The sequence below is a fragment of the Micromonospora inositola genome, assembly GCF_900090285.1.
GTDB lineage: Bacteria > Actinomycetota > Actinomycetes > Mycobacteriales > Micromonosporaceae > Micromonospora > Micromonospora inositola.
Genome location: NZ_LT607754.1, coordinates 2,420,722 through 2,532,232, shown reverse-complemented (window position 1 = coordinate 2,532,232; position 111,511 = coordinate 2,420,722). Strand labels below are relative to the sequence as shown.

At 73.1% G+C, this 111,511-nt stretch carries 110 protein-coding genes and 2 pseudogenes (2 of these 112 running past the window's edge); 47 read left to right on the top strand and 65 right to left on the bottom strand.

The genetic code is table 11. The features are described from left to right. The 5 genes from GA0070613_RS12130 to GA0070613_RS12110 all read right to left on the bottom strand — a co-directional run. Nucleotides 1-418 carry the start of a coiled-coil domain-containing protein gene (locus tag GA0070613_RS12130; protein WP_089012393.1) on the bottom strand. 620 nt of this gene lie to the left of the window's left edge, so only the first 418 of its 1,038 coding nucleotides appear in the window; it begins with the start codon at nucleotides 416-418; its stop codon lies off the left edge, out of view. Nucleotides 419-609: 191 nt separating this feature from the next. Beyond that, nucleotides 610-1,419, bottom strand: coding sequence for an inositol monophosphatase family protein (locus GA0070613_RS12125; protein WP_089012392.1), 810 nt, complete (start codon nucleotides 1,417-1,419; stop codon nucleotides 610-612). Beyond that, nucleotides 1,412-1,864: a response regulator gene (locus GA0070613_RS12120; protein ID WP_089012391.1), complete on the bottom strand. Its 453-nt coding sequence runs from the start codon at nucleotides 1,862-1,864 to the stop codon at nucleotides 1,412-1,414. The genes GA0070613_RS12125 and GA0070613_RS12120 overlap by 8 nt, the downstream gene beginning before the upstream one ends. Continuing rightward, nucleotides 1,861-3,627, bottom strand: coding sequence for a sensor histidine kinase (locus GA0070613_RS12115; protein ID WP_089012390.1), 1,767 nt, complete (start codon nucleotides 3,625-3,627; stop codon nucleotides 1,861-1,863). Before GA0070613_RS12115 ends, GA0070613_RS12120 begins: the two co-directional genes overlap by 4 nt. Then, nucleotides 3,624-4,841 carry a PP2C family protein-serine/threonine phosphatase gene (locus GA0070613_RS12110; RefSeq protein WP_089012389.1) on the bottom strand — a complete coding sequence of 406 codons (1,218 nt, stop codon included), beginning with the start codon at nucleotides 4,839-4,841 and terminating at the stop codon, nucleotides 3,624-3,626. The genes GA0070613_RS12115 and GA0070613_RS12110 overlap by 4 nt, the downstream gene beginning before the upstream one ends. Before the next feature lie 320 nt (nucleotides 4,842-5,161). Here GA0070613_RS12110 and GA0070613_RS12105 point away from each other — a divergent pair, with 320 nt between their 5' ends. Then, nucleotides 5,162-7,540: a M28 family peptidase gene (locus GA0070613_RS12105; RefSeq protein WP_089012388.1), complete on the top strand. Its 2,379-nt coding sequence runs from the start codon at nucleotides 5,162-5,164 to the stop codon at nucleotides 7,538-7,540. Nucleotides 7,541-7,843: 303 nt separating this feature from the next. Here GA0070613_RS12105 and GA0070613_RS12100 read toward each other — a convergent pair whose 3' ends face one another. From GA0070613_RS12100 to GA0070613_RS34375, 3 genes are all read right to left on the bottom strand, one after another. Further along, nucleotides 7,844-9,118, bottom strand: a complete 1,275-nt coding sequence (locus tag GA0070613_RS12100) for an NHL repeat-containing protein (RefSeq protein WP_157746333.1) — start codon at nucleotides 9,116-9,118, stop codon at nucleotides 7,844-7,846. Nucleotides 9,119-9,689: 571 nt separating this feature from the next. Next, complete coding sequence (locus tag GA0070613_RS12095; RefSeq protein ID WP_089012386.1) at nucleotides 9,690-10,157, bottom strand: YkgB family protein; 468 nt, start codon at nucleotides 10,155-10,157, stop codon at nucleotides 9,690-9,692. Between the two features lie 159 nt (nucleotides 10,158-10,316). Then, nucleotides 10,317-10,715 (bottom strand): hypothetical protein, encoded by a 399-nt coding sequence (locus GA0070613_RS34375; RefSeq protein ID WP_408630983.1) that lies wholly within the window; start codon nucleotides 10,713-10,715, stop codon nucleotides 10,317-10,319. Here GA0070613_RS34375 and GA0070613_RS32950 point away from each other — a divergent pair. Continuing rightward, nucleotides 10,602-10,862 carry a hypothetical protein gene (locus GA0070613_RS32950; RefSeq protein ID WP_197699153.1) on the top strand — a complete coding sequence of 87 codons (261 nt, stop codon included), beginning with the start codon at nucleotides 10,602-10,604 and terminating at the stop codon, nucleotides 10,860-10,862. The two genes, GA0070613_RS34375 and GA0070613_RS32950, sit on opposite strands and share 114 nt — an antisense overlap. Nucleotides 10,863-10,903: 41 nt before the next feature. Here the strand turns inward: GA0070613_RS32950 and GA0070613_RS32945 are convergent, their stop codons facing one another. Further along, nucleotides 10,904-11,407 carry a hypothetical protein gene (locus GA0070613_RS32945; protein WP_197699071.1) on the bottom strand — a complete coding sequence of 168 codons (504 nt, stop codon included), beginning with the start codon at nucleotides 11,405-11,407 and terminating at the stop codon, nucleotides 10,904-10,906. A 931-nt stretch (nucleotides 11,408-12,338) separates the two neighbouring features. Here GA0070613_RS32945 and cspE point away from each other — a divergent pair. The 6 genes and pseudogenes from cspE to GA0070613_RS12060 all read left to right on the top strand — a co-directional run bounded on the left by cspE (nucleotide 12,339) and on the right by GA0070613_RS12060 (nucleotide 16,499). Beyond that, a complete protein-coding gene (gene cspE / locus GA0070613_RS12085) occupies nucleotides 12,339-12,542 on the top strand; it encodes a transcription antiterminator/RNA stability regulator CspE (RefSeq protein WP_013283833.1) in 204 nt (67 codons plus the stop codon). Between the two features lie 426 nt (nucleotides 12,543-12,968). Beyond that, nucleotides 12,969-13,250, top strand: a complete 282-nt coding sequence (locus GA0070613_RS12080) for a hypothetical protein (protein ID WP_231929759.1) — start codon at nucleotides 12,969-12,971, stop codon at nucleotides 13,248-13,250. 330 nt (nucleotides 13,251-13,580) lie between these two features. Continuing rightward, complete coding sequence (locus GA0070613_RS12075) at nucleotides 13,581-14,279, top strand: hypothetical protein (RefSeq protein ID WP_157746332.1); 699 nt, start codon at nucleotides 13,581-13,583, stop codon at nucleotides 14,277-14,279. A 442-nt stretch (nucleotides 14,280-14,721) separates the two neighbouring features. Further along, nucleotides 14,722-15,135 carry a hypothetical protein gene (locus GA0070613_RS12070; protein WP_157746331.1) on the top strand — a complete coding sequence of 138 codons (414 nt, stop codon included), beginning with the start codon at nucleotides 14,722-14,724 and terminating at the stop codon, nucleotides 15,133-15,135. A gap of 323 nt (nucleotides 15,136-15,458) precedes the next feature. After that, nucleotides 15,459-15,689 (top strand): annotated as a pseudogene (locus tag GA0070613_RS12065) (transposase); the annotation flags it as partial. Nucleotides 15,690-15,749: 60 nt separating this feature from the next. Then, nucleotides 15,750-16,499, top strand: a complete 750-nt coding sequence (locus tag GA0070613_RS12060; protein ID WP_089015906.1) for a DUF4839 domain-containing protein — start codon at nucleotides 15,750-15,752, stop codon at nucleotides 16,497-16,499. 525 nt (nucleotides 16,500-17,024) lie between these two features. Here the strand turns inward: GA0070613_RS12060 and GA0070613_RS12050 are convergent. The 3 genes from GA0070613_RS12050 to GA0070613_RS12040 all read right to left on the bottom strand — a co-directional run bounded on the left by GA0070613_RS12050 (nucleotide 17,025) and on the right by GA0070613_RS12040 (nucleotide 18,580). Then, the gene (locus GA0070613_RS12050; RefSeq protein WP_088987488.1) at nucleotides 17,025-17,279 is read right to left on the bottom strand and encodes a Smr/MutS family protein; all 255 of its coding nucleotides are present in this window, start codon (nucleotides 17,277-17,279) and stop codon (nucleotides 17,025-17,027) included. A gap of 72 nt (nucleotides 17,280-17,351) precedes the next feature. Beyond that, on the bottom strand, nucleotides 17,352-17,720 hold the full coding sequence (locus GA0070613_RS12045) for a tetratricopeptide repeat protein (RefSeq protein WP_089012381.1): 369 nt from the start codon (nucleotides 17,718-17,720) through the stop codon (nucleotides 17,352-17,354). An 89-nt stretch (nucleotides 17,721-17,809) separates the two neighbouring features. Then, nucleotides 17,810-18,580 (bottom strand): ROK family protein, encoded by a 771-nt coding sequence (locus GA0070613_RS12040; RefSeq protein ID WP_089012380.1) that lies wholly within the window; start codon nucleotides 18,578-18,580, stop codon nucleotides 17,810-17,812. 77 nt (nucleotides 18,581-18,657) lie between these two features. On the opposite strand from GA0070613_RS12040, the gene GA0070613_RS12035 reads away from it, so the two are divergent. From GA0070613_RS12035 to GA0070613_RS12025, 3 genes are all read left to right on the top strand, one after another. Further along, a complete protein-coding gene (locus GA0070613_RS12035; RefSeq protein WP_089012379.1) occupies nucleotides 18,658-20,295 on the top strand; it encodes an ABC-F family ATP-binding cassette domain-containing protein in 1,638 nt (545 codons plus the stop codon). Between the two features lie 38 nt (nucleotides 20,296-20,333). After that, nucleotides 20,334-20,654, top strand: coding sequence for a hypothetical protein (locus tag GA0070613_RS12030; RefSeq protein ID WP_089012378.1), 321 nt, complete (start codon nucleotides 20,334-20,336; stop codon nucleotides 20,652-20,654). An 89-nt stretch (nucleotides 20,655-20,743) separates the two neighbouring features. Then, the gene (locus tag GA0070613_RS12025) at nucleotides 20,744-21,469 is read left to right on the top strand and encodes a methyltransferase domain-containing protein (protein WP_089012377.1); all 726 of its coding nucleotides are present in this window, start codon (nucleotides 20,744-20,746) and stop codon (nucleotides 21,467-21,469) included. Nucleotides 21,470-21,487: 18 nt separating this feature from the next. Here GA0070613_RS12025 and GA0070613_RS12020 read toward each other — a convergent pair whose 3' ends face one another. Continuing rightward, nucleotides 21,488-22,498 carry a LacI family DNA-binding transcriptional regulator gene (locus GA0070613_RS12020; protein ID WP_089012376.1) on the bottom strand — a complete coding sequence of 337 codons (1,011 nt, stop codon included), beginning with the start codon at nucleotides 22,496-22,498 and terminating at the stop codon, nucleotides 21,488-21,490. A gap of 142 nt (nucleotides 22,499-22,640) precedes the next feature. Between GA0070613_RS12020 and arfA the strand changes: the two genes are divergently transcribed. Genes arfA through GA0070613_RS11995 form a run of 5 tightly spaced genes read left to right on the top strand, consistent with a single transcriptional unit; the run spans nucleotide 22,641 to nucleotide 28,334 of the window. Next, nucleotides 22,641-24,152: an arabinosylfuranosidase ArfA gene (gene arfA, locus GA0070613_RS12015; protein WP_089012375.1), complete on the top strand. Its 1,512-nt coding sequence runs from the start codon at nucleotides 22,641-22,643 to the stop codon at nucleotides 24,150-24,152. Nucleotides 24,153-24,188: 36 nt separating this feature from the next. Continuing rightward, nucleotides 24,189-25,520, top strand: coding sequence for an ABC transporter substrate-binding protein (locus GA0070613_RS12010; protein WP_089012374.1), 1,332 nt, complete (start codon nucleotides 24,189-24,191; stop codon nucleotides 25,518-25,520). Nucleotides 25,521-25,526: 6 nt separating this feature from the next. After that, entirely contained in the window at nucleotides 25,527-26,489 is a 963-nt protein-coding gene (locus tag GA0070613_RS12005) for a carbohydrate ABC transporter permease (RefSeq protein WP_089012373.1), read from the top strand. A 10-nt stretch (nucleotides 26,490-26,499) separates the two neighbouring features. Then, nucleotides 26,500-27,324 carry a carbohydrate ABC transporter permease gene (locus tag GA0070613_RS12000; protein ID WP_089012372.1) on the top strand — a complete coding sequence of 275 codons (825 nt, stop codon included), beginning with the start codon at nucleotides 26,500-26,502 and terminating at the stop codon, nucleotides 27,322-27,324. Further along, nucleotides 27,321-28,334, top strand: coding sequence for a glycoside hydrolase family 43 protein (locus tag GA0070613_RS11995; RefSeq protein ID WP_089012371.1), 1,014 nt, complete (start codon nucleotides 27,321-27,323; stop codon nucleotides 28,332-28,334). Before GA0070613_RS12000 ends, GA0070613_RS11995 begins: the two co-directional genes overlap by 4 nt. Before the next feature lie 70 nt (nucleotides 28,335-28,404). Here GA0070613_RS11995 and GA0070613_RS11990 read toward each other — a convergent pair whose 3' ends face one another. Continuing rightward, nucleotides 28,405-29,904: an amino acid permease gene (locus tag GA0070613_RS11990; protein ID WP_089012370.1), complete on the bottom strand. Its 1,500-nt coding sequence runs from the start codon at nucleotides 29,902-29,904 to the stop codon at nucleotides 28,405-28,407. 308 nt (nucleotides 29,905-30,212) lie between these two features. Between GA0070613_RS11990 and GA0070613_RS11985 the strand changes: the two genes are divergently transcribed. Together GA0070613_RS11985 and GA0070613_RS11980 are read left to right on the top strand one after the other, a co-directional pair. Continuing rightward, nucleotides 30,213-31,874, top strand: coding sequence for a glycoside hydrolase family 10 protein (locus GA0070613_RS11985; RefSeq protein WP_089012369.1), 1,662 nt, complete (start codon nucleotides 30,213-30,215; stop codon nucleotides 31,872-31,874). 174 nt (nucleotides 31,875-32,048) lie between these two features. Further along, nucleotides 32,049-32,591, top strand: coding sequence for a phospholipase (locus GA0070613_RS11980; protein ID WP_089012368.1), 543 nt, complete (start codon nucleotides 32,049-32,051; stop codon nucleotides 32,589-32,591). Between the two features lie 118 nt (nucleotides 32,592-32,709). Here GA0070613_RS11980 and GA0070613_RS11975 read toward each other — a convergent pair whose 3' ends face one another. Together GA0070613_RS11975 and GA0070613_RS11970 are read right to left on the bottom strand one after the other, a co-directional pair. Further along, nucleotides 32,710-35,559 (bottom strand): ATP-binding protein, encoded by a 2,850-nt coding sequence (locus GA0070613_RS11975; protein ID WP_089012367.1) that lies wholly within the window; start codon nucleotides 35,557-35,559, stop codon nucleotides 32,710-32,712. 155 nt (nucleotides 35,560-35,714) lie between these two features. Beyond that, entirely contained in the window at nucleotides 35,715-35,933 is a 219-nt protein-coding gene (locus tag GA0070613_RS11970) for an FmdB family zinc ribbon protein (RefSeq protein ID WP_089012366.1), read from the bottom strand. Between the two features lie 38 nt (nucleotides 35,934-35,971). Here GA0070613_RS11970 and GA0070613_RS11965 point away from each other — a divergent pair, with 38 nt between their 5' ends. From GA0070613_RS11965 to GA0070613_RS11955, 3 genes are all read left to right on the top strand, one after another. Further along, nucleotides 35,972-37,207 carry a lytic transglycosylase domain-containing protein gene (locus GA0070613_RS11965; protein ID WP_089012365.1) on the top strand — a complete coding sequence of 412 codons (1,236 nt, stop codon included), beginning with the start codon at nucleotides 35,972-35,974 and terminating at the stop codon, nucleotides 37,205-37,207. A 72-nt stretch (nucleotides 37,208-37,279) separates the two neighbouring features. Continuing rightward, the gene (locus GA0070613_RS11960) at nucleotides 37,280-38,296 is read left to right on the top strand and encodes a GNAT family N-acetyltransferase (RefSeq protein WP_089012364.1); all 1,017 of its coding nucleotides are present in this window, start codon (nucleotides 37,280-37,282) and stop codon (nucleotides 38,294-38,296) included. Nucleotides 38,297-38,390: 94 nt separating this feature from the next. Next, the gene (locus GA0070613_RS11955; protein ID WP_089012363.1) at nucleotides 38,391-41,663 is read left to right on the top strand and encodes a lamin tail domain-containing protein; all 3,273 of its coding nucleotides are present in this window, start codon (nucleotides 38,391-38,393) and stop codon (nucleotides 41,661-41,663) included. Between the two features lie 56 nt (nucleotides 41,664-41,719). On the opposite strand, the gene GA0070613_RS11950 is transcribed toward GA0070613_RS11955, so the two are convergent. Beyond that, the gene (locus GA0070613_RS11950; RefSeq protein ID WP_089012362.1) at nucleotides 41,720-42,223 is read right to left on the bottom strand and encodes a helix-turn-helix domain-containing protein; all 504 of its coding nucleotides are present in this window, start codon (nucleotides 42,221-42,223) and stop codon (nucleotides 41,720-41,722) included. 424 nt (nucleotides 42,224-42,647) lie between these two features. On the opposite strand from GA0070613_RS11950, the gene GA0070613_RS11945 reads away from it, so the two are divergent. Both GA0070613_RS11945 and GA0070613_RS11940 read left to right on the top strand, forming a co-directional pair. Further along, a complete protein-coding gene (locus GA0070613_RS11945) occupies nucleotides 42,648-43,163 on the top strand; it encodes an RNA polymerase sigma factor (protein WP_231929758.1) in 516 nt (171 codons plus the stop codon). 2 nt (nucleotides 43,164-43,165) lie between these two features. Beyond that, nucleotides 43,166-44,332, top strand: coding sequence for a hypothetical protein (locus GA0070613_RS11940; protein ID WP_089012360.1), 1,167 nt, complete (start codon nucleotides 43,166-43,168; stop codon nucleotides 44,330-44,332). On the opposite strand, the gene hemB is transcribed toward GA0070613_RS11940, so the two are convergent. The 5 genes from hemB to GA0070613_RS11915 are packed head-to-tail and all read right to left on the bottom strand — an operon-like array spanning nucleotide 44,326 to nucleotide 50,031. Continuing rightward, nucleotides 44,326-45,309: a porphobilinogen synthase gene (gene hemB / locus GA0070613_RS11935; protein ID WP_089012359.1), complete on the bottom strand. Its 984-nt coding sequence runs from the start codon at nucleotides 45,307-45,309 to the stop codon at nucleotides 44,326-44,328. The two genes, GA0070613_RS11940 and hemB, sit on opposite strands and share 7 nt — an antisense overlap. Before the next feature lie 18 nt (nucleotides 45,310-45,327). Then, the gene (locus tag GA0070613_RS11930; RefSeq protein ID WP_089012358.1) at nucleotides 45,328-46,908 is read right to left on the bottom strand and encodes a bifunctional uroporphyrinogen-III C-methyltransferase/uroporphyrinogen-III synthase; all 1,581 of its coding nucleotides are present in this window, start codon (nucleotides 46,906-46,908) and stop codon (nucleotides 45,328-45,330) included. Then, complete coding sequence (hemC, locus tag GA0070613_RS11925; RefSeq protein WP_089012357.1) at nucleotides 46,905-47,873, bottom strand: hydroxymethylbilane synthase; 969 nt, start codon at nucleotides 47,871-47,873, stop codon at nucleotides 46,905-46,907. Before hemC ends, GA0070613_RS11930 begins: the two co-directional genes overlap by 4 nt. Beyond that, nucleotides 47,870-49,264, bottom strand: coding sequence for a glutamyl-tRNA reductase (locus tag GA0070613_RS11920; RefSeq protein ID WP_089012356.1), 1,395 nt, complete (start codon nucleotides 49,262-49,264; stop codon nucleotides 47,870-47,872). The genes hemC and GA0070613_RS11920 overlap by 4 nt, the downstream gene beginning before the upstream one ends. Then, complete coding sequence (locus GA0070613_RS11915; RefSeq protein ID WP_089012355.1) at nucleotides 49,261-50,031, bottom strand: redox-sensing transcriptional repressor Rex; 771 nt, start codon at nucleotides 50,029-50,031, stop codon at nucleotides 49,261-49,263. Before GA0070613_RS11915 ends, GA0070613_RS11920 begins: the two co-directional genes overlap by 4 nt. Nucleotides 50,032-50,443: 412 nt before the next feature. Here GA0070613_RS11915 and GA0070613_RS11910 point away from each other — a divergent pair, with 412 nt between their 5' ends. Both GA0070613_RS11910 and GA0070613_RS11905 read left to right on the top strand, forming a co-directional pair. Next, a complete protein-coding gene (locus GA0070613_RS11910) occupies nucleotides 50,444-51,745 on the top strand; it encodes a sensor histidine kinase (protein ID WP_089012354.1) in 1,302 nt (433 codons plus the stop codon). An 85-nt stretch (nucleotides 51,746-51,830) separates the two neighbouring features. Beyond that, nucleotides 51,831-52,490: a LuxR C-terminal-related transcriptional regulator gene (locus GA0070613_RS11905; protein WP_089012353.1), complete on the top strand. Its 660-nt coding sequence runs from the start codon at nucleotides 51,831-51,833 to the stop codon at nucleotides 52,488-52,490. Between the two features lie 19 nt (nucleotides 52,491-52,509). On the opposite strand, the gene GA0070613_RS11900 is transcribed toward GA0070613_RS11905, so the two are convergent. Genes GA0070613_RS11900 through GA0070613_RS11890 form a run of 3 tightly spaced genes read right to left on the bottom strand, consistent with a single transcriptional unit; the run spans nucleotide 52,510 to nucleotide 55,119 of the window. Next, nucleotides 52,510-53,160 (bottom strand): HAD family hydrolase, encoded by a 651-nt coding sequence (locus GA0070613_RS11900; RefSeq protein WP_172875799.1) that lies wholly within the window; start codon nucleotides 53,158-53,160, stop codon nucleotides 52,510-52,512. Between the two features lie 32 nt (nucleotides 53,161-53,192). Next, entirely contained in the window at nucleotides 53,193-53,447 is a 255-nt protein-coding gene (locus GA0070613_RS11895; protein WP_089012351.1) for a glutaredoxin family protein, read from the bottom strand. Further along, nucleotides 53,437-55,119: an AMP-binding protein gene (locus GA0070613_RS11890; RefSeq protein ID WP_089012350.1), complete on the bottom strand. Its 1,683-nt coding sequence runs from the start codon at nucleotides 55,117-55,119 to the stop codon at nucleotides 53,437-53,439. The genes GA0070613_RS11895 and GA0070613_RS11890 overlap by 11 nt, the downstream gene beginning before the upstream one ends. 507 nt (nucleotides 55,120-55,626) lie before the next feature. Between GA0070613_RS11890 and GA0070613_RS11885 the strand changes: the two genes are divergently transcribed. From GA0070613_RS11885 to GA0070613_RS11875, 3 genes are all read left to right on the top strand, one after another. Then, nucleotides 55,627-56,601, top strand: coding sequence for an ECF subfamily RNA polymerase sigma factor, BldN family (locus GA0070613_RS11885; RefSeq protein ID WP_089012349.1), 975 nt, complete (start codon nucleotides 55,627-55,629; stop codon nucleotides 56,599-56,601). Between the two features lie 287 nt (nucleotides 56,602-56,888). Further along, the gene (locus GA0070613_RS11880) at nucleotides 56,889-57,767 is read left to right on the top strand and encodes a DUF5667 domain-containing protein (RefSeq protein WP_089012348.1); all 879 of its coding nucleotides are present in this window, start codon (nucleotides 56,889-56,891) and stop codon (nucleotides 57,765-57,767) included. A 119-nt stretch (nucleotides 57,768-57,886) separates the two neighbouring features. After that, complete coding sequence (locus tag GA0070613_RS11875) at nucleotides 57,887-58,762, top strand: HAD family hydrolase (protein ID WP_089012347.1); 876 nt, start codon at nucleotides 57,887-57,889, stop codon at nucleotides 58,760-58,762. 15 nt (nucleotides 58,763-58,777) lie between these two features. Here the strand turns inward: GA0070613_RS11875 and GA0070613_RS11870 are convergent, their stop codons facing one another. The 11 genes from GA0070613_RS11870 to GA0070613_RS11820 form a co-directional block, all read right to left on the bottom strand. Continuing rightward, nucleotides 58,778-59,650, bottom strand: coding sequence for a lysophospholipid acyltransferase family protein (locus tag GA0070613_RS11870; RefSeq protein ID WP_089015905.1), 873 nt, complete (start codon nucleotides 59,648-59,650; stop codon nucleotides 58,778-58,780). A 323-nt stretch (nucleotides 59,651-59,973) separates the two neighbouring features. Then, the gene (locus tag GA0070613_RS11865) at nucleotides 59,974-61,047 is read right to left on the bottom strand and encodes an NAD-dependent epimerase/dehydratase family protein (RefSeq protein WP_089012346.1); all 1,074 of its coding nucleotides are present in this window, start codon (nucleotides 61,045-61,047) and stop codon (nucleotides 59,974-59,976) included. A 120-nt stretch (nucleotides 61,048-61,167) separates the two neighbouring features. Then, nucleotides 61,168-61,269: a 30S ribosomal protein bS22 gene (locus GA0070613_RS11860; protein WP_007465623.1), complete on the bottom strand. Its 102-nt coding sequence runs from the start codon at nucleotides 61,267-61,269 to the stop codon at nucleotides 61,168-61,170. A 211-nt stretch (nucleotides 61,270-61,480) separates the two neighbouring features. Continuing rightward, nucleotides 61,481-61,690 (bottom strand): helix-turn-helix domain-containing protein, encoded by a 210-nt coding sequence (locus GA0070613_RS11855; RefSeq protein WP_089012345.1) that lies wholly within the window; start codon nucleotides 61,688-61,690, stop codon nucleotides 61,481-61,483. Nucleotides 61,691-61,910: 220 nt separating this feature from the next. Beyond that, nucleotides 61,911-63,095 (bottom strand): ABC transporter permease, encoded by a 1,185-nt coding sequence (locus GA0070613_RS11850; RefSeq protein WP_089012344.1) that lies wholly within the window; start codon nucleotides 63,093-63,095, stop codon nucleotides 61,911-61,913. Next, a complete protein-coding gene (locus tag GA0070613_RS11845; protein ID WP_231929757.1) occupies nucleotides 63,092-63,979 on the bottom strand; it encodes an ABC transporter ATP-binding protein in 888 nt (295 codons plus the stop codon). The genes GA0070613_RS11850 and GA0070613_RS11845 overlap by 4 nt, the downstream gene beginning before the upstream one ends. Nucleotides 63,980-64,153: 174 nt before the next feature. Further along, a complete protein-coding gene (locus GA0070613_RS11840) occupies nucleotides 64,154-65,542 on the bottom strand; it encodes an efflux RND transporter periplasmic adaptor subunit (RefSeq protein WP_089012342.1) in 1,389 nt (462 codons plus the stop codon). A 40-nt stretch (nucleotides 65,543-65,582) separates the two neighbouring features. After that, nucleotides 65,583-66,980 carry a hypothetical protein gene (locus GA0070613_RS11835; RefSeq protein ID WP_231929756.1) on the bottom strand — a complete coding sequence of 466 codons (1,398 nt, stop codon included), beginning with the start codon at nucleotides 66,978-66,980 and terminating at the stop codon, nucleotides 65,583-65,585. Between the two features lie 131 nt (nucleotides 66,981-67,111). After that, nucleotides 67,112-67,447, bottom strand: a complete 336-nt coding sequence (locus GA0070613_RS11830; RefSeq protein ID WP_089015903.1) for a YrdB family protein — start codon at nucleotides 67,445-67,447, stop codon at nucleotides 67,112-67,114. Beyond that, nucleotides 67,447-68,013, bottom strand: coding sequence for a TetR/AcrR family transcriptional regulator (locus tag GA0070613_RS11825; protein ID WP_089012341.1), 567 nt, complete (start codon nucleotides 68,011-68,013; stop codon nucleotides 67,447-67,449). Before GA0070613_RS11825 ends, GA0070613_RS11830 begins: the two co-directional genes overlap by 1 nt. Continuing rightward, the gene (locus tag GA0070613_RS11820) at nucleotides 68,006-68,800 is read right to left on the bottom strand and encodes an alpha/beta fold hydrolase (RefSeq protein ID WP_089012340.1); all 795 of its coding nucleotides are present in this window, start codon (nucleotides 68,798-68,800) and stop codon (nucleotides 68,006-68,008) included. Before GA0070613_RS11820 ends, GA0070613_RS11825 begins: the two co-directional genes overlap by 8 nt. A gap of 110 nt (nucleotides 68,801-68,910) precedes the next feature. Here GA0070613_RS11820 and GA0070613_RS11815 point away from each other — a divergent pair, with 110 nt between their 5' ends. Further along, the gene (locus tag GA0070613_RS11815; RefSeq protein WP_089012339.1) at nucleotides 68,911-69,315 is read left to right on the top strand and encodes a VOC family protein; all 405 of its coding nucleotides are present in this window, start codon (nucleotides 68,911-68,913) and stop codon (nucleotides 69,313-69,315) included. A gap of 1 nt (nucleotide 69,316) precedes the next feature. Here GA0070613_RS11815 and GA0070613_RS11810 read toward each other — a convergent pair whose 3' ends face one another. Further along, entirely contained in the window at nucleotides 69,317-70,237 is a 921-nt protein-coding gene (locus tag GA0070613_RS11810) for a proline dehydrogenase family protein (protein WP_089012338.1), read from the bottom strand. A gap of 251 nt (nucleotides 70,238-70,488) precedes the next feature. On the opposite strand from GA0070613_RS11810, the gene GA0070613_RS11805 reads away from it, so the two are divergent. Then, the gene (locus tag GA0070613_RS11805; protein WP_089012337.1) at nucleotides 70,489-71,064 is read left to right on the top strand and encodes a CGNR zinc finger domain-containing protein; all 576 of its coding nucleotides are present in this window, start codon (nucleotides 70,489-70,491) and stop codon (nucleotides 71,062-71,064) included. Nucleotides 71,065-71,083: 19 nt separating this feature from the next. Here GA0070613_RS11805 and GA0070613_RS11800 read toward each other — a convergent pair whose 3' ends face one another. Together GA0070613_RS11800 and GA0070613_RS11795 are read right to left on the bottom strand one after the other, a co-directional pair. Further along, entirely contained in the window at nucleotides 71,084-71,890 is an 807-nt protein-coding gene (locus tag GA0070613_RS11800) for a sugar phosphate isomerase/epimerase family protein (RefSeq protein ID WP_172875798.1), read from the bottom strand. 75 nt (nucleotides 71,891-71,965) lie between these two features. Beyond that, nucleotides 71,966-72,910 (bottom strand): Ppx/GppA phosphatase family protein, encoded by a 945-nt coding sequence (locus GA0070613_RS11795; RefSeq protein WP_089012335.1) that lies wholly within the window; start codon nucleotides 72,908-72,910, stop codon nucleotides 71,966-71,968. 74 nt (nucleotides 72,911-72,984) lie between these two features. Between GA0070613_RS11795 and GA0070613_RS11790 the strand changes: the two genes are divergently transcribed. Beyond that, nucleotides 72,985-73,794, top strand: a complete 810-nt coding sequence (locus GA0070613_RS11790) for a hypothetical protein (protein WP_089012334.1) — start codon at nucleotides 72,985-72,987, stop codon at nucleotides 73,792-73,794. A 16-nt stretch (nucleotides 73,795-73,810) separates the two neighbouring features. On the opposite strand, the gene rraA is transcribed toward GA0070613_RS11790, so the two are convergent. The 6 genes from rraA to GA0070613_RS11760 are packed head-to-tail and all read right to left on the bottom strand — an operon-like array spanning nucleotide 73,811 to nucleotide 79,085. Further along, on the bottom strand, nucleotides 73,811-74,290 hold the full coding sequence (rraA, locus tag GA0070613_RS11785) for a ribonuclease E activity regulator RraA (RefSeq protein WP_089012333.1): 480 nt from the start codon (nucleotides 74,288-74,290) through the stop codon (nucleotides 73,811-73,813). Nucleotides 74,291-74,305: 15 nt separating this feature from the next. Beyond that, a complete protein-coding gene (locus GA0070613_RS11780) occupies nucleotides 74,306-75,472 on the bottom strand; it encodes an MFS transporter (protein WP_197699069.1) in 1,167 nt (388 codons plus the stop codon). A gap of 36 nt (nucleotides 75,473-75,508) precedes the next feature. Beyond that, complete coding sequence (locus GA0070613_RS11775; RefSeq protein ID WP_089012332.1) at nucleotides 75,509-75,901, bottom strand: universal stress protein; 393 nt, start codon at nucleotides 75,899-75,901, stop codon at nucleotides 75,509-75,511. Further along, entirely contained in the window at nucleotides 75,898-77,400 is a 1,503-nt protein-coding gene (locus tag GA0070613_RS11770; RefSeq protein ID WP_089012331.1) for a tripartite tricarboxylate transporter permease, read from the bottom strand. Before GA0070613_RS11770 ends, GA0070613_RS11775 begins: the two co-directional genes overlap by 4 nt. Beyond that, complete coding sequence (locus GA0070613_RS11765; protein WP_231929755.1) at nucleotides 77,401-78,072, bottom strand: tripartite tricarboxylate transporter TctB family protein; 672 nt, start codon at nucleotides 78,070-78,072, stop codon at nucleotides 77,401-77,403. A gap of 5 nt (nucleotides 78,073-78,077) precedes the next feature. Continuing rightward, complete coding sequence (locus GA0070613_RS11760; RefSeq protein WP_089012329.1) at nucleotides 78,078-79,085, bottom strand: Bug family tripartite tricarboxylate transporter substrate binding protein; 1,008 nt, start codon at nucleotides 79,083-79,085, stop codon at nucleotides 78,078-78,080. 99 nt (nucleotides 79,086-79,184) lie between these two features. Between GA0070613_RS11760 and GA0070613_RS11755 the strand changes: the two genes are divergently transcribed. Both GA0070613_RS11755 and GA0070613_RS11750 read left to right on the top strand, forming a co-directional pair. After that, nucleotides 79,185-80,828, top strand: coding sequence for a sensor histidine kinase (locus GA0070613_RS11755; RefSeq protein WP_089012328.1), 1,644 nt, complete (start codon nucleotides 79,185-79,187; stop codon nucleotides 80,826-80,828). Continuing rightward, a complete protein-coding gene (locus GA0070613_RS11750; protein WP_089012327.1) occupies nucleotides 80,825-81,496 on the top strand; it encodes a response regulator in 672 nt (223 codons plus the stop codon). The genes GA0070613_RS11755 and GA0070613_RS11750 overlap by 4 nt, the downstream gene beginning before the upstream one ends. Here GA0070613_RS11750 and GA0070613_RS11745 read toward each other — a convergent pair. Continuing rightward, nucleotides 81,478-82,071, bottom strand: coding sequence for a TetR/AcrR family transcriptional regulator (locus GA0070613_RS11745; protein WP_089012326.1), 594 nt, complete (start codon nucleotides 82,069-82,071; stop codon nucleotides 81,478-81,480). The genes GA0070613_RS11750 and GA0070613_RS11745 overlap by 19 nt on opposite strands. 181 nt (nucleotides 82,072-82,252) lie before the next feature. Here GA0070613_RS11745 and GA0070613_RS11740 point away from each other — a divergent pair, with 181 nt between their 5' ends. Beyond that, entirely contained in the window at nucleotides 82,253-82,906 is a 654-nt protein-coding gene (locus GA0070613_RS11740) for an NADPH-dependent F420 reductase (protein ID WP_089012325.1), read from the top strand. Between the two features lie 54 nt (nucleotides 82,907-82,960). On the opposite strand, the gene GA0070613_RS11735 is transcribed toward GA0070613_RS11740, so the two are convergent. Both GA0070613_RS11735 and GA0070613_RS11730 read right to left on the bottom strand, forming a co-directional pair. Further along, nucleotides 82,961-83,644: a response regulator transcription factor gene (locus tag GA0070613_RS11735; protein WP_089012324.1), complete on the bottom strand. Its 684-nt coding sequence runs from the start codon at nucleotides 83,642-83,644 to the stop codon at nucleotides 82,961-82,963. A 20-nt stretch (nucleotides 83,645-83,664) separates the two neighbouring features. Then, nucleotides 83,665-84,879, bottom strand: a complete 1,215-nt coding sequence (locus tag GA0070613_RS11730; RefSeq protein WP_408631000.1) for a sensor histidine kinase — start codon at nucleotides 84,877-84,879, stop codon at nucleotides 83,665-83,667. A 261-nt stretch (nucleotides 84,880-85,140) separates the two neighbouring features. Between GA0070613_RS11730 and phoU the strand changes: the two genes are divergently transcribed. Then, complete coding sequence (gene phoU / locus GA0070613_RS11725; RefSeq protein ID WP_089012323.1) at nucleotides 85,141-85,794, top strand: phosphate signaling complex protein PhoU; 654 nt, start codon at nucleotides 85,141-85,143, stop codon at nucleotides 85,792-85,794. Between the two features lie 60 nt (nucleotides 85,795-85,854). Here phoU and GA0070613_RS11720 read toward each other — a convergent pair whose 3' ends face one another. Beyond that, on the bottom strand, nucleotides 85,855-86,622 hold the full coding sequence (locus tag GA0070613_RS11720) for a phosphoglyceromutase (RefSeq protein ID WP_089012322.1): 768 nt from the start codon (nucleotides 86,620-86,622) through the stop codon (nucleotides 85,855-85,857). Nucleotides 86,623-86,771: 149 nt separating this feature from the next. On the opposite strand from GA0070613_RS11720, the gene GA0070613_RS11715 reads away from it, so the two are divergent. Together GA0070613_RS11715 and GA0070613_RS11710 are read left to right on the top strand one after the other, a co-directional pair. Continuing rightward, nucleotides 86,772-88,097 carry an MDR family MFS transporter gene (locus GA0070613_RS11715; RefSeq protein WP_089012321.1) on the top strand — a complete coding sequence of 442 codons (1,326 nt, stop codon included), beginning with the start codon at nucleotides 86,772-86,774 and terminating at the stop codon, nucleotides 88,095-88,097. Between the two features lie 156 nt (nucleotides 88,098-88,253). Continuing rightward, nucleotides 88,254-89,570 (top strand): MFS transporter, encoded by a 1,317-nt coding sequence (locus tag GA0070613_RS11710; protein WP_089012320.1) that lies wholly within the window; start codon nucleotides 88,254-88,256, stop codon nucleotides 89,568-89,570. Between the two features lie 382 nt (nucleotides 89,571-89,952). Here the strand turns inward: GA0070613_RS11710 and GA0070613_RS11705 are convergent, their stop codons facing one another. From GA0070613_RS11705 to mshA, 3 genes are all read right to left on the bottom strand, one after another. Beyond that, on the bottom strand, nucleotides 89,953-90,795 hold the full coding sequence (locus tag GA0070613_RS11705; RefSeq protein ID WP_408630982.1) for a hypothetical protein: 843 nt from the start codon (nucleotides 90,793-90,795) through the stop codon (nucleotides 89,953-89,955). 186 nt (nucleotides 90,796-90,981) lie between these two features. Then, nucleotides 90,982-91,536 carry a type III secretion system chaperone family protein gene (locus tag GA0070613_RS11700; RefSeq protein WP_089012318.1) on the bottom strand — a complete coding sequence of 185 codons (555 nt, stop codon included), beginning with the start codon at nucleotides 91,534-91,536 and terminating at the stop codon, nucleotides 90,982-90,984. Nucleotides 91,537-91,585: 49 nt separating this feature from the next. Then, nucleotides 91,586-92,950, bottom strand: coding sequence for a D-inositol-3-phosphate glycosyltransferase (gene mshA / locus GA0070613_RS11695; RefSeq protein WP_089012317.1), 1,365 nt, complete (start codon nucleotides 92,948-92,950; stop codon nucleotides 91,586-91,588). 171 nt (nucleotides 92,951-93,121) lie between these two features. Between mshA and GA0070613_RS11690 the strand changes: the two genes are divergently transcribed. Beyond that, a complete protein-coding gene (locus GA0070613_RS11690; RefSeq protein ID WP_089012316.1) occupies nucleotides 93,122-93,889 on the top strand; it encodes an SDR family NAD(P)-dependent oxidoreductase in 768 nt (255 codons plus the stop codon). Nucleotides 93,890-93,996: 107 nt separating this feature from the next. Beyond that, entirely contained in the window at nucleotides 93,997-94,776 is a 780-nt protein-coding gene (locus GA0070613_RS11685) for an SAM-dependent methyltransferase (protein ID WP_089012315.1), read from the top strand. Nucleotides 94,777-94,807: 31 nt separating this feature from the next. On the opposite strand, the gene GA0070613_RS11680 is transcribed toward GA0070613_RS11685, so the two are convergent. Then, complete coding sequence (locus GA0070613_RS11680) at nucleotides 94,808-95,899, bottom strand: UDP-N-acetylmuramate dehydrogenase (protein WP_089012314.1); 1,092 nt, start codon at nucleotides 95,897-95,899, stop codon at nucleotides 94,808-94,810. 70 nt (nucleotides 95,900-95,969) lie between these two features. Between GA0070613_RS11680 and GA0070613_RS11675 the strand changes: the two genes are divergently transcribed. From GA0070613_RS11675 to GA0070613_RS11655, 5 genes and pseudogenes are all read left to right on the top strand, one after another. Continuing rightward, complete coding sequence (locus GA0070613_RS11675) at nucleotides 95,970-96,725, top strand: maleylpyruvate isomerase family mycothiol-dependent enzyme (protein WP_089012313.1); 756 nt, start codon at nucleotides 95,970-95,972, stop codon at nucleotides 96,723-96,725. Between the two features lie 94 nt (nucleotides 96,726-96,819). Next, nucleotides 96,820-97,017: pseudogene (locus GA0070613_RS11670) on the top strand (family 1 glycosylhydrolase); the annotation flags it as partial. A 19-nt stretch (nucleotides 97,018-97,036) separates the two neighbouring features. Then, nucleotides 97,037-98,044, top strand: coding sequence for a LacI family DNA-binding transcriptional regulator (locus GA0070613_RS11665; protein WP_089012312.1), 1,008 nt, complete (start codon nucleotides 97,037-97,039; stop codon nucleotides 98,042-98,044). Nucleotides 98,045-98,137: 93 nt separating this feature from the next. Continuing rightward, complete coding sequence (locus GA0070613_RS11660) at nucleotides 98,138-98,539, top strand: RidA family protein (RefSeq protein WP_231929820.1); 402 nt, start codon at nucleotides 98,138-98,140, stop codon at nucleotides 98,537-98,539. Nucleotide 98,540: 1 nt separating this feature from the next. After that, on the top strand, nucleotides 98,541-99,437 hold the full coding sequence (locus GA0070613_RS11655) for a GNAT family N-acetyltransferase (RefSeq protein WP_089012310.1): 897 nt from the start codon (nucleotides 98,541-98,543) through the stop codon (nucleotides 99,435-99,437). Between the two features lie 55 nt (nucleotides 99,438-99,492). Here the strand turns inward: GA0070613_RS11655 and GA0070613_RS11650 are convergent, their stop codons facing one another. Together GA0070613_RS11650 and GA0070613_RS11645 are read right to left on the bottom strand one after the other, a co-directional pair. After that, nucleotides 99,493-100,008: an O-acetyl-ADP-ribose deacetylase gene (locus tag GA0070613_RS11650; RefSeq protein WP_089012309.1), complete on the bottom strand. Its 516-nt coding sequence runs from the start codon at nucleotides 100,006-100,008 to the stop codon at nucleotides 99,493-99,495. 1 nt (nucleotide 100,009) lies between these two features. Next, a complete protein-coding gene (locus GA0070613_RS11645; protein ID WP_089012308.1) occupies nucleotides 100,010-100,801 on the bottom strand; it encodes an EI24 domain-containing protein in 792 nt (263 codons plus the stop codon). A 64-nt stretch (nucleotides 100,802-100,865) separates the two neighbouring features. Between GA0070613_RS11645 and GA0070613_RS11640 the strand changes: the two genes are divergently transcribed. Continuing rightward, entirely contained in the window at nucleotides 100,866-101,876 is a 1,011-nt protein-coding gene (locus GA0070613_RS11640) for a helix-turn-helix transcriptional regulator (RefSeq protein WP_089012307.1), read from the top strand. Here GA0070613_RS11640 and GA0070613_RS11635 read toward each other — a convergent pair. The 6 genes from GA0070613_RS11635 to GA0070613_RS11610 form a co-directional block, all read right to left on the bottom strand. After that, on the bottom strand, nucleotides 101,867-102,781 hold the full coding sequence (locus tag GA0070613_RS11635) for an SDR family oxidoreductase (protein ID WP_089012306.1): 915 nt from the start codon (nucleotides 102,779-102,781) through the stop codon (nucleotides 101,867-101,869). The two genes, GA0070613_RS11640 and GA0070613_RS11635, sit on opposite strands and share 10 nt — an antisense overlap. 220 nt (nucleotides 102,782-103,001) lie before the next feature. Continuing rightward, nucleotides 103,002-103,739: an alanyl-tRNA editing protein gene (locus GA0070613_RS11630; RefSeq protein ID WP_089012305.1), complete on the bottom strand. Its 738-nt coding sequence runs from the start codon at nucleotides 103,737-103,739 to the stop codon at nucleotides 103,002-103,004. An 11-nt stretch (nucleotides 103,740-103,750) separates the two neighbouring features. Further along, a complete protein-coding gene (locus tag GA0070613_RS11625) occupies nucleotides 103,751-104,638 on the bottom strand; it encodes an alpha/beta fold hydrolase (protein WP_089012304.1) in 888 nt (295 codons plus the stop codon). Continuing rightward, entirely contained in the window at nucleotides 104,635-104,955 is a 321-nt protein-coding gene (locus GA0070613_RS11620) for a DUF2516 family protein (protein ID WP_089012303.1), read from the bottom strand. The genes GA0070613_RS11625 and GA0070613_RS11620 overlap by 4 nt, the downstream gene beginning before the upstream one ends. Nucleotides 104,956-105,027: 72 nt before the next feature. Continuing rightward, nucleotides 105,028-105,765, bottom strand: a complete 738-nt coding sequence (locus tag GA0070613_RS11615) for a hypothetical protein (protein WP_089012302.1) — start codon at nucleotides 105,763-105,765, stop codon at nucleotides 105,028-105,030. After that, a complete protein-coding gene (locus GA0070613_RS11610) occupies nucleotides 105,762-106,355 on the bottom strand; it encodes a helix-turn-helix domain-containing protein (protein ID WP_089012301.1) in 594 nt (197 codons plus the stop codon). The genes GA0070613_RS11615 and GA0070613_RS11610 overlap by 4 nt, the downstream gene beginning before the upstream one ends. A gap of 111 nt (nucleotides 106,356-106,466) precedes the next feature. Here GA0070613_RS11610 and GA0070613_RS11605 point away from each other — a divergent pair, with 111 nt between their 5' ends. Beyond that, nucleotides 106,467-107,267 carry an alpha/beta fold hydrolase gene (locus GA0070613_RS11605; protein ID WP_172875796.1) on the top strand — a complete coding sequence of 267 codons (801 nt, stop codon included), beginning with the start codon at nucleotides 106,467-106,469 and terminating at the stop codon, nucleotides 107,265-107,267. Between the two features lie 162 nt (nucleotides 107,268-107,429). Here the strand turns inward: GA0070613_RS11605 and GA0070613_RS11600 are convergent, their stop codons facing one another. From GA0070613_RS11600 to GA0070613_RS11585, 4 genes are all read right to left on the bottom strand, one after another. After that, nucleotides 107,430-108,389: an asparaginase gene (locus GA0070613_RS11600; protein WP_089012299.1), complete on the bottom strand. Its 960-nt coding sequence runs from the start codon at nucleotides 108,387-108,389 to the stop codon at nucleotides 107,430-107,432. A 94-nt stretch (nucleotides 108,390-108,483) separates the two neighbouring features. Continuing rightward, complete coding sequence (locus tag GA0070613_RS11595; protein ID WP_089012298.1) at nucleotides 108,484-109,311, bottom strand: BKACE family enzyme; 828 nt, start codon at nucleotides 109,309-109,311, stop codon at nucleotides 108,484-108,486. A gap of 126 nt (nucleotides 109,312-109,437) precedes the next feature. Then, entirely contained in the window at nucleotides 109,438-110,550 is a 1,113-nt protein-coding gene (gene ygfZ / locus GA0070613_RS11590) for a CAF17-like 4Fe-4S cluster assembly/insertion protein YgfZ (protein ID WP_089012297.1), read from the bottom strand. Then, complete coding sequence (locus GA0070613_RS11585) at nucleotides 110,547-110,975, bottom strand: Fur family transcriptional regulator (RefSeq protein ID WP_089012296.1); 429 nt, start codon at nucleotides 110,973-110,975, stop codon at nucleotides 110,547-110,549. Before GA0070613_RS11585 ends, ygfZ begins: the two co-directional genes overlap by 4 nt. Before the next feature lie 69 nt (nucleotides 110,976-111,044). Between GA0070613_RS11585 and GA0070613_RS11580 the strand changes: the two genes are divergently transcribed. Beyond that, on the top strand, nucleotides 111,045-111,511 hold the 5' portion of the coding sequence (locus GA0070613_RS11580; protein WP_089012295.1) for an aminotransferase class IV. It continues 382 nt past the right edge of the window; the window shows 467 of its 849 coding nt (coding positions 1-467); it begins with the start codon at nucleotides 111,045-111,047; the stop codon falls past the right edge of the window.

The following is a 111,511-nucleotide window of genomic DNA, read 5'->3' as shown; positions in this document are numbered from 1 at the left end:
GCTGAGCCATCACGTCCAGCTCGGCGGCCCGCTTGAGGAACGCGTTCGGGTCGGCGCTGGCGAGCAGCACGGACACCGGGGTCAGCCGACCGACCCGGTACGACTGCGCGGCCACCTCGCCGACCTGCGAGTTCAGTTCGACCAGACGCAGCTCGAGCTCCTTGAGCTGCCCGGTCAACGCCACCTGACGGCGCTTCGAGTTGTCGAGCCGGGACTTCGCCTCGATGTGGCCCCGCGCGGCCGCGTCGAGCGCCGCGCGGAGTTGCTTGCTGCCGCCCTCGTTCGGCGCACCCGGGGTCGGTGCGGCCGCGGCGACCCCGGCCGGGGCGAGGCCGGCGCCGAGCAGCAGGGCCGTCACGGCGAGCAGGGCGAGCAACGGCCGGCGGACGCGCCGCCGGATGAGCCTGGTCCTGGGCACGAAAGCGTCCTTCCGTCGACCGCCGGCCCCCCGTTGGCCACTGCGCGGCGGCGGCTCCGCCGGCGCCGGACGGCGGCCTGCTGGCGGAAGCCGCCGGTCACGATACCGGACCGGGGCGGGCGTGCCAGGCACCCGACCTCGGACGACGCCGATCATCGACGGAGCGTGCCGAGGTCGTCGCGGAGCGCCGCTCAGCCGTCGAGCAGCGCGGCCCGGACCTCGGTCCACACCTCTTCGCTCACCGCCACCAGCAGGCCCCGGTCGTCGTCGGCCGGGTGGTACTCGGCGCCGTCGAAGCGGCGGGCCACCCCGCCGGCCTCCCGGACCAGCAGGGTGCCCGGCGCGTGGTCCCACGGCAGGGTCCGCCAGAAGAGCACGAACTGCTGGTCCCCGGTGAGCATGTCGAGGTACTCCCGGCCGGCGCAGTGCTGGCCGGGGAGCAGCTCGCCGATCCGCCGGCCACCCGCCTCGGCGGCCCGTCGGGCGTCGGGCGGCAGGAACCGGGTCATCGCGGTGCCGCGCAGCGCGCCGACCGCCGGCGCCGGGCCGGTCGTCCGCACCGGCGTCCCGTCCAGGTACGCGCCCTCCCCCGCCCGGGCGCTGGCGAGGGTGCCGGCCAGCGGGTCGTACACCCAGGAGGCGACCTGCTCGCCGTCGGTCAGCAGCGCCACCATCAGGGCGAACGGCCGCCGGCCGGCGGCGAAGTTGGAGGTGCCGTCGACGGGGTCGACCAGCCAGACGTCGCCGCCGCCGCGCAGGTGCCGCAGCAGCCCCGGGTCGTCGGCGACGGCCTCCTCGCCGACCACCACCGAGCCGGGGCGCAGCCGCCGCAGCTCGGCGGAGATCAGCTCCTCGGCCCGCCGGTCGGCGACGGTGACCACCTCGCCGGGGGCCTTCTCGGCGATGTCGGCGATGTCGAGCCGGCGGAACAGCGGCACCACGACCTTCGCCGCGGCCTCCCGCAGCAGCTCGCCGACGTCGTCGAGCAGCGGGTCAGCCACGCGGCGGCAGCTTGACCACGCTGACGAAGAACTCGTCGATCTGGCGGACCACCGAGATGAAGCGCTCGAAGTCCACCGGCTTGGTCACGTAGGCGTTGGCGTGCAGCTGGTAGCTGCGCAGGATGTCCTCGTCGGCCTGCGAGGTGGTGAGCACCACGACCGGGATCCGGCAGAGCTGCTCGTCCTTCTTGATCTCCGCGAGCACCTCCCGGCCGTCCCGGCGGGGCAGGTTGAGGTCGAGCAGGATCAGGTCGGGGGTCACCGCGTCCGCGTACTGGCCCTCGCGCCGCAGGTAGGCCAGGGCCTCCGCGCCGTCGGAGACGACGTTCAGCCGGTTGCGGAGCTTGTGCTCCTCGAACGCCTCCTGGGTCATCAGCACGTCGCCCGGGTCGTCCTCGACCAGCAGGACCTCGATCGGGCTCTTGCCGTCTGCCGGCGCGGTCATCCCACTGTCTCCTTCATGCCACCCGTTGTATCGTGTCCGGCCGTCCCGTCGGGCGTGTCTGCGCGCTCCGGCCCGTCCGGCTGCCGACCGACCGGCGCGTCCCCGGCGGCCGGGTCGGCGCCGTCACCGGTCACCGTCCCGTCCCCGGTCGACTCCTCGCCGACTGCCGTCCCGTCCGCCGCGTCCGCCTCGGCCGCCGCCTTCGCCGCCTCGACGTCCTCGGGGAGGGCGGGGAGGGCGAAGCGGATCGCGGTGCCCTCCTCGGTGCCGGTGTCCACCCAGACCCGGCCGCCGTGGTACTCCACGATCTTCTTCGCGATGGCCAGGCCGATGCCGGTGCCCGGGTACGCGTCCTTGGCGTGCAGCCGCTGGAAGATCACGAAGATCTTGTCGGCGAACTCCGGCTCGATCCCGATGCCGTTGTCCTGGCAGCTGATCTCCCACTCGTCGTCGACCAGCCGGGCCGAGACGTGCACCTTCGGCGGCACGTCCGGGCGGCGGAACTTGATCGAGTTGCTGACGAGGTTGGCCAGCAGGTTGGTCAGCAGCGGCTCCTCGCCGCGGATCACCGGCAACTCGCCCCAGGTCAGCTCGGCGTCGGAGTACTGCCGGGCGGCCTCGGTCTGCCCGGCCACGTCGCCCATCACCTTGTTCAGGTCGACCTCGGTGAAGCCGGTGGTGAGCCGGCCGATCCGGGAGAACGCGAGCAGGTCGTTGATCAGGCGCTGCATCCGCTGCGCCCCGTCGACGGCGAAGGCGATGTACTGGTCGGCCCGCTCGTCGAGTTGCCCGGCGTACCGCCGCTGGAGCAGCTGGCAGAAGCTGGCCACCTTGCGCAGCGGCTCCTGCAGGTCGTGCGAGGCGACGTACGCGAACTGCTCCAGGTCACGGTTGGACCGGGTGAGCTCCTCGGCCTGCTTCTGCAGCTGACTGTTGACCCACTCGATGCGCTCCCGGGCCTCGCGCACCTCGGCCAGCTCGCGGGCGATCTTCTGCCGCATCCCGTCGATGTCGTCGGCGAGCCGGCGGAACTCCGGCGGCCCGGCACCGGTGATGTGGTGCTCGTAGTCGCCCGCGGCGACCTCCCGCACCTGGCCGACCAGCCCGGCCAGCGGCCGGATCAGGATCCGGTCCAGGGAGAGCACCATGATCACGCCCGCCACCGCCACCACCAGGGCCGCGATGATCAGCAGGACGACCAGCACGTTGCCGGTCCGGGTGACCTTGTCGGCGGTCTGCTGCCGGACGATCAGAATCTCGTCCTGGAGCTGACCCACCGCGGCGCGGATCCCGTCGAACTGCTGCCGGGTCTGGTCGGTGATCAGCGCCTGCCCGGCGGCCGGACCGCTGCGCTCGGTCGTGCTGATCACCGGCTCCGCCACGCCCGTGCGCCACCGCGCCGCCTGCTCCTCGACGACCCGCAGCTCACGCAGCACGCCCGGATAGGCGGCGGCCAACTTCTCCATCGAGACGACGGTCGCCTGCTCCCGCTGCAGACCCGTCTCGTACGGGGCCAGGTCCTTGCGGTCGCCGTTCACCGCATACCCGCGGACGGCGGTCTCCTGGTCGAGCAGCGCGCTCAGCAGCTCCTGGCCCTGCACCCGGAGCGGACCGGTCTTGACCAGGACGGCGTCGATGTTCTGCCGGTTCTTCGCCGCCACCACCGCCTCGGCGGCGGCCAGCCCGAGCAGCAGCACCAGGACCACGGTCAGCAGCGCGACCACCCGGCGGCGCAGCGTCCAGCCCTGCCGGTACGACTTCACCGGCCACCGCCATGGGTGACCAGCAACATGGCGACGTCGTCGGCGAGCGGGCCACCGTTGAGCTGCTCGGCGCGGCCGACCAGCCAGGCCGGCAGCTCGGCCAGGGGCACCGCCCGGTTGGCCGGGTCGGCGAGCAGCTCGGTCAGCCCCGGCACGTCCAGCCGGTCGTCGCCGTTGCCCACCCGACCCTCGATCAGGCCGTCGGTGTACATCAGCAGGGACCAGTCATCGGTGTCGAACTCCAGATCGAAGGCAACGGGCCGGCGCGGTCGTACACCGAGCAGCAAGCCACCCTTGGCGGGCACCGGCGCGACCTTACCCCCGCTGAGCAGCAGCGGCGGCGGATGACCGGCGAGTCGTACGGTGGCCCGGTTGGCGGCCAGGTCGAGCCGGATGGTCGCCACCGTGGCGAAGATCTCCTGGAGCCGGCGCTCGCTCATCAGCACCTGCTCCAGGGCGGGCAGCACCTCGTCGTCCGGCACCCCGGCCAGAACCAGGGCCCGCCAGGCAACCCGCAGCTCGACGCCGAGGGCCGCCTCGTCCACGCCGTGCCCGCAGACATCGCCGACGATCAGGTCGATCCGGTCCGGCCGGGTCTGCACCACGTCGTAGAAGTCGCCGCCGATCAGGGCGGCGTGCCGGCCGGGGCGGTAGAACGTGTGCACCGACACCTGATCGGTGGTCATCAGCGGCTGGGGCAGCAGGCCCCGCTCCAGGCGGGCGGACTCGGCCTGGCGCAGCTCCACCTCGCGGAGCCGGCGGGCGTTCTCGTCGGCGCGCTTGCGTTCCACGGCGTAGCGCAGCGCCCGGGTCAGCAGGACCCCGTCGACCTGCCCCTTGACCAGGTAGTCCTGGGCGCCCTCGGCCACCGCGACGATGCCCAGGTGCTCGTCGGAGCGGCCGGTCAGCACGCAGACCGCGGCGCCGCTGGACATCTCCAGCACCTGGCGCAGCCCGTCCAGCCCCTGCGCGTCGGGGAGGCCGAGGTCGAGCAGGACGCAGTCGACGCCCATCACCCGTTGCCGGGCCTCGCTCAGGCTGGTGGCGATCAGCAGATCGATCATCGAGTTGGTCTCGGCGAGCAGCTCGCCGACCAGGAAGGCGTCGCCCTCGTCGTCCTCGACCAGCAGGACCCGCAGCCGCTCGCCGGGTGGCAGGTTGGCGTGCCGCGCCAGACCACCGTGCGGGTACGGCACGACGGAGGAGCCGGCCATGCCGACTCCCCGATGCGGCCGGGTCACCGCCGCGAGGCGCGGGAGTTCGCTGGTGATGTCGGGCTCCTTCCGAGTGCCCTGCTGATCCTGTATTAGACAACGGTCGCACACAACACGACGGCGTCGGCACGGGCGAGACGGGCGAGACCAAGCGGCTCACCACCCGTTGAGCGACAAAGCGGGCGGCCGATGTTACGCCTCGGAGTCGCCGCCGCGCCCGGCGCGCCGCTCGTCGGGCGGATCCGGTGGGCGGGAGTCCCGATCGGGGCCGGTGGGGTGCAGGATGATCCCACCCCTGGCCCCACCCCCGAGGAGTTCCCGTGGGCGCACCCCCCACCCGCCCCGCCGACCGGGCGCTGGCCCGGCCCCGCCGGCGGCCGCTCGCCGCAGTCGCCGCGCTCGCCGCGCTGCTCGCCGTCGGCGCCGGCGTCCTGGTCGACCTGCGTACCCCGACGCCACGCCCGGCCGACGCGCCGGCGTCCGACTTCAGCGCCGAGCGGGCGTACCGGAACGTGCAGGTCGTCGCGGCCCGACCGCACGTCGCCGGCAGCCCGGCCAACGACCGGGTCCGCGAGCACCTTGTGGGCGTGCTGCGCGGGCTGGGTCTGGAGACCGACGTGCAGGACGCCGTGGCCCCGGAGGCCGGCCAGCTCAGCGGCGCCGCGGGCGGGGCCACCCTGGCCCGGGTCCGCAACGTGGTGGCCCGGCTGTCCGGCACCGACCCCACCGGCCGGGTCTTCCTGGTCGCCCACTACGACTCGGTGCAGTCCGGGCCGGGCGGCAACGACGACGCCGCCGGCACCTCCACCATCCTGGAGGTGGCCCGGGCGCTGACCGCCGGTCCCCGGCCGCGAAACGACGTCGTCTTCGTGCTCACCGATGCCGAGGAGGCGTGCCTCTGCGGCGCCTCGGCGTTCGCGTCGAGCCACCCGCTGGCCGCCGACGGCGGGGTCGTGCTGAACCTGGAGGCGCGCGGCTCGACCGGGCCGGTGATCATGTTCGAGACGTCCCGGAACAACGCGAAGCTGGTGGACGTCTTCGGCCGGGCCGCCCCGCACCCGGTGGGCACCTCGTTCGCGGTGGAGATCTACCGGGCGCTGCCGAACGACACCGACTTCACCGCGTTCCTGGACCGGAAGTTCGTCGGGCTGAACTCGGCGTACATCGACGGGGGCGCGGTCTACCACTCGCCCCTGGACACCGCGGCGGCGATGGACCGGGGCAGCCTCCAGCAGCACGGCGACAATGCGCTCGGGCTGGCCCGCGAGTTCGGCCGGACCGACCTGACAGCGCTGCGCTCCGGCCACGACGCCACCTACTTCCCCGTGCCGGGCGGGCTGGTCCGCTACCCCGGCTGGCTGACCCTGCCGCTGGCGCTCCTGGCGGTGGCCGCGGTCGGCATGCTCGGCTGGCTGCTGCGGCGGCGGGGCCGGGCCACCGCCGGCCGACTCGCCGCCGGTTTCGGGCTGGCGCTGGTGCCGATCGTGGCCGCCCCGCTGGGCGCCTCGCTGCTCTGGGCGGGGATCACCACCGTCCGTCCCGGCTACGCCGAACTGCTCGACCCCTACCGGCCGGTCTGGTACCGGCTCGCCGTGGTGGCGCTCGCCGCCGCGATCCTCTTCGCCTGGTACGCGCTGACCCGACGCTGGGCCGGACCGGCCGCCCTGGCGTTCGGCGGGCTTGCCTGGCTGGCCCTGCTCGGGGTGCTGCTGGCCGTGCTGGTGCCCGGTGGGGCGTACCTGGCGACCCTGCCGGCCCTGGCCGGCGCGCTCGCCGGCCTGGCGGCGCTGGCCACCCGGCTCGACGGCCCCTGGCCGGTGCTCGCGGTGACCCTGGCCGGCGCGGTCGGCGTGGTGATCCTGCTGCCCACCGTGGTGCTGCTCTTCCCCGCGCTCGGCATGGCGATGGGCGGGGTCGCCGCGCTCTTCGCGGTGCTGCTCGGGCTGACCGCGCTGCCGGTGGTGGACCTGCTGCACCCGCAGGCCGGTGGGCAGCGCGGCCTGGTCGCGCTCCGGGCCCGCCGGCTGGGCCCGCTGCCGGCCGTCGCCGCCGCGCTCGCCGCCGTGGTCCTCGCCGGGGTCGGCCTGGCCGTGGACCGCTTCGACGCCGCCCACCCAGTGCCCACCCACCTGATGTACGCCTTGGACGCCGGCACCGGCCGCGCCGAGTGGCTCAGCCACGAGGACGACCCGCAGCCGTGGACCGACGGGTACGTCGACGGCTCGGTCTCGGTGGCGGACGACTTCCCGGGGTTGGGCGACGCCGAGCTACGGGCCGGGCCCGCGCAGGCGGCGAACCTGCCCGCGCCGAAGCTGGAGGTGCTCTCCGACACCCGCTCGGGTGACCAGCGGGTGCTGCGCCTGCGGCTCACCCCGCAGCGCCCGGTCCGGCTGGCCTCGCTGCACGTCGACACGTCCACCGCGACGGTGCGGTCGGCGTCGGTGGCCGGGCGGGACGTGCCGGTGAAGGCCCGCGAGGGCCGCTGGGGCTTCGGCATCGTCTTCCACGCCCCGCCGCCCGAGGGCGTCGAGGTGGACCTGATGCTCACCGTCAAGGGGCAGCAGGTGGCGCTGCGCGCGATGGACGCCAGCGACGGGCTGGACGCGGTGCCCGGCTTCCGCCCCCGCCCAGCGGACGTCGGGGTGGTCGGCTCGCACAGCTCCGAGATGCTCGCCGTCGCCCGCACGTATCCGCTCTGACCGCAACCGACGGGGGCCCGGGGCCGGGGTAACGGCCCCGGGCCCCGACGCGACCCGCGCCCGCGCTGGCTCGGTCCCGGACCAAGCAGGTAATCCTAAGAACTTGATGTCGCAGATGACGCAGTGAGCTTCGCGGCCAGCTTCAAGATCGCCCGAGAGGTACAGGAACCCGCGGCTCCGCCCCTGAGTCGTTCACGACATCAGGTTCGTAGCTGATGACCGCGCCCGGACACAGCGTCTCGTTGCAGACGGCCGGGATCAGCGAACCCCGGCGCCTGACCGGTGCCGGGGCCCGCTCGGGTGTCAGCAGGTTCTCGCGACTAGCGCCCCGGCGTAGCCGCTGCCGGCGACCACTGCGCCGCCACTCGGCAGCGCGGCGGCCGAGGAGAACCAGGAGGAGGAGTACTGCGGATCCTCCGAGTAGCGGATGATGCCGTCCGTGCCGAAGTTCCCGTCCAGGCGGCCTCTGGGATCGAGGCGCACGATCACGCCCTCGGAGTAGCCGGTCCGGGTGGCGGCACCCGCCGCGAGCACGCTCCCGTTGCCGAGCACCGCCAGTCCGTTCGCGGACGGGTACGGGTCGAATGGACCGGCCGCGGGGACGAGGGCCTTTCCGTCGCCGCCCCCGTACGCGCGGTCGACGCGACCGCTGGAGGTGTATCGCGCCACGACGAGATCGAGTCCGTCGGATCCGCCGACGAGAACAGAGCCTCTTGGGCCGGCCGCAACGTCCTGCCAGGATCCGGGATCCGGTGGGAGCACAAGGCCCGCCTGTCCGAAGGATGGATCCGGCGTCCCGTCGCCGAGGAAGCGGCCGAGCCACGGTCGCATGAAGTCGGCCTGCCAGCTTCCCACCGCCAGGATCCGCCCATCCGCCAGGACGTCGACGCCGTATCCGGTCTCATAGCTTCCGCCGAGGCTCTGCACGGCGAAGCCGTCCGTGCCGAAGGTGGGGTCGGGACTTCCATCCGGCAGCAGCCTGGCCAGCACCGCGTTGGACGCGCCTCCGAAGCCGGCGGTCTCTCCGGCCACCACGATCCGTCCCTGTGCGTCCACGTCGATGCTGCGTGCGACATCGTTGTGCTCACCGAGGTCGAGGTAGGTGACCCCGTCGCCGCCGCCGAACCCGGTGTCCCGCGATCCGTCCGGGTTGAGCACCGCGACCGCGATGTCGCCCCACGAGGTGGGGGACACCGCCCAGTACGCCCGGCCGGCAACCGCGATGCGGCCGTCGGCGAGCTGGGTCACGGCCCAGGCCTCCGAGCCGTACACGTCGTCATGGCGCACGGTCACGAAACCTGACCCGCTCCCGAACGAGGTGTCCAGCCCGCCGCTCGGCAGCAGCCGCATGACCGCAAGCGACCGGCCACCCTCGCCGGCCACCAGGTAGCGGCCCTGAGCGTCGACGGTCACCGCGCGACCGTAGTCCAGGGTGTAGTCCGGCGCGGTCAGGATGCCGTTGGTTCCGAAGCTGGTGTCAAGGCCGCACGCGGCGGCCGCGGACGCGGATGGGCTGGGGCCGGCGACGATCGCGACGGCGATCGCGGTGGCCAGCAGCATGGTCCTACGAAGACCCACCTGGCCCTCCTTGGAAGAGAGGCGCGAGTACGCATGTAAATATTTACCTACGGCAAGCGAGCATCACCGAAATGAGGGTCTCTGACAAGGACATATGGGCCTTTTCGCTGTTGCCGGTCGTTTGCGTTCGTTCGTTCCACCACAGAGAACGACGCCCCCGACGCCGGCACAGCCCAGCTGACGCCGGACGTGGCTGGAGCCCGAACCACGTCCATGGACTGATGGTCTCTGGCAGCCGATGACAGCCGTCGGTGCCCCGCACCCGCGTTCAACAGAAGAGGTTTTGGACTCAGCGGGACCAGAACAGAACGGCCCCTGACGCATCTCTGCTGGTCTGGGGTTCTCGCACCAGGTGGCGGGTAGAGGTCGTAACCCGAATCGGCGAGACGCCGCGTCGATCAGTCCCGTCAGGCAGTCGCTCGGCGAGCAGTAGGGCGAAGCCGTCATACGCTTCGCCGCCGACGTGCCAGTGCGGCTCCTCACATGCGGCCGTCGGTCGCCAGGGACAGCCAGCCTCACCCGGGCCCATCCGTGCCAGTGGATCTGTTGTTCCCAAGCGCCCTGCCGGGGATTACCGAGGGCGGGCGGCGCGCAGCGACTCGGCAGCTGTCAGGAGAGCGGCACCGAGGAGCACCGTGTCCTTCAACAGGAACTGCCCCAGCTGAGAAAGGCTCAACATCCCCTGACCTTCCTGCCGAGCCCCGGGCGTCGTCGCCAGAAAACCGAGCGTAGTGAGGAACATCCCGACCGCCGCGAAACTACCGATCGCCGACGCTCTGGGCGCAAGCGGCCTCGCGGCGATCAGAGAGCCCACGGTGATCTCCGAGACTCCGATGAGTCGGTTGAGCTTCTGTGCGCCCAACTTCTCGCGGAACCGCGAGAACAGCGGACTCGAGGTGACCAGGGGCTCGTCGTTCTCGACCTCGTACTGCTTGAACTTGAGCGCACCGAGCCACAAGATGTTCGTCGCCAGTGCAGAACGCAGGACCGAGAAGCCTACGGAAGCGAGATCATCGGCGGAGGCGTGTCGCGTGCGCATCGCTCACCCCTAGTCCCTGCGTCGACGGTCGGCGTGCCGGCGACCATTACCCGCTGCGACCCGCCACACACCGAGGGCGGTCACCCTGGTGGGACCGTCGCGGAGTTCGGCTGCCTTGATCCCGTGCCGCATGGCGAGCGCGACCGTATTGATACTTCATCACGCCGCGGGTCTCCTCGACGGCGTACGCCCAGGCATCGCCACGATCTCAGCGACGGGTTGGCTCGCGATCTTCACCCGGTGTCCGGCCTGGCGGGCTTCCCGCTCCGTCATCCCCACGGTCGCCAACGGCGGGGTCATGAACAGAGTGCGGGGGACGACGACGCGGTCGGTCGTCGAGCGCCGGCCCTCGCCGGTGAGTTGGTTCGAGGACGATACGGCTGTCGTCGAGCGAGAGACAGGTGGTGAACTGCGCTTCGCCCTTGACGTCTCGACGTCGTAGATGTGCGGCTGGCTCGTCCGCAGGCACTCGTCGACCTCAATCGCTCCTGCCTCGGTGGTGCGGACACCGGCGGCGTCCAGCCCGAGGTCACGCGCATCCAGGTCGGCAAGGTCCACGCCCGCAAGCTGGTGTCCGTCGCCCTCGACGAGCACACCATCACCGTCTACGACGCCGACAGCCCGATCACAGCCGTTCCCCGCCGCAGCACCACCGACCTGAACCGGGTGAAGGCCAAACACCAGATCACGACCACCGCCGGATGAGCCCTCACACCCTGAAGCAGGGCTATAAGAAGGCGGTGTGACTACCAGGGCCAGTGCTGAGCCAGGTGGGTCGGATCGTCGCCCGGCGACACCACGAAGACGTGCTCGCCGCTGTCGTCGAACACCAGCAGCGGCCCCGCCTGCGACGCCAGGGCCACCGTCGCGGCCAACACCGCACCGCCGGATGGCTTACGGAACCCGATATCGGTCACGGCCTGGTCCAGCTTCACAGGCTCGTCGCCGCCTGCGCCGTCGACGCCCAGACTGACCTCGCCCAGGTCCAGCCCACCAACGGACGCGCAGGTGGCCGGGTCAGGGCAGCCCGGAAGCTGGCTGGCCACGTCACGCCCGGCGACCTGGAACCACGGCACGCCGTGACACCCCGCCTCCCGGAACGCAGCCAAAACCTGCGCCACCATGGGCAGCTCACGGGCCGCCGGCGGCTCCTCGGGCAGACCAAAGGACGACTCAGCCCCGGCCGCCCACTCGAGTCCATCGTCTGCGACCGCGGTGTGCAGCGGCGTCACCAGCAAGTGCCAACTCACAGCACGCATCGTGCCATCCGGCGGCCGGACACCCGAGACGCGAAACAGCCTCCTCCCAGACGGCCTCGCCCTACCATCGACCCAGGCACCAGACCTATTCGATCACGACCTGGGCGTCAAACGTCCTGCGACGCCGTTCCGTCAACCATCATGCGAGACCAGGCATCGCCGGCAGCAGGCAGCCGGCAGCCGGCTGTCGTACTCCGCTTGATGCGTTACACGGTGACTTCAGTTGATGGGTTACACGGGCCTTGAGCATGCCGGATACGGACCGTGACGCCGACTGTCCACGACGGCTGGTGTGCCAGGCATCCGCTTCTGCCGATGTGCGCGCACCTGACCTTGCTTCAAGGCGCTTCTCCGATGTCAGGCGATCGCGCGGGTGCGGCCCCCCGCACGGCCACCAGGGTCGGGCACGACGCGAACCACACCAAGGTCCTCCACCGAGACCACTGGGCGAGCCGGCCGATCCGCCCACCTGCCCCCGTCCCGCCTCGGAGCGAGACAGCGCTTTCGCAGGTGCCCACGCCGAGTAATCGAGCCCGTGTGGACGGACATCGTGGCCGCTCGTCCTGACGGCGCCCGACTAGAATTCATGCCACATCAGGCGCGACCTGCCGATTCTCGGTGTCGCTGCCACTTCCCAGTCTTGCAACTAGCCCATCGTGAACCCGGTCAACGTGCCGTCCACGCGGCGTGGCAAGCAGACGAGTGACCAGGTCCACTCACCGCCATGGGATCGACGACGGATCATGTGCTACGGTAGCCGAGTTGCAGTTTTGATTTCCGTAGACGTTTTCCGGCGCCTGATGGGGCATCTGAAACCCATCCAGGCGCTTTTCGTTTTTCGTGTCGTTTCGACGCGGGTGATCAACGCGGCGGCGTAAGGGTCCGCACAGTGCGGTCTCTAACAGCCTGCGAAGGAGCAGACATGACTACAGGTACCGTGAAGTGGTTCAACGCCGACAAGGGCTTCGGCTTCATCAGCCCGGACGACGGCGGCGCCGACGTCTTCGCCCACTTCTCCGCGATCTCGGCGAGCGGCTTCCGCAGCCTCGACGAGAATCAGAAGGTGGAGTTCGACATCACCCAAGGCCAGAAGGGCCCGCAGGCGGAGAACATCCGCCCGCTTTGATCCACACTCTGCGAACGGCGGCCCGACTGGTTCAGCGGGCCGCCGTTCGGCGTTTCATGCGCTCACCACGGCATCGCGAAAGTCGTCTGATCGGCAGAAGGCCGGCCATCTCGGTGTGGAGCCAGCTCAGCATCGCCCCCGTGTTCTCTTCTCTGGATCGATTCGGACCTCGGGCGCTAGTCTGCCCAGGCCGACTGTCAGCTCGCCCAAGGCGCGCCTCTGGCTCATGAACCAGACAGACACAGACGTCGACCCTTATCGCTAACGAGCCGAATTCCGCATCGCCGCCGCCCTGACGGTCGAGGCACGTACGGTCGCGGTCCAGGTGGAGCACACCATGGTCGGACTCGACGCCTCGCCTCCTGATGACTGTCAGACAGCCGGGACCCGGGGTGCGCGGCGTTACATCCTGAAGGGTTGATGACTATGACGACGACCTACTCGGGTCCTGCGAGGCTGATCCTGGTCGACGGCGCATGCATATCCGGCATGGCTTCCCTCAGTACCAACCAGCGCGGAGGACTCAACGGCTGGGGCGGCACGTTCCGTCCGGACGAGATCACGACAGACCTTCGCAACGCAGTCGAAGGGCTGCAATTGGAACTGCCCTACGATCGGATCGGGACAGTCGCCGTCACCGGCATACGCAAGCTACTCGCCACGCAGGTGTTGATGTCGTTGGCAGGCCGCGGACCCGCACCATTCTGATCGTGCGCCGCACGGCCGCCGCTACATCGCCGCCGCGACGCGGTCACTCTGCTCTGACGCAGCGACGAGGGCAGGACCGTGTTGATCGGTAGACTCTGCCAGGAACCGTTAACTCTCATGGCACCCCTTTATGTCAAGGCGCCGCTGGAAATGGCCCGCCATTGCCGAGACCATCCGCACCTTCCTGGCCGCCGACCCCGGCATCAGCAATCCGGGTACACAATGAATCAAGCTGAAACGCTCTGCGCTTCGTCCGGCACCAAAAGCATGGCCACCACGATGGCTTGGAGGATCTTGCGCACCTGATACCGTGGAGGCACAATTACGTACGTGGATAGCCAGAGCACGATGCCGAAAAGGGCATATGTATATCCCCGCATGTTGGCGGGGGCTGCGCTCCTGGTCTCGATCCTGGCCGCTCTCTGGCTGACATTGACAAACACAACCTTTCCGGTGTTCCTGCTCGCGTTCTGGCTGCCGGTCGTGATCGCAGCAATTCCCGTGATGACCGTGCACGGTAAGCCATTTCGGTTCGTATGCAGGATATGTGCCGCGCTGCTGCTGGCTCTCGCGGTCGTCGGTGAATTCTTCGGGCTGTCCCTGCATCTACCGGCCGCGCTGATTCTCGTGATTGCCGGGGCCGTCGATCCGGGACGGGTGCCGGGACGGGCCCGAGTCGCCGCAATCGCCGGCGGGTTGGTATCGGTCATGGCGGTCGTAGGATTCGCCGCGGCAACCTATCGATCCGTACTGTCTCCGCCGGATGCGTTCATCGTCCACACCACGTCCAAGTTCATAGATTGGGAGGAACCGTATCGCAGCATTGTCGAAGGCGATGGGAGCGGAATTGGCTACGGTGCGCGCGGCGTGAGCGTCGGAGGCGGCCGACCCGGCGAAGGACCGACCCTGCACGTCCACTTCCGCAAGGATCTCTCAACAGAGGAACGAGAGCGTCTCAGGCGACACTTGTTGGAATTGCCGGAAATAAGGGACGTTCGCCTGTGCAACCGCCGATCTCAGGAGTGCTAACCAAAAGGCACACAAATTCTGATGAGTCGTCCCCCGGTCTTTTCGGCCTAGGACAAGATCCGCATCGTAGTCCGTCCTAGGGGCGAGATGACGGTTGCGGAGGCGGCGGGAGGCATCGTGGGTTCCTGCCGTTCTGTCGAAGAGGATGACCATGGAGTCTGCGGAGCGCGGCCAGGCAGTATCGCCCGCATCTCTATTGAGTTTGGTCGAGCTGGTCATCACGTTCGACTCGGCCGCTACGTTTCGGCAACTAACCGCGCGGCTTCGTCGCCCTGCTGCTGACCCCCACCTCAAGAGCAAGCCCCGTCGACGAATCCACCGAGCCGTGGTGGCCGTACCAGCTTCGCCCCCGGCGGCCGAACTCGACGAGGGCGACCGGTGCGCGGTTGGCATACCGCCGACCCGGTGCTACGTGGTGCGATCCGACCGATACGACCCGCCGATGGACGACGGCTTCCTGCCGAGACTCACAGCAAGCATCGCGCTGCTACCGGCCGGCGGCGGATACGCGGAGGCGGCGGACGTGTGGCTGGAGCGTGCCGAGCCGATCGAGATGAAGCTGCTGCGCCGCGCATACGGTGCGCTTCACTCCGGTGACATTCTCGACGACGCGGACGGTCGCCGGCTGCAGTTCGTACCGCCGTTCCTGTTCTACGCCGACGGTGGCCGAGTGCGGCCGGCGTGGCCACTGGCTCTGGTGACGCGGGACGGGGTAACGCCACCGCCGGACGCGGTCGACGCCGTCGCCGCCGCGACCGCCCTCGGCAGTCATCCCGACGAAATCGAGCGCTGGCTCACCTGCAGTGAGGCGCCGTACGCAGCCGCGGTCGCCGAAGAACTCTTCGACGAAACCTGAGCCGCCCACGAGAGCGAGCGACCGACGCCGCGCTGGTCGACGCGCACCCGACGCCGCCTCTGGTTATCGGTTCTACGGTCGGACGCCCGCGCGTCGACCGAGATCAGGTGCGCTGATCTGCCGCTGATCGCGCGTCTTGACCGGCGCCGAGGATCGCATGCCCCAGCGATAGGCGGCACGCCAGTTACGCACCGTGACAGCCGAGCCCGGAGAGAGCCGGCCAACTGGCACCCTTCAAGTGAAGTCGATGTGTAACGGATCAAGTGGAGCCCGGCATCGTCGGCAGCCGGCCGGTTCGTACGTGTGTTCGGGTAGGCTCCTGCCTGCTCGAACTCGGACGCCTGGCGACCACGGTGCAGACCTGGTGGCCGGAGATCCTGGCGTTCATCCATACCGGTATCACCAACGCCGGCTCCGAAGGCACCAACCGCGTGATCAAGACCGTCGCCCGCGACGCCTACGACTTCCGCAACCCCGTCAACCAACGGCTCCGAACCCGCTGCGCCACAACCCGACGAGCCCGAGGACACCTCGACCCCCGCCAACTTCGCTGAGCCCCTATCCTCGCGAGGAGTCCATGAGCGATGGATCCGATTCGGGGGGCTGGGAGCCGCATGGCTGACGACGGCGTGCAGTACGAGTTCAAGTCCGTGCAGGCAATCCGCGGCATCGAGGCCAGGTCGATCGCGAAGTGGCAGAAGGCTGGTTGGGAGTTCGTCGACCAGAACCAGGGGACGTTGCGGACAACGCTGAACTTCCGCCGCCCGAAGCCGAAGGTCCCGTGGGTACTCATTGCCGTGGCGGCCGGTGTCGTCCTGCTCCTGGCCATCGTCGGCGGAATCGCCAGCGCGCTCCAAGGCGGAGACGACAAGGACCCCAAGCCGACCAAGTCGCCGAGCGAGGCGACGGTCGTGGCCAGCGGAAAGCCCTCGGAGACGCCGAAGCCCGAAGAATCGGCTTCAGATGAGTCCGACGCGGACCAGGTCCTGACGGTCAAGAACAGCAAGGATCTCGCGGCGCTCTTGGCGGTGCGGGACTACTGCGACGAGACGATCGGAACGTTCGTGGCCAAGTACGAGGGCAGGACCATCGAGTTCGACGGTTCCATCACATCGATGCTAAATCACGGCGATTACCAAACTCGCTACGACATCCTCGTCTCTCCCGGTAAGGGCCCGAAATCTCTGGTTGGGCCCGCATTCAAGTTCGAAGACGTCAACGTCCCTGACCTGCATCTCACTGGCGCGAACATCCCGGATTCCGTAGGTACCGGCGACCTTCTCCACGTTGTTGCTCGGGTTGGCGAGTACAACCCGGACCAGTGCCTGTTCTACCTTGAGCCGGTCTCTACGGAAATTCGGTAGGCGACGTGAGTCGGATCATCACGGACCGGCGCGAACAGTTCTCGATCTCCCACGTCTCCTGCAGCTCGACCCCATGCCACGGACACGAGGACACCCGTGTTCGTCGTGCTGCCCGCAGGGTCCGAGCGCCGGTTCGCGCCGGTGGAGGTACGCGGGCGCTGGTGGAACGGGGCATGGGGCCGCATGCCCGGCGCGACATCTGGCTGCTATCCGCTCGACCGGGATCCCCCGACAACCGGCACAACGGGATGCACTGCGGCACACCTACGCCTCCGTGCTCCTGGACGCCGGGGAGAGTGTCAAGGCTCTGTCGGCCTACCTCGGCCACGCCGACCCCGGCTTCACCCTCCGGATCTACACCCACCTACTGCCCGCCAGCGAGGACCGCACCCGGCGAGTCATCGACAAGGCATTCGGCGAGCAGCCGGCGACGGCCCGCACGCGGGTGACGGCCTGGAAACGGCATGATCATGGTTCAACGGCCCCAGAACGACCCAGCCGCGCAGGTCAGAGGCCATGCCGTTACTACTTCCAGCGGAAGTGGACGAAGAGGCGGCCGAAGTTCTTCGAGTCCTTCTCCACGCGGTGGTAGAGCTGCTTGACGTCCTTCTGATCGAGGAACCGCAGCACCCGCTTCTTGAGCTGGCCGGAGCCCTTGCCGGGGATGATCTCCACGAGGGTGGCCTTCTTCGCCACCGCCTCGTCCATGATCCCGCGCAGCGCGCGGTCGATGTCCTGGCCCTTGTTGAAGATGTCGTGGAGGTCGAGCTTGAGCTTCACTCCGCAATCGTAGGCGCGCCGGACACGCATCGGGGCAGCCACCAGGGCTGCCCCTTCCGTACGCGTGCGCCGTCAGCGGCCGCCGCTGACCCGGCTCTCCACCCGGCGCAGCGCGGTCGTGTAGTCGGTGTTGGTCGAGTACATGGCCGCCGCGATGCGCAGGTGCCGCAGCGCGTCGGCGTACCGGTTCATCCGCTCCAGCGTCCGGCCCAGCACGTGGTGCGCGTAGTGGTCGCTCGGGTCCCGGTCGACCAGCTCGCGCAGCTGCTCCTCGGCCCGGTTGAGCTGGGCCGACTGAAAGTACGCCCGGGCCAGCAGCTGCCGGACTGAGGAGTTGCCGGGTTCCGCCTCGACGATCGGCTCGAGCAGCCGCGCCGCTCCGGTCGGGTCACCCGTTTCGAAGAACATGGTCGCCCGCCGGTAGTCCGCCAGAAGATCCACTCGACCCACCTCCTCGTGTCGCGCCGCCCTTTGTTCGACGTTGGCACAACACCGGCCGTATCGCGAGTGTTCCGTTCGCGGAAGTTGCGTCAGGGGGTCGGGTCGTACCGGTCGCCCAGCAGGTCCCACGCCCGGACACCGCCGACGATTCCGGCCGTGTTCGGGACGACCACGACATCGTCCCCCATCCGGCCCAGTTGTTCCGGGCGGATCAACCGGGAGTTTCCCCCGCCCAGGTAGAGCCGGTCCCAGCGGAACACCGGGCGCAGGCCGTCGACCACCTGCCGGATGCGCCGGGACCAGAACGCGTCGCCGAGCCGGCGCCGCTCCGGCTCCCCCACGTACGTGTCGTAGGTGGTGCCCCAGCGCACCGGCGCGTGCGACAGCTCCAGGTGCGGGGCGAGCACCCCGCCGTCGAAGAGCGCGCTGCCCAGCCCGGTGCCGAGGGTCAGCACCAGCTCGCAGCCGGTCCCGGCGACCACCCCCGCGCCGTGCACCTCGGCGTCGTTGAGCACCAGCGCCGGGACCCCGAACGCCTCGGCGAGCGCGCTGCGCGCGTCGTACCCGGACCACTCGGCGACCAGGTCCGGGTCGACCTTGCTGCGCGGCCCGGACCGGGTCACGTAGTGCGGGGTCGCCACCACCACACCGTGCCGGATCATGCCCGGCATGCCGACGGTCATCCGGTCCGCTGACGGCAGCCGGGCGCCCAGGTCCAGCAGGGTCTTCGCGAACAGCGACGGCGGCAGGGGGTAGGGCGTCGGCACCCGCAGCGGCCGGGCCCGCATCGTCCCGGCGGCGTCCAGCACCGACGCCTTGATCCCGCCGCCCCCACAGTCGATCGCCAGAGTGGTCACCACGCCCGTGAGTCTCCCTCAGCCCGCTTACCGGCGGGGCGCCGGTAACCGGATCGCGCGCCGGTAGGCTCGACCTTCTCATGAGCGCCACGTTGATCGTCAAGGACCTCGCTGCCGGGCACGGTGACCGGCTGCTCTTCTCCGACCTGGAACTGGTGGTCGCCCCCGGCGACGTGGTCGGGCTGGTCGGGGTGAACGGGGCGGGCAAGTCGACCCTGCTGCGTACCCTCGCCGGGCTCCAGCCGGTGGAGCTGGGCAGCGTCTCGCTGAACCCGCCCGCCGCCACGGTCGGCTACCTGCCGCAGGAGCCGGAGCGCCGGCCGGGCGAGACGGTCCGCGACTTCCTGGCCCGGCGTACCGGGGTCGCCGCGGCGCAGGGCGCGCTGGACGCCGCCACCGAGGCGCTCACCGCGGGCGCGGACGGCGCCGACGACGGGTACGCGGAGGCTCTGGAGCGCTGGCTCGGCCTGGGCGGCGCGGATCTGGAGGAACGCGCGGAACAGGTCGCCGCGGAGCTGGGGCTGACCGTGGACCTGGACCACCCGATGACCGGTCTCTCCGGCGGTCAGGCGGCCCGGGCCGGGCTGGCTTCCCTGCTGCTCAGCCGGTACGACATCTTCCTGCTCGACGAGCCCACCAACGACCTCGACCTGGCCGGGCTCGACCGGTTGGAGCGGTTCGTCACCGGGCTGCGCGCCGGCACCGTGCTGGTCAGCCACGACCGCGAGTTCCTGACCCGGACGGTGACCCGGGTGCTGGAGCTGGACCTCGCCCAGCAGCAGGTCCGGCACTACGGCGGCGGCTACGCGGCGTACCTGGAGGAGCGGGAGGTGGCCCGCCGGCACGCCCGCGCCGGCTACGAGGAGTACGCCGACACCCGCGCGGCGCTGGAGGCCCGGGCCCGCACCCAGCGCGCCTGGATGGAGAAGGGCGTGAAGAACGCCCGGCGCAAGTCCACCGACAACGACAAGATCGGCCGCAAGTTCCGGGCCGAGTCGACCGAGAAGCAGGCGGCCAAGGCGAAGCAGACCGAGCGGCTGATCGAGCGGCTGGAGGTGGTCGAGGAGCCGCGCAAGGAGTGGGAGCTGCGGATGGAGATCGCCGCCGCGCCCCGCGCCGGAGCCGTCGTGGCCGCGCTGCGCGGAGCCGTGGTACGCCGGGGCGGCTTCACCCTCGGCCCGGTGGACCTGCAGATCGACTGGGCGGACCGGGTGGCGATCACCGGGGCGAACGGCTCCGGCAAGAGCACTCTGCTCGCCGCGCTGCTGGGCCGGCTGCCGCTGGACGACGGGCACTCGGCGCTCGGTCCCGGGGTGGTGGTCGGCGAGGTCGACCAGGCTCGCGGCCTCTTTCTGGGCGACCAGCCCCTGCTGGACGCGTTCGGCGCCGCCGTACCGGAGCTGACGCCGGCGGACGTGCGGACGCTGCTGGCCAAGTTCGGCCTGCGCGCGGCGCACGTGCTGCGGCCGGCGGCGACCCTCTCGCCGGGCGAGCGGACCCGCGCGGCGCTGGCCCTGCTCCAGGGGCGCGGGGTCAACCTGCTGGTGCTGGACGAGCCGACCAACCACCTGGACCTGCCGGCGATCGAGCAGCTGGAGTCGGCGCTGGCGAACTACCCGGGCACCCTGCTGCTGGTGACCCACGACCGGCGGATGCTGGACGCGGTGAGCGTCAACCGGCGGCTGCGGGTCGACGCCGGACGGATCGCCGAGGATTGATCCATGCCGGCGGGCGCGCGCGGGGTGACAATGACCCCATGCTCAAGTGGGAGTACGCGCTGCTGGTCCGTCGTCGCCAGGCGGCCACCACCGACATCGGGTGGGAGGTCGTCTTCATCTGGTACGGCCCGGACGGCTCGATGGTCGACGTCACCCCGTACGGCGACACCGCGCTGGCCCACCTGAACCGGGCCGGTGACCAGGGCTGGGAGCTGGTGGCGATGAGCGAGGACCCGTCGCTGCCCGGCCACAACGAGCTGCACCGGTACCACCTCAAGCGGCCGAAGACGGTGGCCCCGCAGCCCCGCCAGCGGATGCGCGGCGCGGGCCGCACGGCCCGCCGGACCATCTCCGGCTGACCTGCCGCGCCGGCCTCAGCTGGCCGAAGATGCGGCCGCCCAGGCATACCGGGCGGGGATGCGGGTAACGGGCGGCCCGGAGGTGGCTCATGGTCGCGATGGCCCAGTCCGCACCCTCGGCCGAGCGGCTGCGCAAGGTCGACGGGTTCCTCGCCGAGGCGTGGGCCGATCTGGCCCGGCACGACGACCGGCTGCGCCCGCTGGCGGTGGAGGTGCGCTTCGACCGGGGCGTCGCGCACCTGACCGGCGAGGTCGCCGACCCGGCCGAGCTGCGGCTGGTCCGCGATCTGGTCGGCCGGCTCGCCGGCGTGCTCGGCGTCTGGTGCAGGGTACGCGTCGGCGGCCGCGCCCCGGTGGTGGTGGACCTGGGCTGCGGGGCGACCAAGCAGTGGCCGGGCAACCTGGGGTTGGACATCTACCCCGCGGCGGGGGTGGACGCGGTGGCCGACCTCTCCGGCTCGCTGCCGCTGGCCGACGACTCGGTGGACGTGTTCTTCGCGGTGCACATCCTGGAGCACCTGATCGACTTCCTGCCGCTGCTGGACGAGTGCCACCGGACGCTCCGGCCGGGTGGCGTGCTGCACGTGATGAGCCCCTGGTGGCGGCACGTGAACGCGGTCGCCGACCCGACCCACGTCCGGCTGCTGGACGTGCAGACGTTCAAGGGCATCTGCGGTCAGCGCCCGCCGGGCACCCCGCGCTGGTATCCCCTGCACTCCAGCTGCGACGGCGCCTCGATCTTCGCCGACCTGACCCCGGTCGGCCCGGACGACCCGGCGCCCGCCCCGACCCACCTGGCCCGCTTCTTCGACTGACCGCCGGCCCGGCGCAGGTCAGGGGCGGCCGGTGGTGCTCTCGCGGGTGGCCAGCCGGTGGGGGGCGGTGAGCTCCCGGGGCGGCGCCTCCCGGTCGCCGTCGAGGCGGCCGGCCAGCAGTTCCACCGCGAGCCGCGCGATGCGTTCCTTGTCCGGGGCGACGGTGGTGAGGGTGGGGATGGAGAAGCGCCCGTCCTCGATGTCGTCGAAGCCGGCCACCGCGACGTCCTCGGGCACCCGCAACCCCGCCTCGTGCAGGGCGCGCAGGGCGCCGAGGGCGAGGGTGTCGTTGAAACAGAAGACAGCGTCGGGGCGTACGCCGGAGGAGAGCAGGTCGCGCATGGCGGCGGCGCCGTCCGCGCGGTGCCAGGCCGGTGCGGGCGCCACCAGCTTCTCGTCGTACCCGATACCGGCGTCTGCCAGGGCGGCGGTGTAGCCGGCCAGGCGGAGCCGGGCGCTGGCGCCCTCGGGGGTGCGCTGCGAGCCGATGGCGGCGATCCGGCGCCGGCCGAGCCCGATCAGGTGGGCGGTGACCTCCCGGGCGGCGGCCACGTTGTCCACCACGACGTGGTCGGCCGGGCCGTGGTCGACCCGCTCGCCGAGCAGCACCATCGGCATGCCGTCGAGGCCGGTGAGGTCGTCGGCGGTGAGCGCCAGCGGGCTGAAGATCAGCCCGTCGATCATGTGGTCGCCGATCCCGCTGGCGACCTTGCGTTCCTGCTCCGGGCCGCCCCCGGTCTGGTCGATCAGCACCGTCCAGCCGTGCTCGGCGGCGGCGGTGACGACGTGCCGAGCCAGCTCGGCGAAGTACGGGATGTCCAGCTCCGGGACGGCCAGGGCGATCACCCCGGTCCGCCCCTTGCGGAGGTTGCGCGCGGAGAGGTTGGGCCGGTAGTTCAGCTCGGCGATCGCCTCCTCCACCCGGGCCCGGGTGTCCGGTCGGACATGCAGGTAGCCGTTGACCACGTTGGAGACGGTCTTCACCGACACGCCGGCCCGCTCGGCGACGTCCTTGAGCCTGTGCCGCACTGCCAACCCTCCCGGTGTCGGTGCTGCCGGCACTCTACCGCCTCCGCACCCCTTTACAACGTTGCTTACAACGTTGTAGAAACCTGAGGTACGGAGTGACCGCGGTCACCCCGGCACCCGGCACGAGGAAAGGTGGCACCCGTTGCGGAGCGCACAGCTGACGATCGACCCGGCGTTCGCGATCGGACCGGCCGACCGCCGGCTCTTCGGTTCCTTCGTCGAGCACATGGGGCGCTGCGTCTACGGCGGGATCTACGAGCCGGGACATCCCACCGCCGACGGCCGCGGCCTCCGCGGCGACGTGCTCGACCTGACCCGCGAGCTGGGCGTCTCGGTCGTCCGCTACCCCGGCGGCAACTTCGTCTCCGGCTACCGGTGGGAGGACGGCGTCGGCCCGGTCGGCGACCGGCCCCGCCGGCTCGACCTGGCCTGGAAGACGATCGAGACCAACACGTTCGGGCTCGACGAGTTCATGACCTGGGCGGCCGGGGCCGGCGTGGAGCCGATGATGGCGGTCAACCTCGGCACCCGGGGCGTGCAGGAGGCCTGCGACCTGCTGGAGTACACCAACCACCCGGGCGGTACCCAGCTGTCGGACCTGCGCCGCAAGCACGGCGCCGAGGAGCCGTACGGGGTGCGGCTCTGGTGCCTCGGCAACGAGCTGGACGGCCCGTGGCAGGTCGGTCACAAGACCGCCGACGAGTACGGCCGGCTCGCCGCCGAGACGGCCCGGGCGATGAAGCTGATCGACCCGTCGATCAGCTTGATCGCCTGCGGCAGCTCGAACCGGCGGATGCCCACCTTCGCCGCGTGGGAGGCCACCGTCCTGGAGCACACCTACGAGCACGTCGACTACATCTCCGCCCACACCTACTACGACCCGTCCGACGGCGACCGGGCCAGCATCCTGGCCTCCGCGGTCGACATGGACAACTTCATCACGGACGTCGTCGCCACCGCCGACCACGTGGCCGCCAAGCAGCGGCACAAGCGCAAGCTGAAGATCTCCTTCGACGAGTGGAACGTCTGGTACGAGTCCCGCCTCAAGGCCGACCTGGACCGGCGCGGCTGGGTGGAGGCGCCGGCGCTGATCGAGGACGACTTCACCGCGGTCGACGCGGTGGTGGTCGGCGACCTGCTGATCACCCTGCTCCGGCACGCCGACCGGGTCGGCGTCGCCTGCCAGGCGCAGCTCGCCAACGTGATCGCCCCGATCCGCACCCGCACCGGCGGGCCGGCCTGGCGGCAGAGCATCTTCCACCCGTTCGCCCTCACCGCCCGGTACGCGCGGGGCACCGTGCTGCGCACCGAGCCGGTCTCCCCGAGCTACGAGACGAAGAAGTACGGCGACGTGCCGGTGCTGGACACCGTCGCGGTGCACGACGAGGAGACGGGAACCCTGGCCGTCTTCGCGGTCAACCGGGGCGACGCGGACCTCCCGCTCGACCTCGACCTGCGCGGCCTGCCCGGGCTGCGCCCCGAGCAGCACCTCACTCTCGCTGCCGGGTCCGAGCCGGCGGCCACGAACACCGAGGCCGAGCCCGAGCGGGTGACGCCACGGGAGCTCACCAGCCCCACCTGGAACGGCGGCCGGGGCACCGTCCGGCTGCCCGCCTGCTCCTGGAACCTGCTGCGCTTCGCGCCTCAGCCCTGACCAGGCAAACTTCATCCCGTCCCCAAGGAGAACCGCATGATCCAGAACGAGATGAGCCGGCGTCGCCTGCTCGGGCTCGGCGTCGGGCTCGGCGCCGCGGCCACGCTGACCCTGGCCGGCTGCGGCGGCGGCAGCAGCACCGGCGGTTCCACCGCCGCCGGGAACGGCGGCAAGGACTACACCGGCCCGAAGGTCGACCTGAAGCTGTGGAACGGGTTCACCGGCGGCGACGGCGACATCTTCAAGAAGCTGGTCGAGCAGTTCAACAGCGAGCACCAGAACATCGCCGTGGGCGTGGTCACCTACGAGTGGCAGGACTACTACAGCAAGCTTCCCGGGGCGGTCTCCAGCGGCAACGGCCCGGACATCGCGGTCATGCACATGGACCAGCTCGCTACCTTCGCCGCCCGTGGCGTGATCATGGAGCTGGACGACGTGGCGAAGACGTTGGAGCTGAGCGAGGGCGACTTCGCCCCGACCGTCTGGAAGGGCGGGCTCTACCACGACAAGCGGTACGGCATCCCGCTGGACATGCACCCGCTCGGCCTGTACTACAACAAGGCGGTCATGGAGAAGGCCGGCCTCGACCCGAACAAGCCGCCGGCGACGAAGGACGAGTACACCGCCGCGCTGGCCGAGCTGAAGAAGTCCGGCGTGCAGGGCTTCTGGGTGAGCCCGTTCCAGTTCACCGGCGGGATGACCTTCTACTCGCTGCTGCACCAGTGGGGCGGCACGCTCTTCGACGGCGAGGTCGCGAAGGCGACCTTCAACTCCGACCCGGCGGTCGAGGCGTGCACCTGGCTGGTCGACATGATCAAGCAGGGGTACTCCCCGGCCAACGTCGGCCAGGACGCCGACTACCTGGCGCTCAAGAGTGGCAAGAACGCGTTCAACTGGAACGGCATCTGGCAGATCAACGACCTGAAGAAGAGCCCCGCCGTGCAGTGGGGCGTCGCGCCGCTGCCGCAGATCGGCAGCCAGCAGGCCGCCTGGGCCAACTCGCACAACTTCACCATCGTCAAGCAGCGCGGCGGCGACAACAACAAGGTCTCCGGGGCGAAGGTCTTCATCAACTGGCTCAGCCAGCACTCGCTGGACTGGGCCAAGGGCGGTCAGGTGCCGGCCCGCAAGGCGGTCCGGGAGAGCGCCGACTTCAAGGCCCTGACCGAGGTCAACGCGCTCGCCCCCGAGCTGGAGTACGCGGCCTTCCCGCCGGCCGCTCCCGGCCTCGGCGAGGTGATGACCACCTTCTACAACTCCTTCAACGAGGCGGCGTTGGGCAAGAAGTCGCCGAAGCAGGCGCTGGACGACGGCGTGGCGAAGGCCAACAAGCAGCTCGAGGACAACCGCAAGAAGTACGGGAACTGATCCGCCGTGGCGGACGTGATCGAGGTCGGGGCGGCGCGCGGTGACGCGCCGCCCCCGGCGGGGCGGTTCCGCCGTCGGGGTGTCACCGAGCGGGGGCACCGGGCCACCCCGTACCTCTTCCTCGCGCCGTACCTCGTCCTGTTCGGAGTCTTCGGGCTGGCGCCGATCCTCTTCGGAGTCTGGATCAGCCTCCACCAGTGGGACCTCCAGCTGCCGAACCGGCCGTTCATCGGGCTGGACAACTACCAGGACCTCTTCTCCAGCGACTCGGCGATCTACGGTGACTGGTGGTCCAGCGTCCGGGCCACCGCGATCTTCACCCTCCTGTCGGTGCCGCTGCTGGTGGTCGTACCGCTGGGGTTGGCGCTGCTGCTGAACCGGTCCTTCCCCGGACGGACGTTCTTCCGGGCGGCGTTCTTCGCCCCGTACGTCCTGGGCGTCGCGGTGATCGGCCTGCTCTGGCGCTTCCTGCTCGACGCGAACCTGGGCCTGGTCAACCGGCTGCTCGGAGCGGTCGGCCTGCCCTCGGACACCCCGTGGGTGACCGATGTGCCGTGGGCCTGGGTGTCGCTGGTCGGGGTGACCGTCTGGTGGACCTGCGGCTTCAACGCGGTGATCTACCTGGCCGGCCTGCAGGACATCCCGGCCGAGCTGTACGAGGCGGCCCGGGTCGACGGCGCGAACGGCTGGGACCGGTTCCGGTACGTCACGCTCCCCGGCCTGCGCCCGGTGCTGCTCTTCGTGCTGACCACCACCATCCTCGCCTCGGCGAACGTCTTCGGGCAGTCGTTCCTGATCACCCAGGGCGCACCGGGCGAGCAGACCCGGACGGTGGTCTGGCGGATCGTCGACGAGGGGCTGCGCGACTACGACGCGGGCCGGGCGGCCGCGATGAGCGTGCTCTTCGCGCTGATGCTGGCGGTGGTCAGCATCGTCAACTTCCGGCTGTTCCGGTACCGGGAAGACTGAGGGGGCGACGATGACGAGTCTGCGTCGCGGCGTGCGCTACGCCGTGCTGCTGCTGATCACCGCGGTCTTCGTGACCCCGGTGGTGTGGATGCTGCTCACCTCGCTGAAGACGTACGCCGACGCGCAGCAGGACCCACCGAGCTGGCTGCCGGACCCGCTCTCCACGTACGGCTACGACGCGATCATCAACAACACGGCGAACCCGGTGCTGCGCTGGTTCGTCAACAGCATGCTGGCGGCCACCCTGCACACGCTGCTGGTGCTGGCCACCGCGTCGATGGCCGCGTACGCCCTGGCCCGGCTGCGGTTCCACGGCCGGCGGCTGAGCTTCGCGCTGATCGTGGGCACGCTGTTCCTGCCGCCCACCTCGCTGATCATCCCGAACTTCGTGATCGCCGAGCGGCTGGGCTGGATCGACACGCTGACCGTGGTGGTGGTGCCGGGGGCGGCGAGCGCGTTCGGGGTGTTCTTCCTGCGGCAGTTCTTCCTCTCCATCCCCCGGGAGCTGGAGGAGGCCGCGGTGCTGGACGGCGCGAACCACTGGCAGGTCTTCACCCGGGTGCTGCTGCCGCTGTCGAAGCCGGCGCTGGCCACCCTGGCGGTGCTGTCGTTCCTGAGCAACTGGAACGACTTCCTCTGGCCGGTGTACGTGCTGTTCAGCCCGGAGCGGCTCACCCTGCCGGCGGGCCTGGGCCTGCTCCAGGGCGCCTACGTGACCGACTATCCGGTGATCATGGCCGGGGCGATGCTGGCCAGCGTGCCGGTGCTGATCCTCTTCGTGCTGGCGCAGCGCCACGTCATCCAGGGCGTGTCGCGCAGCGGCCTGAAGGGATGATCTCCGGCAGGACCCGGCGGCGCGGCGCGGCGGCACTGGTCGCCGCGCTGCTCGTCGCCGGTTGCGGCAACACGACAACCCCTTCGGGTACGGGAGACCAGACGCGCATGTTCACCAACCCGGTCGTCCGGACCGACGCCCCCGATCCGCAGGCGATCCGGGTGGCCGACACCTGGTACCTGTTCCACACCAACAGCGGCGGCCGGAACGTCCCGGTGCTCACCTCCCCCGACCTGGTGGAGTGGAGCGACGCCGGGGACGCCCTGCCGGAGCTGCCGGGCTGGGCCGACGCCGGGAGGACGTGGGCGCCCGAGGCGATCCAGCTCGCCCCCGACCGGTTCCTGCTCTACTACACCGTCGCCGACCGGTCCTCGGGCCGGCAGTGCGTCGGCCGGGCGGTCGCGGACCGGCCGCTCGGGCCGTACCGGGACGACTCGACCGCCGCACTGGTCTGTCAGGCGGAGCTGGGCGGGTCGATCGACGCCAGCCCGTTCCGGGATGCCGACGGCGGCCTCTGGCTGCTCTGGAAGAACGACGGCAACGCGATCGGGGTGGACACCTGGCTCTGGTCGCAGCGCCTGAGCTCGGACGGGCTGCGCCTGGTCGGTGGGCCGACGAAGCTGCTCAAGCAGACCGAGCCGTGGGAGGGCACCCTGATCGAGGGGCCCTTCTTCCACCGGCACGACGGGAAGCTGTACCTCTTCTTCGCCGCCAACGCCTACGACCGCGCCGACTACGCCGAGGGCTACGCCGTCTGCGAGAGCCCGACCGGCCCCTGCGTGAAGGCCCCGGAGAACCCGATCCTGAAGGCCAACCAGGCCGCCTCCGGCCCGGGCCACGCCTCGATGGTGGAGCAGGACGGCCGCACCTGGCTGCTCTACCACGCCTGGCCGCCCGGCCAGGAGGGCAGCACCGACCCCGGCCGCCAGGTCTGGCTGGACGAGCTGACGTGGCCGAACGGCAAGCCGGTCGTCCAGGGCCCGACGGGCATCCCCCAGCCCCGGCCCTGACCTGTCCAGATACGCGACATCGCGGTATCCACCCGGCTCGGACACCGCGATGTCGCGTACGTGGGGTTGATCAGCGCCCGGCCGGGGCCGGCTCGGGAGGAGACTGGGCGACCTCGCGGCGGGCCAGTCGATTGCGCCGGTACCCGTAGCCGAAGTAGATGAGGCCGCCGAGCAGCATCCAGGCCAGGAACCGGATCCAGGTCTCCACCGACAGGTTGAGCATCAGGTAGAGGCAGGCCAGCGCCGAGACGATCGGCAGCACCGGGGAGAACGGCACCTTGAACGGCCGGTCCAGGTCAGGTCGCCTGCGGCGCAGGATCGGCACGGCGACGGAGACCAGCACGAACGCGCAGAGCGCGCCGATGCTGACCAGGTCGGCGAGGGCGGAGAGCGGCAGGAAGCCGGCGAGCAGCGCCACGCCGAGGGTCATGATCGCCGAGATCCGGTACGGGGTGCCCCACCGCGGATGCACCTTGGCGATCGAGGGCGGGATCAGCCCGTCCCGGGCGATGGCGAAGCCGATCCGGCCCATGGCCACCAGGTCGACCAGGATCACGCTGGTCAGTCCGGCGATGGCGGCGATGGAGACCAGGATGGCCGCCCAGCCGGCGCCTACCGCCTCGAAGGCGGACGCGATCGGCGCGCCCTCGTCGATCTCGGTGTAGCGGACCATGCCGACCAGGACCAGCGAGACGCCGATGTACAGCACGGTGGAGATCAGCAGCGTGCCGAGCAGGCCCAGCGGCAGGTCGCGGCGCGGCTTCTTCGTCTCCTCGCCGAGGTTCGCCACCGCCTCGAACCCGGTGTACGCGAAGAAGACCACGGCGGCGGCGGTGAGCACCCCGGCGAAGCCGAAGACCGACGGTTCCAGCCCGAACAGGGCCTGGGTGACCGGTTGCCGGATGCCGTCCTCGCCGCTGCCGGCGGGCTCGGTGGCGGGGATGAACGGGCTGAGGTTGGCCGCCTTCACGAAGAAGAGCCCGGCGACCACGATGAAGACGCAGATGGCGACCTTGACCAGCACCAGCAGGTTGGTCACCCGGGCGGACTCGCGGATGCCGACGATGCCGACCACGCCGAGGATCAGCACGATGGCGATGGCCCCGAGGTTGACGACGCTGCCCTCCTCGGCGAACCAGGCGCTGGGCAGGTCGAACAGCTCGGCGAGATAGCCGGACCAGCCTCTGGCCACCACCGCCGAGCCGAGCGCGAACTCCAGCAGCAGGTCCCAGCCGATGATCCAGGCGACGATCTCGCCCATCGTCGCGTACGCGTAGGTGTAGGCGCTGCCGGCGGTCGGCACGCTCGACGCCAGCTCGGCGTAGCAGAGCGCGGCGAGCAGCGCGACCACGCCCGCGACGGCGAACGACACCACCACGCCGGGCCCGGCGTGGTTCTTCGCCTCGATGCCGGTCAGCGTGAAGATGCCGGTGCCGATCACGATGCCGATGCCGAAGCCCATCAGGTCGACGGCGCCGAGCCGGCGGCGCAGCCCGAGCTTCCCGTCGGAGCCGTCGGCGTCCGCCTGGGCCAGCACGTCCTTGATCGGTTTGGTCCGCAGCACGGACACGGCTGATCACCCCTCCCCACCGTGCGACCACCACGGTGGCGGCCGGTGACCGGCCAAGCTACCCAGCTTCCCCGCGACTGACGCCGTACCCGACGTGTCGGAAAGGTCACGACCGGGCGTGTGGGCCGGGTCACCCTCGGACGTTCGGGCCGACCTGGCCATCGATCCGCCCGGAGGCCTTGCGCCGTTCGGGGAATAGTGAAAGTTTTCTACCGACGACTGATGTTCTGCGGCGAATCTTGCCGGATGCACCCAGCGTCCGTCGTCACCCGACCCTGCCCCGGGAGCCAACGAAGGGATCGCACCGCATGAAGGCAACTCGGCTCAGAGCCGCCGGGCTGGCCGTGGCGCTGCTCGGCGCGCTCGTCGCCGCCACGCCCGCGAGCGCCGCGGAAAGCGACGCGGCGACCACCCCCACCTCGACCACCTGCATCACCGACCCGGCCACTCCGAAGCGTCAGTTCCGGGCGATGTGGATCGCGTCGGTGACGAACATCGACTGGCCCAGCAAGGCGTCCCAGGCCGCGCCCGACCAGATCGCCAAGCAGAAGGCGGAGTACCTGGGCTGGCTCGACCTGGCCCAGAAGCTCAACCACAACGCCGTCGTGGTCCAGGTCCGCCCCACCGCCGACGCGTTCTGGCCGTCGCCGTACGAGCCCTGGTCGGAGTACCTGACCGGGGTGCGCGGCCAGGACCCGGGCTGGGACCCGCTGGCCTTCCTCGTGGCGGAGTCGCACAAGCGGAACCTGGAGTTCCACGCCTGGCTCAACCCGTACCGCGTCTCGATGCCGGCCCCCGGCGGGGCCGGCGCGGACCTCGCGAAGCTCGCGCCGAACCACCCGGCCCGGCAGCACCCGGACTGGGTCTTCGCCTACCCGCCGGCGGGCGTCGCCGGCAGCCGGCTCTACTACAACCCCGGCATCCCCGAGGTCCGCGAGTTCGTCCAGACCGCGATGATGGACGCGGTCAGCCGGTACGACATCGACGGCGTGCACTTCGACGACTACTTCTACCCGTACCCGAGCGGCACGTACCAGGTGCCGGACGACGCCACCTTCGCGGCCTACAACCGGGGCTTCACCGACAAGGCGGACTGGCGGCGGGACAACATCAACCTGCTGATCCAGGAGATGAACACCAAGATCAAGGCGGCCAAGCCGTGGGTGAAGTTCGGGGTCAGCCCGTTCGGCATCTGGCGCAACAAGTCGGCCGACCCGGCCGGCTCGGACACCACCGGCTCGCAGTCGTACGACATCATCTCCGCCGACACCCGCAAGTGGGTAAAGGAGGAGTGGATCGACTACGTGGTGCCGCAGCTCTACTGGTACATCGGCCAGTACCCGGCCGCCGACTACGCCCGGCTGGTGCCGTGGTGGGCGGAGACCGTGCGCGGCACCCGGGTGCAGCTCTACATCGGCCAGGCCGACTACAAGAGCGGTGACCCGGCGTACGGGTCGTTCTGGATGAACCCGCAGGAGCTGTCGAACCACCTGACGCTCAACCGGTCGTACCCGGAGGTGCTCGGCAACGTGCACTTCTCGGCCGTGCAGGTGAAGGCCAACCGGCTTGGCGCCACCGACATCTACGCCGCCGAGCACTACTCCCGCCCGGCGCTCGTGCCGGCCATGTCGCAGCTGCCGGCCAAGCCGCTGCTCTTCCCCGTGATCACCCGCGCCGAGCGGCAGGACGACGGGGTGCACCTGAGCTGGCGCCAGCCGGCCGACGGCCGGGGCGCGTTCGGCACCGCCACCTCGTACGCGATCTACCGGTTCGACGGGACCGGCAGCGCCGACCCCTGCGACTTCGCCGACGCGTCGCACCTCGTCGCCACCGTGCGGGGCGACGCGGGCGACGTGCAGTCCTGGGTGGACACCACCGCCGAGGCCGGTCAGCGCCACACGTACCACGTGACCGCGCTGGACCGGGTCTGGAACGAGGGGCCGCCCAGCCCGCCGCGCTTCGTGGGCTGACCCACCGGACCCAATGCCCCGGGACGCCTCGGCGACCCGGGGCATTGGTCTGTTTCGGCGTATGTCACCAACAGTTCACGTCGACCGTCGCTCGACGTTCGTCGATTGATTGAGAATGATCGACATCCGGTGACCCGCCGGTAACCGCCGTACCGCACACCCGCGGAGGTAACCGTGTCCAGACGCCTCGCCACCGTTCTCATCTCCGGCACGTTCGCGCTGCTCGCCGCGCTGGGCGTGGCCTCGCCCGCGTCCGCCGCGGTGAGCACCGCGCAGAAGCTCAGCGTGCTCTCCAGCTGGACCCAGACCAGCGCCACCAGCTACAACGCCTGGAACGCCGGCCGGCTAAACAAGGCCGCCTGGTCGGAGTACGCCTTCGACTGGTCGACCGACTACTGCTCCTCCAGCCCCGACAACCCGCTCGGCTTCAACTTCAGCCTCTCCTGCTACCGGCACGACTTCGGCTACCGCAACTACAAGGCGATGGGCCAGTTCTCCGCCAACAAGTCCCGCCTGGACAGCGCCTTCTACGCCGACCTGAAGCGGGTCTGCGCCACGTACAACGCCGTCGTCCGGCCGGCCTGCTACAGCCTGGCCTGGACCTACTACGAGGCGGTCAGCGTCTTCGGCTCGGTCGCCGCCGTCCGGCAGTCCGACATCGACCGCGCCGCCCGGATGAAGGCCGACGCCGAGCACCGCGCCGCCACCCGCTCCTGACCCCACCCGGCCCCGCCCCGCTTGTCGATCAAGAGGTTTGCGTCCGGATCCGGCTCGTTCCTGGACGCAAACCTCTTGATCAAGGCAGCCGAAGGCCGGGAGGCCCGGCACGGGTCGGTCAAGCGGGGTGGGGGCCGGAGGCCGGGCGGGGGCCGGGAGCCTGGTCGGGCCGGCGGGGGGCCGGGGTGCCGGGCGCGCCGGGCGCGCCGAACCGGGGCGAGTCCACGGCCAGGTCCGGGTGCTCCACGCCGAGCGCCAATGCCGCCGCCTCCTCCAGGGCCAGCTCGCCGCCCTCGCCGTACGCGGCGTCGAAGGCCTCGTCGCCGAGCACCCGGCGCAGCTGCGCCTGCCGATCCAGCCAGTGCGGGCCGTAGATGCCCGGGGTGGCCCGCAGGTTCGCCCGGGTCGCCTGCGCCGCCCCGAAGAGCCGGGCCGCGGTCGACGGGTCACCGCCCAACGCGCAGCGCACCGCGATCGCGTTCACCGTGTCGCAGGCCCGGCCGAGGTATCCGTGGCTCATCCGGGAGCGGAGCGCCACCAGCAGGTGTTCGTGCGCCGCGACCAGGTCCCCGCGGGCCAGCGCCACCATGCCGAGCAGCATGTCCACCGAGCGGCGACCCCGCTCGACCGGGCGCGCCGCCTCCACCGGGCGGGCCGCGCCGAGCAGCTCGGCCGCCTCCTCCAGCGCGCCCCGCCGCCAGAGCAGCTCGGCGAGGTTGTAGATGGCCAGCAGCGCGTCGGAGACCACGTCCTCCTCGTGCGCCCACTCGATCACCTCGCGGCAGACCCGCTCGGCCTCCGCGAACTGTCCCATGTCGACCAGCGGCGCTGCCCGGCCGGCCAGGACCCGGGCGAGCAGGCCCAGGTCGCCCGCCTGCCGGGCGGCGGCCTCCGCACGCTGCGAGTAACGCAGCTCCTCGGCGAACTCGCCGTCCGCGCCGGCGTGCAGCGAGTGCATGTGGTACGCCGCCGCCAGCTCCGCCTCCGGGATCACCTCGCCGGTCTCCGCGATCCGGCCGTAGAGCCGGAACAGCCAGAGCCGCCCCTCCCGGGCCAGCCCCCGCTCCCGCCACCACTGGTCCAACCCGCCGGCCAGCCACAACCCCGAGCGGGCGCTGCCACCGGTGGCGCACCAGCGCAGCGCGGCCCGCAGCTCCCCGGCGAGCGGGTCCAGCGCGTAGAGGGAGAGGGTGACCGGCCGCCCGTCCGGCCCGAGGTGCGCCCGCTGCAAGGCGTGCCGCGACCAGGCGACGTGCCGGTCCCGGGCGGTCTGCTCCTCACCGGCCTCGACCAGCCGCCGCGCCGCGTACGCCCGGATCGGGTCGAGCATCCGGTAGGTGCTGCCGGAGGCGTGCGGCTCGGCCAGCACCATCGACTTGTCCACCAGCACGGAGAGCGGGTCGAGCGGATCGTCGTCGAGCAGCCACTGGACGGTCGGCAGGTCGACCGGGCCGGCGAAGACCGACAGCCAGCGCAGCAGCCGGGCCGAGCGCGGCCCCAGCGTCCGGTACGACCAGGTGACGGTGGCCTGCATGGTCAGGTGCCGTTCGCTGGCCGACCGCTGCACCGCCCGGCTGGCCCGGGTAGGTGGGCTGATCCTGGCCGCGGCGGCGACCAGGTCCACGGTGTCCTGCTGGTTGCCGGAACAGCCGGCCTCCACCGGCGGCGGCTCGGGCTCCTCCCGGCCCGCGTCCAGGGTGCCCAGCATGTCGTCGAGGCGTTCGGCGAGCTGACCCACCGAGAGCACCCGCAGCCGCGCGGCGGCCAGCTCGATGGCGAGCGGCAGCCCGTCCAGCCGCCGTACCACCCGGCGCAGGTCGGCCTGCTCGGCCGGGTCCGGCGGCCGGCCGCCCCGGGCCGCCGCCGTCCGGTCCAGCAGCAGCGCCACCGCGTCGCTCTCCGCGCCGTCCGGCCGCGGGTCCACCGAGAGCGGCGGGATCCGCCACACCACCTCGCCGGGCACGCCGAACGACTCCCGGCTGGTGGCGAGCACCCGGACGCCCCGCCCGCCGGCCAGCAGCCGGGAGATCACCTCGGCCGAGGCCGCCGGCTGGGCGTCGCAGGTGTCCAGCACGACCAGCATCCGGCGGGCGGCCGCGTACTCGACCAGGGTGTCCAGAATCGGGCGGCCCGGCTCCGGGCGGAGCCCGAGCACGGCGGCGATCTCGAACGCGACCAGCCCCGGGTCGGTCACCGCGGCCACGTCGACGAACCAGACCCCGTCCGGGTAGGACTCGACGACCCCGGAGGCCAGCTCCACCGCCAGCCGCGTCTTGCCAGTGCCGCCCGCGCCGAGCACGGTCACCAGCCGGTACGTCTCGACCAGCCGCCTCAGCGCCGCCCGTTCCAGCTCCCGCCCGACGAACGAGGTGACCTGGGTCGGCAGGTTGTGCGCCACCGCGTCGGCGGTACGCGGCCGCGGGAACCGCCGCTCCAGCCCCGGCGCGACCAGCTGGAACAGCCGCTCCCGGTCGTCGAAGCCGCGCAGCCGGTGCAGCCCGAGGTCCAGCAGGGACGCCCCGGCCGGCAGCGGGTCGGCGCGCCGGGCGGTCGCCGCCGAGCAGAGCACCTGCCCGCCGTGCGCGGCGGCGGCCACCCGGGCGGCCCGGTGCACCTCGGGGCTGGCGTACTCGCCGTCCCGGGGCTCGGCGTACCCGGTGTGCAGGCCCATCCGCACCCGGGGCGCGGCCTCCGGGGTGGGCCAGTCGTGACTGACCAGCGCCCGCTGGGCGGTCAGGCAGGCGGTGAGCGCGGCGGCCGCGTCCGCGAAGGCGAGGAAGAACGAGTCACCCTCGGTCAGCAGCTCCGCCCCGTCCGTGCCGGCCAGGGTGTGGCGCAGCAGCCGGCGGTGTTCCCGCAGCACCGGGCGGTAGCCCGGACCGAGCAGCTGGGCCAGCCGGGTCGAGCCCTCGATGTCGGTGAACACGAAGGTCACCCATCCGCTCGGGAGGTGGATCCGTGGCGACATGCGTGGAACCTCCGCCCCTGACGTCGGCTTCATGCTGCCCTATTGTCACGCCGTCACGCATCGCGAGAACGGCCGGGCACATTTCGACCCAAGGTGCCACCGGATCTCGTCCCGGGCAAGGCACGGAGGCCGGCGGGGCGAGGTCGGGCCGGACGTCAGCAGCCGCAGCCACCGCCGCAACAGCCACCACCGGCGGGTGCGGAGGCCCCACCGACCGGGCCGGCGCCCCGGCCGGTGACCGCGACGGTGGAGAGGAGCCGCGCCGTGTCGGCGTGCCCCTGTGGGCAGGACGCGGGCTGGCCGGCTTCGGCCATCGGCCGGTTGACCTCGAAGGTGTCGCCGCAGGCGCGGCAGCGGAACTCGTACCGGGGCATGCCACCAGGGTACGACCGGGCCTGACGCCCGGGCGGACATGGGTGATACTCGACGGGTGGTGGACGGCGAGGACAGACCGACGGTTGGGCCCCTGCGACCGGCCGCGCCGCCCGACGACCCCGGGGCGGTCGCGCGGTCCACACCGGTCCCCCGCCCCCGCCGCGACACCGCCGAGAAGGCCGAGAAGACCGACGGCGTCACCGGCGCGAAGGCCGAGCAGGCGGACGCGAAGGCCCAGCAGGCGGAGCAGACGGAGAGCGGCGCCGGCACGGTGGAGCTGGCCAGCACCGTCTCCCGGCGTCGGCGGGTGCCGTTCGCGCACGCGGTGCGGGTGCCGCCGCCCCGGCAGCTCGCCGTCGGCGCGGCCCGGGCCACCCGGGCCTGGTCCCGCCGTCCCAGCGGTCGGGCAACCCTGCCCGGGGTGTTCCTGCTCGCCCTGGTGGGGGCGACCGCGGCGGCGGGTGCGCTGCTGGTGCCGCAGGCGGCTCGGCCGTCCCGCCCGGTGGCCGTGGACGCCACCGCCGGCGTCTCCGTCACCGGCGTACCGGAGGGGGGCGCGCTGCCCGGGCCGACCGGCACCGCCGTACCCCCGGGTCTGCCCGGCGCGACGGGACTGCCCGGCACGCCCCTGCCGGCGGGGACGCCGCTGCCCGGCGGGGCGTGGCCCACCGGGCCGGTCGTCGGTCCGGCGTCGACCGGCCGGCCGGCGGACGCGCTGGCCGCCTGGGCGCAGCAGATGAGCGCGCGGACCCAGATCCCGGCGGTGGCCATGCAGGCGTACGGCTACGCCGAGCTGGTGCTGGCCGAGACGCACCGCAGCTGCCAGCTCAGCTGGACCACCCTCGCCGCGATCGGGTACGTCGAGTCCCGGCACGGGTCGGCCAACGGCGCCACCCTCACGCCCACCGGCCGGTCCGAGCCGGAGATCGTCGGCGACCCGCTGGACGGGCAGGGCGGCCGGTCCCGGATCCTCGACACCGACAGGGGCCAGCTCGACCACGACACCGTCTACGACCGGGCGCTCGGCCCGATGCAGTTCATCCCCAGCACCTGGCAGGAGATCGGCGCAGACGCGGACAACGACGGCCGCCGGGACCCGCACGACATCGACGACGCTGCCCTGGCGGCCGGCAACTATCTCTGCAAGGGCGGCCGGAACATGACCATTCCGGGTGACTGGTGGGGCGCCATCCTCTCCTACAACGACGTCCGCCGGTACGCCCAGGACGTCTTCGACCGGGCGAACGAGTACGGACGGCTCAGCCGTACGTAAGGTGATCGTCCGCGCACATTGGAGAACTGGGCCCTTCCCCCAAGCAGCCGTTGACGGCAAGCTAGACGGGTGATGGTGCGCGAGTGGGACCCCAGGACCGCGTCGTCCGTCGAGATCGCGTCGCTGCTGGACACGCTGAACGCGGTCCTGGCGGCCGACCTCCCGCAGGATCCGCCCTGGCGGGAGAGTTCCCTGCGGGAATACCTCTCCGAGGTGATGCCCGGTGAACGGCGGATCTCCTGGGTCGCCCAGGACGAACCGGCCGCCGACGGCACCCCGGGGCAGATCCTGGGCCAGGTCCAGGTGCTGCTCCTCGGCGGGATCGGGGTGCTGGAGGTGCTGGTGCACCCGTCGGTCCGGCGCAGCGGGCTGGGCCGCACCCTGGTCAAGCTCGCCGCCCGCCGGATCCGGGACGAGGGCTTCGGATCGATCGGCGTCGAGGTCGTCGGGGACACCCCGGCGGTGGCCTTCTACGAGTCGCTCGGCTTCAACCGGGAGTACGTCGAGACCCGCAGCGTGCTCGACCTGGGCGCGGTGGACTGGCCGGTGCTGGCGGAGATGGCCACCGGCGTCGGGGCGGGCTACCACCTGGAGTTCTGCCCGGGTGGTCCGCCGGACGACCTGATCGAGGCGTACGCGCGGGCCAAGGCGGAGGTGCGCGACGTCGACGACGGCGAGCTGCGCCCCAGCTCCTATGACCCGGAGCGGCTCCGGGACAGCCTGGACACGCTGCACCGGCGTGGCATGAAGCCGTACATCGTGCTGGCCACCCACGAGCAGAGCGGGGAGGTGGCCGGGCTGACCGAGGTGGTGGTGCCGGCCCAGCACCCCACCCGCGCCGACCAGTACGACACGATCGTGGTGCAGGACCACCGGGGTTACGGCATCGACCGGGCGATCAAGGCGCGGATGCTGCTGGAACTGCGCTCGGCCGAGCCGGACCTGGCCGAGGTGCAGACCTGGAACGCCCAGGCCAACGAGGCGATGCTGAAGGTGAACGCCGAGCTGGGCTACCGGCCGGACCGGGACTGGTGCGAGTACGGCGTGGACGTCGCCGAGCTGGTGCACCGCCTCGACGCGCAGCACTGACGGATATTCACCAAACGGCCTGCCGGGGGATGGACGGCGGACAGGAACGCGACTTAACGTGCGTTAGTTCCCGTCCGCCCATCGTGGAGGCCTCATGCGCCCGCGCCGCACACTCGCCGCGCTCGCGACAACCGCCGCCGTCTCCGTCACGGCAATCGGCGTCGCACCCATCGCGGCCAGCGCCGCGCCCACCGACCTGTTCATCTCCGAGTACGTCGAGGGGTTGTCCAACAACAAGGCGATCGAGCTGTACAACGGCACCGGCGCCCCGGTCGACCTGGCCGCCGGCGGCTTCCAGCTCCAGCTCTACTTCAACGGCTCGACCACGGCGACGAACGTCGCCCTGACCGGCACGGTGGCCACCGGTGACGTCTTCGTCTTCGCCGCCTCGTCGGCCGCGCCGGCGATCCTCGCCCAGGCCGACCAGACCACCGGCGCCAGCCTGTTCAACGGCGACGACGCGATCGTGCTGCGCAAGGGCACCACGGTGCTCGACTCGATCGGTCAGGTCGGCGTCGACCCCGGCACCGAGTGGGGCACCGGGCTGACCAGCACCGCCGACAACACGCTGCGCCGGCTGCCGTCGGTGAGCGGCGGGGACACCGACCCGTCGGACGCCTTCGACCCGGCCGTCCAGTGGGCCGGCTTCGCGACCGACACCTTCGACGGCCTGGGCAGCCACTCCGTCGACGGCGGCGGCCCCGTCGACCAGCCGGCCAAGCTCACCTGCGGCGGCACGCTGACCGTCGAGGCCGGCGCCACCGCGACCCGCGAGGTGACCGCCACCGACGCCGACGACACGGTCACCGACCTGGCGGTCACCGCCGTCAGCCCGGGCCCGGCGACCGGCTCGATCAGCCGTAGCGCCGTCACCCCGGCCGCCGGGGTCGGCGGCACCGCCACCGCGACGGTCACCGCCACCGGCCTGCCGGCCGGCTCGTACACGGTCACCGTGACCTCGACCGACGCCGACGGCGCGACGGCCACCTGCACGCTCACCGTGCAGGCCACCGCCCTGCTGTCGGTGGGCGAGGTGCAGGGCCGCACCAGCGACGACGAGAAGGGCGCCACCGACCGCTCGGCGCTCGCCCCGGCCAGCGGCAACGGCACCAGCTCCGCCCTGTACGACGTGCGCGGCGTGATCACCCAGAAGTCGCTCACCCGCACCTCCGCCGGGGCCGACCAGTACGGCTTCTATCTGCAGAGCCGCAAGGGCAGCGAGGACGGCGACCCGCTCACCTCGGACGGGATCTTCGTCTTCATGGGCTCCTTCACCACGCTGATCGGGGGCTACGCGCCGACCGTCGGCGACGAGGTCGTGCTGCGCGGGCGGGTGTCCGAGTTCTTCAGCCAGACCCAGCTCTCCAGCGCCTCGCTGGTGCGCAAGCTGGACTCCGGCCTGGACGTCGACACGGCCGTGCAGGTCGACGACGCGACGCCGCCGGCCGAGGCGGCGGCCGCCGACCTCTACTGGGAGCGGCACGAGGGGGCCCGGATGCGGGTCCGGTCGGGCAGCGGGGTCGCCGCCCCGCGGCACATCTTCGCCTCCACCGCCGACTCGGAGATCTACGTGGTGGACCGCGAGGACCCGATCATGAAGCGGACCGACCCGTACGCCCGCCGGGTGTTCCGGGACGCGCACCCGCTGGACGACATGCCGGGCACGCTCTTCGACAACGGCAACAACCAGCGCGTCCTGCTGGGCGCGGGCGGGGTGAAGGCCACCGCCGGTGACTCCGGCGCGCTGCTGCCGGAGGCCCGCACCTTCGACACGCTGACCGAGGACGCCTACGGCGCCATCTCGTACGCGTTCAGCAAGTACAGCGTCCAGCCGGAGCAGCTCACCCTCACCGGTGGCGCCGACCCGGCGGCGAACAACCCGCCGCAGCCGGCGAACCGGGACACCGAGGTCGCGGTCGCCACCTACAACCTGGAGAACCTGTACGACTACCGGGACGACCCGTTCGACGGCTGCGACTTCGCCGGCAACCCGGGCTGCACCGGAGTCACCCCGCCATTCGACTACGTGCCGGCCAACGAGGCCGCGTACACCGCGCGGCTGGGCGTCGAGGCCCGGCAGATCGTGACCGCCCTGCACAGCCCCGACCTGGTGCTGGTGCAGGAGGCCGAGGACCAGGACATCTGCTCGGTCGCCGACGGCAAGCTGGCCTGTGGGGACACCAACAACGCCGACGGCGCGCCGGACACCATCCAGGAGTTGGCGCTCACCATCGCGGCCAACGGCGGTCCCGCCTACGCCGCCGCGTACGACCGCACCGGCGCGGACGCCCGGGGCATCACCTCGGCGTTCCTCTACCGCACCGACCGGCTGACGCTGGCCGAGGCGACCGCCACCGACCCGCTGCTGGGCACCACCCCGACGGTGGAGTACCGCTCGGCGGGGCTGCCGGCCAACGCCGACGTGCAGAACCCGAAGGCGCTCAACGCGGTGCTGCCGGCCGACGTGGACCGCTCCACCGGGGTGGACGGCGCGAACGTCTACACCCGAGCCCCGCAGCTCGGGAAGTTCACTGTGGCGGCGGGGCCCGGGTCGACCGAGCACTACACCCTCTGGGCGCTGAGCAACCACTACTCGTCCGGCCCGGACACCCGGGTCGGGCAGCGGCGGGAGCAGGCCGCGTACGGCGCCGCGCTGGTGAAGGCCGTCGAAGCGAACGACCCCAACGCCCGGGTCATCTACGGCGGCGACCTGAACGTCTTCCCCCGCCCGGACGACCCGATCGCCACCGGGGCGAACCCGACCCCGTCGGACCAACTCGGCCCGCTGTACCAGGCCGGTATGCACAACCTCTGGGACGACCTGGTCGCGGACGTGCCGGCGGCGGCGTACTCGTACACCTTCAGCGGGCAGGCGCAGACGCTGGACAACCTCTTCACCAACGACAAGCTCCACGACGACCTGGTGCAGATCCGCTCGGCGCACATCAACGCCGACTACCCGACCGACGCCGAGGGCCTCGGCGACCGGGGCGCCAGCGACCACGACCCGCAGGTGGCCCGGTTCCACTCCCGCGCGTCGCTGACCGTCGCGGACGCGTCGGTGGCCGAGGGCGACAAGGGCGACGCCGCCCTGACGTTCACGGTGACGGTGTCCCGGCCGCTCTCCGAGCCGGCGCTGATCTGCGCCACCACGTACGGCATCACCGCCCAGGCCGGCTCCGACTACGACCCGTACGTCGGCTGCCGCACCCTGGCGGCGGGGCAGACGTCGATCGCCTTCCCGGTGGCCGTCCGCGGTGACCGGAAGGTCGAGGCGGACGAGCAGCTGAAGCTCTTCGTCGCCGGCGTGCCGGGCCTCCGGCTCGCCGACCCGGTCGCCGTCGGCACCATCGCCAACGACGACTGACCATTCTGCCCAGAAGCGGCCCGTCGTCCAGCTCACCGGCTGGACGACGGGCCGCTTCAGTACGTCCACCGCCGCGGATCCTCCGGGGGCGGCACGCCGCGGTACTTCGCCACCCGCACCTCCCACTGGCTGCGGCGGCGGCGCGCCTCCCGGTCGATCGGGCAGCGGTGGAAGGTCTCGGGCGGCCGGGCCAGGCCGTAGATGTCGGCCCACCACTCGCCGGGCTCGGGGTCGAGGATCAGCTTCAGGTGCGACGGATACCGGCGTCCCGCGCCGTCGCGGGTGTCGTCCCAGTCCTCCATCGGCTGGATCACCCGCCCCTCCTGGTCGACCACGACGAGGTACAGGCCCGCCGCCCCCAGCAGCCGTTCGAGCACCTGGAGACTGGGGGTCATCCCGCCGGCCTCGACCCTGCCCACGGTCGACGGCGCCACCTTGGCGAAGCGGGCCATCTGCCGCTGGCCGAGCCCGGCGATCCGGCGGGCCTGCCGGACCAGCCCGGCGATCGGCACGCGACCGATCGTCGGGCCCGTCGGCGGTGGATCGAGCGCGGAAGCCATGCCGGCACCCTGCCCAGCGGTACACACCACCGACAACCCCTGTGGACAAAACTGTGGACAGACCCGTGCGACCGCCGCGCACGCGTGCCGGCCCGCCCGCCCGCCCGCCCGCCAGGATCTGCCTCGACCCCTTTGCTCTGCTGCAGCCCACGCAACAGTCAAAGCGCCGAAGTGTTGCGTGGGCTGCAGCAGAGCAAAGGACGTGGACACTAGTGGTCGCGGCACGGCCCGTCCCGCGACAGCCCGTCCCGCGACAGCCCGCTCCCGCGGCCGCGGGCCAGCGGCCAGGACGAGCGCAGTCGCGCTCGGCGCGGACCACCCGGCCCCGCGGGTTTCCGGAAAACGGGGTGAACTGATGGAACACCGCGCCGGGGCCGGGCGTGTACCTGGCATGGGAAGCCACCCGGCAGCGCCGGCCAGTGCCGTGGAAGAGCTGACACGCGACCGCGCCGAGCCGGCCGGCGCCCGGGCAGAGCTGCCGTTCGAGCAGTTCTACCGGGAGCACGTGGACCGGATCCACCGGGCGCTCGCGCTGGCCGTCGGAAACCCGGCCGTTGCGCGGGAGGCCGCCGACGAGGCGATGGCGCGGGCGTACGCGCGCTGGGACCGGGTCCGCGGGCTCGACAACCCGGCGGGCTGGGTGTTCCGGGTCGGACTCAATTGGGCCACGTCGTGGTGGCGGAAGGTCCGCCGGGAGCGACCACCGGCCGACGAGTGGCGGGGGGCGGCGGCGCCCGCACCCGACCCGGCCGGCCTGGCCGCCCGGTCGGCCCTGGACCGACTGCCCGTCGGCCAGCGCACCGTGATCGTCTGCCGGGTCCTGCTGGACCTCTCCACCGCCGAGACGGCGGCGGTGCTCAACCTGACCGAGGGCACGGTCCGTAGCCGGCTCTCCCGTGGCCTGGCCGGCCTTCGGGCGGCATTGGACGAGAAGGAGTGACGGTGGACGTCGTACCCGATGACCTCACCGAACTGGTGCACCGCGCCGCGCGCGCCACCGCACCGCACGTGGCGGACCTGGCGAACGTGCGCCGACGGGCCCGTGCCCGACGTCGCCGGCGCGCCGCGGCAACCGCGGCCGGACTGGCCGTGCTGGTCGCCCTCACCGGCGGCGCCGTCCCGCTGCTCGCGGGTGACGACCGGGCTGCCGCACCGGTGTCCGCGCCGTCGCCCCCGCCCACCGGGGCCGGTCCCACCACGCCGGCGCCGCCGCCTGCGCCGGCACAGCGACTGTTCATCGCCGGTGGCGGCGGTAGCTCCAAGCCGCTCCGGGGCGGACCCGAGATCGGTCTGGTGGGCGGCGCCGCGGACGAGGTGGTGGCCGACGGCTCGGTGGTCCGGCACCGGGTCCCCGCCGGGTGGGAGAGCAACGTGGCCCTGCCCGACGGGCGGCTGGTCGGCCTCAAGCTCACCGACCTCATGCCCGGTGTGCAGCGCAGGGACGGCCCGAACGTGGCGGGTCTGTCCATCAAGCTCATGTTGTTGGACACGGACGGTCGGATCCAGCGCAGCCGGGAGGTCAGGGTCAAGGGCCAGGGCCTCGAACTCGTCGGCGCCGACGAGCGGTACGCGTATCTCGTCCGCGACAACGTCGGCCTCGTGGCCCACGAGCTGGCCACCGGCCGGGAGGAGACCCTGATCCGCGCCTCGAAGGTTCGCGCTGAGGTGCTGTTCGGGACCGTGGACGTGGCGGCGGGCCTGGTGGTGACGGCGACCAGCGGGCCGTCCATGGAGCGGTGCCAGGTCGACGTGCTCCGACTGGCCGACGGGAGGCGGCAGTCCCGCCTCGAGGTGAAGGGCGACTGCGCACAGTCGATCCGGCTCTCCCCGAACGGCAGGCTCGTCGCGATCCCCTACGGCCGTCCGAGCGGTCGGCACCAGTGGGAGTACCGGATGGCGATCCTGGACACCACCAGCGGACAGCGTCTGGCAGACCAGTTCATCGGGACCGCGAGCGTGGTCTACGGCCTCGTGGTCAGCGGCACCTGGGGGGCCGCCTGGGCCGACGACACCACCGTCCGCGTGGTCTGGGCGCAGCTACCGCAGCCGGCCCGCAAGGTCTACTCCGTCTCCGAGCTGGCCCGGGTGGTGACCGTCAGCGCTCAGTAGCGCTCGCGGAGCAGCTGGGCGGCCTCGACCGCCCAGTAGGTGAGGATGATCTGCGCGCCGGCCCGGCGGATCGAGGTGAGCGTCTCCAGCATCACCCGCTCCCGGTCGATCCAGCCGTTTGCGGCGGCCGCCTCGACCATCGCGTACTCGCCGGAGACCTGGTAGGCGGCGACCGGGACGTCCACCGCGGCCCGGACCGCCGACACCACGTCGAGGTAGGGCAGCGCCGGCTTGACCATCACCATGTCGGCGCCCTCGGCCACGTCCAGCTCCACCTCGCGCAGCGACTCCCGCAGGTTCGCCGGGTCCTGCTGGTAGGTGCGCCGGTCGCCCTCCAGAGCGGACTCCACCGCGTCCCGGAACGGGCCGTAGAACGCGGAGGCGTACTTCGCCGCGTACGCCAGCACCGCGACGTCCTGGTGGCCCGCGGCGTCCAGGGCCCGGCGGACCACTCCGACCTGGCCGTCCATCATCCCGGACGGCCCGACCACGCCGACCCCGGCGATGGCCTGGGCCACCGCCATGTCGGCGTACGCGGCCAGGGTGGCGTCGTTGTCGACGCCGCCGTCCGGGGTGAGCAGGCCGCAGTGGCCGTGCGAGGTGAACTCGTCCAAGCAGAGGTCGCTCATCACGACCGTGGCGTCACCGACCTCGGCGACCACGTCCCGGATCGCCACGTTGAGGATGCCGTTCGGGTCGATGCCACCGGAGCCGGTGGCGTCCCGCTCGGCGGGCACCCCGAAGAGCATGATCCCGCCGACGCCGGCCTGGACCGCCTCGACGGCGGCCTTGCGCAGCGAGTCCCGGGAGTGCTGGAGCACTCCCGGGAGCGACGCGATCTGCCGCGGCTCGGCCAGCCCCTCCTTGACGAACATCGGCACGACCAGCTCGGCCGGATCGACGCGGGTCTCGGCAACCAGCCGCCGCACGGCGGCGTTACGGCGCAGCCGGCGGGGCCGGATCTCGGGGTACGGCATGAGGAGCCTCCCTAGCGATCAGCGGAACCTCAGGGCGGTCGGCCCCTGCACCTTCGAGCCGCGGCGCTGCTTCGCCGGCATGGCGGCGAGCTTCTCGCGCAGCTCGACGGCGTAGGCGGCGAGCGCCTCCACCAGGTCGGGCACCGAGGCGTGCTGAGGCTGGACGTCGACCCGCAGGCCGAACTCCGTCGCGGTCTCCGCCGTCTTGGGCCCGATGACGGCAACAACGGTACGCGCGTGCGGCTTCCCAGCGATGCCGACCAGGTTCCGGACCGTGGAGGACGAGGTGAAGAGCACCGCGTCGAACCCGCCCGACTTGATCGCGTCGCGGATCTCGGCGGCCGGCGGGGCGGCCCGGACGGTCCGGTACGCGGTCACGTCGTCGACCTCCCAGCCGCGCTCGGTCAGCCCGGCGGCGAGGGTCTCGGTGGCGATGTCGGCGCGCGGCAGCAGCACCCGGCCCACCGGGTCGAGGATCTCGTCGTGCGGCGAGAACTCGGCCAGCAGCCCCTCGGAGGACTGCTCCCCGGACGGGACCAGCTCCGGCTGGATGCCGAAGGCGCGGACCGCGTCGGCGGTCGCCTCGCCGATGCAGGCGATCTTGACGCCGCCGAAGTGCCGGGCGTCCAGGCCGTGCTCGGCGAACTTCTCCCAGACCGCCCGGACCGCGTTCACCGAGGTGAAGATCACCCAGGCGTACCGGCCGTCGACCAGGCCCTTGACCGCCCGCTCCATCTGGGCGGGGGTGCGCGGCGGCTCGACCGCGATGGTCGGCACCTCGCACGGGATCGCCCCGTACGCGCGCAGCCGGGCGCTCATCACGCCGGCCTGCTCCTTGGTCCGGGGAACGAGCACCTTCCAGCCGTACAGCGGCCGGTTCTCCCACCAGCTCAGCTTGTCCCGCTGGCCGACGCCCGCGCCGATGGTGAGCACCACCCGGCCGGTGAAGCCGAGCGCCGCCGCGACGAACGAGTCCACGGTCGACGTGGTGGTGTACTGCGTCTCGCCGGTGCCGTCGCCGGTCACGCCGACGCCGGTCGTGCCGTCCACCCCGGCGGCGAGCAGGCCGTCGCGGACCGCGGCCAGGTCGCCCGCGTCCACGGCCAGGGCCAGCGAGCCCCGACCGGCGGCGGCGGCCAGCGCGTCGAAGTCCAGCGTGCTGACGTCCTCGACGTCGGCAGCGGTCCGCACCCCCGGCAGCGGCACACCCGCGTAGGTGGCCACGCCCTCGGCCTGGCCGATGCCCGGGACCACCTCGAAGTGCGCGGCGGTACGCGCGACCGCCTGCACCTCCTTGACCACCGAGTCGTGGCCGAACGGGTCACCGGCGACCAGGTGCACCGCGTTCTGCCCGGAGCGGGCCGCGGAGATCAGCACCTTCGCCACGTCCCCCGGTACGCCCTCGGCGGGGCTGAACTGGGCGTCGGACTTGGCCTGGGCGCGGACGGCGTCGAGCAGCGACTCGGGGACTCCCCGGTCGTACACCACCTGGTCGGCGTCGACCAGGGCGTCGTGCGCCCGGCGGGTCAGCAGGCCCGGGTCGCCGGGGCCGGCCCCGACGAACGCGATGCGGCCTACGGGCTTACGGGTGCGGGTCATTCTGTGCTCCCAAATTGCTGGGTCCCCGGGCCGGCGTGTCCTTCTTGGCCGAGGATCGAGTCGGCGCCGAGTTCGAGGAGTTCGGCGGCGAGTGCCTTGCCGATCTCCGCCGCGTCGGCGGGCGTTCCGGTGCGGGACAGCCGGAGGTCACGGGTACCGTCCGGGCTGATCACCGCCCCGCGCAGGTAGATCTCCTCGCCGGCCTCACCCTCGGCGAGTTCGCCGTAGGCGGCGACGGGCGCGGTGCACCCGGCCTCCAGGGTGGCCAGCAGCGCCCGCTCCGCGGTAACCGCGGCGCGGGACGGTGCGTGGTCGAGCACCGCGAGCAGCTCGACCAGGTCCGGGTCGTCGATCCGGCACTCCACGGCCAGCGCGCCCTGGGCGGGCGCGGGCAGCATCAGCATCGGGTCGAGCGTCTCGGTGATCACGTCGGTCCGGCCGAGCCGGGCCAACCCGGCGCGGGCCAGGACGACGGCGTCGAGGTCGGCGTCCGGGCCGAGCACCCGACCGAGGCGGGTGTCAACGTTGCCCCGGATCGGGGTGACCTCCAACTGCATGCCGAGCGCGTGCAGCTGGGCGATGCGGCGCAGCGCACCGGTGCCGACCACCGCGCCGGGCGGCAGCTCGGCGAGCGTACGGCCGCCCTTGGCGACCAGCGCGTCGCGCGGGTCCTGCCGGGGCGGCACCGCCGCGATGTGCAGCCCGGGGGCCCCCGCCGTCGGCAGGTCCTTGTACGAATGGACGGCGAAGTCGATGGTGCGAGCGGTCAGCGCGTCCCGCAGGGCGGAGACGAAGACGCCGACGCCGAGCCGGTGCACCGGGGCCGTGGAGCGGTCGCCGGCGGTCACCACCTCGACCAGCTCGACCTCGCGGCCGGTCGCCGCGGTGAGGGCCTCGGCGACCTGGCCGGACTGGGCCATCGCCAGGGCGCTGCCCCGCGTGCCGAGGCGCAGGGGGGCGGTCATCGGGCACCTCCGGTGGACGGGACGTCGGAGTCGGTCACCGGCACGTCCGCGACCTCGAACGACGGCCGTCCGGCCGCGTCGGTCTCGACCACGTCGGGGACGGTGTCGACCGGGGAGGTCTGCGGCACCTCCAGGTCGAACAGCTCGCGCAGCAGGGCGGCGTACTGGTCGCCGCCCGGCTCGGCGGCGAGCTGGCGGACCCGCACGGTGGGCTGGTGCAGCAGCCGCTGCACCACCCGGTGCACCGTCCGGGCGACCTCGGCGCGCTGGTCGTCGGTGAAGTCGGGGCGGCGCTGGGCGAGCCGGCGCAGCTCGGCGGTGACCACGTCGTCGGCGTGGCCGCGCAGGGCGGCCACGGTGGGCGCCACGTCGGCGCCGCGCAGCCAGGACAGGAACGCCTCGACCTCGCCGGCGACGATCCGGGTCACCTCGGCGGCGTCGGCGGCGGCCGGCCCGTCGGCGAGGATCGCGGCCATCCGGTCGATGTCGATCACCTCGACCCCGGTCAGCTCCGCGACGCCCTGCGCGACGTCGCGCGGCACGGCCAGGTCGAGCAGGACCAGCGGACCCCGGTCGGTGTCCCGGCGAGCCAGCGCCCGGGTCACCACGTCGAGGGTGAGGACCGGTTCGGTGGCCGCGGTGGCGGCCACTACGATGTCCACTGCGGAGAGCGCGTCGACCAGTTGGGCCATCGGCACGGCGTTCGCGCCGTACGACTCGGCGAGCCGGACGGCCCGGTCGGCGCCGCGGTTGGTCACGGTGAGCGGCCCGGCGCCCAGCCGGGAGAGCGTCGCCACGCCCAGCGAGCCCATCGCGCCGGCCCCGACCACCATGGCGGGCCGGCCGGAGAGGTCGCCGTCGAGGAAGCCGGCGGCCAGGTCCAGGGCGGCGGTGACCACGCTCTGACCGGCCCGGTCGATGTTGGTCTCGGCGTGCGCGCGCTTGCCGACCCGCAGCGCCTGCTGCATCAGCTCGTGCAGCAGGCGGCCGGCGGAGTCGGTGCCGCTGGCCCAGTGGTACGCGTCCCGGAGCTGGCCGAGGATCTGCGCCTCGCCGACCACCATCGAGTCCAGCCCGGCGGCGACCCGGAAGACGTGGTCGACGGCGGCGGCGTCGTAGTGCACGTAGAGGTGGTTGGCGAGCGCCGCGGGCGGGGCGCCGGCCTGCTCGGCCAGGACGGCGCAGATGTCGCCGAGTCCGCCGTGGAAGCCGGAGACGGCCGCGTAGACCTCCACCCGGTTGCAGGTGGAGACGAGCACCGCCTCGGCGACGTACGGCTGGGCGAGCAGGCGGTCCAGGGTGCGGGTGAGATCGGCGGGGGCGACCGCCAGCTGCTCCAGCGTGGCGACCGGAGCGGTGCGGTAGGACGCGCCGACGGCGAGCAGTTTCACGTGCCGATCGCCTCCTGGGTGTCGGTGGCCGCGAGCCCGCCGGGCAGGGCGGTGAGGGCGGACCCGCCGGTGGCGGGGAGCGCGGTCAGCGACGCCTTGCGGTGCTCGTGGAAGGACAGGATCTGCAGCTCGATCGCGAGGTCGACCTTGCGGACGTCGACCCCCTCCGGAACCGAGAGTACGCACGGAGCGAAGTTGAGGATGCTCGTCACGCCGACGGCGACGAGCTGGTCGGCCACCGCCTGGGCGGCCGGCGCGGGGGTGGCGATCACGCCGATCGAGATCGACGCCTCGACGGCGACCCGGGGCAGCTCGTCGACATGCCGGACGACCAGCCCGTTTATCTGCTCGCCGACCCGGGACGGGTCCGCGTCGAAGAGCGCGGCGATCCGGAAGCCGCGGCTGGCGAAGCCGTCGTACCCCGCGAGGGCGTGACCGAGATTACCCACGCCGACCAGGGCGACCGAGCGGCACTCGTTGAGCCCGAGCACGGACTCGATCTGGTCGATCAGCAGGGCCACGTCGTAGCCGACGCCCCGGGTGCCGTACGAGCCGAGGTGGGAGAGGTCCTTGCGGAGCTTGGCCGAGTTGACGCCGGCGGCGTTCGCCAGGCCCTCGCTGGAGACCGTCTCGTGTCCGCTGTCGGCGAGGTTGTGCAGCGCGCGGAGGTATTCCGGGAGCCGCGCGACGGTCGCCTCGGGCAGGTCCGGGAGCGCCGGTATGGCACCGGCGCGGCCGGGCGCGCCAGGGTGACGGTGCTGACTCATGAGACTCCGTGCGGTGCGATCCTCGACCAGCGTCGTCGTCCGGTCGTTTCGGGACTCCCGCTGGCGACCGATGTTGCCGGCTGTGCTAGCAGGGCGCGTCGGAACTACAGAGTAGGCGCTTGTGAAGACGTGCACAAATCGCGATCTTGCTGGCTCGCGACGCGCCTCCACCTGCCCCTCCATTCCACAAGATCGATCTGACGCGCTCCATCGGCGCCGCTCGACGATTATTGCTCAATCCCGACTTCTCTGACCAATCGCACGCCCTCCGTCGCGCTGTGTCACCGCTGATCTGGGTCGAGTTTCACTCGCGTCGCCGGTCCGGCCGACCGGCCCCGGTAGGGAGAACCCCACCCCGGAGAGGCCGGCGCACGGGATGGGTCCGGCCGGCCGTCGCCCATAGCCTCATGGCATGACCGCCATTTCCCTGGCCGCCACGCCGGCTCCGACACCCGTCCGCGGGGTCACCCGTCAGCTCCTGCGCGACTCCGGCTACGTGCTGCTCGGCCTGCCCCTGGCCCTCGCCGGCCTGGTGGTCGTGGTGGCGGGGATCTCACTCAGCGCCGGCCTGCTGGTGACCACCGTCGGCCTGCCGGTCCTCGCCGGCACCCTCTACGTGGCCCGCGGGCTGGCCGACATCGAGCGGCTGCGGCTCCCCGCCGTGCTGCGCCAACCCCGGGTCCGCCCCGAGTACCTGGTCCCCGAGCCGGGCGCGAAGCTCTGGCGGCGGGTCTTCGTCCCGATGCGCGACGCGCAGTCCTGGCTCGACCTGGCGCACGGCCTGTTGAAGCTGCTGGTGGCGCTGCCGACCTTCGTGCTGCTGCTCGTCTGGTGGGCGGTCGCCGTCGCCGGCACGCTCTACGGCGCGTACGACTGGGCCATCCCGCGCGGCCCGGACGACCAGGACCTCAGCCAGCTCCTCGGGATGGGCGACGGGGCCGGCGCGCGGATCGCCCTGAACACCGCGCTCGGCGTGTTCTGCCTGTTCACCCTGCCGCTGCTGGCCCGGGCCTGTGCCCTGCTCCAGGCCGGCCTGGCCCGCTCCCTGCTGACCGGGATGGCCGAGATGCGCAACCGGATCACCACCCTCGAGGAGCAGAAGCGCGCCGCCGCCTCGGCCGAGGCGTCTGCCCTGCGCCGGCTGGAACGCGACATCCACGACGGCCCGCAGCAGCGCCTGGTCCGGCTCGCCATGGACCTGAGCCGGGCCCGCCAGCAGCTCGCCGCGGACCCGGAGGCGGCCCGCCGGACCCTGGACGAGGCGGTCACCCAGACCCGGGAGACCCTCGGCGAGCTGCGCGCCCTGTCCCGGGGCATCGCCCCGCCGATCCTGGTCGACCGCGGCCTGCCCAGCGCCCTGGCCGCCCTCGCCGCCCGCGCCCTGGTCCCGGTCGAGCTGGTGATCGACCCCGAGCTGGGCACGCCCACCGGGCGGCTCGACCCGGCGGTGGAGAACACCGCGTACTTCGTGGTGGCGGAGGCGCTGACCAACGTCGCCAAGCACAGCCAGGCCACCTCGTGCCAGGTCGAGGTCACCCGCCGGGTCGGCCGGCTGGAGGTCGCCGTACGGGACGACGGGGTGGGCGGCGCCCACCTGGCCAAGGGGCACGGGCTGGTCGGCATCGCCGACCGGGTCCGGGCCACCGGCGGCACGCTCGACGTGGTCAGCCCGGCCGGCGGGCCGACCGAGATCCGCGCCGAGCTGCCCCGGTGAACCGGCCGACCTCACCGGCCCCGCCGGGCCGGTCGGGAGCCGGGGCGGGCGTCCCGGTGGCGGCGGCGTGGTAGACACCGGAACCATGCGGGTGGTGATCGCGGACGACGCCGTGCTGCTCCGGGAGGGGCTGGTCCGGCTGCTGACCGAATCGGGACACGAGGTGGTGGCCGCCGTCGGTGACGGCGACGCGCTGGTCGAGGCGGTGGTGACGCACCGGCCGGACGTCTCGGTGGTGGACGTCCGGATGCCGCCCTCGCACACCGACGAGGGGCTCCGGGCCGCGGTGGAGGCACGCCGGCTGGTGCCGCGTACGCCGGTGCTGGTGCTCTCCCAGTACGTCGAGGTGTCGTACGCCGACGACCTGCTGGCGACCACCGGCGGGGCCGGCGGCGGCGGGATCGGCTACCTGCTCAAGGACCGGGTAGCCGCGATCGACGAGTTCCTGGACGCGCTGGCCCGGGTGGCCGCCGGTGGCACGGTGCTCGACCCGGAGGTGGTCGGTCAGCTGCTGGTCCGGCGCCGCCGCGACGACCCGCTGCGGGAGCTGACCCCCCGCGAACGCGAGGTCCTCGCGCTGATGGCCGAGGGCCGCTCCAACACCGCCATCGCGAGGACCCTGGTGGTCAGCGACGGCGCGGTCGAGAAGCACGTCCGCAACATCTTCACCAAACTCAACCTCCCCCCGGACGCCACCCACCACCATCGCCGCGTCCTCGCCGTCCTCACCCACCTCCGCGCCTGACCCTTGGGGTCGGGGCCGGTCAGGCGAGGGTGCGGGCGAGGTTTACGGCCTCGGTGAGGGTGTCGGCGGTGGGGTGGGCGGAGGCGCGGAGGCGGGTGGGGTCGGAGAGGCCGCCGGTGTAGAGGACGCAGGCGGCCCCGACGCTCGTGGCCGCGTCGGCGTCGTCGAGGGAGTCGCCGATCAGCACCACCCCACCGCCGGACAGGCCCAGCTCGGCCAGGTGCTTCTCCAGCCACTCCGCCTTGAAGCCGCCGCCGACCGTCGACCGCAGCCCGTCCACCCGGGTGAAGTGCGGGGTCAGGCCGTAGGTGTGCACGGTCGGCACCAGCTCGTCGTGGAACCACATGGACAGCAGCGACTGGCTGCCCGGCCAGGCCGCGATCGCGGCCGTCGCGTCGGCGGCCAGCGCGCAGCTGGTCAGCTCCGCCCGGTACGCGTCGTGGAAGATCCGGTCGAGCCGGCCGAAGGCCTCGTCGTCGATCGCCCGGCCCAGCATCTCGGCGTAGTAGGCGGCGACCGGTCGGCGGAACCGCACCCGGTGCTCGTCGGCGCTGACCGCCGGCCCACCCGCGCTCGCGAAGGCGACGTTGGTCGCCCGGACCACCAGGTCCAGGTCGTCGAGGAGGGTGCCGTTCCAGTCCCACACCAGGTGGCGCCGCACAGGGGTCATCGCAGCACCATAATCGAGCCCGCCGCGGGGGATCAGAGCTGTGGGGTGGTCAGGTCCCGCAGCAGCCGCTCCTCCTCGACCCGCCAGTAGCCGTGCTCCTTGCCGTCGAGGAGCACCACCGGCAGCCGGTCGCCGTACTCGCGTTCCAGCTCGATGTCGCCGGTGACGTCCTTCTCGATCCACCGGTCGCCGGTGACCGCCACCACCCGGTCGAGCGCCACCTTCGCGTCCTCGCAGAGATGGCAGCCGGGCCGGGTGATCAGGGTGAGCCGGGCGTCAGTGGACATCGGGTACCTCCGTGCGGATCTCGGTCGGCGGCGCCGGGGACGGCACCGGAGGCGCCGACGGGCGGAGCTGCGTCTTGCGTACCTTGCCGATCGCCGAGCACGGCAGCGTGTCGACGAACTCGACAGCGGTCGGGCACTTGAACCGGGCCAGGTTACGGGCGCAGTGGGCGAGCAGGTCCGCCTCCGTCACCGTGGAGCCGGGCGCCCGCACCACGTACGCCCGGACAGTCTCCCCGGTCCGCGGGTGCGGCACCCCCAGGACCGCCGACTCGGCCACCTGGGGATGCGCGTCCAGCACCAGCTCCACCTCGTGCGGGTAGACGTTGAAGCCGTTCACCAGGATCAGCTCGCCGAGCCGGTCGACCAGGAAGAGGTCGCCGTCGGAGTCGGCGTACGCGACGTCGCCGGTGGCCCACCAGCCGTCGCCGTCCGGGCCGCCCCGGCCCTCCGGCCAGTAGCCGGTGAACAGGTTCGCGCCCCGGACCACGATCTCGCCCGGGTCGGTGCCCGGCCCGTCGTCGGTGAGGTCCGGCTCGTCCGGGTCGTCCTCGGGCGCGGCGACGCCGTCCCGCCACAGGTCGACCCCGTCGGGCCCGACCAGGCGCACCTCGACGCCGGGCAGCGGACGGCCGATCGAGCCGGGCTTCGGCTCCCCGGCGACCAGGGTGGAGGTGAGCACCGGGGCGGTCTCGGTCAGGCCGTACCCGACGTGCTGCGGGCGCCCGGCGACCTCGGCGAACCGCGCCGCGGTCGCCCTCGGCAGCGGCGCCGCGCCGCAGACCGCCACCCGGACCGACGCCATCGCCGCCACCACGGTGTCGCGGTCCGCATCGGCCCAGGCCAGGAACATCGACGGTACGCCGACCAGCACGCTGACCCGGTGCCGGGCCAGCTCGGCGAGCGCCCCGGTCGGGCCGAGGTCGTCGACGAGCACCCCGGTCGCGCCGTGGTGGACGGCCGCCCCCAGCCCCGAGTTCAACCCGTACGCGTGGAAGAGCGGCAGCGCGAGCAGCACGGTGTCGTCGGGCCCGACCACCGGCGGGGTGATCCGGCCGACCTGCTCGTGGTTGGCGGCCAGCGCCCGGTGCGACAGCATCGCGCCCTTGGGCCAGCCCTCGGTGCCCGAGGTGTAGAGCAGCACCGCCAGCTCCTCGCCGCCCCGGGTCGGGAACGCCTCCGGGGCGTCACCTTCGGTCACCGGCGGGGCGGTGTGCACGGCGGTCAGCGCGGGCAGCTCGGCGACGAGGCCGGCGACCCGGTCGCGCACCTCCGCGGCGCAGATCAGCACGGCGGCGCCGGAGTCGGCGAGCACGTGCCGCAGCTCCCGGGCGGTGAGGCCGGGGTTGACCGGCACCGCGACCAGACCGGCGCGCAGCACCGCCAGGTAACTGACCACGAAGTCCGGTGTGTTGCCGAACGACACGGCCACCCGGGGCGGGTGCCGGTCGCCGGGCGGGCCCGCCGGCGCCGAGGCGGCGAGTGCCCGCGCCGTGGCGGTCACCGCGGCGTCCAGTTCGGACCAGGTGAGGGTGTGGTCCCGCCAGTGCAACGCGGGGCGGTCCCCGTGGGCGAGCGCCGCCCGGCGGAGCCGGTCGGCGAGGTTCGGCGCGGAGCTGTCGGCTGCGTCCTGCACGGTGGCTGAGTCTGGCACAGCGGCGGGCCGGCCGGCCATGCCCACGCGTCCGTACGTCGGGGCGGCCCGTCCGGTCCCCCGGACGGGACCGGCGAGGGGACACCGGACTCCTCCCCCCAGGACCGCCGGCGCCCGCACCGGAAGCGACAGCGCGACACGCCGAAGGGCGGGCCGGAATCGCTCCGACCAGGACTTTCCACTCCGGACCAGTCTCCGCCGGCAAAGTCAACCGCACACGACGGACAACCGGTCCGCCATTCGTGCGACAGGGAGGGAAATACTTCCGCCCTGTGTAACGGACTTGCCACGCGCGGGTGACGTTGGCCCTATCATCACTCGGGTCGGCTCACCCCATTTGCCGTGAGTCGACACCCCTCAGCCCGAGGAGGCCCCCGTGCCTGTGAGCGCATTGGACCAGCACCTCAAGGGGATCTGCCGCCCGTCGGCACGTCCCGGACCGGCCCTGCCCGACCGGGGCGTACCCGGTCCCGCCGCGACGCCGCGGCAACCGGTGCGGCCGCGCACCGCGCGGATCGGGGAGGCCCGGTGACCACCTTCGGTTACGCAGAGCGGCCGGCCGGCCTGACCGGTCCGACACCGAGGACGCCGGTCAACGAGCGGCTGGAGCAGACGCCGCGCGGCGCGGCGGAGGGCTCATGGGGCCTCGCCGTCCGCGGCGATGGCGCGCGTCGGGTCCGCAACCGCCCGCACCACAACGAGGCCCCGCCCCGACCGGCACTGCCGGCTGGCAACGCGAGCCGGGTCGGCGCGCCGTCCCGCCCGACCATGCCCGCGCAGGGCCGCCGGAACGCGGAGATGCCGCCGCCCGCCGACCCGTCGACCACCGAGACGGCCGTCCTGCCGGCGGTGCCGGCCGCGGACACGGCCGTGCTGCCCGCGGTACCCGCCGCGCCGGCCCCCGCCACCGGCTTCCCGAGCCGCCCCGACCCGTCGGACCCGGCCACCGAGGTCTGGACCCTGGTCGAGCGGGCCCAGGCCGGCGAGGCCGAGGCCTTCGGCCTGATCTATGACCGGTACGTCGACACCGTCTTCCGGTTCGTCTACTTCCGGGTCGGCAACCGGCAGCTGGCCGAGGACCTGACCTCCGACACCTTCCTCCGGGCGCTCAAGCGGATCGGAAGCTTCACCTGGCAGGGCCGGGACCTCGGCGCCTGGCTGGTCACCATCGCCCGCAACCTGGTCGCCGACCACTTCAAGTCCGGCCGCTACCGCCTCGAGGTCACCACCGGCGACGTGCTCGACGCCGACCGGGAGGACCGCGGGCCGGAGGGCAGCCCGGAGGCCGCGGTCGTCGAGCACATCACCAACGTCGCCCTGCTCACCGCGGTCAAGCAGCTCAACCCGGAGCAGCAGGAGTGCATCGTGCTCCGCTTCCTGCAGGGCTTCTCCGTGGCCGAGACCGCCCGCGCGATGGGCAAGAACGAGGGTGCGATCAAGGCGCTGCAGTACCGGGCGGTGCGGGCTCTGGCCCGACTGCTGCCGGACGGCTTCCAGCCCTGAGAGACGTGGTTCGCGCTGGCCCGCCCCCTACCGCAGGCGGGCACGCGGCGCCACCCCTCCGTGACGACGATCACTCTTCGTGATTTCGCCTCCGCCGGCCCCGTAACCGCCACCCGGCGCGAACCGTTTCTCCGGGTGCGACCAGTGGTTGTCCCGGCGTCCCCCGGGCCACCCGGTCCGGCGGGCACGGTCGACCAACCTGGTCGCCCGTCGGCGTCACGCTGCCACCGGTCGCTGCTGACGAATACGGCCGCACCGGCCGTGACCAGCGAGAGGAGGTGCCTGCGGTGGACAGCGACCTCTTCTCCCGTCGGCGCGCCGAGCGCTTCGCACAGCTCCTCGACGAGGCCAACGGCGGCCGACGTCACCACATGCGCTCCCGGGTCGACGACGAACTCGCCACGCTCGTCGCGGTCGGCCAGCGGCTCACCGCCGGCCGACCCGACGTCGAGGTCGGCACGGAGTTCCGCACCGGGCTCCGGGCGATGCTGGTGGCCACCGCCGAGCGGGAAGGCATCGGCGCCCCGGCGGCGGCGAACACCCAGACCGCCGCGGCGGCCGGCACCGGGACCCGCGGCTCGCTCCTGCCGGCGGTCACCGCCCGGCGGGCCCGCGCCCGGGGCGCGATCCTGGTCGGCATCGCCGCGGGGGCCGTCGCCCTCTCCGGCATCTCCGCCGCCAGCGAGAACGCGCTGCCCGGCGACGCGCTCTACGGCATGAAGCGCTCCACCGAGCGCGCCCAGCTCGCCCTGGCCAGCTCGGACATCAGCCGCGGCCAGCTCTTCCTCGACTTCGCCCGGACCCGGCTCGACGAGGCCGCCACGGTACGCGACGACCGGATCGGGTTCAGCGCCGTTCTCGACGACATGGACGCGGACACCCGTCAGGGCGTACGGCTGCTCACCACCGTCGCGACGCAGCGGTCCGACCCGGCCGGCCTGGACGCGGTCAACGTCTTCGTCACCGGCCAGCGCCGGGCGGTCAGCGGGCTGCTCGACCGGACCGACCACGTCGAACGGGACCGCACCGGGCGCTCCCTCGCCCTGCTCGACGCCGTACGCAAGCGCTCCGAGGCGCTTCGCGCGGCGATCGCCTGCGGGCTGCCGACGCCCACCGCCAGCGACGCGCTGGGTCCCGCCCCGGGCACCTGCCCCGGCGGACGCTGACCCGGCCGGCGCGGCAGCCGTCCACGCCACAGTTCTCCGCACATACGACCGGCCGTCACCGGTGTCCGGCTACTCTCGCCGTGGAGCACGTGTCGCGGTCGTCAAGCGGAGGAGGTCGCGTGGCCCGCACCCGAAAGGTCACGGTCAGCACCGACGTCCACGGCCACACCGCCGGCTGGTCGGAGACCGAGCAGGCGCCGCCGGCCACCCCCACGCCCGACCCCACCGCGGCGGCCTTCTTCGACGTCGACAACACGATGATGCAGGGCGCCTCGATCTACTGGTTCGCCCGCGGGCTGGCCGCCCGCAAGTACTTCACCACCGGTGACCTGGCTCGGTTCGCCTGGCAGCAGGCGAAGTTCCGGCTGCTCGCCACCGAGCACGCCGGGGACATGTCGCAGGCCAAGGAGGCCGCGCTCGCCTTCATCCAGGGTTGGCGGGTGGCCGACGTCGAGCGGCTCGCCGACGAGATCTTCGACGAGCTGATGGCCCCGCGGATCTGGGCAGGCACCCGCAAGCTGGCCCAACGCCACCTGGACGGCGGCCAGCGGGTCTGGCTGGTCAGCGCCGCCCCGGTGGAGATCGGCCGGGTGATCGCCGCCCGGCTCGACCTGACCGGCGCGATCGGGACGGTGGCCGAGGTGGTCGACGGGGCGTACACCGGGCGGCTGGTCGGCGACCTCATGCACGGGCCGGCCAAGGCCGAGGCGGTGACCCAGCTCGCCGCGGTCGAGGGGCTGGACCTGGCCCGCTGCGCGGCGTACAGCGACTCCGCCAACGACCTGCCGATGCTCTCCACAGTGGGGCACCCGGTGGCGGTCAACCCGGACCCCGCCCTGCTCCGGCAGGCCCGCGAGCGTGGCTGGGACGTCCGGGACTTCCGCACCGGCCGTCGCGCGGTCAAGATCGCCGTACCGTCCACGGCCGCCGCCGGGCTGGTCGCCGGGGCGGTCTCCGCCGGCCTCGCGGTGCACCGCCGCCGCCGGACCCCCTGACGGCGGCGCGTCCCCTCAGGGACCGAACGGGTCGGGGCGTCGTTCGAGGAGCCGGTGCAGGGTCTGCTGGATGGTCTCCCGCACCTGGTCGGCGAGGTTGAAGACGACCAGCGGGTCGTCGGCCGAGTCGGTCAGGTGCGCGGTGGGAATCGGCGGGCAGAACTCGATCAGCCACTTGCTCGGCAGCGGCACCATGCCCAGCGGCCCGAGCCACGGGAACGTCGGCGTGACCGGAAAGTAGGGCAGTTTGAGCAGCCGGGCGAGGGGCTTGATGTCGGCGAGCATCGGATAGATCTCCTCGCCACCGACGATCGCCACCGGCACGATCGGGGTGCCGGTACGCAGCGCCGCCGAGACGAAGCCGCCCCGGCCGAACCGCTGGAGCTTGTAGCGGTCGGAGTAGAGCTTGCCGACGCCCTTGAAGCCCTCCGGGAAGACGCCGACCAGCTCGCCGTTGCCGAGCAGCCGCTCGGCGTCCGGGCTGCAGGCGACCGTGCCCCCGGTCTTGCGCGCGATCTCGGAGACCACCGGCATCCGGAAGACCAGGTCGGCGCCGAGCAGCCGCAGGTAGCGGCGCGCCGGGTGCTGGTCGTGCAGGGCGGCGGAGAGGATCAGCGCGTCCAGCGCCACCGTGCCGGAGTGGTTGCCGACCACCAGGGCGGGCCCGTCGGCCGGCACGTTCTCCAGGCCGCCGACCTCGGTGCGGAACCAGTCCCGGTAGAGCAGCCGGACCAGCGGGTGGAACACGGCGTCGGTGAGGTCGGGGTCGAAACCGAACTCGTCGACCTCGTAGTCGCCGGAGAGCCGTCGCCGCAGGAAGGCCAGCCCGCCCGCGACCCGGCGGTCCCAGTGGTCCCGCCGGTCCGGCACCGCCGGCCCGGCCGGCACCACCGCCCCGTTGTCGTCCGGCGTCGTCCCGACCGGCTCGGCCGGCGCCGGGTCCGGGCCGCCGGTCGGTTGGTCCGCCACGACGGACGGCTCGTCCGTCGCGGCCGTGTCCGGCTCGTCCGTCGGGGCCGTGTCCGGCTCGTCCGTCGCCGCGGTGTCCGGCTCGTCCGTCGCCGCGGTGTCCGGCTCGTCCGTCGTCGCCGGGGGGTCGACGGCGGCCGCCGTCGTCCGGTGGTGTCCGTTGCGCCGCGCCGGCTCCGCGTCCGGCCCGGCCACCTTCAGCGGTACGCCGTACCGGCCCTCGCGCCGCTCGTCCTTGCCGGTCACGACCGCTCCCGCACGGCCGAGCGGACCTGCCGGATGCCCTCCAGCACCAGCTGCTCGGCTGCGGCGAGCTGATCCCGGCTCACCACCACGCCACCGTGGTGGGCGCGGATGAAGTCCTCGAACGCGGCGGCGGTCGAGCGCGGCGTGAAGCCGTACTCCCGTTCCAGTCTGGTGGTGTCCACCACCCGACCGTGCACGAAAAGGTCGACCTGGTCCAATCCGTAGCGTCCGAAGCCCAGGTTGCGGGCGATCGCCGCCGCGCCGGAGAGGCCGGGCTCCAGCACCGGCATGGCCACCCGGCCGGCCCGGCGGATCGCCTGGGAGAGGGAGAGCACGCCCGGGCCGGCGACGTTGTACGTCCCCGGGTGCTCCTCGACGATCGACCGGTGCAGCACCTCGAGCGCGTCGTCGAAGTGGACGAACTGCAGCCGCGGGTCGCGGCCGAAGACGGTGGGCACCACCGGCTGGGAGAAATAGCGGGTCAGCGTGGTGTCCGCGGTGGAGCCGATGAACGGCGCGAAGCGCAGCACCGTGGCGGTGACGTCGGGGCGGCGGCGGCGGAAACCGCGGACGTACCCCTCGATGTCGAGGATGTCGCGGCCGAAACCGCCGCGCGGCACCTCGCGCGGCTCGGTCTCCTCGGTGAAGACCGCCGGGTCGCGGAACGACGCCCCGTACGCGGCGGTGGACGAGCGGACCACGAGCTTGCGCAGCCGGGGCGCCCGCTGGCAGGCGGCGAGCAGCTGCATGGTGCCGATGACGTTCTGTTCCTTCATCGCCGCCCGGCCGCCGTGCTGCTGGTCGGGGGCGCTGACCAGGGCGAGGTGCACCACGGCGTCGACCTCGAGGTCGGCGAGGAGGCCGCCGAGCGAGTCGAGGTCGAGGCGGATCCGTTCGACCCGGTCGAGCAGGTCGGTGAACTCGGGGCCGGGCGTGGCCGGGTCGACGCCGATGACCCGTTCGATCCGGGGGTCGGCGGCGAGCCGGGCGGCGACGTGGGCGCCGAGGTAGCGGCCGACCCCGGTCACGACGACGACCCCCGGAGCACCTGGGGTGCCACCGGGGGTCATGTCGTGCGCCTTGCCTGGCAGGCGGGATCGAGCCGGGACGTTCGCGGCCTGATCACCTGAGCCTCCGAGAGTCGACAGTTGGCAAGTGGTGCCGGATGCCGGGCCGTGGCCCGGCCCCGGTCACTTGCCGAGACGGCGACGCTGGACGCGGGTCTTGCGCAGCAGCTTGCGGTGCTTCTTCTTAGCCATGCGCTTGCGGCGCTTCTTGACCACCGAGCCCATACGACGACAGCCTTTCGATGCAACGTGCGGGGCGGACCGGGAGACACCACCGCGGGTGGCGTCGGTGACCGCTTGCGGACAACGGACCGGACCAGCGTGGTGGGCAGGGCGCACCAGGGTGCGGTCACGGTCGGGGTCCAGGGTAGCCGGAGTGCGTCAGCAGGACCAACGCGCCCCCGTCGATGCCCGTTACGTCGCACTCGGCGGTGCGTCAGGCGGTTTCCTGAAACGCGCCCCGGAGATACTCGTGCACGGCGTGTTCGGGCACCCGGAACGACCGGCCCACCCGTACCGCGGTCAGGTCACCGCTGTGCACGAGACGGTAGACCGTCATCTTGGAGACCCGCATGACCGTCGCCACCTCGGCGACGGTCAGGAACCTGACATCCGACAGTCGACCGTCGGACTGCGACGCGGCCATGGCTCACCGACCCATTCCCGTGCCCGGCGCGTGCCACCGGACGGGAGCTCCCGCCAGGACGGGCAACGCGCGTGTTACCAGTACGGTAGCGGGACGGCTGTGACCGGCGCGATCCCTTCCTGCAACTGATCATGGGTGGGACGAGGTTTCCCCGGCGTTGACCTGGTGTTTTCCTCCCCGATGGGCGCCTCGTCCCGTTGCCGGGACCGCCCACCCGACCTCACTCGGCGTGCAGCGCCACCACCGGGTCGAGGCGGCCGGCCCGCTGGGCCGGGACCACCCCGAAGACGATGCCGACGGCGGCGGAGACCCCGAAGGCGAGCGCCAGCGACCACCAGGTGATCGCGGCCGGGATCGGCGAGACAGCGTCGACCAGCAGCGCGCCGCCCACGCCGAGCGCCATCCCGGTCAGCCCGCCGATGGCGGTGAGCAGCACCGCCTCCAGCAGGAACTGCACGCCGATGTCCCGGGGCCGGGCGCCGACGGCCTTGCGCAGGCCGATCTCCCGGGTCCGTTCGCGGACCGACACCAGCATGATGTTGGAGACCCCGACCCCGCCGACGAGCAGCGAGATGCCGGCGATGGCGGCCAGCACGCCGGTGAGCACGCCGAGGATGTCGCCCAGCACGCCGAGGATCTGCTGCTGGGTGACGGCGCTGAACTCGGTGTCCGGGTGTCGCCGGGTCAGCTCGGCGACGATCCGGTCGCCCAGCTCGCCGATCCGCTCCCGGTCCGGCGCCTTCACCGCGATGCCGTCGATGCGCTGGGTGCCCCAGAGCCGCTGCGCCGCGGTCACCGGCACGTGCACCTCGTCGTCCCGGTCCACCCCGAGACTCTGCCCGAGCGGCGCGAAGACGCCGATGACCCGGAACCGCACGCCGGCCAGCGCGACCTGCTGGCCGAGCGGATCCCGGTCGGGGAAGAGCGCCTTCGCGACGGACGAGCCGAGCACCGCCACCCGACGGCTGGTGTCCACGTCCGCCCCGGTGAGGTAGCGGCCCCGGGCCAGTGACCGGGTGAAGACCGTCGGGGTGTTCTCCAGCACCCCCTGCACGGTGGTGAAGTCCGACCGGTTGCCGGCCCGCGCGGTGGCCCCGGAGGCGATGGTGACGGCCACCCGGCCGGGGTCGCCGACCACCCGGGAGACCGCGTCGACGTCCTTCAGCGTCAGCGGCGAGACCACCGGGGCGGTGCCCACGTCGATCCTGCCGGGCACCACCAGCAGCAGGTTGGAGCCGAGCCCCTCGACCTGCTGTTCGACCTTCTGCTTGGTGCCGGTGCCGATGGCGACCAGCAGCACCACCGAGGCCACCCCGATGATCACGCCGAGCATGGTCAGGGCGCTGCGCATCCGGTTGGCCCGCAGCGCGTCCAGCGCCACCCGCCAGGCCTCGGCCACCCTCACGACGCGCCCCCGGTGAGGCGCGGAAGGCGCCCGGTGGCTCCGGCGGCGCCACCGGAGCCACCGGACGGGTGCCCCGGGCCGCTTCCGGACACGGACCGGGACTCCGCGCTGGGAGCGGCGTCCAGTGTCTCAGGTCGACGCTCGTGGTCGGACAGCGGTCGATCATGGAGCCGGTCGCCGCCCGCCGTGACCGTGTCGGAGCGGACCACCCCGTCCCGCACGGCGATCCTCCGGCGGGCCCGGGCGGCCACCTCCTGGTCGTGGGTGACCATCACCAGGGCCGCCCCGGACTCGGCGTTCAACTGTTCCAGCAGCTCCAGCACCGCCTCACCGGTCGCGGTGTCCAGGTTGCCGGTCGGCTCGTCGGCGAGCAGCACCGCCGGGTCGGTGACCAGCGCCCGGGCGATCGCCACCCGCTGCTGCTCGCCGCCGGAGAGCTGGTTGGGCCGGTGGTGCAGCCGGTGCCCCAACCCCACCCGGCCGAGCATCGCCGCCGCCCGCTCCCGCCGCTGCCGCGCGCCGATCCCCCGGTACACCAGCGGCAGCGCCACGTTGTCCACCGCGGACGTCCGCGGCAGCAGGTGGAACGCCTGGAAGACGAAGCCGATGGTCTCGTTGCGCAGCGTCGCCAACTCCGGGGCGGAGAGCGTCGCCACGTCCCGGCCGCCGATCACCAGCCGACCGCCGGTGGGCCGGTCCAGGCCGCCGAGCAGGTGCATCAGGGTGGACTTGCCGGAGCCGGACGGCCCGATCACCGCGACGTAGTCGCCGGGCGCGATGGTCAGCGACACGCCGCGCAGCGCCGGCACCGAGACCCCGTCCAGCTGGTAGGTCCGGGACACGTCGACCGCCTCGATGGCGGGCACCCCGGCCGGGGGCGTCACCGAGCCGGCCTTCGTTCGCGACCGCGGGCTCGCAGGACCGGCTCGCTCCTCGCGCTCACCGAGCCGGCCTTCGTTCGCGACCGCGGGGCTCGCAGGACCGGCTCGCTCCTTGCGCTCACCGAGCCGGCCTTCGTTCGCGACCGCGGGCTCGCAGGACTGGCTCGCTCCTCGCGCTCACCGGAGTTCCTGGCCGTCGCGGACCTGGTCCGCACCGCGGACCACCACCCGGTCACCGGCCCGCACCCCGCTGACGATCTGCACCAGGTCCTGCCCCTGCACGCCCACGGTGACCGGCACCCGGTCCGCCTTCCCGTCCCGCAGCACCCAGACCGCGTCCCGTCCGTCCGCGGAGAAGATCGCCGAGGCGGGTACGGCGACGGCGTCGGCCGCCTCGCGTACCCGGAGGTGGGCCACGGCGCTCATGCCGGGGCGGGGCGTCGGCGCGGCCTCGCCCTCACCGAGGCGGCCAGCGCCCAGGGCGAGCCGCACCCGGTAGGTGACGCCGCCCCGGGCGGAGGTGGTGGGCAGCACGTCGACCGAACGGACCCGGGCGTCGTACGTCGCGCCGGTGACCGCGTCCAGCTCGACGGAGGCGGGCACGCCGGAGCGGACCAGCAGCACATCGGTCTCGTCGACCTCGGCGAGCAGGCCCAGCGCGCCGGTGTCGACCACGGTGAGCACCGGGGTTCCGGCGGTGACCCGGCCACCGGTCGGCACGGCGTCGTCCACCCCGGGCGGCGGGCCGCCCTGGGCGGGCGCGAACGCCGACGGGTCGAGCCCCGTCGCGCCACCCGCCCCGAGGAGTCCGGCCAGGTCGGCCGACCCGCTCGCGGGCCGCGTGCCGCCCGGCTGCACCACCCCGTCGACCGGCGCGCGGAGGGTGAGCGCGTCGACGGTCGCCTTCGCCAGGTCGTACGCCTGCTGGGCCTGGAGGCGTTGGGCGCTGGACAGCGCACCGACCGCGGAGTTCAGCCCGGCCACGCCGCGCTGCACCGCGTTGACCGCCCGGTCGGCGGCGCGGGCGGACGACTCGTACTGCCGCTGGGCGGACTCCACCTGAAGCAGCAGCGCGGACCGCAGCTGCGGGTCACCGATCTTCCCGGCGGCGACCCGCGCGGCGTCGAACGCCTTGGCGGCGGCCCGGTCGGTGCCGCGCCGGCTGCCGCCCAGGTCGCCGACGCCGACGCCCCGGCCGGCCCGCTTCGCGGCGCGCAGCGCCTCGCGGGCCTGCCGGAGCCGGTCCTGGGCGGACGGTGAGCTGATGACGGCGAGCACCTGCCCACGACGCACCCGCTGTCCGGGCTGGACGCGCAGGCTGGCGAGGGTGCCGTCGGCGGGGGCGGTGAGGGTCGCGGCGGCCCGGGCGGTCACCGTGGCCGGCGCGTCGATCACCTCGGCGACGGCGGACCGACCGACCTGGGCCAGCGCGACCGGGGGCTTCTCGTCGCCGCACGAGGCGGCGGTGGTGCCGGTCAGGGCGACGACGGCGAGGAGGGCGGTGAGCAGGCGGGGCCGCGTGGCGATCGGGGGCCGCGGCGGGTGGGTGGGGGCCACCCGGCCCATGCTACGACCCGTCGACGATCGTCGACCTGCGCGCTGCCGGTCAGCCGGCGACGGCCCGGACGTACCCGACGCAGTCGTCGTGCAGGGTGGACCACTGCTCGCCGAACACCTGCTCGGCCGCCTCGTCGACCGACCGGCGGTCGTGCACCACGGCCTTGAAGAAGTCGAGCACCCGCTGCTCGCCGTACCGGTCGACCAGGTGCCGAACGGCCAGGTAGCCGACGCCGTAGCTGCCCCCGACCCGGTCGTCGGCCGCGTCGTCGGCCGGGGCCAGCCCGTCCAGCCGGCCGTTCCAGCCGCCCCGGACGAGCTTGCGCACCTCGGCCAGCCCGTCGTAGCGGCCGACCGGCTGGCCGTCCGCGCCGGCGTACTCGGCCAGGCCCTCCACCAGCCACCAGGTGGCCCTGTCCGAGTAGCCCCGGTCGGGCAGCGACGCGGCGTGGGTCAGCTCGTGGCGGAGCAGGTCGTCGACCCCGGTGGGCGACAGGCTCTCCGCGTTGAGCACCACGTCGTGGTGGCCACCGCCCACGCCGACCGCGTAGCCCGCCGTCCACCGGGGACGGCCGCCGCCGTACCAGCGTCGCCACTCCGCCCGACCGGCGTAGAAGACCAGGTAGCGGTCGGGGGGTGGGCCGCCCACCGCGTACAGGTCGGCGATCTTCGCCGCCGCCTCGGCCTGGGCGAGCAGGCCGGGCAGCCTAGCCCGCAGCGCGGGCGTGGTGGCGACGAGGGTACGCGTCCCCACCGCCACCGCCAGGTCGCTCACCTCCCAGGGCCGGGCACCGGCCGGGGCGGTGCGGGACTCCTCGACCGCGAGCAGCCGGGGCTGCTCGCCGGCGTCCCGCCAGCGGGTGCCGATCACCACGGAGGCGGGCGTGCAGTCCGGGACGACGAAGCAGTACCCCACCCGGACCGCTAGCTGCCACTCCCCCGGCCGGCCGGCGACCGCGCCGGGCACGCCGTCCGCCGCCGGCCGCCACACGGTCACCCGGAGCGCCCGCAGCGCGGCGTAGCGGCGGGTGAGGTCGGCGCGGGCCTCCGGCTCGGCGATGGCGAGGAAGCCGTTCCGATCGCCGCTGAGTAGCGCGGCGGCCTGACGGTCGAGTTGCGCGGACATCCGTACGCCGCGACGACGGGCGGTGGCGGTGGCGGGGTCGTCGGCCGTCGCCGTCCGCCCGGCCGCACCACCCACCAGCCCGACCAGCAGCACCGAGGGCAGGGCGCAGGTCAGCAGTACGACCACGACCGTGAGCGCCGCCCACAACGGCCAGCGTCGGCGCGCCCGCGTCCGCACCGCCGGCGACTGTGCTGATGCCAGCCACTGCGCCTCGGCCACCCCGCCGTCCGTAGGGTGCTCGCCGTCCCCGGCCCGCGCGCTGTCCGCGGGCAGCTCGCGGTCCGCGGCTGCCTCGCCGGGCTGCTGGTCGCCGTCGGTCACCGGCGAAGGGTACGACCAATCGGGCGAGCCGGCCAGAGCCGCGCGCGGGTCGACGGGGTCCGCCGTGGCGCTCCGCTCGCCGGGCGGTGGCCGGTCAGGCCGGGTCGCTCCGCGCGCCGGGCGGGGGCCGGTCAGACCGGGTCGCCGGCCAGGCTGAGCAGCGCCTTGTCCACCGCCCAGAGCGCGACCAGCAGGACCGCCGGCACCGGGCGACCGGCCAGCGCGAGCAGCGCGCCGCCGGTCACGAAGCAGGCGGCCTGGACGGCCAGCTTGGCGGGCGCGGGCAGCGGCACGGCCGCCTTCGGCGAGCAGAAGGTGCCCCAGACAACCGCGATCAGCAGCGGCGCCCCGAGCCCGGCGAGCAGGCGGACGGGCCACCCGGTGTCGAGGGTGAAGCCCCACCAGCCGGCGGCGGCGAGCATCGCCAGCTCCAGCAGGAAGGCGAGCGCCGATAGCAGGGGCTTCATCAGGACCTCCAGTCCCGGCACGCGGTGTCCAGCCCGGCCACCATCTGGTCGAAGGAGCGGTCGATGTCCCGGGGCAGCCCGAACCCGCCGGCCGCCTCCAGGGTGATGAAGCCGTGCACGGCGGCGCGGAACATCCTGGTCGCGTCCACTGCAGCGTCGCCGCTCAGGCCGTATCCGCGCAGGATCGCGTAGATCGCGCCGACGGCCCGCTCGGCGTCCGCGACGTGGTCGGGGTCGGCGGGGTCGGGCACCCGCTGGGTGGCCGGGTAACGGCCGGGGTGCCGGCGGGCGTACTCCCGATAGGCGTTGGCGACGGCGCGCAGCGCGTCGCCACCGGCCCGACCCGCGGCGGCGCTGGTCAGCTCGGCGGCGATCTCCCCGGTGGCGAGCGCGGCCAGCTTCTGGTTGAGCGCGTCGGCGCCCTTGACGTGCTTGTAGAGGCTGGGCAGCGCGACGCCGAGCCGGCCGGCGAGCGCGGCCAGGGTGAGCCGGTCGTAGCCGACCTCGTCGGCGAGTCGGGCGGCCTCGCGGACGACCGTCTGCGGGGTGAGGCCGGCCCTAGGCACCGGTGGTCACCCCCAGGAACTCGACGAGCTGGGCGGCGGTGGCCTCGGGCTGGTCGGCGTGCGGGTAGTGTCCGGAGTCGTCGATCATGCGGGCCTCAGCGGTGGCGAAGAGCCGCCGGGCGGCCCGCGCCTCCGCGCCCGGGTCGGCGAAGTCCGGGTCCTTCGTACCCATCAGCACCAGGACCGGCTGCCGCACGTCGGCGGCCCGGGCCGTCCAGTGCGGCGCGACCGGCGCGACCACCCCGCGCACGGCGGCCATCCGGCCGCGCAGCATCGCGACCATCTCCTTCCGGTACGCGGCGTCGTCGGCCGGCCGGGCGGCGGGGAAGAGCGTCTTGTGGAACATGCCGAACAGCCGTGGGCTGCGCAGCACCGCCGCCTGGGCGACCCGCATGACCGGGTTGGGCCTCGGCTCGGCGACGAACGGGCTGAGCTGCACGACGCCGTTGACCAGTTCGGGCGCCTCGGCGGCGGCGAAGACCACGGCGGCCGCGCTGGACGAGCTGCCGACCAGGGTGGCCGGGCCGCCGCCGAGGGCCCGGACCACGGCGAGCAGGTCCGCGCCGACCTCGGCGGGGGCGTACGTCGGCCAGCGCGGGCTGGAGTCGCCGTGTCCCCGGACGTCCATCGAGGCCACCCGGTAACCGGCCCGGGCCAGGAGGGGGATCAGGTGGCGGAAGGACCGCCGGTTCTCCCCCATGCCGTGCGAGAGGACGACCAGCGGCCCCTCCCCGTGCACCTCGTACGCGATGGTTCCGCCGTCCCGCGCCACCTGGCTAATCGTCATAGCCGTAAGGCTAATGCCATTAGCTTGGACCGTCAAGTGATTCCCGGACCGGCTTCTCCGGAACTGGCGATCTTGACCTGAACCCTGCTGAAGGTTCCATGATCGGAGGCATGACGACCTCGGGAACCCCGCACGTCCGCATCGCCCGTCCCAGCCGCGACCTGGCCGCCGCCGAACGCTTCTGGGTGGACGGGCTGGGTCTGCGCGTGCTCCAGAAGGGCGTGGCCGGCGGGCCGGGCGAGCACGACCTGGTGATGGTGGGCTGGCCGGACGCGAGCTGGCACCTGGAACTGGTCGGCGGCGACCAGCTCGCCGTCGAGCCGAGCCCGACCGAGGAGGACCTGTTCGTCCTCTACCTGGACGGACCGGTCGACGACGAGCTGGTTGACCGACTGGAACGGGCCGGCGGGACGCGGGTCTCCGCCGGCCCGTACTGGGACCGCTGGGGGGTGACGTTCGCCGACCCGGACGGCTACCGCCTGGTGCTGAGCACCCGGGCCTGGTCGAACGCGTGAGTCACTTCTTGGAAATCAGCGCCCGGCCGAAGAACATCAGGTTGGCGGGGCGCTCGGCGAGGCGGCGCATCAGGTAGCCGTACCAGTCCTCGCCGTAGGGCAGGTAGGTGCGGACCGTGTAGCCCTCGCCGACCAGGCGGGCCTGCTCCTCGGGGCGGATGCCGTACAGCATCTGGAACTCGAAGCGGTCCGGGCCGCGGTCGAACCAGCGGGCCCGGTCCTCGCCGATGGCGATCAGGCGCGGGTCGTGGGTGGCCAGCATCGGGTAGCCGTCGCCGGACATCAGCACGTTCAGGCAGCGGACGTACGACTTGTCCACCTCGCGGGCGGACTGGTAGGCCACCGACTCCGGCTCCTTGTACGCGCCCTTGCAGAGCCGCACCCGCGACCCCGCGCCGGCCAGCTCCCGGCAGTCCGACTCGGTCCGCCGCAGGTACGCCTGGAGCACCGCACCGGTCGACGGGTGGTCCTTGCGCAGCTTGGCCAGGACGTCCAGCGTCGAGTCGGTGGTGGTGTGGTCCTCCATGTCCAGCGTGACCGTGGTGCCCGCGGCGTCGGCCGCCGCGCAGATCGCCCGGGCGTTGTCGTAGGCGAGTTGCTCGTCGAACATCTGGCCGAGCGCCGAGAGCTTCACGCTCACCTCGGCGGCGGGGGTGAGGCCGGCGGCGGAGAGCAGCCGCAGCAGCTTGAGGTATTCGTCCCGGGTGGCGTTCGCCTGCTCGGGGGTGACGGTGTCCTCGCCGAGGTTGTCGAGGGTGACCGCGAGGCCGTCGACGACGAGTTCGCGGGTCGCGCGCAACGCGTCGTCGGTGCCGGCGCCGGCGACGAACCGGCGGACGACGTCCCGGGTGAACGGGGCCGTCGCGACGAGCCGCTCGACCTGGGATGACCGGGAGGCGGCGAGGATGACGGAACGGAGCATGAGCCGAGCGTAACGCCCGTCGACCGACCCGCGCCGGGGGGCGGGGACGGACGTCACGCACCGTTCCGAGCGGCCCGCCGGGACGGACCACGTGGCGGCCCCGCGGCGCCGAGATCACCAACCCGGGGAGCTACGGCGAGGAGGGGTCCTGTTACCAGCAGTTCCGCGCACTGCCGGCGTTCGCCGGGAGCCGGATGGTGCTGGATACATCGACACGCCGCGTGGCCCGTGAGTCGTCTACCGTTGGTGTCGTGAACTTCGACGCGTACGCCCGGACCGGCGTTGACCTCGTCAACGCCCGCCTGGACGACCTCGACGACCTGCGGGCCCTCTTCCCGGACGACAACGCGTGGATGCGCGACGAGGTCGCGGAGCGGGACCTGGCGACCTTCCGGCGGGCGCAGAAGCGCCTGCGCGACGTCTTCGAGTACGGCACCTCGGGCCGGGACGGCCAGGCGGTGGCCGAGCTGAACGCGCTGCTGGAGGCATTCCCGGTGCAGCCGCGGATCTCCGGCCACGACTCCAGCGACTGGCACATGCACGTCACCAGCCGGGGTGCCTCGGTCAGCCAGGAGTACCTGGCCGGCGCGGTCTGGGGCCTGTCGGTGTGGCTCTGCGAGTACGGCAGCGCCCGGTTCGGCGTCTGCGCCGACGAACGCTGCGGCAACGTCTACCTGGACACCTCGTCGAACTGCTGCCGGCGGTTCTGCTCGGAGCGCTGCGCCACCCGCTCGCACGTGGCGGCGCACCGGGCCCGCAAGCGCGCCGCCGTCGGCGACCAGCTCACCGTGCCGGCCCAGGCCGAGACGCTCACCCCGGTCAGCTGACCGGGGGCGCCCTCCCCGCTCAGGCGTCGACCGGGGAGGGGGCGGTGAGGTTGGCGCGGGCGAACTCCAGGGCTTCGCGCAGGTCGGCCTCCCGCACGGCGCGGCTCTTCGCGCCCCGGGTGGTCACCTCGACGGCGACCGAGCCGGTGAAGCCGCGCCCGGCGAGCGAGCGGAGCAGCTCGGCGCAGGGCTGGCTGCCCCGCCCGGGCACCAGGTGCTCGTCGCGCCCCTCGCCGGTGCCGTCGCCGAGGTGGACGTGGGCCAGGCCGGCGCCCATCCGGTCCGCCATCTCCAGCGAGTCGGTGTGCGAGGCGGCGCAGTGCGACAGGTCCAGGGTGTACGAGGCGTAGCCGGTGTCGGTCGGGTCCCAGCCTGGGACGTACGGGACGAACTGCCGGCCGGCCATCCGGACCGGGTACATGTTCTCCACCGCGAAGCGCAGCCCGCCGAACTGCCCGGCGATCTTGTCGAGCCCGTCGGCGAAGTTCCGGGCGTAGTCCCGCTGCCAGGTGAACGGCGGGTGCACCACGACGGTCGGCGCCTCCAGGGTCTCGGCCAGTTCGGCGGCCTTGCGCAGCCGCTCCCACGGGTCCGGGCTCCAGACCCGCTGGGTGACCAGCAGGCAGGGTGCGTGCACCGAGAGCACCGGCACGCCGTAGTGGTCGGCGAGCCCGCGCAGCGCGCCCGGGTCCTGGCTGACGACGTCGGTCCAGACCATCACCTCGACGCCGTCGTAGCCGAGCGCCGCGGCGAGCTGGAACGCCGCCGCGGTCCGCTCAGGGAAGACCGAGGAACTGGAGAGGAGCACCGGGACGCGGGAAGTCACGCCCCTCAGGGTAGCCCGGTCCGTCGCACGGCATCGGGACGAGCACCCGCAAAGCGCGCAGACCGAACGACGGGATCACATCGGCGCGAGCTGATCCAGCCGGCGGAGGATGACGCCCTCGCGCAGCGCCCAGGGGCAGATGTCCAGGGAATCCAGGTCCAGCCGGCGCATCACCGCCTCGGCCACCACCGCACCGGCCAGCAGCTGGTGGGCCCGGCCGGCGCTCACGCCCTCCAGCTCGGGCAGCTGCGCCGGCGGGATGTGCCGGACGAAGCCCAGCACCTGCCGCAGTCCGGTGCGGGTCAGCCTGCGCCGGGCCCAGAGCCCGGCGCCGGAGGGCGCGGCGCCGGCCAGCCGGGCCAGCGTCCGGAACGTCTTCGAGGTGGCGACCGGGCGTTCCCAGCCCACCTCCGCCAGCTTGTCCACCACCGGGTCGAGCAGCTCGTCGACGTACTCGCGCAGCTCCTCCACGGCCTCGGCCGGCGGCGGCAGGGTGCCCGACGGGTCGACCCGCAGCCGCTCCCGACTCAACCGACCGGCGCCGAGCGGCAGCGAGATCGCCACGTCCGGTCCCTCGTCGATCCCGGCCGCCAGCTCCAGCGAGCCGCCGCCGATGTCCAGGACCAGCAGCCGGCCGGCCGACCAGCCGAACCATCGCCGGACCGCGAGGAAGGTCATCCGCGCCTCGTCCGCGCCGGAGAGCACCTCCAGCCGTACGCCGGTCTCGTCACGGACCCGGGCCAGCACCTCGGCGGCGTTGGTGGCGTCCCGGACGGCGGAGGTGGCGAAGGCGATCAGGTCGTCGGCCGCCAGCCCGGCCGCCGCCGCCCGGGCCATGCCGACCGCCTTGACCAGCCCGTCCGCGCCCGCGTCGGTGAGCGCGCCGTCCGGGCCGATCTGCTCGGCCAGCCGGAGCACCACCTTCTCGGAGTGCGCCGGCCAGGGGTGCGCCCCGTGGTGGGCGTCGACCACCAGCAGGTGCACCGTGTTCGAACCGACGTCGAGGACACCCAGTCGCATGCTGAAGACCCTAGGCCCAACACGTTTTCCCGGCTCGCCAGCCGCCCGGAGGCACCGCGCGTACGCTGGTCCGGGTGACAGGCCAGATCGAGCTGCAGGTACTCGTGGACGACCCCGACGACCCGCGCAGCCGGGAGGTGGGGCTCGACTTCCCCCGGGAGTGGATCGAGTTCGTCGACCCGGCGGACGAGAAGCACGTGGTCCGGGCCGATCTGACCTGGCTGCTGTCCCGCTGGACGTGCATCTTCGGCAAGGGCTGCCACGGCATCATCGCCGGCCGGGCCGCCGACGGCTGCTGCTCGCACGGGGCGTTCTTCACCGACTCCGACGACGAGAAGCGGGTCCGCGCCGCGGTCAAGCGGCTCACCCCGTCGACCTGGCAGCACTTCCGCCGGGGCTTCAAGAACTGGACCGAGGACGACACCATCGACGGCAAGACGCCGGCCCGGCGCACCGCCACCCGGGATGTGGACGCGCCCTGCGTCTTTTTGAACGACGCCGACTTCCCGGGCGGGGGCGGCTGCGCGCTGCACGCGCAGGCGCTGCGCGACGGGGTGCACCCGCTGGAGTACAAGCCGGACGTCTGCTGGCAGCTGCCGGTCCGCCGCGACCAGGAGTGGCACAAGCGGACGGACAACACCAAGGTGCTGATCTCCACACTCTCCGAGTTCGACCGGCGGGGCTGGGGCGCGGGCGGTCACGACCTGGACTGGTGGTGCACCTCCTCCACCGACGCGCACGTAGGCGCCGAGCCGATGTACGTCTCGTACGGCCCGGAGCTGACCGCGCTGATCGGCGCCCCCGCGTACGCCAAGCTGGCCGAGCTGTGCGCGGCCCGGCTGCGGCAGGGTCAGATCGCCCCGCACCCGGCCAGCGAGGGCTGACCGGGCGCGGCGGGCGCTACGCCCCGGTCGGCAGCACGACGACGCCGTCGTCGTCGCTGTGCACCTCGGCGCCCGGCTCGAAGACGCAGTTGCCGAACGACACCGGCACGTCCCGCTCACCGGCGCCGGTCTTGGCGCTCTTGCGGGGGTTCGTGCCGAGCGCCTTGATGCCGATCGGGAGGGTGCGCAGGGCGGCTACGTCGCGAACCGCGCCGTTGATCACCACGCCCGCCCAGCCGTTCTCCGCGGCCGTGCCGGCGATGAGGTCGCCCATCAGGGCGGTGTGCAGCGATCCGCCACCGTCCACCACCAGCACCCGCCCCTCCCCCGGCTCGCCGACGATCGACTTCACCAGGGCGTTGTCCTCGAAGCAGCGCACGGTGACCGCGGGCCCGACGAAGGCGGCGACGCCGCCGTACTGGCGCAGTTGGGTGTCGCACGAGCCGAGGACCTCGCCGTACCCGTCGTAGAGGTCGGCGGTCGCGGGTGTCTCCATGGTTGTCCTTCTCTCTCACTCGGTTGCGGGGACAGGTGACCGGTGCAGGCCGGTCGCGGCGACGGCCGCGCCGGCCAGGCCCGCGGCGGTGCAGGCGAGCACTCCCGCCGCCCCGGCGCCGGCGGCCAGCACGCCGGCGGCGCTGGGGATGAGCACCTGGCCGAGCCGGTTGCCAGTCAGCCGCAGCGACATCGCCCGGCCGCGCAGGCCGGGCGGGGCGACCTCGGCCAGGAACGACATGGTCAGCGGCTGCCCGGCGCCCAGCCCCAGCCCGGCGACCGTGACGACGACGGCCATCGCCCAGAACGGCAGGGGTGGCAGCAGCAGTCCGAGACCGGCGGCGGAGAGGGCGACGGTGCCGATCAGCAGCGCGCGCCGACCCACGGTGGCGACCAGCCGACCGAGCAGCAGCCGCGAGGCCATCGACGCCACCGCGCGCAGCCCCAGTAGCACGCCGATCGAGCCGGACGCGATGCCGCGTTCGGCGCCGAGGGCGGGCAGGTAGACCAGGGTGATGTCGACCGCGGCCAGGACGACGCAGCTGACCGTGAGGGCCCGCACCAGCCCGGGTTGGCGGAGCAGGCCACGCATTCCGCCGGCGGCCGGCCCGGCCGCCTGCCGGTGGTGGCCCGACGGGCGGAGGAACACGGCGGCGACCAGCAGCGGCACGGTGAGCGCGGTGGCGCCGACGAAGATGGCCCGGGTGTCCGGGATCGGCCGGTCCCCGCCGAAGACCACGATCAGGCCCGGGCCGAGCGCCTGACCGAGCGAGGCGGCGAAGGTGTAGTAGCCGAACGCGGCGTCGTAGCGGGCCGCCGGGGTGCGGTTGGCGACCAGCGCCTGCTGTGCCACGACCGAGCAGAGGTGGGCGGTGCCGAGGACCATGCTGGCCAGCACCAGGCCGGCGACCGAGTCCGCGAGGAACACGAAGCAGAGGCCGGCGGCGACGAGCAGACCCGACCCGGTCAGCATGATCCGGCGTTCGCCGAACCGGTCGACCGCGTGGCCGGACGGCACCGCCAGCACCAGCGGTACGACGGCGAAGCTGGCCCCGAGCACGCCCAGCCAGGCCGACGGCACGTCGAGGTCCAGCGCCCGGTAGGCCGACGCGGGGCGGAGCATGAAGGTGACCGCCTGCACCACGACGGTGTGCGCGAGCAGCAGGGCGTTCTGGATGCGCACGGGGACCCCCGAGTCGCGGGAGCCCCCGCGCACCACTCAGTCGGCCTTCACGGCGAGGACGGGGCACGGCACCCGGAGCAGGATCTCCTGCGCCGTCGAGCCCATGATCAGCTTGCCCACCGGGGTCCGGTGCCGGATGCCGATCACCACCAGCGACACGTCCTCCGCCTCGACGATCTCGACGATCTCCTCGGCCGCGTCCCGGCCCCGGATGAGCTGTCGGAGGGTGTGCGGCACCCCGGCGGCGGTCAGCTCCCGGACCACCCGGTTCAGGTCGGGCTCCTGCGCGAACCGCGGGTCGACGTACGCGTCGCCGCGCGAGGTGTTCACCACCAGCACCGGCTCGTCGCGGAACCGGGCCTGCTCCACGGCGGCCTGCAGGGCCGCCTCGCCGAGCGGCGAGGGCACGTAGCCCACCAGCACGGTCATCCGGTCACCAACCTTCCTCGCAGCGGACGGACCACGAACCGACCGATCAGCGGCCAGAGCAGCACGACGGCGATCGCGGCGTAGATCCCCCAGGACACCCAGCCGCCGATCAGGCCGTGCAGCTCGCCGCCGGAGAGCTGCAGCGCCCGTCGGCCGTGCAGCTCGGCGCGCGGGCCGAGGATGATGCCGACGATCAGCGGCAGGATCGGCAGGCCGAAGCGCCGCATGCCGAAGCCGAGCAGGCCGAGGGCGAGCAGCAGGAACAGGTCGAACGGCTGGGCGTTGACCGCGTACGCGCCCATCGAGGCGAAGAAGAGGATCCCGGCGTAGAGGTAGGGGCGCGGGATCCGCAGCAGGCGCGCCCAGGCCGGGGCGAGCGGCAGGTTGAGCACCAGCAGCAGCAGGTTGCCCACGAAGAGGCTGGCGATCAGCGTCCAGACCAGGCTGGACTCCTTCGTGAAGAGCAGCGGGCCGGGCTGAATGCCGTACCCCTCGAAGGCCGCCAGCATCACCGCCGCAGTGGCGTTGGTCGGCAGGCCGAGCGCCAGCATCGGCACCAGGGTGCCGGCGGCCGAGGCGTTGTTGGCGGCCTCCGGCCCGGCGACGCCCTCGATCGCCCCCCGGCCGAACTCCTCCGGGTGCTTGGATAGTTTCTTCTCGGTGACGTACGACAGGAAGGTCGGGATCTCCGCCCCGCCGGCCGGCACCGCCCCGAACGGGAACCCGTACGCGGTGCCGCGCAGCCATGGCTTCCAGGACCGCTTCCAGTCCTGCTTCCCCATCCACGGCTGGCCCACCGGGATCACCTCGGCGGCCCGGCGGCGCAGGTGCGCGGCGATCCAGAGCGCCTCGCCCACGGCGAAGATGCCGACCGCCACCACGACCACGTCGATGCCGTCGGCGAGCTGCGGGATCCCCAGGGTGAGCCGCTGCTGACCGGACTGGTCGATGCCGATCACGCCGATCACCAGGCCGAGCAGCAGTGAGGCGAAGCCGCGGACCCGGGACGCGCCGAGCACCGCGGTGACGGACACGAACGCCAGCAGCATCAGCGCGAAGAAGTCCGGCGAGCCGAGGCTGATCGCGAACGACACCACCGGCGGGGTGACCACCACCAGCAGCACGGTGGCGATGGTGCCGGCGACGAACGAGCCGATCGCGGCGGTGGCCAGCGCCTGGGCGGCCCGGCCCGCCTTCGCCATCTTGTTGCCCTCGATCGCGGTCACCACCGAGGACGACTCGCCGGGGGTGTTGAGCAGGATCGAGGTGGTCGAACCGCCGTACATGCCGCCGTAGAAGATGCCGGCAAACATGATGAACGCCTGGGCCGGTTCCATCCCGTAGGTGACCGGCAGCAGCAGCGCCACCGTCATCGCCGGGCCGATGCCGGGCAGCACGCCGACGGCGGTGCCGATGGTCACGCCGAGCAGCGAGATCAGCAGGTTCATCGGGGTCAGCACGTTGGCGAACCCGTCGAGCAGGTTGGCGAGGTTGTCCATCTACAGGATCCCTTGCAGCACGCCGGCGGGCAGGTCGACCCCGAGCCCGATGGCGAAGGCGTAGAACGTGATCAGCGACAGCGCGACGGCGATCAACAGGTTCCGGACATAGTGGCGGTTGCCCAGCGCGTAGGCCGAGCCCCAGAAGAGCAGCGTGCCGCTGATCACCCAGCCGAGCCGGTCGATGAGCACGGCGTTGACCAGGAACGCGCCGATCAGCAGCAGCACGGTCCGCCAGTCGATCGGGCTGGTCAGGTCGACGTCCTCGCCGGCCTCCGGCTCCCCGGCGCCGCCGCGGGCCACGTCCACCGCGTAGACCGCGGCGACGATCAGCAGCAGCACGCCGAGCAGGATCGGCACCGGCTTCGGGCCGATGGGGTCGGCGGTGTTGATCGCGCGCCCGATGCGCGTCGCGTCGGCGATGACCAGCCCGCCGACGAGGGCCAGGAACGCGCAGACACCGTACTGCGCCCGGTCCGGCTTCCGCGCCGGGCCGTCGTCCACCGCCGGCTTCCCGACCGTCGGCGGCACGTCGGCCGGCGCGGGCCGCGCCGCCTCCGGCAGATCCGCCGTACGCGCCGCGCCCGCCTGTTCCGGGATCGGCGGTACGGATGTCTCCACGGCCGGAGGCCGGGACGGCTGCTCGCCGCCCCGGTCCGGTCGGGTGGTCATGCCGCTCATGCCAACCCGAGCTGCTTGAGCACGTCGGCCACTGCCTTGTCCTGCTCGGTCAGGAAGGTGCCGAACTCGTCGCCGGTGACGAAGGCGTCGGTCCAGCCGCGCTTGGTCAGCTCGGCCTTCCACTCGTCGGACTCGTGCATCTTCGTCAGCGCGTCGATCCAGACCTTCTTGTCGGCGTCGCTGATGCCGGGCGGGGCGACGATGCCGCGCCAGTTGGTGAAGACCAGGTCGATGCCGGAGGACTTGAGCGTCGGCACCTCCTTGAGCGCCTCGATCGGCTGCTCGCTGGTCACCGCCAGCACCCGGATCTGACCCGCCTCGACCTGGTCGAGGAACTCGCCGAAGCCGCTGGCGCCGAAGGCCACCTTGCCGCCGAGCACCGCCGGCAGCAGCTCGCCGCCGCCGTCGTACGACACGAAGTTGACCTGCTTGGGGTCGATGCCGACGGTCTTCGCGAGCTGCATCGGCAGCAGGTGGTCGGGGCCGCCCGGGGACGAGCCGCCGCCGACCGCGATGCCCTTCGGGTTGGCCTTCCAGGCCGCGACCAGGTCGTTGATCGTCTTGTACGGGGAGTCCTTCGGCACCACGATGGCGCCGGCCTCCTCGATCAGCTTGGCCAGCGGGGTGGTCTGGGTCAGCGTCGCCGCCGACTTCGAGGTGTACGAGGCACCGACCACGCCCAGCCCCATCTGCATGGCGAGCTTGCCGTTGCCCTTCTCGTTCACGGTCCGCTGGAGGCCGACCGTGCCGCCCGCGCCGGGCAGGTTGAACACCTGTACGCCGGTGGCGATCTTGGCGTCCTCCATCACCTTCGCGGCGGTACGGGCCGTGGTGTCGTATCCGCCACCGGGCGTGTTCGGCACCATGATCCGCAGACCGCTGACCGGCTTGCCGTCGTTGCTGGAGCCGCCCTCGTTCTTGTCGGCGGTGGCGCCGCAGGCAGCCAGGGCCAGCGCCGAGGCGGCGGCGACCCCCATGACCAGCACGTTTCTCCTAGTTGCCATCTTGTTTCTCTTCCGTTTCGAATGAGTCCAGCGGCAAGATGGTGACCTCCGCGCGGGCCGCTTGTCTGCGTTGTGTCACCAGCGGAAGTTGAGGTCTTTGTGGTCGCGATCACGTCCCGCCGCCGAACCCTGGCCGGGCAGCTGCTGGTCCTCCAGCTCGCGATCATCGTCGTGGTGCTGGTGGCCGTCGCCGCCGTCTCCCTGGCCCAGTCCGAGGCCACGTTCAACCGGGTGGAGGGGGATCGGGTTGCCGCCCTCGGCGAGCAGCTCGCCGCCGACCGACTTCTGCGCGACCGGCTCAATCAGCCGGCGCCGGCCGAGACGATCGCGCCGCTGGTGCAGAACATGCTGACCAAGTCCGGGGTTACCTCGGTGACCGTGGCGGATGCCCGGGGCCGTGTGGTGAGCTCGAGCGACCCGACCCTGGTGGGCAGCCCGGTTGTGCTCGGCGATCCCCTAATGGAGCAAGGGCGGAGCTGGTTCGGCGAGCTGGAGGTCGACGGCTCGCGGGAGCTGGTGGCTCAGGTGCCGGTGCTCGGCGCCCGCGAGGAGAACCTGGGACGCTACCTGGGCGTGGTGGTGGTCGGGGAGGCGTCGCCGACCTGGTCAGAACGGCTGGTCGGGGCCTCGTCGTACCTGCTCACCTATCTCGGCATCGCGAGCCTGCTCGGGGTGGTGGGGTCCTGGCTGCTGGCCCGGCGGATCAAGCGACAGACCCTGGGCCTGGAGCCCCGGGAGATCGCCGGGCTGGCCGAGCACCGGGAGGCGCTGCTGCACGGCATCGCCGAGGGGGTGATCGCCCTGGACCCGCAGCGGCGGATCACCCTGGTCAACTCGATCGGCCGACGCCTGCTCGACCTGCCCGAGGACTGCCTCGGCCGGAGCCTGTCCGAGCTGCGGATCTCCGGCCGACTGCGGGACGTGCTGGCCGGCAGCAGGCCCGAGGCGCGCGACCAGGTGGTCGTCCGGGGCGGCCGGGTGCTGGTGATGAACCGGATGACGGTCCGCAAGGACGGCCGCCGGCTCGGCTCGGTGACCACCCTGCGAGACCGGACCGAGCTGGCCCGGCTGGAGCGGGAGATCGGCTCGTTCCGGAGCACCGCCGAGCTGCTCCGGGCGCAGACCCACGAGTTCGCCAACCAGCTGCACACCATCTCCGGGCTGATCCAGATCGGTGAGCACGACGAGGTCGTGCGGTACGTCGACGCGCTCAGCCGGCACCGGGCCTCGCTCGACCTGACGGTCACCAGCCGGATCCACGACACAGTGGTGGCGGCGCTGCTGATGGCGAAGTCGGCGCTGGCCGCGGAGCGGCGGGTGGAGCTGCGGATCTCCGAGCGGACCGGGCTCGACCGGCTGGAGCCGGAGGTATCCGCCGACATCGCGACGGTGCTCGGCAACCTGGTCGACAACGCGGTCGAGGCGGTCGCCGGCGGCCGGGAGGCGGGCGGCCCTTCGGAGCGGCCCGCCTGGGTGGAGGTCGAGCTGCGGCAGGACGCCTCGTCCGTGGAGATCGTCGTCCGGGACTCCGGTCCCGGGGTGGCGCCGGAGCTGGCCCAGGAGGTCTTCACGCACGGCTTCACCACCAAAGCCGCCCAGGGCGGCGAGCGCGGCATCGGGTTGGCCCTCACCCGGCTGGTCTGCAACCGTCGCGGCGGTGAGATCGCGGTGACGAACACCGAGGAGGGGGCGATGTTCACCGCCCGAATGTCGGTGTCCCGCGTGCTGGAGGAGGCGCGATGATCGACGTGCTCGTCGTCGACGACGACTTCATGGTGGCCCGGATCCACTGCGGGTTCGTCGAGCGGATCGAGGGTTTCCGGGTGGTGGGCACCGCCAGCACCGGCGAGCAGGCGATCGCCGCGGTCGACGAACTCCGCCCCGACCTGGTGCTGCTCGACCTCTACCTGCCGGACATGTTCGGCCTGGACGTGGTGACCCGGCTGCGGGCCGCCCGGCACGACTGCGACGTCCTGGTGATCAGCGCCGCCCGGGAGGCGGAGGCGGTCCGCCGGGCGGTCCGCTACGGCGCGGTGAACTACCTGCTCAAGCCGTTCGGCTTCGACGAGCTGCGGACCCGGCTCGAGCAGTACGCGGCCCGGCGCAGCGCGCTGCGCGCCACCGTGGTGAGCGACCAGGCCGACGTCGACCGGGTGCTCTCCCGAAGCGGCTCGGTCGCCACCCCGGCGCTGCCCCGGGGTCTCAGCCCGGAGACCGCCGAGCTGGTCGAGCGCGCGCTGCGCGAGCACGACGGCACGCTCTCCGCCAGTGAGTGCGCCGACCGGGTGGGCATCTCCCGGGTCAGCGCCCGCCGCTATCTGGAGCACTTCTCCGGCACCGGTCGAGCGGAGGTGACCCTGCGCTACGGCGCGGCCGGCCGGCCGGAACGCCGCTACTGCTGGCTGGCCTGACCCAGGGCGGCGTCGACCAGGGCGCGGGCACTGCGCTTGGCCGCCTCGGCGATCGCCGGGTCGCCGTCGAGCACCCCGCCGGCCAGCCCGCCGTCGAGCAGCAGGGTGAGCTGCCGGGCGAGCATGTCCGGCTGGTCCGCGCCGGCCCGCCGGGCCAGGTCGGTCACCCAGGCCCGGACGACGTTCTTGTGCTCGACGGTCCGCGCGTGCACCGGGCCGCCGGCGGGCGACTCGGCGGCGGTGTTGATGAACGCGCAGCCGTGGTAGCCGTCCCGGCGGCAGGCGCCGGCCAGCGCGTCGAACATCCCGACGAGCTGGTCGCGCGGGCCGTCACCGGCCTCCCGGGCGGCGGCCCGCAGCGCCCCGAACCAGGCCTGGTCGACCTTGTCCAGGTACGCCAGGACGAGGTCGTCCTTGCTGGGGAAGTGCTTGTAGAGCGTGGCCTTGGCGACACCGGACTCGGCGATGACCCTGTCCACCCCGACGCCGCGCGGGCCGTGCGCGTAGAAGAGCCGGAACGCGGTGTCCAGGATGCGCTCCCGGGCGGAGCCGGCGGGGGTGCGCGGCGCGGGCATCGGCGTTCCTTTCCTGCGGGTGCTCCGATGGAGTCTACAGACCCGTCCGTCTGTACAACCTCGCGCGGGGTGGCAGCGGTCACGGGGGTGCCGTGCTGGCGTAGTAGACAGACCTGTCTGCTAGTGTCGCTGCGACGAGTGCGGGCGTCGGCGCCGCGCGATCACCAGAGGACGGACACACATGCGCATCGCAGTACTGGGCACAGGCATGGTCGGCCGGGCGATCGCCGGCCGGGCCGCGGAGCTGGGCCACCAGGTGACGGTCGGCACCCGCGACGTCGCGACCACCCGGGCCGGCGACTGGACGGAGTGGGCGACCGCCCACCCGGCGGTCGGCCTGGCCGGCTACGCCGACGCGACCGCCGACGCGGCGCTGGTGGTCAACGCCACCAGCGGCGACGGCGCGCTGCCTGCCCTGACCGCCGCCGGCGAGGCGAACCTGGCCGGGAAGGTCCTGCTCGACATCGCCAACCCGCTGGACTTCGGCAAGGGCTTCCCGCCCACCCTGTCGGTCGTCAACGACGACTCGCTGGGCGAGCGGATCCAGCGCGCCTTCCCGCGTGCCCGGGTCGTGAAGGCGCTCAACACGCTCACCGCCGACCTGATGACCCACCCCCGGCAGCTCGCCGACGGCGACCACAGCGTCTTCGTCTCCGGCGACGACGCGGAGGCGAAGCGGATCGTCACCGAGCTGCTCGCCAGCTTCGGCCACACCGACGTGATCGACCTGGGCGACATCACCACCGCCCGAGGCACCGAGATGCTGCTGCCGATCTGGCTGCGCCTCTACGGCACGCTCGGCACCGCCATCTTCAACGTCAACGTCGTCCGCTGACACCCACGGGAACGGCCCGCGCGGACAGCGTGGGCCGGTTCTCGGGTACGCCGGTCACGGCTCGAACTTGTAGCCCAGCCCGCGGACGGTGACGATGTAGCGCGGCGCGGAGGGCTCCGGCTCGACCTTAGAGCGCAGCCGCTTGACGTGCACGTCCAGGGTCTTGGTGTCGCCCACGTAGTCGGCGCCCCAGACCCGGTCGATCAACTGGCCCCGGGTCAGCACCCGGCCGGCGTTGCGCAGCAGCAGCTCCAGCAGCTCGAACTCCTTCAGCGGCAGCTGGACGCCGGCCCCGTCGACGGTCACCACGTGCCGCTCGATGTCCATCCGGACCGGGCCCGCGGCGAGCGTCGGGGCACCCGACTCGGCCACCTCCGCGCTCTGCCGGCGCAGCACCGCCCGGATGCGGGCCACCAGCTCGCGCGGCGAGTACGGCTTGGTCACGTAGTCGTCGGCCCCGATCTCCAGGCCCACCACCTTGTCGATCTCGCTGTCCCGCGCGGTGACCATGATGATCGGCACGTGCGAACGCTGCCGGAGCTGCCGGCAGACCTCGGTGCCGGACATCTCCGGCAACATCAGGTCGAGCAGCACGATGTCGGCGCCGGTCCGGTCGAACTCGGTGAGGGCGGAGGGACCCGTCGCGGCGACGGAGACCTCGAAGCCCTCCTTGCGGAGCATGTAGGACAGGGCGTCGGAGAACGATTCCTCGTCCTCGACCACCAGTACGCGGCTCAACGGGTGTTCCTTTCCTGTGGTCAGGCCTGCCGGAGCTCGGCCGGGCCGGCCTCGATCTCAGCGGAGGAGAGTGTCGCCTCCAGGTCGTTCGGGGGGCTGGCGGGCAGCCGGAGGGTGAACGTCGACCCCCCACCAAGAGTGCTCGACACCTCCACCCGACCGCCATGGTTGCTGGCGATGTGTTTGACGATGGCCAGGCCGAGGCCGGTGCCACCGGTCGAGCGCGACCGGGCCTGGTCCGCCCGGTAGAAGCGCTCGAAGATCCGGTCGACCTCGTTCGGGGCGATGCCGATGCCCTGGTCGGCGACGGCGATCTCGACGTGCTCGTCGCTGGCCCGGGCGGTCACCCGGACGGCGGTGTCCTCGCCTGAGTAGTTGATGGCGTTCTCGACCAGATTGGCCACCGCGGTGGCGATCTGGGTGTCGCTGCCGTACACGGTCAGGCCGCGCGCGCCGTCGACCACCACATCCACCCGGCGGGCGGTGGCCGCGGTGCGGGTCCGGTCGACCACCTCGGCGATCACCCAGTCCACCGACACCGGCTCCGGCGGGGGCTGCGGCTCGGCGCCCTGGAGCCGGGTCAGCTCCAGCAGCTCCTGCACCAGCCGGCCGAGCCGGGTCGACTCGTGCTGGATCCGCTCGGCGAACCGCCGGGCGGCGATCAGGTCCTCGGAGAGATCGGGCGCCCCGTCGCCGGCGGGCTCGGTGGCGTCCAGCAGCGCCTCGGCGAGCAGTTGCAGCGCGCCGATCGGCGTCTTCAACTCGTGGCTGACGTTGGCCACGAAGTCCCGCCGGACCCGGGCGACCCGGTGCGACTCGGTGACGTCGGCCGCCTCGATCGAGATGTAGCCGCCGCCGAGCGCCATCGCCCGCAGGTGCACGCCGAGCGGGTTGTCACCGGCGTTGTCGCGGCCGCGCGGCAGATCCAGCTCGATCTCCCGCCGTACGCCGGTGCGGCGGACCTGCCCGGCGAGGGTACGGAGCAGCGGGTGGGCGGCGATGGAGCCGGGCGTGGCGCCGGTCCGGAGCAGGCCCATCGCCCGTGCCGCGGGGTTCACCAGGACCGGCACGTCGTCCGGGTCCAGGACCACCACGCCGGCCCGCAGGGAGTCGATCGTCTTGCGGCCGAGCCCGGGGAGCCCGCCCTGCTGGTCGTCGGGAATCGCCGGCCTCCCTGCACTCGAGCGGCGCCACCGGTTCCGGACCGGTCGGGACAGCTGCAGCCCGGCGACCAGTCCGGTCACCAGAGCCAGGGCCACCACGACCGCCACCGCCCATTCCACCCGGCGATCGTAGGGTCATTGTTTACCTGGGGATCGCCCAGAACGGGACGAATCATCCTCACTTCCGGGAATGTTCATTCCCAGGCCCCGCGTCGTTCACCCTCGTTCACCTCGGGTCCGCTCCCCCGGCCTACGGTAGGTCGCGCACCTGCTCAAGCCGTACGGCACCGGATCCCCGGGCCGAACCGCGGCCACCGACCCCAGGAAGTGACGATGCGCGACGAATTCCGGGCCGACCTGCAGATTGTCAGCCAACTGCTGGTGGACATGGCGGAGGGGGTGCGCGCCGCGATGCGCCAGGCCACCCGCGGCCTGCTCACCGCCGACCGCGAGGCGTCGGAGGCCGTGATCGCGCGGGACGCCGAGATCGACGAGCTGTACCGGCACGTCGAGGAGCGGGTCTGCGACCTGCTCGCCCGGCAGGCGCCGGTCGCCTCCGACCTGCGCGCCATGATCACCGCCCTGCACGTCGCCGCCGACCTGGAGCGGATGGGTGACCTGGCCGACCACGTCGCCAAGACCGCGCTGCGCCGGCACCCGTCCCCGGCGGTGCCGGCCGAGCTGCGGCCGGTCTTCACCGACATGGCCGGCATCGCCGACCGGATGGCCGAGAAGATCGGCTCCGTGCTGGCCAAGCCCGACGCCGACCTCGCCGCCGAGCTGGACAGCGACGACGACGCCATGGACGACCTGCACAAGAGCCTGTTCGGCGTGCTGCTCGGCGACGACTGGCCGTACGGGGTGGAGACGGCGATCGACGCCACCCTGCTCGGCCGCTTCTACGAGCGCTTCGCCGACCACGCGGTGAACGCTGGCGAGCACGTGGTCTACCTGATCACCGGGGTGAACAGCCCGACGGCGAGCTGAGCGGAGGAAACAGCAGAAGGCCCCGGTCCGCGACGGACCGGGGCCTTCTGCTCGCGTACGTCAGCGGCCCTGGTTGGCCACCGCGGCGGCGGCCTCCTTGGCGGCGGCCGGGTCGAGGTACGTCCCGCCCAGCGTCTGCGGACGCAGCTGCGGGTCGAGGTCGTAGCGCAGCGGGATCCCAGTCGGGATGTTCAGCTTGGCGATGGCCTCGTCGGAGATCTGGTCGAGGTGCTTGACCAGGGCGCGCAGCGAGTTGCCGTGCGCGGCGACCAGCACCGTCCGGCCGGCCAGGACGTCCGGCACGATCGAGTCGTACCAGTACGGCAGCATCCGCTCGACGACGTCCTTGAGGCACTCGGTGCGCGGCATCAGCTCGGTCGGCAGCAGCGCGTACCGGGGGTCGCCGACCTGGGACCACTCGTCGTTGTCGTCGATCGGCGGCGGCGGCGTGTCGTACGACCGGCGCCAGAGCATGAACTGCTCCTCGCCGTACTCGTCGAGGGTCTGCTTCTTGTTCTTGCCCTGTAGGGCGCCGTAGTGGCGCTCGTTGAGCCGCCACGACCGGCGCACCGCGATCCAGTGCCGGTCGGCGGCGTCGAGCGCCAGCTCGGCGGTGCGGATCGCCCGGCGCATGACGCTGGTGTGCACCACGTCCGGCAGCAGGCTGTGTTCGCGCATCAGCTCGCCGCCGCGGCGCGCCTCCGCCTCGCCCTTGGCGGTCAGGTCGACGTCGACCCAGCCGGTGAAGAGGTTCTTCGCGTTCCAGTCGCTCTCGCCGTGCCGCAGCAGGACCAGCGTCCCGACGGTGGGCCCCTCGCTCGCAGTCATGCCGATCATCCTGCCGTACGTCGCCGGTGGACACGCGGGGACCGGTCGTGACGACCACCACGTGGAAAAGCTGGTGACCGGCGTTCCGGGGCGGCACTAAGTTGTAAGGCGCTTGGGATATGCCGGTCATTACAAACGGGGGCGACGCGGTGCGGACGGTACGGGGTTGGTTCCGGGACACGACGGGTGGGCTGCCGAGGGCCTTCTGGTACCTCTGGACCGGCACGCTGATCAACCGGCTCGGCTCGTTCGTCCTGGTCTTCCTCGCCATCTACCTCACCCAGGAGCGTGGCTTCTCGGCCTCGCAGGCCGGCCTGGTGCTCGGCCTCTGGGGCGTCGGCGGCGCGGTCGGCACCACCGTCGGGGGCACCCTCGCCGACCGGTGGGGGCGGCGACCCACCCTGCTCACCGCGCACCTGGGCGCGGCCACCATGATGCTCGCCCTCGGTCTGGCCCGGCCGCTCTGGGCGGTGGCCCTGGGCGCGCTGCTGCTGGGCACCTTCGCCGAGGCCGCCCGGCCGGCGTTCGGCGCCATGATGATCGACGTGGTGCCGGAGAAGGACCGGCTGCGCGCCTTCTCGCTGAACTACTGGGCGATCAACCTCGGGTTCGCCTGCGCCGCGGTGCTTGCCGGCCTCGCCGCCCAGGCCGGCTACCTGCTGCTCTTCGTGGTCGACGCGGCCACCACCCTGATCACCGCACTGATCATCTTCACCCGGGTGAAGGAGACCCGCACCACCTCGGCGGCCGCCGTCGCCAAGGGCGACGCCGCGCCCCGCGGCGCGCTGCGCACCATCCTCACCGACCGGGTCTACCTGGGCTTCGTGGCGTTGAACCTGTTCGCCGCGCTGGTCTTCCTCCAGCACATCTCGATGCTGCCGATCGCGATGGGCGACTCGGGCCTCACCCCGGCCACGTACGGCTCGGTGATCGCGCTCAACGGGGTGCTGATCGTGGTCGGGCAGCTCTTCGTACCCCGGCTGATCAAGGGACGGAGCCGGTCGCACGTACTCGCGCTCGCCTCGCTGGTGATGGGCCTGGGCTTCGGCCTGACCGCGTTCGCCGGCACGGCCTGGTTCTACGGCGTCACGGTGCTGATCTGGACGCTCGGCGAGATGCTCAACTCGCCGTCCAACTCCACGCTCATCGCCGAGCTCTCGCCGGCCGCGCTGCGCGGGCGCTACCAGGGCGTCTTCTCGCTCTCCTGGCAGATCGCGGGAGCGGCCGCCCCGATCCTCGGCGGCCTGGTCCGGGAGCACGTCGGCAACGGCGCGCTCTGGCTCGGCTGCGCCGCGATCGGCGCGGTGACGGCGGTGGCCCACCTGGTCTCGGGCCCGGCCCGGGAGCGGCGGGCCGCCCAGCTCCGCACGGCCGCGGTGCCGGTCCGGCCGGTCACCGTCATCCAGCCCCCGGCCCCCGAGGCGGCCGAGGCCGCCGCGACCGCGCCGGCCGAGCCCGTCCCGGCCCGCTCCTGAGGTACGCCGGGCCGCCCGCGGATCATCGGCTGTTCATGCCGTGACCTGCGGCGGCGCGGGATGATCAGGACGCGGTGACCGCGGTCACCCTGGCGACCCGGCCCGCCCCTCCCTACGGTCGGGTGCGGACTGTTGACAAACCTTCATGGAGGGCATGTGCGGGGGCTGCGGCGCTGGTGGCACGACACGGCCGGCGGGCTGCCCGCCACCTTCTGGTACCTCTGGTCCGGCCTGCTGATCAACCGGGCCGGCGCGTTCGCGATGCTCTTCCTCTCGCTCTACCTCACCGGGGCGCGGGGCGCGTCCGAGGCGCTCGCCGGGGCGATGGTCGGGGCGTACGGAGCCGGCGGGGCGCTCGGTGTGCTCCTCGGCGGGGTGCTGGCCGACCGCTGGGGCCGGCGGGCCACCCTGCTCGCCGCGCACCTCGGCGCCGCCGGGCTGATGGTGGCGCTGGCGTTCAGCCGGCACCTGGCGGTGATCGCGGTGCTCGCCGCGCTGGTCGGGGTGGTGCACTCGATGCCCAGCCCGGCGTTCGTGGCGGCAATCGTCGACGTGGTGCCCGAGGCCCGCCGCTCGCGCGCGTTCAACCTGCAGTTCTGGGCGTTCAACCTGGGCATGGCGGTCGCCTCGCTGCTGGCCGGCGTGCTCGCCGAGGCGAGCTTCGTCGCCCTGTTCCTGGTGGACGCCGGCGCCACGCTGGCCGCCGCCGCGATCATCGCCTGGAAGGTTCCCGAGACGCTCGCCCGGGTCCGCCGGCGCGGCACTGCGGCAGACGCGGCCGGGGCCGGCACGGCAGGCACGGCCGATCCGGACGCGGCCGGCGACGCCCTTGCGGGCTTGCGGCGGCCGGGGCTGGTCACCGCGCTGACCGACCGGACCTTCCTGGCCTTCGTCGGGCTGACCTTCGTGCTGGCCGTGCTCACCATGCAGACCTCGACGATCATGCCGCTGGCGATGCGCGCGGACGGCCTGGGCCCGTCGGCGTACGGCGTGGTGGTGGCGCTCGGCGGCGCGCTGATCGTGCTCGGGCAGCTCTTCGTGCCCCGGCTGATCGAGCCGTACCGGAAGGCGACCGTGCTGTCGGTCTCCACCGGGCTGATGGCGCTCGGCTTCGGCGCACTCGCCGTCGCCGACGAGCTGCCGTTCTACCTCGGGGCGGCGGTGGTCTGGACGGTCGGCTCGATGCTCGCCGCGCCGCCGAACGCGCAGATCAACGCCGACCTGGCGCCGCCGGAGCTGCGCGCCCGGTACCAGTCGGTCTTCTACCTGACCTTCCCGGCGGCGTCGTTCGTGGCGCCCGCGCTGGGCGGCCTGAGCCTGCAGTACCTGGGCGACCGGCACTGGCTCGTCGTCGGCGGGCTGGGCCTGGTGGCGGCGGTCGGCCACCTGCTCGCCGGTCCGCCCCGGGAACGCCGGGTGGCCGCGCTGGGCGACCGGGACCGGCGGGCGGAGGCCGTGGCCGCCGGCCGCTGAGCCGGTCGGAGAAACGGCGCTGGGCGCCCACCTCGACCCCCGTCGAGGTGGACGCCCGCACCGTACGCCCGGCGGCGGCGGGCGGCACTCACCCCCGTAAGCGTCGCCCGCTCGCGCCGCCGGTTCCACAGGTGGCACCGTCCCCCAACGGCGTGCTCCACCTGTTTCCTCGCGCCTCGCTTGCGCGGATCTGATCGATCCGCCGCTCCCCCGAACGATTCCAAGCGTGGCGCGGTGCAATAAAGTTAGTTCGCCCGGATTCCGGATTCAACTCGGATCACTGTCTCGCCCGTCACAGCACTCGTGTCGGAAATCCGGCTGTGCCTACTCCGGGGCCATGGATGTGACAACAGCGGGTTCCCGCCGGCCATTCCCGTAAACCTCAGGCGTCCTCCCGATTCGGGTTCTCGGTACGGAAGAAGTTGCTCTGCCGGCCGTCCCGCAGTTGCTCCTGGTAGATCAGGTTCAGCCCGCGTAGGTCGAATGTCCGGAACCAGTCGTCCCACGTGATTTCCCGGATCCGGCTGCTCTCCCGGTAGCCCGGGATGTTGAAGGTCAGCACTCCCGGGCGGCCCTCCCGCTCGGTGCCGGCGATGGTGGCCGGCTTGGCGCTGCGGGCCCGCGCCCAGCGCTGGATCACCTCGTGGTTGGCGGTCACCAGGCTCCGACCGGGACGCTCCGGACGATCGTCCAAGGAGGTGATCTGCTGGGACGACCCCACCGAACGGGATGAGGATCGGCCGGTCCGGACCGGCGTCGCCCCCGCCGCCGCCATACCGGCGCCCCGCGGGGGCGCCGCCCTCGCGCCCGCCCCGGCTGGCGCCTTCGCGGCGCGGGTCCGGGACGGTTGCGCCTTTTTGGCGGGGGCCGCCTTCTTCGCGGCCGGCGCCCTCTTCGCGGCCGGCGCCTTCTTCGCGGCCGGCGCCTTCTTCGCGGCGGCCTTCTTCGCGGGGGCCGCCTTCTTCGCCCGCGCGCCCGTGGCCTTCGCGGCGGGCGCCGCCTTCGCCCGGGCCGCGGCGGTCTTCTTCGCCGGAGCCTTCTTGGCGGCCGCCCTCTTCGTCGGGGCGGCGCGGCCGGCCGGCCCGGTGGCCTTGCGGGCGGCGCCGCCACGGCTCTCCGCCTTCAGGGTCTTCGCCAGCGTCTTCACCAAATCCGGCTTGCGCAGGGCGGAGATCCCGGAGACCCCGCGCCGGCGGAGTTGACCGCGGATGTCGTCGACCTTCATCCGGGAGATCTCAGACTCGGAGATGTTTGGCGTCCCCGGGGTCTGGTTGCCGGGTTGCCGCTTGGTCCTCGTCGCAGTCCCGCCGCGACCTGAGCTGTTGCGCTGAGCCATGGGACACGCTCCTCGACAGTCCGTCCTCGGCCCGCGGTGGGTCCCATTACCGCACCGCGCGGTGCGGCATACCCGTCAGGACGGCTCCGAACCTCCGGTGGTCGAGCCGACGCCGTCCGCCGCCCGGTGGGCACCGCCGGAGGGCTCGAAGAGGTGGGCGAACGCGGCCAGGTTGGCCGTCGACTCGCCCCGCTTGACCCGCCACTCCCACTCGCGGCGGATCGCCGCGCCGAAGCCGATCTCCAGCATGCTGTCGAACGACTCGTCGGCGTAGGTCAACACGGCGCCCAGCAGCCGGTCCAGCTCGTCCTCGTCAATTCCGGCCAGGTTGACCCGGCCGGTGAGATAGACGTCGCCGACCGCATCGATCGAGAAGGAGACCCCGTACATCCGGGCGTTGCGCTGCAGCAGCCAGGCCCACAGCTCCTCGCGGCGCTCGTCCGGCTGGCGCATCACGAACGCCTCGACCCGCAACGCGTGCTCGCCGACGATCAGGTTGCAGATCGTCTTGAGCTTGTGCGTGCCCGGCAGGGTGACCGCGTACGACCCCTTGCCGGTCGACTCCCAGTCCAGCTCACGCTCGGCGCAGACGGACTCGATCAGGGCGGCGACGTCGCTCCTACGGCTCATCGGACCCACTTTACGGCCGGACCCGGCCGCCCATCGGGCGGCGGACGCCTCACCAGGAGCAGGAGAGCGCGGGGTCGCCGGCCAACCGGGCGGCGAGCCGGGCGCGGTGGTCGGCCATCGCCTCGCCGTAGACCGTCAGCAGGCCGGAGACCGTCCGGTGCCAGGAGAAGTCGTTGGCGTGTCGCTCGGCGCCCCGGCTCAGGTCCGCCCGCCGGAGCGGGTCCGGCAGCAGCTTGGCGAGCGTGCTGGCCCAGTCGACCGGGTCGTGGCCGTCGATCAGCACCCCGCTCACCCCGTCCCGGACCGCGGTGACCAGGCCGCCCACCGCGGCGGCCAGCACCGGCGTACCGCAGGCCTGGGCCTCCAGCGCGACCAGGCCGAACGACTCGTTGTACGACGGCACCGCGACCAGGTCGGCGGCCCGGTAGAGGGCGGGCAGATCCTCGCCGGTCTGCGGCGGCAGGAAGCACACCCGGTCGGTGACGCCGAGCGAGGCGGCCAGCTCGATCAGGGCGGTCGGCCGGTCCAGCCCGCTGCCGCTGGGGCCGCCGCAGATCACCACGGTCAGCTCGGCGGCGATCGCGGGGTCCCGGTCGCGCAGCGCGGCCACGGCCCGGATCAGCACGTCGGGCGCCTTGAGCGGCTGGATCCGGCCGACGAAGGCCACCACGTACCCGTGGGTGGGCAGTCCCAGCCGGCGGCGGGCGGCGCGCCGGGCGGCCTCCCGGTCCCCGGCGGCGGGGCGGAACCGGTCCAGGTCGACGCCGGGCTCGACCACGGCCACCCGGTCCGGGTCGGCGTCGTACCGGTCGAGCAGGTCGCGGGCCTCGACCCGGGTGTTGGCGACCAGCCGGTCGGCCTCCGCGACCACCTGCTCCTCGCCGATGACCCGCGCCTTCGGCTCGGGCCGGTCCCCGGCGGCGAGCTGGGCGTTCTTGACCTTCGCCAGGGTGTGCGCGGTGTGCACCAGGGGCACCCCCCAGCGCTCCTTGGCCAGCCAGCCGACCTGCCCCGAGAGCCAGTAGTGCGAGTGGATCAGGTCGTAGTGGCCGGGCGGGCGGGCCGCCTCGGCGCGGAGCACCCCGGCGGTGAAGGCGCAGAGCTGGCCGGGCAGCTCCTCCTTGGTGAGCCCTTCGAGCGGGCCGGAGGTGATGTGCCGGACGTGCACGCCAGGCGCCATCTCGACCACCGGGGGCAGGTCACCGGAGGTGGCCCGGGTGAAGATCTCCACCTCGACGTCGGCCTCGGCCAGCCGGCGGGCGACCTCCAGGATGTAGACGTTCATGCCCCCCGCGTCGCCCGTGCCGGGCTGGTGCAGGGGGGAGGTGTGCACGGAGAGGGTGGCGATGCGGCGCGGCCGGGGCCACGGCAGGGCACCTCGCTGACGACCGACACCGGTGTGCAACTCCGCCACGTCCGCTCCCTCTGTCACGGTTGATGCCGTCCCGCACGACCGGCGCTTCTCGGTCAACCTCCACGCCGGATGTCATCTTCCCCATCGGGCTTCGGAGATGCGTGGCGCCGGGGCCCCGGCGTGACGGACCTCATCACCGCGGGGAGCCCGGGCCGGGGGCAGAATGACCGGATGACCTCAGTCGCGATCGTCACCGGGGCGTCCAGCGGGATCGGCGCCGCCACCGCCCGTCGGCTGGCCGCCGAGGGCTTCCACGTGCTCGCCGCCGCGCGGCGTACCGACCGGCTGGCCGACCTGGTCGCCGAGATCGAGAAGGCCGGCGGCAGCGCGAGCGCGGTGGCCTGCGATGTCACCTCCGACGAGTCGGTGGCCGGGCTGGCAACCGCCGCCGCCGCCGCGCCCGGGCCGGTCACCCTGCTGGTCAACAACGCCGGCGGGGCCCGCGGCCTCGACCCGGTCGAGGCCGGCTCGGTGGGCGACTGGCAGTGGATGTACGACGTGAACGTGCTCGGCACGCTCCGGGTCACCCAGGCGCTGCTGCCGGCGCTGGTGGCCTCCGGCGCCGGCACCATCGTGATCGTCAGCTCCACCGCCGGTTTCACCGTGTACGAGGGCGGGGGTGGCTACGCCGCCGCGAAGCACGCCCAGACCGCGATCGCCGGGACCCTGCGCCTGGAGCTCAGCGGGCGGCCGGTGCGGGTCATCGAGATCGACCCGGGGATGGTGAAGACCGACGAGTTCGGCCTGGTCCGCTTCGGCGGCGACGCGGACAAGGCCGCCGCGGTCTACGCCGGGGTGGCCGAGCCGCTGGTCGCCGAGGACGTCGCCGACTGCATCGCCTGGTGCGCCACCCGCCCGCACCACGTCAACGTGGACCGGCTGGTGGTGCGCCCGCTGGCCCAGGCCGCCCAGCACAAGGTGCACCGGGTGGATCTGTGAAGCGCGAGGACGCGCATTCCGGGACGGCTCGCGTGGGACGCGGCCGAGCCGGAATGCGAGGTTGAGCCGGGTTTGCGAGCCCCGCAGTCGTGAACGGAGACCGTCCAGTGAAGCCGCTGGGCGTGGTCACCCGGGGAACGACGAATCCGAACCGGCTCCGGCGGGTGGACAACTGGATCGTCGAGACCTGCGGGGACGCGCTGCGGTCGGCGGCCGACCCGCTGGTGGTGGACCTCGGCTACGGCGCCACCCCGGTCACCGCAGTCGAGCTGCGGGCCCGGCTGGCGGCCGGGGTCCGCGCCGACGTCCGGGTGGTCGGGTTGGAGATCGATCCGGTACGCGTCGCCGCCGCCCAGCCGGCCGCCGACCCTCCCGGGTTGACCTTCGCCCGGGGCGGCTTCGAGCTGGCCGGCCTGCGCCCCGCCCTGGTCCGCGCGTTCAACGTGTTGCGGCAGTACGACGAGGGCGAGGTTGCCGGCGCCTGGCGTACGGTCACCGACCGGCTCGCCCCGGGCGGGCTGCTGGTCGAGGGGACCTGTGACGAGCTGGGCCGGCTCGGCAGTTGGGTGCTGCTCGACGCGGCCGGTCCCCGCACGCTGACCCTGGCGGCTCGCCTGACGACGCTGGAGAGCCCCGCCCAGCTCGCCGAGCGGCTGCCCAAGGCACTGATCCACCGCAACGTCCCCGGCGAGCGCATCCACGACCTGATCCGCGCCCTCGACGACGCGTGGCAGGCCGCCGCCGGCTTCGCCCCGTTCGGCCCCCGCCACCGCTGGCTGGAGACGGTCCGCGCCGTCCGGTCAGCCGGCTGGCCCGTCCTTGACCGCCCCCGCCGCTGGCGCCACGGCGAACTCACCATCCCCTGGCCCGCCGTAACCCCCACCTGACCCGCCCGCCCGGCTCGGAGCTGAGGCGGGGTCAGATTGTGCAGCTGATGAGGACGGGTTCCGGGTGGAGGGCGACGCCGAAGCGGTCGTGGACGGCGTCGCGGATCTCGCGGGCCAGGGCCACCAGGGCGGCGGTGCTGGCGGTGCCGCCGCGGTTGGTGAGGGCGAGGGTGTGCTTGCTGGAGATGGCGACGCCCTCCGGGCCGGGGTGCCCCTTGGCGAAGCCGGCCCTGTCGATCAGCCAGGCGGCGCTGACCTTCACCACGTCGCCGGCCCCCGGCCAGGAGGGCGGCTCACCGAGGTCGGCGGCGCGCTCCCGGAGCAGCTCGTACGCCTCGCGTTCCAGTACCGGGTTGGTGAAGAAGGAGCCGACCGACCAGGTGTCCGGGTCGGCGGCGTCGAGCACCATGCCCTTGCCGGCGCGCAGCCGCAGCACGGTCGCGCGGGCGTCGGCCAGCGGCACCTGGTCGCCCACCTCGACGCCGAGCGCCCGGGCCAGCTCGGCGTAGCGCACCGGGCCGGAGAGCGGCGAGCGGGTCAGCCGGAAGTCGACCGAGAGCACCACCCAGCGGTCGCTGTACTTGAAGATGCTGCCCCGGTACGCGAAACCGCAGTCCGCCGCGTCGATCCGGCCGACGCTGCCGTCGGTGCGGTCGTACACCTGGACGCCGGTGATGGTCTCCGCGACCTCCTGGCCGTACGCCCCGACGTTCTGGATCGGGGTCGCGCCGGCCGAGCCGGGGATGCCGGAAAGGCATTCCAGCCCGGACCAGCCGTTGGCCACGGTGGCGGCGACCAGCTCGTCCCAGGGCTCGCCGGCCTCGACGCGCAGGGTGACCGTGTCGGTGTCCTCGGCGACCACCCGGAGTCCCCGGGAGCGGACCAGGACCACCGTGCCGGGGAAGCCCTGGTCGCCGATGACCACGTTGCTGCCGCCCGCGAGGATCAGGACGGGGTCGTCCCGCCGTTCCGCCTCCTGCACCTTATGTACGATTTCATCGGCGCTGGTGGCGGTCTCCAACCGTCCGGCGGCGCCACCGAGGCGGAGCGTGGTGTATCTCGCCAGGGTGGCCGGGTCGGTCGGGTCGGCTCCGGTCGTCGGTTTGGCGTAGACGTCTGACACGCCTTTCACCCTAGGCTGAGGGGTAGCCGCGGCACCCACTGGTGGCCCGGTCACCCCCGGGAGGATTGCGATGAGCAGACTGCACGGCACCAAGGACTTCTGGATCGGCGCGCTGCGGACCGACGGCCCCGCCTTCGCCGCCGCCGTCGCCGAGGCGCCGCCGGAGACACCGGTGCTCTCCTGTCCTGGCTGGACGGTCTCCGACCTCGGCCGCCACCTCGCAAGGGTCTACGCCTGGGCCCGCCAGGTCCTGAGCGCGGGGACCACGACGAGGCCCGAGCGCCACGACGCGGAGCCGCCGGCGGGGCTGACGCCGGCGCAGTGGTATCGGCAGGAGTACGACCAGCTCATGGCCCTCTTCGACGGGCTGGATCCGGAGGCGCCGGCGTGGAACTTCGCGCCGCAGCCGAAGAAGGCCGGCTTCTGGCCGCGGCGGATGGCGCACGAGACGGCGGTCCACCGCTGGGACGCCCAGCTCGCCATCGGCGCCGGCGACCCCATCGAGGCGAAGCTCGCCGCCGACGGCGTGAGCGAGGTGCTGGACACCTGGCTGCCGGCGGGCAAGCGGACGTCATCCGGCCAGTGGCACGGCGTGGTCCAGCTGACCGCGACCGACGCAGCCCAGTACTGGTACCTGCGGCTGCGCGGCGAGGGGGTGGCCCTGCTCGACACCGCCACCATCCTCGATCACGACGACCACCACGCCCGCGCGCAGGTCACCGGCACCGCCAGCGACCTGTTGCTGGCCCTGATGGGCCGGGTCAGCTTCGACACCCTCGGGGTGAGCGGCGACCGCCGCCTGCTCGACGGCCTGCGGGTCGGGTGAGCCGACGACCCCGGCGCCGGCCGGGGCCCGCACGACGTCACGCGGAGAGTGGCCTTCCCCCGCCGGAAGGCCACTCTCCTGCCGTTTTCGGATTGGCCCGGTTGCTGGAGCGGATCGGCGCCGACTACCCGTGCGCGGTTATCTCGTATGGTCGTTACTGGACAACTTCGAATGGGCCGAGGGCTACCGGAAGCGGTTCGGGATCGTCCACGTCGACTACCTGACCCAGCGGCGCACACCGAAGGAAAGTGCCCGGCGGTACCAGGAGGTGATCTCCCGGAACGGGCTGTGACGAGATGGTGGTAACGGGGATGACGACGGCACAACGACCGACCCTGGAGGCGGTGGCCCGACGGGCCGGGGTGTCCCGGGCCACGGTCTCCCGGGTGGTCAACGGCTCCACCACCGTCGCCGAGTCGATCCGGGAGGCGGTCCGCCGGGCGGTCGACGAGCTGGGGTACGTGCCGAACCTGGCCGCCCGCAGCCTGGTCACCCAGCGGACCGACTCGGTCGCCCTGGTCATGCCAGAGGAGGCCACCCGGGTCTTCTCCGACGACCAGGTCTTCCCGGGCATCATCCGGGGCGTCAGCCAGGAGCTGGAAGCGGCCGACAAGCAGCTCGTGCTGATGCTGGCCGGCTCGCCGGCCGGGCACCAGCGGGTCGAGCGCTACACCACCGGGCGGCACGTGGACGGGGTGCTCTTCGCCTCGCTGCACGGCGAGGACCCGCTGCCGGGCGTCCTGTCCCGGCTGGGCATCCCGGTGGTGTGCAGCGGTCGGCCCCTGGACGGCGCGCAGCTGCCGTACGTCGACGTGGACCACGTCGGCGGGGTGACCCGGGCGGTGCGGTACCTGATCGAGGGCGGCCGACGGCGGATCGCCACCATCGCCGGGCCGCAGGACATGGTCGCCGGCATCGAGCGGCTCGTGGGGTACCGGGAGACGATGGCCGAGGCCGGACTGCCGGAGCTGGTCGCGTTCGGCGACTTCACCCGGGAGTCCGGGACGGCCGCGATGCGCCAACTGCTCGCCGCGCACCCGGATCTGGACGCCGTCTTCGCCGCCTCCGACCTGATGGCGCACGCCGCCCTGCGTACCCTCCGGGAAGCCGGGCGGCGGGTGCCGGCGGACGTGGCGGTGATCGGCTTCGACGACATCGAGACCGCGGCGTACACCGAGCCGCCGCTGACCACCGTCCGGCAGCCGATAGTGGAACTGGGTCGGGCGATGACCCGGCAACTGCTGCGGATGGCGGCCGGCGAGGACGTCGAGCAGGCCCTGATCCTGCCGATCGAACTCATCGTCCGCGACTCCGCCTGACGTGGCGGAGGGAGTCGCGGGTTCGGCCGACCCCGTCGATAACCCGTCGCGGTGCGGTGCGGCCGGCGCTAACGTCGCCCGGTGACCGGCACCGTGCACCTGATCCGCGCTCCCGAACTCTCCGACGTCGCCGAGTACGCCTACGCGGCCGGGGTCGCCCCGCCGGCCCGGATGGTCTTCACCGCCGGGGCCTGCCCGCTGGACGCCGCCGGGCGGACCGTCGCCCCGGGTGATCCCGCCGCTCAGGCGCGCCAGGTGATGGCCAACCTGGAGACCGCCCTGGCCGCCGCCGGGGCCGCGCTCACCGACGTCGTGAAGACCACCGTGTACGTCGCCACGACCGACCGGGCCGACCTGGTGGCCGTATGGGAGGTGGTCCGGGACGCCTTCGGCGACCACGACCCGCCGAGCAGCCTGCTCGGGGTGACGGTGCTCGGCTACCCCGACCAACTCGTCGAGGTGGAGGCGATCGCCGCCGTCCGGGAGGTGGGCTGACATGCTGATCCGTGCCGCCCACCCCGACGACGCGCCCGCCGTGGTGGCGCTGCGCGCGCTGGTCTACCCGTACCTGGTGCGCGGGGTCGAGTCGACCCGCCGGATGATCGCCGAGCCGCCCCCGGGCGAAGAGTGGACCGCGTTCGTCGCCGAAATCGACGGCGGGGTGGTCGGCTGGGTGTCGACCTACCGGAACGGCCACACGTCGGAGGCGGACTTCGGGGACGTCTCCCTGCTGCACGTCCACCCGGAGCACCGCGGCCGGGGCATCGGCGCCGCGCTGCTGGACGAGGCGCTCGGCCACCTGCGTCCGCTGGGGATCCACCGGGTGCGGGCCTGGGCGCTGACGGAGTCGCTGCCGTTCGCCCGCCGGCACGGCTTCACGCCGAGCCGGGAGCTGCGCTACTCGGCGCTCGATCTGCGGGCGACGCCGCCGCTGCCGGACGCCCCGGACGGGGTACGGCTGCTGCCACTGGCCGGGCTCGATCCGCGCCGGATGCACGCTGTCCACGTCGCGGCCGCCGCCGACGAGCCGGGCGACGCGCCCACCGACTCGATCGGCTACGCGAGCTGGCGCTACGAGGTCTGGGACAACCTCGGGCAGGACCGGGAGGCCAGCGCGGCCGTCGAGGTCGACGGGGAGCTGGTCGCCTTCAGCCTGGTCAAGCGGGACGGCGACCGGATGTGGTCGGACATGACGGCCACCCTGCCGGCGTTCCGTGGCCGGGGGCTGGCCCGGCTGGCCAAGCTCGCCGCGCTGCACCGCGCCCACGCCCGCGGGGTCACCGTCGCCTACACCTCGAACGACGAGTCCAACGCCCCGATGCTCGCGATCAACGTGCGACTCGGCTACCGGCCGGTGGCCGCCCAGTGGTCCTGCCTCGCCCAGCTGAGCTGACGGGACGACCGCCCGCGTCGGGGGTGATCTGACCCGCCGGAGCCGAGCCACCACCTCAGCCCGCGGCGGCGACCCGCTGCGCGGTGGCGTACGTGTCGGCGCCGAAGAGCACCAGCCGGGCCTCGGTGACCCGCGCCGGGGTCGCCGCGTGGAGCACGGTCAGCGCCTGGCGTACCGCGTCGTCGACCGGCCAGCCGTAGACGCCGGCCGAGATCAGTGGGAAGGCCACCGTCGCGGCGCCCAGCTCGTCGGCGACCGCCAGGCTGTTCGCGTAGCAGTCGCGCAGCAGCGCCAACCGGTCCTCGCCGGTGGAGAAGACCGGGCCGACGGTGTGGACCACCCAACGGGCGGGCAGGTCGCCGGCGGTGGTGGCGACCGCCTGGCCGGTGGGCAGGCCGCGGCCGTACCGGGAGGCCCGCAACGCCCGGCACTCCTCGAGGATCGTCGGCCCGCCCTTGCGGTGGATCGCCCCGTCCACTCCCCCGCCGCCGAGCAGCGAGGAGTTGGCCGCGTTGACGATCGCGTCGACCCGCTGGGCGGTGATGTCCCCCGCCACCAGGGTGATATCCATGTCAGCGCTCCTCGATGGGCTGGCCGAGCGACCGGCGGGCGAGCAGGGTGGCCCCGGCCACGGCGGCCGGCATGACCAGCACCGCGCCGAGCGGGATCAGGAAGCAGAGGAAGACCGCCACGCCGAAGCCCAGCGCGGTGGGCCGGTCCGCCTTCAGCAGCGAGCGGCGGTCCGGCAGCCGCATGCCGCGCCGGTAGAACGGCGCGCCGACCAGCTCCAGGGCGAGGAACCAGCCGCCCACCGCCGCCCCGATCACCGGTACGACGGTCTGCCCCACCACCGGGATGAAGCCGGCCGCGAAGAGCGGGACGCCGACCAGCGCCGAGATCGCCACCAGCCGCAGCGAGTCGACGACGCTGCGGCGCAGCGACGCCCAGAACGGCACGTCGACCGCGCCCGGGGTGCCGCCGTACCGCTCCTCGACCCGCTCGGAGATCTTCTCGTAGAACGGGTCGCCGATCACGAGGGTGACCGCGGTGAAGGTGACCACGCCGAGCAGCCCGCCGAGCCCCAGGAAGGCCAGCCCGGCGATCACCCGGACCAGGCCGCGCGGGGTCGCCGACCAGTCGTCCGCGAAGGGGGTGACCAGCGCGGCGAGATCGTCCACGAAGTACACCAGGGTGGCGAAGGCGATGATGAAGAGCGCGCCGGAGATCAGCGCCGGGACGATGCCGAGCAGCATCAGCCCGGGGCTGCGGACGTAGAGGCCGAGGCCGCGCAGCAGCAGCCCGGCGCCGGCGAGGAATCGGCCGACGGCGCCGGTGACCGGGGCGACGAGGCGGGGTGCGTTCACGACCGCAGAGCCTAACGGTCCCCCGCCTTCGCGCCGGGGGAAGCGACGCGGGCAGGATGGACGGGTGCGCGCGTCCCGGCTGATCTCGCTGGTCCTGCTGCTCCAGTCGCGGGAGACGATGACCGCGACCGAGCTGGCGCGGGAGCTGGAGGTCTCCGAGCGGACGGTCTACCGGGACGTGCTGGCGCTCTCCGCCGCCGGGGTGCCGGTCTACGCCGACCGGGGCCGGGCCGGCGGCTACCGGCTGCTCGGCGGCTACCGGACCCGGCTGACGGGGCTGACCCGGGACGAGGCGGAGGCGCTCTTCCTGGCCGGGCTGCCCGGCCCGGCCGGGGACATGGGACTCGCCGACGCGGTGGCCGCCGCCGAGCTGAAGGTCCTCGCTGCGCTGCCGCCGAGCCTGCGGGACGCGTCGGCCCGGACCAGCCAGCGGTTCCACCTCGACCTGCCGGGCTGGTTCCGGGAGGCGAAACCGCCGCCGTGGCTGACCGAGCTGGCCCGGGCGGTGTGGCGGGACCGGGTGGTGGAGCTGCGCTACCGGCGCGGCGACCGGGAGGTCAGCCGCACCGTGCAGCCGTACGGGCTGGTGTTGAAGAGCGGGGTCTGGTACCTGGTGGGCCGGGTCGGCGACGGGCACCGGACGTACCGGGTGGACCGGGTGGTCGGCGTCGAGGTGGGCGACGAGACCTTCGCCCGGGACGTGGGCTTCGACCTGGGGGCGTACTGGCGGGAGCAGGCCGAGGCGTTCCTGCGGGGCATGCTGCGGGCCGAGGTAACCGTCCGGCTCAGCCCTGCCGGCCTGCGGGCGTTGCGGCACGTCGCGGAGGCCCCCTTGGCGTACGGCGCGGCGGTGGCCGGCGCGGGCGAACCCGACGGGCAGGGGTGGGTGGTGACCCGGCTGCCCGTCGAGTCCGTGCCGGTGGCGTACGACGTGCTGCTCCGGCTCGGGCCGGAGGTGGAGGTGCTCGACCCGCCGGAGCTGCGGGCGCGCTTCGCCGACGCGGCCCGCCGGTCGGCGGCGCGCTACGCCGACGCACCGGTGACGCCGGCCGGGCCGGCCGCCGGTCAGCGGTAGCCGGTGTCGTCGGCCGGCTTCCCGGCGGCCACCACCTCGTCGTAATAGCGGGACCAGTGCGGTCGGGTGCCGTCGAGGTCGGTGAAGCCGTACACCTGGGCCAGCCCGCCGCTGTCGACGGACCGGCCGTTCCAGCGGGCCCGTTCCGGATCGGCGGCCAGGGCGACCACCGCGCGCCCGACAAAGGCCGGCGTCTCCGACATGACGAAGTGCGGATCCTTCGCCGCGCCGTCCCGCCAGGTGGCCTCGGTGACCCCGAAGTGCTCCAGCATCGCCTCGGAGCGCAGCCAGCCGGGGGTGAGCGCCACCGCCGTGCAGCCGTGCGGCGCCAGCTCGTGCGCCTGGGTGAAGGCGAGCCGGTTGACCGACACCTTGGCCAGGTCGTAGAAGACCGAGAGCCGGTAGGTGGCGTCGTTGTACTCCTTGGTGCCGTCGCCGATCTCGACGACGAGTCCGCCCGGGTGGCGGATCAGCAGCGGCAGGGCGAAGTGGCTGGTGATGATGTGGGTGTCCACCGCCAGCCGCAGGGTGCGGAAGCCCGCGTCGAGGGGCTGCTCCCAGACCGGTTTCTCCCAGGTGATCAACGGGTCGGCGCCCCAGATGTCGTTGACCAGCACGTCGAGGCGGCCCTGCTCGGCGTCGATCCGCTCGACCAGCCGGCGTACCTGATCGGGGTCCAGGTGGTCGACGGGCACGGCGATGCCGGCGCCACCGGCGGCGGTGACCAGCTCGGCGGTCTCCTCGATGGTCTCCGGCCGGTCCATCTCGGACCGGCGCTCGCGGGTGGTGCGGCCCGTGACGTAGACGGTGGCCCCGGCCGCGCCGAACTGGACCGCGATCTGCCGGCCGGCGCCCCGGGTCGCCCCGGCGACGAGCGCGATCTTTCCTGTCAGCGGTTTCGTCATGCGGTCGACGATGTCAGCAATACCTGACAGCCGAAGTCCGGTTTGCAGCCCGAGGGTTGTCTGCCTGGGCGGCATGGCTCGCTGCCTTGTTACGACGGGGCCGGCTGTCCGATCGAGCGAGAACGCGTCGACCTGGTGTGACGTTGGGTCCCCGGCACCGGCCCACGATGCCGGGGACACCGTCCGATCCGAACCTCAGTCAGCGAGGCGGCTGCGCTGGTCAGTCCGAGAGGCGGACGCGGACCCGGCGGTTGGCGCGGCCCTTGCTCTCCACCTTGACCACCTGAACCTTGCCGATCCGGGCGGTCGACGCGACATGCGTGCCGCCGTCGGCCTGGACGTCCAGGCCGACGATGTCGACGATCCGGACCTCCTGCTCGTCCGCGGGGATCAGGTTCGACTGGGTACGGATGATGTCCGGCAGGGCGAGCGCCTCGGCCCGGGGCAGCACCCGGACGGCGACCGACCGGTCGGCGGCCACCTCGGCGTTGACCAGCTCCTCGATCCGGCTCTTGAAGTCCGGCGGCACCTCGGGGAGGTTGAAGTCCATTCGGGCCTCACCGGGTTCCATGTTGCCGCCGGTGACCAGCGCGCCGAAGTCGCGGAACACCACCCCGCAGAGCACGTGCAACCCCGAATGGGTACGCATCAGCATTGTCCGGCGGTCGTCCTCCACGGCACCGGTCACCGCAGTCCCCGGCGGCGGCACCGGATCCCCCTCGGCCGGGATCAGCCAGAGGTCGTCGCCCTTGCGGGTGCCGACGATCCGGGTCTGCACGCCCTGCCAGAGCAGCACCCCGTGATCCGGCGGCTGCCCGCCGCCGCCCGGGTAGAAGGCCGACCGGTCCAGCACGATGCCCTGCTCGGGGTCGGCCGCCAGCACCGTGCACTCCCATTCGCGCAGCGTGGGATCGGCGAGGTCGAGACGGTGGGTACGGCCGTGGTGTGTGACGCCCATGACAGGGGACGTTACCCGTTGAGGAACCCCGAGATCCGCTCCCGCAGGTCGGCGCGTTCCGACCAGAGCACTCCCGGGCGGTCGTACACGTGCAGGGTCGCGTTCGGCAGCGCGGCGGCCAGCTCCTCGGCGACCGCGACCGGATGCAGGTCGTCACCGGCGCAGCCGATCACCAGCGCCGGCGCGGTGACCTGGGCGAGCACGCCCGCGTCCCGCAGCGGCGCCTGCTCCGGCAGGCTGGCCAGCCCGGGGGCGAGCCCGTCCCGGAGCAGCTGGTCCAGCCGCTGCCGCAGGTACGCCCACCCGGCGGGGGTGTTCCGCACGGCGGGCGGCAGTTCCATCGACACGACGTCGGCGACGGCGGCCGCGTCGCCGCTCTCCACCGCGTCGAGCAGGTCGGTCAGCCGGGCCCGGGCCACCTCGCCGCGCGGCTGGTCCAGCACGGCGGGCAGGAAGAAGACCAGCCTCTCGAAGCGTTCCGGGCTCTCCACCAGCAGCCGGCAGAGCGCGCCGGCGCCCAGGCTGGCACCGAAGGCCCGGGTGGCGCCGCCGAGATCGGCGACGGCCCGCAGATCGCGGGCCAGGTCCAGATAGGTCCACGGGCCGGGCGGCGAGTCGGAGCGGCCGTGCCCGCGGAACTGGAAGAAGACCTTGCGGCCGGTGACCGCGCTGCCGAACGGGCGGGTGGTGGCAATGCCGTTGCCCAGCCCGTGCGCGAACACCGTGACCGGGTCGCCGGTGCCGGTGACCAGCCGCTCCAGCCGTACGCCGTGCGGGGTGGTAACCAGCTCCGTTTCCGGCTCCGGCAGCGCCGGACGGCCGGTGCGGGGCGCCCCCGGGCCGGGCCCCCAGGTGCGGGGACCGCCGTCCGGCGGCGGGGGCCAGCGGAAACCCCTCACCAGAAGCCTTTGCCGTCGTGCAGGTCGCGCAACCCGACCCGGACGTCGAGCAGGTAGATCAGACCGGCCGCGATGCCGATCAGGGTGAAGATGCTCAGCACGCCGCCCCCGACGCCTAGCAGTGTGAGCACCAGGCAGACCGCCAGGATGGCGATCCAGCCACCCTTGGGCAGGGTGCCGATCGCGGAGAACGCGTCGGAGCGCTGGGTGATGGCGTGCACCAGGGCCACGCCCTCGATGACCAGGGCGAAGACGAGCAGGATCAGCTCGATCACATAGCGGACTTCGTACGCGAAGATCGGCGCGGCGTAGGCCATGTCGGCAAGCTTATGCCGACGGCCCCGGAAACGTCCCGCAGGACGCCTCCGGGGCCGTCGATCCAGGATCGACTACTCGGCGGCCGGGCGGGTCCGCTTGGTGGTCTTCGGCAGCTTCGCCGACGGGCTGGCGGCCGGCTTGGCGGTCGCCGCCTTGGTGGCGGTGGCCTTGGTGGCCCGGGTCCGCGGGGTCTTGGCGGCGGCCGGCTTGGCCTCGACGACCTCGGCCACGTCGGCCGGGGTCGGCACCTCGACCGGGCCGGCCGGCGTGGTGGTCGCGGCCGGCACGGCCTCCGTCGCCTCGATGTCCGCGTTCACCGTGTCGGCGGCCTCCAGCACGCCGGCGCCGACGACCCGCTCCCCGCGGGCGATCAGCTCGGCGTACGCGGCCAGGGCCCGGGCCTGCGCGGCCTCGGCGCCCGCCAGCGCGGCGGCCCGGGCGCGCTCGGCCTGGACCTGCGCGGCCTGCGCGGCGGCCCGGGCGCGCTCCGGGGCGGTCTCGGCGGCGGCCAGCACGGCGGCGGCGTTCCGGCTGGCGGCCTCGCGGAGCTTGTCCAGGTCGAGGTCGGCCGGGACGGCCTTCTCCCGAAGCCCGGTCGCGGTCAGGTTCGCGGTCCTCAGCGTCTCGGTGGCCTTCTGGCGCAGCTCGAAGCCGGTGACGACGGCCTTGCCGCCGAGGTCGGCGACGACCCTGGTGCCGAGGCCGGAGACCACGGTCGGGAGCTTGCGCAGCTGCTGTAGGGCCAGCTCGCCGGCGCCGGCGGCGGCGTAGAGCGGCGCGGGGATGCGGTTGGTCTTGGGCTGGGTCATGACTTCTCCTCCTCGGCCGCACCGGCGGCCTTCGGCGCGGTCTTCTGCTGGCGGGCGGTGGTGGTCGGGGCGGGGGCAGGGCCGGCCTCGGTGACGGCGACCGACTCGAGGACCGCCTCGGTCGGGGTGCCGTCCGGCGTCGTGGGGCCGGTGGCGGCCGGCGTGACGGTGGCCGGCGCCTGCGGGGCCTCGGCGGGCTCGGTGGCGGACGGCGCCGACGGCTCGGCGGCGGCGGTCGCCTCGGCGAGCCGCGCGTTCTCCCGGCGGAACGTCTCGTAGATCTGGGTGAGCGACTGCTTCTGCGCCATGGTCAGCTCGGGGTCGACCGCGATCGCCGCGAGCACGCCCTGACCCTCCTTGTCGTCGAGCAGCCCGGCCCGCAGGTACATCGCCGGGGTGGAGACGCGCAGGGCGCTGGCCAGTTGCTGCAGCACCTCGGCGCTCGGCTTGCGCAGGCCGCGCTCGATCTGGCTGAGATACGGGTTGCTGACGCCGGCCTGCTCGGCGAGCTGCCGCAGCGAGATCTTCGCGTTGCGGCGCAGATCGCGAATGAACCCGCCGACGTCGGGAAGGTCCTTGCTGGTGGCCATGACCCGACGCTATCCCGGGGTGCTAGCAACTGCAAGCGAAACGCTAACCGGAGTTAGCAAGGTCTCAGATCGACTGTTGCGCGCCCGGTGTCCGGTACGTACCGTCCTGGGGTGACCAAGATCGAAGTCAACGGCGCCCTGCTCGCGTACGACGAGGTCGGGACCGGGACGCCCGTGCTGCTGCTGCACGCCGGCATCGCCGACCGGCGGATGTGGCGGGAGCAGGTTCCCGCGCTCGCCGCCCGGCACCGGGTCGTCGCTCTCGACCTGCGCGGCTACGGCGACTCCGAGCTGCCGCCGGACCCGTTCGCCCACCACGAGGACGTGGTCGGCCTGCTGGACGCGCTCGGCCTCGACGGGGCCGCCCTGGTCGGGTGCTCGTTCGGCGGCAAGGTCGCGGTGGACACCGCGCTGGCCCACCCGGAGCGGGTCCCGGCGCTGGCCCTCTTCGGCGCCCCGGCCTCCGGCCACGAGTGGTCGGAGGAGACCGAGCAGCTCTGGGAGACCCTGGTCGGCGAGGTGGACCCGGAGGACTTCGCCGCATCCGCCGCCGGCGAGGTGCGGTTCTGGGTGGTCGGCCCGACCCGCCGGCCCGAGACCGTGGACCCGGAGCTGATCCGCTTCGCCCAGGAGATGGATCAGCGGGCGCTCGCCGCCGAGCTGGCGTTGAGCGCCGTCGAGGTCGGCGAACTCGACCCGCCGGCGATCGACCGGCTGGGCGAGCTGCGGATGCCGGTGCTGGTCGGGGCCGGCGCGGCGGACGTACCGGACATCAGCCGGCTCGCCGACCGCATCGCGGCCGAGGTCCCCGGCGCGGTACGCCTGCCCGACGTCCCGGACGCCGCCCACCTGCTGCCGCTCGAACGCCCCGAACCGGTCAACGCCGCCCTGCTCGACTTCCTCCTGCCCTGACCCGCGGCGCCGCGGCCGGACTGGGCGCCGACCGGGCGTGTCGCCCATTGGCCGCCACCCTCCGCCGCACCGGTCACCGACACCACCGCCGTCCGGGGCCGACACGCCGGGCTGCGCCGGCCGTTCAAGCCGGGCGGACGGGACGAGCGCGGGCCGCGCGGCTCACCAGACGGCGCGGACCGCCCCGACCGGGAGGCCGCCGCCGAGCAGCGGCACGTCGGCGTACTCGGTCAGGACCGGGGCGTCGACGCCGAGCCGGCGCAGCGCGGAGACCAGCACGGGCATCCGGGCGCGCGCGGCGCCGTCGTCGATCTTGAGGGCGACCGCGCCGACCCCGGGGACGGCCGCGGCGATGACGCCCTCAGCGCCGACCTTGGCCAGCAGGCCGGGTACGCCCCGCATCAACCGGGTGTCGTCGGCCTGGGTGCCACCCACCAGTTCCGGGTACGTCCGCATCGCGTCGGCCACGGTCCGCTCGACCGTGCCCGGCTCAGCCGAGACGAGCCGCAGGTACGCCCGGGCCAGTCCGGTCAGCGAGACGGCGAGCACAGGCGCGCCACAACCGTCGACCCCGACCGCCGCCGCCTCCTCGCCGGTGAGCTCCTCGATCGCGGCGGCCAGCCGCCGCTGCAACGGGTGGTCGGGCCGCCAGTACCCGTTCAGCGGCCAGCCGGCCGCGAGACAGGTCGACAGCATCCCGGTGTGCTTGCCGGAGCAGTTCATCTGGATCCGCGTCGGTCCGCCGCCGGCCCGCAGCACGGCCTCCCGGGCCGCGTCGCCCACCGGCAGGTCGGGCGGGCAGTGCAGCGCCGACTCGTCGAGCCCGGCGCGGCGGAGCAGGGCGGCGACCCGTTCCAGGTGGAACTCCTCGCCGGCGTGGCTGGCCGAGACCAGCGCCACGTCCGCCGGGTCGGTCAGCGGCAGGCCGGCGCGGAGCATCCCGATCGCCTGCATCGGCTTGTTGGACGAGCGCGGGAAGATCGGACCGCCCCCGTCCCCGGCGCCGGCCACCGTCGCGCCAGCCGCGTCCAGCACCGCCACCGAGCCGCGGTGCAGCCCCTCCACGAAGCCGGACCGGACCACCTCGGCGAGCGGCACGCCGCCCTCGTACGTCTTTCCCACGAGGTGGACGGTACCGACGGGCCCGGCGGGCCCGGCAGCGGGGTGACCAGCGGCGTCGGCCGCCGGCGTACAGGGGTGCCGGGCTGGGGCGGGCTTACAGGCCGAGCAGCTGCCGGGCCTCGGCGGTGGTCAGCGGCGGACGCTGGGCGAGCTGGGCGAAGCCGACGGCCCGGGCGACGAGCTGCATGTTGGACTCCACCGGCCGGCCCTTGGCGTACGTGACGGTGTCCTCCATGCCGACCCGCAGGTGCCCGCCGGCCGACAGCGAGGCGAGCATCACCGGGATGGTGCTGCGTCCGATGCCGGTCGCCGAGAAGGTGGTCCCCGCCGGCAGGTCACGGAGCATCTGCTGGGCGGCGACCAGCGTGGCGGTGGTGCCCGGCATCCCGCCCGGCACGCCCATCACGAAGTCGACGTGCACGTGCCCGCCGTGCGGCAGGCCGTACTTGCCGAGCAGGCGCTGGAGGGCGGTCAGGTGGCCGAGCTCGAAGATCTCGTACTCCGGCACGATGCCCTTCTCCTGCATCCGGGTGTGCAGGTCGACGATGAACTCCCAGCGGTTGAGGAAGACGTCGTCGCCGAAGTTGACCGTGCCCATGGTGCAGGAGGCCATGTCGGGCCCGGCGTCGAGCACGGCGAGCCGGGCCGCCTCCGGGTCGGTCACCGCGCCGCCGGAGGAGAGCTGCACGATCAGGTCGGTGCTCTCCCGCAGCGCGGCCACCGTCGCCCGCAGCCGCCCCTGGTCCAGGGTCGGCTTCGCCTCGTCGTCCCGGAGGTGGACGTGGATCACGGCGGCGCCGAGCGCCTCGCACTCCTTGGCGGTCAGCAGCAGCTCGTCGAGGGTCACCGGCAGCGCCGGCACCTCCGCCTTGGCCGACTCCGCGCCGGTGGGGGCAACCGTGATCAACGTCCCTGTCGTCATGCCGGCGATCCTAGACGGCCGGTTCGCCTCCGGTCGACGACCGCAGCGCGTCACGACGGAGAAAGCATGCAGGTCCGCCCGGAAAAGCGGAAAACTTCCCGCGTTACGGGCGTCAACAAGGCACCCTTACTCCGGGTCGATCGCGGCGGCGGTCTCGCCGACCAGCAGGCGGGCGTCGTCGGGCACGTTGCGCTTGACCACCGCGAGGGCGACCTGACCCAGCTCGTAGTGGTGCACGGCGGTGCCGACGAAGCCGACCGCCCGGCCGTCCAGGGTCACCGGCGTGCCGGCGGCCGGCGGCTGGTCGGTGGTCACCCCGTCCAGGTGCAGCAGTACGAGGCGACGCGGCGGCTTCCCCATGTTGTGCACCCGGGCCACCGTCTCCTGCCCCCGGTAGCAGCCCTTGTCCAGGTGGACGGCCGGACCGATCAGGCCGACCTCGGCCGGGATGGTCCGGTGGTCGGTGTCCACCCCGACCCGGGCCCGCCGGGCGGCCACCCGGACCGCCTCGTACGCCCACAGCCCCACCACCGGCACCCCGGCGCCGCGCAGCTCGTCCACCACCTGGGGCATCGCGTCCCGGGCCACCAGCAGGTCCACGCCGAGCGCCACCCGCCGGGCCCAGCCGCCGATCGGCAGCGGCTGCACGTCGTACACGACGGAGGGCCGCGGGGGCAGCTCACCGGCGCGGAACTTCGGGCCCGGCACCGCGACCAGGTCGGGCTCGGCGAGCCCGGCGACGCCGAGGGTGTCGAGGGCACCGACGGCCGCCGGCCCGACCAGCGAGAGCAGCGCGTGGTCGGCGGTGGCGTCGCGCGGCTCGACCTTGCTGAAGAACCGCATCCGCTCCAGGTACGACAAGAGGCCGGCGGTGGCGCCCGGCTCGGTGTCCAGCCAGGTGGTCTCGCCGTCCTCGGCGACCATGGCGTGCTGCTCGACGTGTCCGTGCGGGGAGAGCACCAGCAGCTCGGTGCCCTGGCCGGCGCTCAGCGTGGCCAGATGCTGGCTGGTCAGGGTGTGCAGCCAGCCGATCCGGTCCGCGCCGGGCACCGCGATGACGCCGCGGTGCGACCGGTCGACCAGGCCGACGGCGGTGGCCAGGGTGCGCTGCTCGCGCATCGGGTCGCCGTAGTGGGCGGCGACGCCCCGCACGCCGGCCGCCCGGTGAGCGGGCTCGGGCTGGTCCCGGGTCTCCTCGTCGATCGCCTCGGCGGCCACCGCTCCCGCGATGTCGATCATTTCTGTTCCCCGTCCTCGCAGTGGCCGCAGACGCCGAAGAGCGCCACGTGCCCGATGTCGACCTGGAATCCCCGCTGGGCGGCCAACTGGTCGGCGAGCGGGCGGAGCAGCTCCGGATCGATCTCGTCGATCCCGCCGCACTCCCGGCAGACCAGGTGGACGTGCTGGTGCTCGCCGGCCGCGTGGTAGGTCGGTGAGCCGTGCGAGAGGTGGGTGTGGGTCACCAGACCGAGCCGTTCCAGCAGCTCAAGTGTGCGGTAGATGGTGGTGATGTTGACCCCGGCGGCGACCTCCCGGACCGCCGTGTGCACCTGCTCCGGCGTGGCGTGCCCCAGCTCCAGCACCGCCTGGAGGACCAGCTGCCGCTGCGCCGTCAGCCGCAGCCCGCGGGAGCGGAGCAGTTCCGCAAGGGAGGATTCGGACACCGTCCGATCATAGTTCGGTCGCCGCGCCCGACCGGCCGCCGATGTCGTACGCCACTAGGCTCGGCGCTCGTGGTGGCATCGCGGGTGGCCATGCTCGGGCGGGGCGTCGTACCGGCCGGGGAGCCGGTGCTGCGCGGCGACGACCGGGGCGCCCTGCACGGCGACGGGCTCTTCGAGACGATGCACCTGCGCGACGGCCGCCCCTGGCTGCTCGACGCCCACCTGGCCCGACTGCGGGCCGGCGCGGCGGCCGTCGAGCTGTCGCTGCCGCCCGACGGCGCCCTGGTCGAGCTGCTGGACGCGGTCCGCGCGGACTGGCCGGCCGAGGTGGAGGGGGCGCTGCGGCTGGTCTGCACGCGGGGGCCGGAGGGCGGCGGGCCGCCGACCGTCTGGGCCACCCTCGGCGAGGTCCCGGCGGCGGCGAAGCGGGCCCGGCGGGACGGGGTGACCGTGGCCACCCTCCCCCTCGGGGTGCCGGCCGGGGCCCGTCCCGCGCTCGGCTGGCTGCCGGCCGGGACCAAGTCCACCTCCTACGG

Excerpts from the sequence above, each read along its gene's own strand:
- GA0070613_RS11930 (WP_089012358.1), bottom strand. The coding sequence starts at position 46,908 with ATGACCCGCACCCGTAAGCCCGTAGGCCGCATCGCGTTCGTCGGGGCC.
- ygfZ (WP_089012297.1), bottom strand. The coding sequence starts at position 110,550 with ATGATCGACATCGCGGGAGCGGTGGCCGCCGAGGCGATCGACGAGGAG.
- GA0070613_RS11815 (WP_089012339.1), top strand. The coding sequence starts at position 68,911 with ATGACGACCTCGGGAACCCCGCACGTCCGCATCGCCCGTCCCAGCCGC.
- GA0070613_RS11865 (WP_089012346.1), bottom strand. The coding sequence starts at position 61,047 with ATGACCCCCGGTGGCACCCCAGGTGCTCCGGGGGTCGTCGTCGTGACC.
- GA0070613_RS11650 (WP_089012309.1), bottom strand. The coding sequence starts at position 100,008 with ATGGATATCACCCTGGTGGCGGGGGACATCACCGCCCAGCGGGTCGAC.
- GA0070613_RS11855 (WP_089012345.1), bottom strand. The coding sequence starts at position 61,690 with ATGGCCGCGTCGCAGTCCGACGGTCGACTGTCGGATGTCAGGTTCCTG.
- GA0070613_RS11765 (WP_231929755.1), bottom strand. The coding sequence starts at position 78,072 with ATGACCACCCGACCGGACCGGGGCGGCGAGCAGCCGTCCCGGCCTCCG.
- rraA (WP_089012333.1), bottom strand. The coding sequence starts at position 74,290 with ATGGAGACACCCGCGACCGCCGACCTCTACGACGGGTACGGCGAGGTC.
- GA0070613_RS11810 (WP_089012338.1), bottom strand. The coding sequence starts at position 70,237 with ATGCTCCGTTCCGTCATCCTCGCCGCCTCCCGGTCATCCCAGGTCGAG.
- GA0070613_RS11970 (WP_089012366.1), bottom strand. The coding sequence starts at position 35,933 with ATGCCCCGGTACGAGTTCCGCTGCCGCGCCTGCGGCGACACCTTCGAG.
- GA0070613_RS12110 (WP_089012389.1), bottom strand. The coding sequence starts at position 4,841 with ATGGCCGGCTCCTCCGTCGTGCCGTACCCGCACGGTGGTCTGGCGCGG.
- GA0070613_RS11620 (WP_089012303.1), bottom strand. The coding sequence starts at position 104,955 with ATGGCCTACGCCGCGCCGATCTTCGCGTACGAAGTCCGCTATGTGATC.
- GA0070613_RS11675 (WP_089012313.1), top strand. The coding sequence starts at position 95,970 with ATGAGCAGACTGCACGGCACCAAGGACTTCTGGATCGGCGCGCTGCGG.
- GA0070613_RS11745 (WP_089012326.1), bottom strand. The coding sequence starts at position 82,071 with ATGCCCGCGCCGCGCACCCCCGCCGGCTCCGCCCGGGAGCGCATCCTG.
- GA0070613_RS11775 (WP_089012332.1), bottom strand. The coding sequence starts at position 75,901 with ATGACCGTGCTGGTGGGCTACGTGCCCTCGCCGCTCGGCGAGGCGGCC.
- GA0070613_RS11630 (WP_089012305.1), bottom strand. The coding sequence starts at position 103,739 with ATGGGCGTCACACACCACGGCCGTACCCACCGTCTCGACCTCGCCGAT.
- GA0070613_RS11750 (WP_089012327.1), top strand. The coding sequence starts at position 80,825 with ATGATCGACGTGCTCGTCGTCGACGACGACTTCATGGTGGCCCGGATC.
- GA0070613_RS12030 (WP_089012378.1), top strand. The coding sequence starts at position 20,334 with ATGCTCAAGTGGGAGTACGCGCTGCTGGTCCGTCGTCGCCAGGCGGCC.
- GA0070613_RS11820 (WP_089012340.1), bottom strand. The coding sequence starts at position 68,800 with ATGACGATTAGCCAGGTGGCGCGGGACGGCGGAACCATCGCGTACGAG.
- GA0070613_RS11975 (WP_089012367.1), bottom strand. The coding sequence starts at position 35,559 with ATGTCGCCACGGATCCACCTCCCGAGCGGATGGGTGACCTTCGTGTTC.
- GA0070613_RS11655 (WP_089012310.1), top strand. The coding sequence starts at position 98,541 with ATGCTGATCCGTGCCGCCCACCCCGACGACGCGCCCGCCGTGGTGGCG.
- cspE (WP_013283833.1), top strand. The coding sequence starts at position 12,339 with ATGACTACAGGTACCGTGAAGTGGTTCAACGCCGACAAGGGCTTCGGC.
- GA0070613_RS11700 (WP_089012318.1), bottom strand. The coding sequence starts at position 91,536 with ATGAGCCGTAGGAGCGACGTCGCCGCCCTGATCGAGTCCGTCTGCGCC.
- GA0070613_RS11955 (WP_089012363.1), top strand. The coding sequence starts at position 38,391 with ATGCGCCCGCGCCGCACACTCGCCGCGCTCGCGACAACCGCCGCCGTC.
- GA0070613_RS12070 (WP_157746331.1), top strand. The coding sequence starts at position 14,722 with ATGGACGACGGCTTCCTGCCGAGACTCACAGCAAGCATCGCGCTGCTA.
- hemC (WP_089012357.1), bottom strand. The coding sequence starts at position 47,873 with ATGACCGCCCCCCTGCGCCTCGGCACGCGGGGCAGCGCCCTGGCGATG.
- GA0070613_RS11905 (WP_089012353.1), top strand. The coding sequence starts at position 51,831 with ATGCGGGTGGTGATCGCGGACGACGCCGTGCTGCTCCGGGAGGGGCTG.
- GA0070613_RS11910 (WP_089012354.1), top strand. The coding sequence starts at position 50,444 with ATGACCGCCATTTCCCTGGCCGCCACGCCGGCTCCGACACCCGTCCGC.
- GA0070613_RS12080 (WP_231929759.1), top strand. The coding sequence starts at position 12,969 with ATGACGACGACCTACTCGGGTCCTGCGAGGCTGATCCTGGTCGACGGC.
- GA0070613_RS11985 (WP_089012369.1), top strand. The coding sequence starts at position 30,213 with ATGAAGGCAACTCGGCTCAGAGCCGCCGGGCTGGCCGTGGCGCTGCTC.
- GA0070613_RS11950 (WP_089012362.1), bottom strand. The coding sequence starts at position 42,223 with ATGGCTTCCGCGCTCGATCCACCGCCGACGGGCCCGACGATCGGTCGC.
- GA0070613_RS11915 (WP_089012355.1), bottom strand. The coding sequence starts at position 50,031 with ATGAGTCAGCACCGTCACCCTGGCGCGCCCGGCCGCGCCGGTGCCATA.
- GA0070613_RS11740 (WP_089012325.1), top strand. The coding sequence starts at position 82,253 with ATGCGCATCGCAGTACTGGGCACAGGCATGGTCGGCCGGGCGATCGCC.
- hemB (WP_089012359.1), bottom strand. The coding sequence starts at position 45,309 with ATGCCGTACCCCGAGATCCGGCCCCGCCGGCTGCGCCGTAACGCCGCC.
- GA0070613_RS11635 (WP_089012306.1), bottom strand. The coding sequence starts at position 102,781 with ATGACGAAACCGCTGACAGGAAAGATCGCGCTCGTCGCCGGGGCGACC.
- GA0070613_RS12060 (WP_089015906.1), top strand. The coding sequence starts at position 15,750 with ATGGCTGACGACGGCGTGCAGTACGAGTTCAAGTCCGTGCAGGCAATC.
- GA0070613_RS11705 (WP_408630982.1), bottom strand. The coding sequence starts at position 90,795 with ATGAAGGTCGACGACATCCGCGGTCAACTCCGCCGGCGCGGGGTCTCC.
- GA0070613_RS11595 (WP_089012298.1), bottom strand. The coding sequence starts at position 109,311 with ATGACGACAGGGACGTTGATCACGGTTGCCCCCACCGGCGCGGAGTCG.
- GA0070613_RS12010 (WP_089012374.1), top strand. The coding sequence starts at position 24,189 with ATGATCCAGAACGAGATGAGCCGGCGTCGCCTGCTCGGGCTCGGCGTC.
- GA0070613_RS11965 (WP_089012365.1), top strand. The coding sequence starts at position 35,972 with ATGGGTGATACTCGACGGGTGGTGGACGGCGAGGACAGACCGACGGTT.
- GA0070613_RS11720 (WP_089012322.1), bottom strand. The coding sequence starts at position 86,622 with ATGACTGCGAGCGAGGGGCCCACCGTCGGGACGCTGGTCCTGCTGCGG.
- GA0070613_RS11665 (WP_089012312.1), top strand. The coding sequence starts at position 97,037 with ATGACGACGGCACAACGACCGACCCTGGAGGCGGTGGCCCGACGGGCC.
- GA0070613_RS11840 (WP_089012342.1), bottom strand. The coding sequence starts at position 65,542 with ATGGGCCGGGTGGCCCCCACCCACCCGCCGCGGCCCCCGATCGCCACG.
- GA0070613_RS12035 (WP_089012379.1), top strand. The coding sequence starts at position 18,658 with ATGAGCGCCACGTTGATCGTCAAGGACCTCGCTGCCGGGCACGGTGAC.
- GA0070613_RS11690 (WP_089012316.1), top strand. The coding sequence starts at position 93,122 with ATGACCTCAGTCGCGATCGTCACCGGGGCGTCCAGCGGGATCGGCGCC.
- phoU (WP_089012323.1), top strand. The coding sequence starts at position 85,141 with ATGCGCGACGAATTCCGGGCCGACCTGCAGATTGTCAGCCAACTGCTG.
- GA0070613_RS12025 (WP_089012377.1), top strand. The coding sequence starts at position 20,744 with ATGGTCGCGATGGCCCAGTCCGCACCCTCGGCCGAGCGGCTGCGCAAG.
- GA0070613_RS11615 (WP_089012302.1), bottom strand. The coding sequence starts at position 105,765 with ATGACCCAGCCCAAGACCAACCGCATCCCCGCGCCGCTCTACGCCGCC.
- GA0070613_RS11760 (WP_089012329.1), bottom strand. The coding sequence starts at position 79,085 with ATGGCAACTAGGAGAAACGTGCTGGTCATGGGGGTCGCCGCCGCCTCG.
- GA0070613_RS11995 (WP_089012371.1), top strand. The coding sequence starts at position 27,321 with ATGATCTCCGGCAGGACCCGGCGGCGCGGCGCGGCGGCACTGGTCGCC.
- GA0070613_RS11895 (WP_089012351.1), bottom strand. The coding sequence starts at position 53,447 with ATGTCCACTGACGCCCGGCTCACCCTGATCACCCGGCCCGGCTGCCAT.
- GA0070613_RS11860 (WP_007465623.1), bottom strand. The coding sequence starts at position 61,269 with ATGGGCTCGGTGGTCAAGAAGCGCCGCAAGCGCATGGCTAAGAAGAAG.
- GA0070613_RS11900 (WP_172875799.1), bottom strand. The coding sequence starts at position 53,160 with ATGACCCCTGTGCGGCGCCACCTGGTGTGGGACTGGAACGGCACCCTC.
- GA0070613_RS11610 (WP_089012301.1), bottom strand. The coding sequence starts at position 106,355 with ATGGCCACCAGCAAGGACCTTCCCGACGTCGGCGGGTTCATTCGCGAT.
- GA0070613_RS12000 (WP_089012372.1), top strand. The coding sequence starts at position 26,500 with ATGACGAGTCTGCGTCGCGGCGTGCGCTACGCCGTGCTGCTGCTGATC.
- GA0070613_RS11770 (WP_089012331.1), bottom strand. The coding sequence starts at position 77,400 with ATGGACAACCTCGCCAACCTGCTCGACGGGTTCGCCAACGTGCTGACC.
- GA0070613_RS11830 (WP_089015903.1), bottom strand. The coding sequence starts at position 67,447 with ATGAAGCCCCTGCTATCGGCGCTCGCCTTCCTGCTGGAGCTGGCGATG.
- GA0070613_RS12095 (WP_089012386.1), bottom strand. The coding sequence starts at position 10,157 with ATGCGCACGCGACACGCCTCCGCCGATGATCTCGCTTCCGTAGGCTTC.
- GA0070613_RS11960 (WP_089012364.1), top strand. The coding sequence starts at position 37,280 with ATGGTGCGCGAGTGGGACCCCAGGACCGCGTCGTCCGTCGAGATCGCG.
- GA0070613_RS11890 (WP_089012350.1), bottom strand. The coding sequence starts at position 55,119 with ATGGCCGGCCGGCCCGCCGCTGTGCCAGACTCAGCCACCGTGCAGGAC.
- GA0070613_RS11795 (WP_089012335.1), bottom strand. The coding sequence starts at position 72,910 with ATGCGACTGGGTGTCCTCGACGTCGGTTCGAACACGGTGCACCTGCTG.
- GA0070613_RS12120 (WP_089012391.1), bottom strand. The coding sequence starts at position 1,864 with ATGACCGCGCCGGCAGACGGCAAGAGCCCGATCGAGGTCCTGCTGGTC.